The 115,343-nt window shown below is 60.3% G+C and carries 101 protein-coding genes and 3 pseudogenes (1 of these 104 running past the window's edge); 45 read left to right on the top strand and 59 right to left on the bottom strand.

Annotated features, from left to right (window positions below; translation table 11 throughout):
* Nucleotides 1-394: the 3' portion of a hypothetical protein gene (locus AWB69_RS08535; protein ID WP_062084299.1), read on the top strand. It extends 77 nt beyond the left edge of the window; 394 of the gene's 471 nt are visible here — the last part of the coding sequence; its start codon lies off the left edge, out of view; the stop codon is at nt 392-394.
* Between the two features lie 199 nt (nt 395-593).
* Here AWB69_RS08535 and AWB69_RS08530 read toward each other — a convergent pair whose 3' ends face one another.
* Both AWB69_RS08530 and AWB69_RS50290 read right to left on the bottom strand, forming a co-directional pair.
* Nucleotides 594-2,126, bottom strand: a complete 1,533-nt coding sequence (locus AWB69_RS08530; protein ID WP_082913310.1) for a GGDEF domain-containing protein — start codon at nt 2,124-2,126, stop codon at nt 594-596.
* A gap of 503 nt (nt 2,127-2,629) precedes the next feature.
* Nucleotides 2,630-2,764 carry a hypothetical protein gene (locus AWB69_RS50290; RefSeq protein ID WP_269447470.1) on the bottom strand — a complete coding sequence of 45 codons (135 nt, stop codon included), beginning with the start codon at nt 2,762-2,764 and terminating at the stop codon, nt 2,630-2,632.
* Between the two features lie 662 nt (nt 2,765-3,426).
* Here AWB69_RS50290 and AWB69_RS08525 point away from each other — a divergent pair.
* Together AWB69_RS08525 and AWB69_RS08520 are read left to right on the top strand one after the other, a co-directional pair.
* On the top strand, nt 3,427-3,651 hold the full coding sequence (locus AWB69_RS08525) for a hypothetical protein (protein ID WP_062084295.1): 225 nt from the start codon (nt 3,427-3,429) through the stop codon (nt 3,649-3,651).
* 327 nt (nt 3,652-3,978) lie between these two features.
* Nucleotides 3,979-5,241, top strand: coding sequence for a glycoside hydrolase family 71 protein (locus AWB69_RS08520; RefSeq protein ID WP_231937030.1), 1,263 nt, complete (start codon nt 3,979-3,981; stop codon nt 5,239-5,241).
* 23 nt (nt 5,242-5,264) lie between these two features.
* Here AWB69_RS08520 and AWB69_RS08515 read toward each other — a convergent pair whose 3' ends face one another.
* Together AWB69_RS08515 and pyrE are read right to left on the bottom strand one after the other, a co-directional pair.
* Nucleotides 5,265-5,660 carry a VOC family protein gene (locus AWB69_RS08515; RefSeq protein WP_062084291.1) on the bottom strand — a complete coding sequence of 132 codons (396 nt, stop codon included), beginning with the start codon at nt 5,658-5,660 and terminating at the stop codon, nt 5,265-5,267.
* An 88-nt stretch (nt 5,661-5,748) separates the two neighbouring features.
* Nucleotides 5,749-6,264, bottom strand: coding sequence for an orotate phosphoribosyltransferase (pyrE, locus tag AWB69_RS08510; protein ID WP_062084288.1), 516 nt, complete (start codon nt 6,262-6,264; stop codon nt 5,749-5,751).
* A 277-nt stretch (nt 6,265-6,541) separates the two neighbouring features.
* On the opposite strand from pyrE, the gene AWB69_RS08505 reads away from it, so the two are divergent.
* Nucleotides 6,542-7,063 (top strand): hypothetical protein, encoded by a 522-nt coding sequence (locus AWB69_RS08505; protein WP_062084285.1) that lies wholly within the window; start codon nt 6,542-6,544, stop codon nt 7,061-7,063.
* A 108-nt stretch (nt 7,064-7,171) separates the two neighbouring features.
* Here AWB69_RS08505 and AWB69_RS08500 read toward each other — a convergent pair whose 3' ends face one another.
* The 5 genes from AWB69_RS08500 to AWB69_RS08480 form a co-directional block, all read right to left on the bottom strand.
* On the bottom strand, nt 7,172-8,803 hold the full coding sequence (locus AWB69_RS08500) for an NAD-dependent malic enzyme (protein ID WP_062084283.1): 1,632 nt from the start codon (nt 8,801-8,803) through the stop codon (nt 7,172-7,174).
* A gap of 125 nt (nt 8,804-8,928) precedes the next feature.
* Complete coding sequence (locus AWB69_RS08495; RefSeq protein WP_062084281.1) at nt 8,929-10,095, bottom strand: mandelate racemase/muconate lactonizing enzyme family protein; 1,167 nt, start codon at nt 10,093-10,095, stop codon at nt 8,929-8,931.
* 250 nt (nt 10,096-10,345) lie between these two features.
* On the bottom strand, nt 10,346-11,599 hold the full coding sequence (locus tag AWB69_RS08490; protein WP_062084279.1) for a DUF3734 domain-containing protein: 1,254 nt from the start codon (nt 11,597-11,599) through the stop codon (nt 10,346-10,348).
* Nucleotides 11,600-11,609: 10 nt separating this feature from the next.
* On the bottom strand, nt 11,610-12,392 hold the full coding sequence (locus AWB69_RS08485; protein ID WP_062084277.1) for a 3-hydroxybutyrate dehydrogenase: 783 nt from the start codon (nt 12,390-12,392) through the stop codon (nt 11,610-11,612).
* A 32-nt stretch (nt 12,393-12,424) separates the two neighbouring features.
* The gene (locus AWB69_RS08480) at nt 12,425-13,207 is read right to left on the bottom strand and encodes an acetoacetate decarboxylase (protein WP_062084275.1); all 783 of its coding nucleotides are present in this window, start codon (nt 13,205-13,207) and stop codon (nt 12,425-12,427) included.
* Nucleotides 13,208-13,798: 591 nt separating this feature from the next.
* Here AWB69_RS08480 and AWB69_RS08475 point away from each other — a divergent pair.
* Nucleotides 13,799-14,188, top strand: a complete 390-nt coding sequence (locus AWB69_RS08475; protein ID WP_062084273.1) for a hypothetical protein — start codon at nt 13,799-13,801, stop codon at nt 14,186-14,188.
* A 126-nt stretch (nt 14,189-14,314) separates the two neighbouring features.
* Here the strand turns inward: AWB69_RS08475 and AWB69_RS08470 are convergent, their stop codons facing one another.
* Together AWB69_RS08470 and AWB69_RS47540 are read right to left on the bottom strand one after the other, a co-directional pair.
* The gene (locus tag AWB69_RS08470) at nt 14,315-14,614 is read right to left on the bottom strand and encodes a superinfection immunity protein (protein WP_062084270.1); all 300 of its coding nucleotides are present in this window, start codon (nt 14,612-14,614) and stop codon (nt 14,315-14,317) included.
* A gap of 140 nt (nt 14,615-14,754) precedes the next feature.
* Complete coding sequence (locus AWB69_RS47540; protein WP_156528778.1) at nt 14,755-14,925, bottom strand: hypothetical protein; 171 nt, start codon at nt 14,923-14,925, stop codon at nt 14,755-14,757.
* 209 nt (nt 14,926-15,134) lie between these two features.
* Here AWB69_RS47540 and AWB69_RS08465 point away from each other — a divergent pair, with 209 nt between their 5' ends.
* From AWB69_RS08465 to AWB69_RS08455, 3 genes are all read left to right on the top strand, one after another.
* Nucleotides 15,135-15,950, top strand: coding sequence for an AraC family transcriptional regulator (locus tag AWB69_RS08465; RefSeq protein WP_062084267.1), 816 nt, complete (start codon nt 15,135-15,137; stop codon nt 15,948-15,950).
* Between the two features lie 142 nt (nt 15,951-16,092).
* A complete protein-coding gene (locus AWB69_RS08460) occupies nt 16,093-17,052 on the top strand; it encodes a quinone oxidoreductase family protein (RefSeq protein ID WP_062084265.1) in 960 nt (319 codons plus the stop codon).
* Nucleotides 17,053-17,112: 60 nt separating this feature from the next.
* Complete coding sequence (locus tag AWB69_RS08455) at nt 17,113-17,289, top strand: DUF1427 family protein (protein WP_062084435.1); 177 nt, start codon at nt 17,113-17,115, stop codon at nt 17,287-17,289.
* A 56-nt stretch (nt 17,290-17,345) separates the two neighbouring features.
* Here the strand turns inward: AWB69_RS08455 and AWB69_RS08450 are convergent, their stop codons facing one another.
* Both AWB69_RS08450 and AWB69_RS08445 read right to left on the bottom strand, forming a co-directional pair.
* On the bottom strand, nt 17,346-18,260 hold the full coding sequence (locus tag AWB69_RS08450) for a LysR family transcriptional regulator (RefSeq protein ID WP_062084263.1): 915 nt from the start codon (nt 18,258-18,260) through the stop codon (nt 17,346-17,348).
* Nucleotides 18,261-18,487: 227 nt separating this feature from the next.
* The gene (locus AWB69_RS08445) at nt 18,488-19,408 is read right to left on the bottom strand and encodes a LysR family transcriptional regulator (RefSeq protein ID WP_062084261.1); all 921 of its coding nucleotides are present in this window, start codon (nt 19,406-19,408) and stop codon (nt 18,488-18,490) included.
* A gap of 125 nt (nt 19,409-19,533) precedes the next feature.
* Here AWB69_RS08445 and AWB69_RS08440 point away from each other — a divergent pair, with 125 nt between their 5' ends.
* Both AWB69_RS08440 and AWB69_RS08435 read left to right on the top strand, forming a co-directional pair.
* Nucleotides 19,534-20,283, top strand: a complete 750-nt coding sequence (locus tag AWB69_RS08440) for an SDR family NAD(P)-dependent oxidoreductase (protein WP_062084259.1) — start codon at nt 19,534-19,536, stop codon at nt 20,281-20,283.
* A 51-nt stretch (nt 20,284-20,334) separates the two neighbouring features.
* Nucleotides 20,335-20,874, top strand: a complete 540-nt coding sequence (locus AWB69_RS08435; RefSeq protein WP_062084256.1) for a carboxymuconolactone decarboxylase family protein — start codon at nt 20,335-20,337, stop codon at nt 20,872-20,874.
* A 163-nt stretch (nt 20,875-21,037) separates the two neighbouring features.
* Here the strand turns inward: AWB69_RS08435 and AWB69_RS08430 are convergent, their stop codons facing one another.
* Nucleotides 21,038-21,487: an ester cyclase gene (locus AWB69_RS08430; protein WP_062084253.1), complete on the bottom strand. Its 450-nt coding sequence runs from the start codon at nt 21,485-21,487 to the stop codon at nt 21,038-21,040.
* A 357-nt stretch (nt 21,488-21,844) separates the two neighbouring features.
* Between AWB69_RS08430 and AWB69_RS08425 the strand changes: the two genes are divergently transcribed.
* Complete coding sequence (locus AWB69_RS08425; protein WP_062084251.1) at nt 21,845-22,078, top strand: hypothetical protein; 234 nt, start codon at nt 21,845-21,847, stop codon at nt 22,076-22,078.
* 33 nt (nt 22,079-22,111) lie between these two features.
* On the opposite strand, the gene AWB69_RS08420 is transcribed toward AWB69_RS08425, so the two are convergent.
* The 7 genes from AWB69_RS08420 to AWB69_RS08390 all read right to left on the bottom strand — a co-directional run bounded on the left by AWB69_RS08420 (nt 22,112) and on the right by AWB69_RS08390 (nt 31,083).
* Complete coding sequence (locus AWB69_RS08420; protein ID WP_062084248.1) at nt 22,112-23,077, bottom strand: D-2-hydroxyacid dehydrogenase; 966 nt, start codon at nt 23,075-23,077, stop codon at nt 22,112-22,114.
* On the bottom strand, nt 23,070-25,091 hold the full coding sequence (gene tkt / locus AWB69_RS08415; RefSeq protein ID WP_062084433.1) for a transketolase: 2,022 nt from the start codon (nt 25,089-25,091) through the stop codon (nt 23,070-23,072). The genes AWB69_RS08420 and tkt overlap by 8 nt, the downstream gene beginning before the upstream one ends.
* A 214-nt stretch (nt 25,092-25,305) precedes the next feature.
* A complete protein-coding gene (locus tag AWB69_RS08410; protein ID WP_062084246.1) occupies nt 25,306-27,165 on the bottom strand; it encodes a TRAP transporter large permease in 1,860 nt (619 codons plus the stop codon).
* Between the two features lie 4 nt (nt 27,166-27,169).
* On the bottom strand, nt 27,170-28,213 hold the full coding sequence (locus AWB69_RS08405) for a TRAP transporter substrate-binding protein (protein ID WP_062084244.1): 1,044 nt from the start codon (nt 28,211-28,213) through the stop codon (nt 27,170-27,172).
* A 176-nt stretch (nt 28,214-28,389) separates the two neighbouring features.
* Entirely contained in the window at nt 28,390-29,154 is a 765-nt protein-coding gene (locus tag AWB69_RS08400) for an SDR family NAD(P)-dependent oxidoreductase (protein ID WP_062084241.1), read from the bottom strand.
* 88 nt (nt 29,155-29,242) lie between these two features.
* Complete coding sequence (locus AWB69_RS08395) at nt 29,243-30,241, bottom strand: transketolase family protein (RefSeq protein WP_062084238.1); 999 nt, start codon at nt 30,239-30,241, stop codon at nt 29,243-29,245.
* Complete coding sequence (locus tag AWB69_RS08390; RefSeq protein WP_062084236.1) at nt 30,238-31,083, bottom strand: transketolase; 846 nt, start codon at nt 31,081-31,083, stop codon at nt 30,238-30,240. Before AWB69_RS08390 ends, AWB69_RS08395 begins: the two co-directional genes overlap by 4 nt.
* A gap of 174 nt (nt 31,084-31,257) precedes the next feature.
* On the opposite strand from AWB69_RS08390, the gene gcvA reads away from it, so the two are divergent.
* Nucleotides 31,258-32,175 (top strand): transcriptional regulator GcvA, encoded by a 918-nt coding sequence (gene gcvA, locus AWB69_RS08385; RefSeq protein ID WP_231937029.1) that lies wholly within the window; start codon nt 31,258-31,260, stop codon nt 32,173-32,175.
* An 83-nt stretch (nt 32,176-32,258) separates the two neighbouring features.
* Here gcvA and AWB69_RS08380 read toward each other — a convergent pair whose 3' ends face one another.
* Entirely contained in the window at nt 32,259-34,163 is a 1,905-nt protein-coding gene (locus tag AWB69_RS08380; RefSeq protein ID WP_062084233.1) for a S9 family peptidase, read from the bottom strand.
* 141 nt (nt 34,164-34,304) lie between these two features.
* Between AWB69_RS08380 and AWB69_RS08375 the strand changes: the two genes are divergently transcribed.
* From AWB69_RS08375 to AWB69_RS45600, 10 genes and pseudogenes are all read left to right on the top strand, one after another.
* A complete protein-coding gene (locus tag AWB69_RS08375; RefSeq protein WP_062084231.1) occupies nt 34,305-34,733 on the top strand; it encodes a PRC-barrel domain-containing protein in 429 nt (142 codons plus the stop codon).
* A gap of 873 nt (nt 34,734-35,606) precedes the next feature.
* Entirely contained in the window at nt 35,607-35,777 is a 171-nt protein-coding gene (locus AWB69_RS47535; RefSeq protein WP_156528777.1) for a hypothetical protein, read from the top strand.
* A 147-nt stretch (nt 35,778-35,924) separates the two neighbouring features.
* Nucleotides 35,925-38,801: a bifunctional glycoside hydrolase 114/ polysaccharide deacetylase family protein gene (locus AWB69_RS08370; RefSeq protein WP_062084229.1), complete on the top strand. Its 2,877-nt coding sequence runs from the start codon at nt 35,925-35,927 to the stop codon at nt 38,799-38,801.
* Nucleotides 38,776-42,852 (top strand): tetratricopeptide repeat protein, encoded by a 4,077-nt coding sequence (locus AWB69_RS08365; protein WP_062084227.1) that lies wholly within the window; start codon nt 38,776-38,778, stop codon nt 42,850-42,852. The genes AWB69_RS08370 and AWB69_RS08365 overlap by 26 nt, the downstream gene beginning before the upstream one ends.
* 61 nt (nt 42,853-42,913) lie before the next feature.
* Nucleotides 42,914-43,450, top strand: coding sequence for a penicillin-binding protein activator LpoB (locus AWB69_RS08360; RefSeq protein ID WP_062084429.1), 537 nt, complete (start codon nt 42,914-42,916; stop codon nt 43,448-43,450).
* 65 nt (nt 43,451-43,515) lie between these two features.
* Nucleotides 43,516-44,991: a PelD GGDEF domain-containing protein gene (locus tag AWB69_RS08355; protein ID WP_062084225.1), complete on the top strand. Its 1,476-nt coding sequence runs from the start codon at nt 43,516-43,518 to the stop codon at nt 44,989-44,991.
* Between the two features lie 142 nt (nt 44,992-45,133).
* On the top strand, nt 45,134-46,156 hold the full coding sequence (locus tag AWB69_RS08350; RefSeq protein WP_063977771.1) for a hypothetical protein: 1,023 nt from the start codon (nt 45,134-45,136) through the stop codon (nt 46,154-46,156).
* Nucleotides 46,153-47,748, top strand: a complete 1,596-nt coding sequence (gene pelF, locus AWB69_RS08345) for a GT4 family glycosyltransferase PelF (RefSeq protein ID WP_062084221.1) — start codon at nt 46,153-46,155, stop codon at nt 47,746-47,748. Before AWB69_RS08350 ends, pelF begins: the two co-directional genes overlap by 4 nt.
* Nucleotides 47,749-47,762: 14 nt before the next feature.
* Nucleotides 47,763-49,133, top strand: a complete 1,371-nt coding sequence (gene pelG, locus AWB69_RS08340; RefSeq protein WP_062084219.1) for an exopolysaccharide Pel transporter PelG — start codon at nt 47,763-47,765, stop codon at nt 49,131-49,133.
* A gap of 84 nt (nt 49,134-49,217) precedes the next feature.
* A pseudogene (locus AWB69_RS45600) lies at nt 49,218-49,424 on the top strand (IS110 family transposase); the annotation flags it as partial.
* A 425-nt stretch (nt 49,425-49,849) separates the two neighbouring features.
* Here AWB69_RS45600 and AWB69_RS45595 read toward each other — a convergent pair.
* Nucleotides 49,850-50,305: a DUF2934 domain-containing protein gene (locus tag AWB69_RS45595; RefSeq protein ID WP_075643880.1), complete on the bottom strand. Its 456-nt coding sequence runs from the start codon at nt 50,303-50,305 to the stop codon at nt 49,850-49,852.
* A 300-nt stretch (nt 50,306-50,605) separates the two neighbouring features.
* Between AWB69_RS45595 and AWB69_RS49240 the strand changes: the two are divergent.
* Nucleotides 50,606-50,731, top strand: a pseudogene (locus tag AWB69_RS49240) (IS6 family transposase); the annotation flags it as partial.
* Between the two features lie 133 nt (nt 50,732-50,864).
* Here AWB69_RS49240 and AWB69_RS08325 read toward each other — a convergent pair.
* The 5 genes from AWB69_RS08325 to AWB69_RS50285 form a co-directional block, all read right to left on the bottom strand.
* Nucleotides 50,865-51,692 (bottom strand): putative bifunctional diguanylate cyclase/phosphodiesterase, encoded by an 828-nt coding sequence (locus tag AWB69_RS08325; RefSeq protein ID WP_062084213.1) that lies wholly within the window; start codon nt 51,690-51,692, stop codon nt 50,865-50,867.
* Between the two features lie 7 nt (nt 51,693-51,699).
* Nucleotides 51,700-51,915 (bottom strand): MASE2 domain-containing protein, encoded by a 216-nt coding sequence (locus tag AWB69_RS50730; RefSeq protein WP_075643879.1) that lies wholly within the window; start codon nt 51,913-51,915, stop codon nt 51,700-51,702.
* Nucleotides 51,916-52,908: 993 nt separating this feature from the next.
* A complete protein-coding gene (locus AWB69_RS08320; protein WP_062084211.1) occupies nt 52,909-53,199 on the bottom strand; it encodes a hypothetical protein in 291 nt (96 codons plus the stop codon).
* 172 nt (nt 53,200-53,371) lie between these two features.
* Complete coding sequence (locus AWB69_RS08315; protein ID WP_075643878.1) at nt 53,372-54,112, bottom strand: 3-ketoacyl-ACP reductase; 741 nt, start codon at nt 54,110-54,112, stop codon at nt 53,372-53,374.
* Between the two features lie 322 nt (nt 54,113-54,434).
* Nucleotides 54,435-54,722: a helix-turn-helix domain-containing protein gene (locus AWB69_RS50285; protein ID WP_062084206.1), complete on the bottom strand. Its 288-nt coding sequence runs from the start codon at nt 54,720-54,722 to the stop codon at nt 54,435-54,437.
* 540 nt (nt 54,723-55,262) lie between these two features.
* On the opposite strand from AWB69_RS50285, the gene AWB69_RS08305 reads away from it, so the two are divergent.
* Both AWB69_RS08305 and AWB69_RS08300 read left to right on the top strand, forming a co-directional pair.
* Complete coding sequence (locus AWB69_RS08305; RefSeq protein WP_062084204.1) at nt 55,263-55,835, top strand: phasin family protein; 573 nt, start codon at nt 55,263-55,265, stop codon at nt 55,833-55,835.
* Between the two features lie 702 nt (nt 55,836-56,537).
* Complete coding sequence (locus AWB69_RS08300) at nt 56,538-58,181, top strand: sensor domain-containing diguanylate cyclase (protein ID WP_231937028.1); 1,644 nt, start codon at nt 56,538-56,540, stop codon at nt 58,179-58,181.
* Between the two features lie 288 nt (nt 58,182-58,469).
* Here AWB69_RS08300 and AWB69_RS08295 read toward each other — a convergent pair whose 3' ends face one another.
* The 4 genes from AWB69_RS08295 to AWB69_RS08280 form a co-directional block, all read right to left on the bottom strand.
* The gene (locus AWB69_RS08295; RefSeq protein WP_062084202.1) at nt 58,470-59,591 is read right to left on the bottom strand and encodes a sensor histidine kinase; all 1,122 of its coding nucleotides are present in this window, start codon (nt 59,589-59,591) and stop codon (nt 58,470-58,472) included.
* 152 nt (nt 59,592-59,743) lie between these two features.
* Nucleotides 59,744-60,067, bottom strand: a complete 324-nt coding sequence (locus tag AWB69_RS08290) for a hypothetical protein (RefSeq protein WP_062084200.1) — start codon at nt 60,065-60,067, stop codon at nt 59,744-59,746.
* Nucleotides 60,068-60,456: 389 nt separating this feature from the next.
* Nucleotides 60,457-61,830 carry a sigma-54 dependent transcriptional regulator gene (locus AWB69_RS08285; RefSeq protein WP_062084198.1) on the bottom strand — a complete coding sequence of 458 codons (1,374 nt, stop codon included), beginning with the start codon at nt 61,828-61,830 and terminating at the stop codon, nt 60,457-60,459.
* A 306-nt stretch (nt 61,831-62,136) separates the two neighbouring features.
* Nucleotides 62,137-65,922 carry a chemotaxis protein CheB gene (locus tag AWB69_RS08280; RefSeq protein ID WP_062084196.1) on the bottom strand — a complete coding sequence of 1,262 codons (3,786 nt, stop codon included), beginning with the start codon at nt 65,920-65,922 and terminating at the stop codon, nt 62,137-62,139.
* Between the two features lie 435 nt (nt 65,923-66,357).
* On the opposite strand from AWB69_RS08280, the gene AWB69_RS08275 reads away from it, so the two are divergent.
* Nucleotides 66,358-66,792 (top strand): response regulator, encoded by a 435-nt coding sequence (locus AWB69_RS08275; RefSeq protein WP_062084193.1) that lies wholly within the window; start codon nt 66,358-66,360, stop codon nt 66,790-66,792.
* Nucleotides 66,793-66,846: 54 nt separating this feature from the next.
* Here the strand turns inward: AWB69_RS08275 and AWB69_RS08270 are convergent, their stop codons facing one another.
* The 4 genes and pseudogenes from AWB69_RS08270 to AWB69_RS08255 all read right to left on the bottom strand — a co-directional run bounded on the left by AWB69_RS08270 (nt 66,847) and on the right by AWB69_RS08255 (nt 70,402).
* Nucleotides 66,847-67,968: a sensor histidine kinase gene (locus tag AWB69_RS08270; protein WP_062084191.1), complete on the bottom strand. Its 1,122-nt coding sequence runs from the start codon at nt 67,966-67,968 to the stop codon at nt 66,847-66,849.
* Nucleotides 67,969-68,315: 347 nt separating this feature from the next.
* Nucleotides 68,316-68,567, bottom strand: a pseudogene (locus AWB69_RS49230) (LysR substrate-binding domain-containing protein); the annotation flags it as partial.
* Between the two features lie 59 nt (nt 68,568-68,626).
* The gene (ampC, locus tag AWB69_RS08260; RefSeq protein ID WP_062084427.1) at nt 68,627-69,787 is read right to left on the bottom strand and encodes a class C beta-lactamase; all 1,161 of its coding nucleotides are present in this window, start codon (nt 69,785-69,787) and stop codon (nt 68,627-68,629) included.
* Between the two features lie 177 nt (nt 69,788-69,964).
* On the bottom strand, nt 69,965-70,402 hold the full coding sequence (locus AWB69_RS08255; protein ID WP_231937026.1) for a cupin domain-containing protein: 438 nt from the start codon (nt 70,400-70,402) through the stop codon (nt 69,965-69,967).
* A gap of 156 nt (nt 70,403-70,558) precedes the next feature.
* Here AWB69_RS08255 and AWB69_RS08250 point away from each other — a divergent pair, with 156 nt between their 5' ends.
* The gene (locus AWB69_RS08250; protein ID WP_062084186.1) at nt 70,559-71,476 is read left to right on the top strand and encodes a LysR family transcriptional regulator; all 918 of its coding nucleotides are present in this window, start codon (nt 70,559-70,561) and stop codon (nt 71,474-71,476) included.
* Here the strand turns inward: AWB69_RS08250 and AWB69_RS08245 are convergent.
* Together AWB69_RS08245 and AWB69_RS08240 are read right to left on the bottom strand one after the other, a co-directional pair.
* A complete protein-coding gene (locus tag AWB69_RS08245; RefSeq protein WP_062084423.1) occupies nt 71,466-72,617 on the bottom strand; it encodes a sterol desaturase family protein in 1,152 nt (383 codons plus the stop codon). The two genes, AWB69_RS08250 and AWB69_RS08245, sit on opposite strands and share 11 nt — an antisense overlap.
* 679 nt (nt 72,618-73,296) lie before the next feature.
* Complete coding sequence (locus AWB69_RS08240; protein WP_062084184.1) at nt 73,297-74,424, bottom strand: aminotransferase; 1,128 nt, start codon at nt 74,422-74,424, stop codon at nt 73,297-73,299.
* Nucleotides 74,425-74,599: 175 nt separating this feature from the next.
* Between AWB69_RS08240 and AWB69_RS08235 the strand changes: the two genes are divergently transcribed.
* The 5 genes from AWB69_RS08235 to AWB69_RS08215 all read left to right on the top strand — a co-directional run bounded on the left by AWB69_RS08235 (nt 74,600) and on the right by AWB69_RS08215 (nt 79,302).
* Entirely contained in the window at nt 74,600-75,751 is a 1,152-nt protein-coding gene (locus tag AWB69_RS08235) for a succinylglutamate desuccinylase/aspartoacylase family protein (RefSeq protein ID WP_062084182.1), read from the top strand.
* 88 nt (nt 75,752-75,839) lie between these two features.
* Nucleotides 75,840-76,640, top strand: coding sequence for an ABC transporter substrate-binding protein (locus AWB69_RS08230; protein WP_062084180.1), 801 nt, complete (start codon nt 75,840-75,842; stop codon nt 76,638-76,640).
* A gap of 70 nt (nt 76,641-76,710) precedes the next feature.
* Nucleotides 76,711-77,415 carry a helix-turn-helix transcriptional regulator gene (locus AWB69_RS08225; RefSeq protein ID WP_269447469.1) on the top strand — a complete coding sequence of 235 codons (705 nt, stop codon included), beginning with the start codon at nt 76,711-76,713 and terminating at the stop codon, nt 77,413-77,415.
* Entirely contained in the window at nt 77,408-78,364 is a 957-nt protein-coding gene (locus AWB69_RS08220) for a threonine/serine dehydratase (RefSeq protein ID WP_062084177.1), read from the top strand. Before AWB69_RS08225 ends, AWB69_RS08220 begins: the two co-directional genes overlap by 8 nt.
* Complete coding sequence (locus AWB69_RS08215; protein ID WP_062084175.1) at nt 78,361-79,302, top strand: ornithine cyclodeaminase family protein; 942 nt, start codon at nt 78,361-78,363, stop codon at nt 79,300-79,302. Before AWB69_RS08220 ends, AWB69_RS08215 begins: the two co-directional genes overlap by 4 nt.
* Before the next feature lie 48 nt (nt 79,303-79,350).
* On the opposite strand, the gene AWB69_RS08210 is transcribed toward AWB69_RS08215, so the two are convergent.
* From AWB69_RS08210 to AWB69_RS08185, 6 genes are all read right to left on the bottom strand, one after another.
* Nucleotides 79,351-80,130: an IclR family transcriptional regulator gene (locus tag AWB69_RS08210; protein ID WP_062084173.1), complete on the bottom strand. Its 780-nt coding sequence runs from the start codon at nt 80,128-80,130 to the stop codon at nt 79,351-79,353.
* A 101-nt stretch (nt 80,131-80,231) separates the two neighbouring features.
* Nucleotides 80,232-80,996 (bottom strand): amino acid ABC transporter ATP-binding protein, encoded by a 765-nt coding sequence (locus AWB69_RS08205; RefSeq protein ID WP_062084171.1) that lies wholly within the window; start codon nt 80,994-80,996, stop codon nt 80,232-80,234.
* Entirely contained in the window at nt 80,993-81,643 is a 651-nt protein-coding gene (locus tag AWB69_RS08200; protein WP_062084169.1) for an amino acid ABC transporter permease, read from the bottom strand. The genes AWB69_RS08205 and AWB69_RS08200 overlap by 4 nt, the downstream gene beginning before the upstream one ends.
* A 2-nt stretch (nt 81,644-81,645) precedes the next feature.
* Complete coding sequence (locus tag AWB69_RS08195) at nt 81,646-82,371, bottom strand: amino acid ABC transporter permease (protein ID WP_062084166.1); 726 nt, start codon at nt 82,369-82,371, stop codon at nt 81,646-81,648.
* A gap of 58 nt (nt 82,372-82,429) precedes the next feature.
* Complete coding sequence (locus AWB69_RS08190; protein WP_062084164.1) at nt 82,430-83,263, bottom strand: ABC transporter substrate-binding protein; 834 nt, start codon at nt 83,261-83,263, stop codon at nt 82,430-82,432.
* A gap of 502 nt (nt 83,264-83,765) precedes the next feature.
* A complete protein-coding gene (locus tag AWB69_RS08185; RefSeq protein WP_062084162.1) occupies nt 83,766-84,614 on the bottom strand; it encodes a helix-turn-helix transcriptional regulator in 849 nt (282 codons plus the stop codon).
* Between the two features lie 85 nt (nt 84,615-84,699).
* Between AWB69_RS08185 and AWB69_RS08180 the strand changes: the two genes are divergently transcribed.
* On the top strand, nt 84,700-85,197 hold the full coding sequence (locus tag AWB69_RS08180; RefSeq protein ID WP_062084160.1) for a hypothetical protein: 498 nt from the start codon (nt 84,700-84,702) through the stop codon (nt 85,195-85,197).
* A 62-nt stretch (nt 85,198-85,259) separates the two neighbouring features.
* Here the strand turns inward: AWB69_RS08180 and aroQ are convergent, their stop codons facing one another.
* The 9 genes from aroQ to AWB69_RS47530 all read right to left on the bottom strand — a co-directional run bounded on the left by aroQ (nt 85,260) and on the right by AWB69_RS47530 (nt 95,714).
* Nucleotides 85,260-85,715 carry a type II 3-dehydroquinate dehydratase gene (aroQ, locus tag AWB69_RS08175; RefSeq protein WP_062084157.1) on the bottom strand — a complete coding sequence of 152 codons (456 nt, stop codon included), beginning with the start codon at nt 85,713-85,715 and terminating at the stop codon, nt 85,260-85,262.
* A gap of 12 nt (nt 85,716-85,727) precedes the next feature.
* Nucleotides 85,728-86,561 (bottom strand): shikimate dehydrogenase family protein, encoded by an 834-nt coding sequence (locus tag AWB69_RS08170; RefSeq protein WP_062084155.1) that lies wholly within the window; start codon nt 86,559-86,561, stop codon nt 85,728-85,730.
* Between the two features lie 75 nt (nt 86,562-86,636).
* Nucleotides 86,637-87,959, bottom strand: a complete 1,323-nt coding sequence (locus AWB69_RS08165; protein WP_062084153.1) for an MFS transporter — start codon at nt 87,957-87,959, stop codon at nt 86,637-86,639.
* A 175-nt stretch (nt 87,960-88,134) separates the two neighbouring features.
* Nucleotides 88,135-89,346 (bottom strand): porin, encoded by a 1,212-nt coding sequence (locus AWB69_RS08160; protein WP_062084151.1) that lies wholly within the window; start codon nt 89,344-89,346, stop codon nt 88,135-88,137.
* Between the two features lie 541 nt (nt 89,347-89,887).
* Nucleotides 89,888-91,006 carry a 4-hydroxyphenylpyruvate dioxygenase family protein gene (locus tag AWB69_RS08155; RefSeq protein ID WP_062084149.1) on the bottom strand — a complete coding sequence of 373 codons (1,119 nt, stop codon included), beginning with the start codon at nt 91,004-91,006 and terminating at the stop codon, nt 89,888-89,890.
* A gap of 199 nt (nt 91,007-91,205) precedes the next feature.
* The gene (locus tag AWB69_RS08150) at nt 91,206-93,092 is read right to left on the bottom strand and encodes a bifunctional sugar phosphate isomerase/epimerase/4-hydroxyphenylpyruvate dioxygenase family protein (protein ID WP_062084147.1); all 1,887 of its coding nucleotides are present in this window, start codon (nt 93,090-93,092) and stop codon (nt 91,206-91,208) included.
* An 85-nt stretch (nt 93,093-93,177) separates the two neighbouring features.
* A complete protein-coding gene (locus AWB69_RS08145) occupies nt 93,178-94,008 on the bottom strand; it encodes a BKACE family enzyme (protein ID WP_062084145.1) in 831 nt (276 codons plus the stop codon).
* Nucleotides 94,009-94,066: 58 nt separating this feature from the next.
* Complete coding sequence (shiA, locus tag AWB69_RS08140; protein ID WP_062084143.1) at nt 94,067-95,374, bottom strand: shikimate transporter; 1,308 nt, start codon at nt 95,372-95,374, stop codon at nt 94,067-94,069.
* A gap of 181 nt (nt 95,375-95,555) precedes the next feature.
* Nucleotides 95,556-95,714 (bottom strand): hypothetical protein, encoded by a 159-nt coding sequence (locus AWB69_RS47530; RefSeq protein ID WP_156528775.1) that lies wholly within the window; start codon nt 95,712-95,714, stop codon nt 95,556-95,558.
* Between the two features lie 136 nt (nt 95,715-95,850).
* On the opposite strand from AWB69_RS47530, the gene AWB69_RS08135 reads away from it, so the two are divergent.
* From AWB69_RS08135 to AWB69_RS08115, 5 genes are all read left to right on the top strand, one after another.
* Nucleotides 95,851-96,624, top strand: a complete 774-nt coding sequence (locus AWB69_RS08135; RefSeq protein ID WP_062084141.1) for an IclR family transcriptional regulator domain-containing protein — start codon at nt 95,851-95,853, stop codon at nt 96,622-96,624.
* Nucleotides 96,625-96,730: 106 nt separating this feature from the next.
* Nucleotides 96,731-97,645, top strand: coding sequence for a LysR family transcriptional regulator (locus AWB69_RS08130; protein ID WP_062084139.1), 915 nt, complete (start codon nt 96,731-96,733; stop codon nt 97,643-97,645).
* A gap of 384 nt (nt 97,646-98,029) precedes the next feature.
* Complete coding sequence (locus AWB69_RS08125) at nt 98,030-99,358, top strand: MFS transporter (protein ID WP_062084136.1); 1,329 nt, start codon at nt 98,030-98,032, stop codon at nt 99,356-99,358.
* Between the two features lie 33 nt (nt 99,359-99,391).
* Nucleotides 99,392-100,414: an amidohydrolase family protein gene (locus tag AWB69_RS08120; protein WP_062084133.1), complete on the top strand. Its 1,023-nt coding sequence runs from the start codon at nt 99,392-99,394 to the stop codon at nt 100,412-100,414.
* A gap of 14 nt (nt 100,415-100,428) precedes the next feature.
* Complete coding sequence (locus tag AWB69_RS08115) at nt 100,429-101,097, top strand: RraA family protein (protein WP_062084419.1); 669 nt, start codon at nt 100,429-100,431, stop codon at nt 101,095-101,097.
* Nucleotides 101,098-101,115: 18 nt separating this feature from the next.
* Here AWB69_RS08115 and AWB69_RS08110 read toward each other — a convergent pair whose 3' ends face one another.
* Together AWB69_RS08110 and AWB69_RS08105 are read right to left on the bottom strand one after the other, a co-directional pair.
* Nucleotides 101,116-102,192 (bottom strand): alpha/beta fold hydrolase, encoded by a 1,077-nt coding sequence (locus tag AWB69_RS08110; RefSeq protein ID WP_062084130.1) that lies wholly within the window; start codon nt 102,190-102,192, stop codon nt 101,116-101,118.
* Nucleotides 102,193-103,307: 1,115 nt separating this feature from the next.
* A complete protein-coding gene (locus AWB69_RS08105; RefSeq protein WP_062084128.1) occupies nt 103,308-104,288 on the bottom strand; it encodes a helix-turn-helix domain-containing protein in 981 nt (326 codons plus the stop codon).
* 277 nt (nt 104,289-104,565) lie between these two features.
* On the opposite strand from AWB69_RS08105, the gene AWB69_RS08100 reads away from it, so the two are divergent.
* Together AWB69_RS08100 and AWB69_RS08095 are read left to right on the top strand one after the other, a co-directional pair.
* Entirely contained in the window at nt 104,566-105,351 is a 786-nt protein-coding gene (locus AWB69_RS08100) for an SDR family NAD(P)-dependent oxidoreductase (protein ID WP_062084126.1), read from the top strand.
* 70 nt (nt 105,352-105,421) lie between these two features.
* Nucleotides 105,422-106,963, top strand: a complete 1,542-nt coding sequence (locus AWB69_RS08095; protein WP_062084124.1) for an amino acid permease — start codon at nt 105,422-105,424, stop codon at nt 106,961-106,963.
* Between the two features lie 47 nt (nt 106,964-107,010).
* Here the strand turns inward: AWB69_RS08095 and AWB69_RS08090 are convergent, their stop codons facing one another.
* Genes AWB69_RS08090 through AWB69_RS08080 form a run of 3 tightly spaced genes read right to left on the bottom strand, consistent with a single transcriptional unit; the run spans nt 107,011 to nt 110,542 of the window.
* On the bottom strand, nt 107,011-108,135 hold the full coding sequence (locus tag AWB69_RS08090) for an aminotransferase class I/II-fold pyridoxal phosphate-dependent enzyme (protein ID WP_062084122.1): 1,125 nt from the start codon (nt 108,133-108,135) through the stop codon (nt 107,011-107,013).
* A 26-nt stretch (nt 108,136-108,161) separates the two neighbouring features.
* Entirely contained in the window at nt 108,162-109,568 is a 1,407-nt protein-coding gene (locus AWB69_RS08085; protein ID WP_062084120.1) for an FAD-binding oxidoreductase, read from the bottom strand.
* Nucleotides 109,565-110,542 (bottom strand): isopenicillin N synthase family dioxygenase, encoded by a 978-nt coding sequence (locus AWB69_RS08080; RefSeq protein ID WP_062084117.1) that lies wholly within the window; start codon nt 110,540-110,542, stop codon nt 109,565-109,567. The genes AWB69_RS08085 and AWB69_RS08080 overlap by 4 nt, the downstream gene beginning before the upstream one ends.
* A gap of 443 nt (nt 110,543-110,985) precedes the next feature.
* Between AWB69_RS08080 and AWB69_RS08075 the strand changes: the two genes are divergently transcribed.
* From AWB69_RS08075 to hutC, 5 genes are all read left to right on the top strand, one after another.
* Nucleotides 110,986-111,813: a transporter substrate-binding domain-containing protein gene (locus tag AWB69_RS08075; protein WP_062084115.1), complete on the top strand. Its 828-nt coding sequence runs from the start codon at nt 110,986-110,988 to the stop codon at nt 111,811-111,813.
* 100 nt (nt 111,814-111,913) lie between these two features.
* Nucleotides 111,914-112,564 carry an amino acid ABC transporter permease gene (locus AWB69_RS08070; RefSeq protein WP_062084113.1) on the top strand — a complete coding sequence of 217 codons (651 nt, stop codon included), beginning with the start codon at nt 111,914-111,916 and terminating at the stop codon, nt 112,562-112,564.
* A gap of 12 nt (nt 112,565-112,576) precedes the next feature.
* Nucleotides 112,577-113,245, top strand: coding sequence for an amino acid ABC transporter permease (locus AWB69_RS08065; RefSeq protein ID WP_062084111.1), 669 nt, complete (start codon nt 112,577-112,579; stop codon nt 113,243-113,245).
* 49 nt (nt 113,246-113,294) lie between these two features.
* Nucleotides 113,295-114,182, top strand: coding sequence for an amino acid ABC transporter ATP-binding protein (locus tag AWB69_RS08060; protein WP_062084110.1), 888 nt, complete (start codon nt 113,295-113,297; stop codon nt 114,180-114,182).
* A gap of 44 nt (nt 114,183-114,226) precedes the next feature.
* Nucleotides 114,227-114,988: a histidine utilization repressor gene (gene hutC, locus AWB69_RS08055; RefSeq protein WP_062084107.1), complete on the top strand. Its 762-nt coding sequence runs from the start codon at nt 114,227-114,229 to the stop codon at nt 114,986-114,988.
* A gap of 28 nt (nt 114,989-115,016) precedes the next feature.
* Here hutC and AWB69_RS08050 read toward each other — a convergent pair.
* On the bottom strand, nt 115,017-115,343 hold a 327-nt coding region (locus AWB69_RS08050), incomplete at its 5' end, for an aromatic amino acid lyase (protein ID WP_197500198.1).

Raw genomic sequence — 115,343 nt, 5'->3', positions numbered from 1 at the left:
CGAGGCGTCACATCATTTCGAAGCAGGCAAAGACCACGACCACGCCGCCCACCAGGCGGTCATGGCGCACGGCCACGCGCTTCACGCCATAGACGAAGCCAACAGCGTCGTCAAACACAACGCCGGTGCGTCGACCGTATTGCCACCGCCATCGGGTTCAGGCGACAACACGACCGCAGCGCAGCATCACGCAACAGCGGCCGAACTCCATGGCCAAGCGGCGCAGCATTTGCGCCACGCAGCCAAACTCTTCGACGACGACCGCAGCGCTGTCGCCCACGACACCCAGTTGGCGTTTTCCCTTGCCGTACGCGCGTTAGCCCATGGCAACGAGGCGGCCAGGCAGCATGTAACAGCCGCGCGTGAGAAAAGTCCGGTGAGTGGCGCCGCCTGAGCTCGCCGCCTGAGCTCGCCGCCTGAGCTCGCCGCCTGAGCTCGCCGCCTGAGCGTGCGCGTTTGAAGGACGTTGCCGGCAGCAAGGCATGGACCCCATCATCGCCCTGGCCTCTTCGATCGGAACTCGCTGAACGAACGTCAGGGTGCATTCGTGTAGCGAGCTGTCTTGCGACAAGCCGGGAGCGTCCAAACCCAGGCTAGGTCGTGACGGCCGCTCCGTCGAATGGCTCGGCCATGCTCGTCTGGTTTCTGCCCGAAGCCTTCGCCCGATACACAGCCTGGTCGGCCACCTTGATCAGCGCAAGCGGGTCGGCCACCTCTTCGGTGTCGGTACAGGCCACGCCGATGCTCACCGTGATGACCCCATGCTCGCTGCCGTTGTGCTCGATCGCGAGACCGCGGACAGCCGCATGAATGGCGGCGGCAACCAGAGCCGCCGACGCGCGGTCCGTCTCCGGCAATACCACCACAAACTCCTCCCCTCCGAAGCGCGCAGCAACGTCGCCCGGCCGCTGACTGTTTCGCGCAATCGCCTGTGCCACCGCGGTCAGCGCGTCGTCACCGGCCTGATGGCCGTACGTGTCGTTGTAATTTTTAAACCGGTCGATATCCACGAACAAAAGCGCCAGTGGTTTTCCCGAGCGCTTTGAACGATTCCATTCAAGCATGAGGCGGTCGTCGAGACTGCGCCGGTTGCTCAGGCCCGTCAGGCCGTCAATACGCGTCATGTTGCGCAAGTGCTCCTCCACTTCCAGGCGGTGCCGGAATTCCACTGAGAGAAGCTGTGCCGCGAACAACAGGCCCACAATCAGCAGCGCGGTGACAATGCCGATATACCAGGCCCGGCTGGTCCAGTCCGCGAACACGTAGCGGGCCGCGGGCGCAATGATCACGATCATCTTCAGCTTGTCTAACGTGCGAAAGTTATAGAGCCGCTCTTCCCCGTCTTCTCCGGACACGCTAATGAATGACGTCTCATGCGTCTCTTTGAAGCGCTCGAAGTTTTTTCGTCCGGCGAAGTTTTCGTCGACCGCGCTTCCATCGTTCGGATAACGTAGGATCACGTGGCCGTCGTCCTGCAAGAGCGTGATGACGCCCCCGGGGCCAAGCCGGACTCCCGACAGCAAGTTCTGGAAATAGTCGAGCCGGAAGGCTGCCACCACGACGCCGGCGAACGAGCCGTCGGGATGATTCACCCGCCGGCTGAACATGAGATCGACTTCGCCGGGAACCAGGCGCGAATGCAACGGACGGCTGATGAACAGCCCGAGGTTCGGATTGTCGCGATGAACGACGAACCACTCCCGGTCGGCCAGGTCGACCCTGCGTGGAATCGCGCTCGTGGAGTCCACAATGATCTTGCCCTGCGAATCAAGGCACAACAATGAACCTATGTACTGGCTGGCGGTAGTGGATCTGTCGAACAGAAGTTCGCGCCTCAGGCGGTCCGGCAGCCGCATGACGTCTGCGTCCTGTGCGCCGTCCACGGCCGCCCGGATGGAGAGGTCCGTCAGTTGGGCGGTGTACGTGATGTCATGTTCAATGACGCGCGCCAGGTTGTCCGCATTCTCGATCGCGCGAGCGGTCGTATCCTGATGCGCCTGCACCAGAACAGCGAGGGCGAACCCGAACACGATCACCGAGAAAACAATGCTGCCTAGAACTATTGCATTCGGATGGCGCGCTAAAGCCGCTCTTAGCCGAAAGAAAATAGTCGGTCTTTTTAACATTCGAAGGCTTCCAACGATAAGGCGCCATTGTCTGGCGCTTGTCAGATCCGAGCCGGCCTGCGCGTGTTCGCACTTCGCCGATCCAACCCTCCCGCCCGCAGGAAACGGTTCTCCTAAAGCCGCAATCACCCATGCAGTCCGTCATTGCCTTGCGTGCGCGTCCCACCTTTCGACTTGCCTTTTTGCTCCCGGTCCTGAGCGCCTCCCTCGGCGCCCATTCGTCATGCAATTATTCTATGCGTTCCGGGCCGTCACGCGACGATCTTTCTTCTATGGGTACGCGCTTGCCCGTCAACCCTGTCATTGGAATACAACAGCGCCCGGGGTAGTCGTCGCGCGGTGAAATGCCGGATGTGAAAAAGCCGTTCCGGTGAAATGCGGAACGGCTTTTTCAAAGACTGCTTAATGACGCTACTGAAGCTGCTGCAGATACTGTTGATGCCTTGGGTCCAACCGCCCATCGATGCCGAGCCGGCACATCGATCAACCGCAAGCTCCGGCAATTAATGGCAGCGCTTTTCCCAATGATGATGCACCTTCACTTTGTGGCACTCACGATGGTGCGACTGGGCGGAGGCCGGAGTGATAACGCAGAGCGTCGTGGCGGCAAGAGCAAGGGCGATGGCAATTTTCTTCATGGTGTTTTCCATAAGTGTAAGGCGGGGAAAAAGTGAAATGGCTTCACATAGCGAGTCATTCATGCACAGGCGGTACAGACGCCGACATCGGCGGACGAGTTCAACAACACACTTCAACCCCGTCATTAGCGGTTGGTCATGTCGTCTGTCAAGCGCCCCAGGAGGTTCCCGCCGGTCGATGGTTGTTCACCCTACATTTCTGTTAACGCAACGGATGCGGATTGGATAACAACTTTTCTGACTTTTTTTGCGTAAAAGTGATGGGGGGTTAACGTTAATCAAGCGATGAATCTGGCTGTAAAGCAAGGCGCAAATCAGAACACGGATTGTGCCTGATGAATATTTCAGTCAATACGATTGCAACGTCGGCATTTTGTAATTTATCGGGGCGTCACATGCCGTTCATTCATCGCGCTGCATGCCAGGTTCCGCCATGCAGCGTGGGTCAAGCGTATGCAAGGTTTGTTCCCGCTGTTTTCAGGGAGCGTTTGTCATGCGATGTAACGCATGTAAGCAGTCTTGCAACGCACTGGAAGCTTGCACGGCATACACTAATCATGCGTCTTCTCCCAAGACGCGGTTGTGAGTGATGCAAGTGACTGCAGCTTGGCCCGCCCTTCTGGGCGGGCCGTTTTTTTTCTTCACGAACAAACGAGTCTCCAATGAACCGTATCCTGTTCACGCCGGCCGTCACGTGCCTGCTATTCGTTTCTTCAACTTATGCACAGTCGAGCCCGGAGGTCGCTAACTCGGCTATCGCGCAGAACTTCCAGTACATCAATCACCCGCCGGCGCCGCCCGTTGAAGCCAGCGCCCCGGCCGCGACCGGAAAGGGTCGGGGGCATCGGCACCAGCAGATTTCGACTGACACCGACCCGACGCAATAGCAACAACACCGGTGGTTCCACCGTCGGCAACATAAAGCGCACCAATCTTTGGGATTGCAAACGCCGGCGCAGCGGAGTGAACCCGGAGCCTGCGCGTTCGCATTCACACTCTCGCGGTTGGTTTCGGGCAAGTCATCGGCGTGTCTGACTTCCACATGTAGTCCTCATGATCCGGCTACTATCGGAGCAGACACTCTTTTGAGCCTGCCCTTCATGCCATCACGTCCGATCCCGGGCCGCCGTCGCTTGGTACTTGCCTGCTTGTCGTTGTCCTGCGCTGATCCCCTCAGCGTTCACGCCGCCGTACCGCCACGTGCCACAGGGCGTTTGCGCAAACGCGTCTTCGCCCACTACATGGTCGCGTGGCCGCGCGGTGGTCCGCATGCAACGGTCGCCGCTTATGAGGCGGAATGCCGCGATGCGCACGCGCGCGGCATCGACGGCTTCGCACTCAATTGCGGCGGTTGGGACCGCAACGAGCCGCACTATAAACAACGCGTGCTGCGCCTGTACGACGCAGCCGCGCGTCTCGACCTCGACTTCAAGCTGTTCGTCTCCGCCGACGGCCGGGCGCAAGACGAAATCGAGGACATAGTCGCCACTACGCGCGGTCTCAAGGCGCAATTGTGCGTTGATAACAAGCCCGTTCTGTCCGCCTATGCCGCGGGAGGCAAGGATTACACCCATGGCGCGGCACTCGTGCGCGAAGCGGCCCGGCTAGGCGCGTTCTTCGTGCCACACTTTTTCCCGTCCTCGGGCGAGCGCCAGATTTCCGCGCGCGAAGCCGCTCAGATCGCAGAACAGCTTGGTACTGCTGATGGTTATTTCTACTTTGGCGCGGCGGGTGCGCCAAACCTGATCGCGAAGTCCACTGAAGCGCTCAGCGCGGAATTCAAGGCCCGGGGCAAAGTATTCATGGCGCCGGTCACGCCGTATTATCGCGGGCTGCGGGCGGGCAGCAACTATCGCGCGTTCGAAACCAGCGGTTTCTGCGGCATGGCGGCCGAATGGGAAGCGGCGATCACATCCGGCGTGGCATGGGTGCAGATCGTGACCTGGAATGACTGGGCCGAATCCACGTATGTCGCGCCCATCGGTGGCACAGGCCGCGCTCATGTCTATGACGACCGCTTCGGCGATCTCCTCTCGCATACCGGTTATCTCGACGCGAGTAAGTACTACATCGAATGGTTCAAGTCAGGTAGCAAGCCTGTCATCGCGCGGGATCGGCTGTTCTATTTTTATCGGTTGAATCCGCTCGGGCAGGATCATCAGCGTTGGCCGGACGCGCACGATGCCAGCACGCCACCGCGCACCAGCGAACCGCTGTCGTCGCAGATTCATGTATCGGTGTTCCTGACAGCGCCGGCTGTGCTCGTCGTGTCGCTGGCGTCGGTCCGGAGCTCTGCCACGCGCTTCGACCTGCCCGCGGGCGTGACACATCTCAGCGCGGATGCCCGAGCCGGCACGCCTCGTTTTGTACTGCAGCGGCAGGGCACGATCGTTATAGACAAAACCGGCGAACAAGCCATCACCGCCGACGACTTTTCCGGCGCCTATAACTATTTTTCGGGTAGTGCGGACGCCTAGCGAGGCTTGGAGCAATCCAGCCGTCAGGCGATAACGTGGCACACCGCTTCAACGCGATTGCCCGCCGGATCAAGGATGAACGCGGCGTAATAACCTGGATGGTAGTCAGATCGCAGCCCCGGGGCGCCGTCCGAGCGGCCTCCGGCAGCAACGCCAGCCGCGTGGAACGCGTCGACCTGTGCACGAGACGCAGCCTTGAAACACCAGTGCCGCTTGTTGTCGCCTATTACGCTTTGATCCAGGTACACCGCGAGATAGGTCGATGCAGCGTCCTGCGCGGTGCACCGTTCGCCGTACCCCAGCGCGTGTGGCAAGTCATACACCTTCGCTGCGCCGAGCGTGCTCATGATCGCGTCGTAAAAACGCCGGGCGATGTCGAGATCGGGAACACCGATAGAAACATGATCAAGAAGCTGCATGCTCGGCCGCTCAGGAATGGATGAATTGAAGCTAGGGGTGGAGTGCTTGGGGCGGAGTACTGCTCAATGCTTGGTGCTCACTGATCGCTCACTGACCCGCTTCGATCTGCGAGAAGGTGTAGAGGGATTTCAATTCAATCCCGATTCCCGCAAGCATTTCCTTACCACCGCTTTCGCGGTCGATCACACACAGCGTCAGCGAGACCGGCACGCCGTCAGCGCGCAGTTTCGCCACGGCGTCGGAAATGGCGCCGCCGCTGGACACAATGTCCTCGACCAGCACGAGCTTGCGGCCGGCCAGATCCGCGCCTTCCGCATACTTGCAGGTGCCGTACTCTTTCGCTTCCTTGCGGATATACGCTGCCGGCAAGCCGGTCACCTGGCTGAGCATGGTCACGATCGGAATGCCGCCCATCTCGAGACCGCCCAGTATTTCGGTACCTGGGGGGATCAGGGGCACCATCGCTTGCGCAATCGCTTTCAACAATACGGGATCGGACTCGAAGCGATATTTGTCGAAGTAGGTGTTGCTGCGCTTGCCTGAACGCAGCAGGAAATCGCCGCTCAACTTGGACACTTCGCGGATTCGCCGGGCAATGGTCATGAATGGTTTCCTCTTACTTTTACCGGGTAACAATTGTTTCGCGGTCGCAAATCTACGCGAAAACTTGCTTTCGAGGAAGCAATTATCCCAGGCCCGGCCATCCAGCCCGGGGTGATCACGGGTTCCCACCCGGAATTATCCGGCGGCAAAACGCCCGGATAAAGCCCCGCTCGCATGCCCGCCAAGGGCGAAGGGATAACGCCTCGCGCGCGCCGGGCAGCGATAGACTTGGGGCCCCGCACCCGCCCGGCACTGTTGGCAAGCCCAGGAACCACCCATGATCAACCTGCAAAAATCCATCGAGACCTATATTCGGGCGAAGGACAGTAATCGCCCATTCTTGATGGCGGATGCCTTTACCGCCGATGCCGAACTCACGATGCAAGTGAACACCTCGGAAATCTCGTTTCCGGGCACAGTGAAAGGCGCGAAAGCCATTTCGAATGTTCTGGTGAGCGAGTTTTCCCAGCGTTATGAGAATGTCTACACCTTCTGCATAGGCGACGCGCCGGCGGCAGGAATGGCGTTCAGTTGCGACTGGCTGGTGTGCATGTCGGAGAAGAGCACCGGTCTCGCGCGAGCCGGTTTCGGCCGATACGACTGGTTGGCGGCGGATTCGGGACAGGTCCGGCAACTTCGAATCACCATAGAAGAAATGACCACGCTGCCGCAGGACACGGTCGAGCCGATCTTGCGATGGAGTGACTCACTGCCGTACCCGTGGTGCCCGCGCGAACGGCTTGGCCGGGGGGCGCCGGACCTGAAAGCGATCGACCGTATCCGGGCCGCGCTCGCCTAGCGCATCCGCGCGATGAAGCGGGTTTGGGCCGGTTTCTCCGGCCCAAACCCGCCGATTTGCTCCATTCCGGCAAAACCCACCTCGGCGCAAATCGAACACCCGCCCGGCTTAGAGCGTTGCGTACGCCGGCTTGTAAGCGCAGTCGCGGATCAGTGCGGTGATGTCGTCCGGCCTTGGCACGCGCGCCAGGTTATTGTCGAAAATGCACTCGGCCACGCGCACGGCCACATGAAGCGAGGCCTCGAAAATCTTGCTCTGCGGCGGATAGATCAACCCGGTTGCAAGACTGGTTTCCGAGACCTGCTCGGCCACCGCTTTCGCCGCGACAATGAACATTTCGTCCGTGACCCGGGTCGCCTGGGTGGCGAACACGGCCATGCCGAGCGCGGGGAAAATATAGACATTGTTGCCTTGTCCCGGCACAAACGTGCGCCCTTCTATTTCCACCGGCGGGAACGGACTGCCGCTCGCGAAAATAGCGCGGCCGGAGGACCACCGGTACGCTTCCTCGGCCGTGCACTCGGAGCGCGAGGTCGGGTTGGAATACGGGAAGATGATCGGACGCTCGTTGATCTCCGCCATGGCCTCGATCACGTGCTGGTTGAAGAGCTTGGGCACGGTACTGACACCAATGATGCCGGTCGGTTTCAGCGCCTTCACTGCGTCGGTAAATGTACTCACCGGCGCATGATCCACCGCGAAAGGCTTCTGGAAATCCGCCAGGTCCTGGCGCGATTTCACCATCAGCCCGTTCACGTCGAACAGCGCATTGCGCGCCCGGGCTTCGTCAATACTCAAGCCTTCCAGCACCATCGCCTGGCTGATCAGCTCGGCAATGCCGGTCCCCGCGGAGCCGCCGCCCAGGAACAGGAACCGCTGGTCGACAAGCTTCTGCTTCGAGATGTGAAGCGCGGCGAAGATCCCTGCCAGCGCGACGGCGGCAGTGCCCTGGATGTCGTCGTTATAGGTGCAGATCTTGTCCTTGTATCGCGCGAGCAGCGGCACGGCATTGAAGTTGGCGAAGTCTTCCCATTGGATGCAGCATTTCGGATGCAACTCCAGCGCTGCTTCGACGAACTCGTTCACGAACGCATGGTATTCGTCGCCGCGCACACGCTCCTGACGCAGGCCCAGGTAGAGCGGATCGTCGAGCAGGTCACGGTTATTGGTGCCCACGTCCAGCGTCACCGGCAAACAGTATTGGGGCGGCACGCCCGCGCACGCGGTATAGAGCGAGAGCTTGCCGATAGGAATGCCCATTCCGCCGACGCCCAGGTCCCCCAGTCCGAGAATGCGTTCGCCATCCGTCACCACGATGAAGCGAACGTCCGTTTCCGGCCAGTTCTGCAGCAGATCCTTCACCCTTCCCCGAGCCGAGATGGGGATATACATGCCCCGCGTCGCACGGAAAATATGATTGAATTTCTGGCATGCCTCGCCCACTGTCGGCGTGTATACCAAGGGCATGAACGTCGCCGGATCGGACATGATCGTGGCGTAGAACAAGGTCTCGTTGCGTGCCTGCAGATCGGACAACAGAAGATATTTTTGCAGGTCGTTGTCGAGAGCGGCCAGTTCCGTGTGCGTACGCGCAACCTGCAATTCCAGTGAACTGCTGCCCGGCGGCAGCAGCCCTTCGAGATGGTATTGGCGGCGTTCGGCTTCGCTAAAGGCTGAGCCTTTGTTAAGACGGGGATCGCGAAGGAGATCGCGGCCGGTAAGCTCGCTAGGTTTTTGCATTGCAATATTCCTGTCAACCGGCGCCAGGGACTGCGCCGAATAGCGTATGAATACGTCGCGTCAGGCTCCGCCACACCCGCCGCTAGAAAGTAGCCAGGCCACGCGACGACGGAAAGGGAAAAGCCTTACGACGACAAAGCCTGCATGTGGACATACAAATCGCTCTTGCCTTCAAAACCAATGCCGGGAAGATCCGGTAAGGTCACATGGCCGTTATGCACTTTCACGCCGTCCGGAAAGCCGCCGAATGGCTGGAACAGATCCGGGTACGATTCATTGCCGCCCAGGCCAAGACCCGCTGCAATGTTCAATGACATCTGGTGGCCGCCGTGAGGAACGCAGCGTGAACGCGACCAGCCGTGCTGGTGCAGCATGTCCAGCGTCCGCAAATATTCGACCAGCCCATAGCTCAGCGCGCAGTCGAATTGGAGGTAATCGCGGTCCGCGCGCATGCCGCCATAGCGGATCAGGTTACGCGCATCCTGCATCGAGAACAAATTCTCGCCGGTCGCCATCGGCTTGTCGTAGTAATTGCGCAGCGTGGCCTGCAGTTCGAAATCGAGCGGATCGCCCGCCTCTTCGTACCAGAACAGGTCGTATTGCGAGAGGGCTTTTGCATACTGGATAGCCGTGTCCAGGTCGAAGCGGCCATTTGCATCGACGGCGAGTTTTTGACCGTCCTGCAGCACGGACAGCACCGCGTCGATCCGGCGCAGGTCCTCGTCGAGCGAACCACCGCCTATCTTCTTCTTGACGACCGTATAACCGCGGTCAATATAGCTGCGCATCTCGTCCTTCAGCTTGCTGAAGTCCTGGCCGGGATAGTAATAACCGCCGGCTGCATAAACGAAGACTTCCCGATCCGGCGTGCCGTTGCCATACCGGTCCGCCAGTAACTGGAACAGCGGCTTGCCTTCGATCTTCGCAACCGCATCCCACACCGCCATGTCGATCGTGCCGATCGCCACCGAGCGCTCGCCATGACCGCCGGGCTTTTCATTCGTGAACATCGCGGCCCAGATCTTGTGCGGATCGAGGTTGTTGCCTGACTCATCGAGCAGCGAATCCGGCTCGGCCGCAAGCACGCGCGGAATAAAACGCTCGCGCATCAGCTTGCCCTGGCCGTACCGTCCGTTCGAATTGAAGCCGTAGCCAACCACTGGCTTGCCGTCACGCATTACGTCGGTGATCACGGCAACGAGACTCAGCGTCATCTTGCTGAAATCGATATACGCATTCCGGATGGATGAACTGATCGGAATGGTTTGCTCGCGGATTTCCACGATTTTCATGTAACTGTCTCCTGAGTACCGGCAAATGCGCGAATAAATGTTCAAGCGCATAACGAAGCTTACGCGCGCCCAGCCGCGTTACACTTCACCGGTACTCATTTGATTATTCAGTTAAAGTGAAGAATGAGTGGTCATAAAACGGCGGTGGCCGTTATCGGGAACTTCCGGAGCCCATATCAGCAAGTTGTTCGGGGGTCGCCTGACCCAGGGTGAACCATGTCAATCCGGCGACCACCCGATGCGCGCCCGTTCAGGCAGCGGCTTTTCGTTCCACGCCAAGAGGCAATTCAGGCATCTCGCGATCAGACTGCGGCACAGAGCCAAGCCGGCGATGCACGTCGTGCGTCACGAAACCCTGTTCGCGGCTCGGCACATCGAACCACTCCCGATGAGCGAATGAATCGCGGATGTCTTCCAGACCGCTTTCCCAGTGCTCCTGCATTGTGTCGATGCTGAACTCGTAGTCCTTGTAGTGCCCCTCGTAAGGCTTGTTCTTGTAGATGAGGTGGACCACATTGATCGCGCTGCCGTCCGCCGCTTCTTCAGCGAGACGAAATAGCGGATCGGTCTTGAGCAGATCGGGCGGAACATGCGCGAGCAATTCCTTGATGAAGCGTGCATGCTTCTGACGATCCGCCAGTATGCTGGTAATGGCACGCGTACGGCTCGAGAACTGGATGTCTTTGGCACGCTCGGACACGTCGAGGAAATCTCCCGGCGCATTACCTCTCGCGCTCCACAGATCCACCTGAAAAACCAGCGTGTCCTTGTGTTCAGCATCACGAAGCACTTCGGTCAGCGGCGTGTTGGAAACCAGCCCGCCGTCCCAGTAGAACTCGCCGTCTATCTCGACTGCAGGGAAACCTGGCGGCAACGCGCCCGACGCCATGAAATGCTCCGGCTGCAAGCGCATTTTTGTGTTGTCGAAGTACGCCAGGTTGCCGGTCCGCACGTTCACCGCGCCCACCGAGACGCGAATATCGCCATCGTTGATACGGTTGAAATCAGCGAACTTCAACAGCGTTTCCCTCAGCGCGGCCGTGTCGTAATAGCTGACCACGTTAGGGCTTTGCTTGCCGAAACCGGCCATAGGCAAGGGAACGCGCGGCAAGAAAAAGCCCGGCTGGCCCTCGGTCAACGCGCGCCCTGCTGCCCACATGCTGCCCCACTTGCGCGACAAGTCTTGCAGCCCGAGTCCGGGCAGCGTCCAGGCGCCCAAGCCACCGAGCCAGTCGAGCGGATGACAGATCGAATTCCAGAAACCGCGTAACGCTTCCACGCGGTTCTCCGGCGCATTACCCGCAATGATCGCGGTGTTCAGTGCACCGATCGAAACGCCTGCAATCCAGTTCGGTTGCACGCCGGCTTCGGCCAGGCCTTCATAGACGCCTGCCTGATAAGACCCGAGCGCGCCGCCGCCCTGAAGCACCAGGGCAATTTCGTCGTAGCGCGGCAGCACGAACACATCCGGCTGCCGGTTAGTTTTTCTTGTGCTGCTGCGCATACGCGACCCCTTAGTGCATTGACCAGCCGTGGCTGACGATCACCGACTGCCCGGTGAGCGCAGACGATTCGAAACCCGTGAGAAACGCCACCGTATTGGCGACGTCTTCGACCGTGGTGAATTCACCGTCGACGGTTTCCTTGAGCATCACGTTCTTGACGACTTCGTCTTCGGAGATACCGAGCGCCTTGGCCTGCTCGGGAATCTGCTTGTCGACAAGCGGTGTGCGAACGAAGCCCGGACACACCACGTTCGCCCGCACGCCGCGCGGACCGCCTTCCTTCGCGACCACCCGGGCCAGTCCAAGCAAGCCATGCTTGGCTGTCACGTACGCGGATTTCAGCTTCGATGCTTCATGTGAATGCACCGAGCCCATATAGACGATAGAGCCGCCCTTGCCGCCCGCGTACATGTGTTTGATAGCAGCCTTGGTGGTGAGAAAAGCGCCATCAAGATGGATCGCCAACATTTTCTTCCAGTCGGAAAACTCGTACTCCTCGATAGGCGCAACGATCTGGATACCCGCGTTCGACACCAGCACATCGAGACTGCCCAACTCCTGCACCGCGCGTTCAATGCCGCTATTGACCGCTTCTTCGTTTGTCACATCCATTGCGACTGCCAGCGCCTTGCCGCCCGCCGCAACGATGCTGCTGGCCACCTTCTGCGCGTTCTCGAGATTCAGGTCGGCGATCACCACCGCGGCGCCAAGACTAGCGAGTTTGCGTGCGCACTGCTCACCAATACCGCTTGCTGCACCGGTCACAAGCGCGACTTTATTGTTCAAGGACATGTTGCTTTCCTTCCCTATGGGTTCACGAATCGTTATTCATTGACGGCGGCAAGCTTCACGCTCTCGACCGTGGCCAGATAATCGAGCGCAACCTCGCCAATATCCAGCGTGAGATTGGCGATCACATGCCGCGCGCCGACCACCCGCTTCACCGGCAGATCGGCGACGGGCGCCAGGGCGTGCGGATGCAGTTCAAGCGCGGCCGGACCCGACCATGCACCGGTCACGCTCACGTCGCGCAGATAGAAGCGCACCAGTTCGCACACGCGTGCCGTACCGTCAACGTGCGGGATCACCTTCAACAAGTAATTCGGCGTCTCCGAGAGCTTCTTGCGTTCGACTTCCATGTCGAGCGGCACGTGCTTGAAACCCATCGTGCCGGTCGCGATACGTTGCGTACCGTAGTCGAGCGTGCCCAGCAGCGTGTCGTTGCCATCGACGCTCAAGGTCGGCCTGGCCAGCTTCTTCGGAAAGCCCCAGATTTCGCGGCCGCCGGCGATCGGGCCTTCGTCATCAAGGTACATCGAATGCGTGTAGTTGCCGAGATGCCCCTGCTGGTCCCGCACCGAGATAACCTGACCGCTCTCCGTGTAGTCGCCGAAGCCCGACGAGTCCGGCATGCGAATGAATTCGTAATGTACGAGATTGTTTTCCGGATGCAACGGCTCCGGCACGATGGCGCGCAGCGCATCGGGATCGGTTTCGTATGAAATGATGAAGTATTCCCGATTGATGAAGCGATACGGCGGGCGGGGATAGGCGGGATTGTGAACAGGCATCGCAAAGGCGTCTTTGCGGATCGAAGCAAGATTCATGGGGCTCCTTGTGACTGACGGCGCATACGGCGCCGGTGCAATAGTAGAGGCAATGCTCACGCGTCGTGAACGGCTGTTTCCCAAAACACCATTAACCAGATTGCAATATTGCGACTGAAACTTTGCATCAGGATGTCAGTCGCACCAACGGCATCGCCAGCAAAATCATGGCGGGCTCGGCGGAATCATTTCTCCATGCGCGCTTCGCCCGGGGCCAGCCGGCACGAGTCGGTCAGCACGAAACTGGTGCGTGTGCTCGACCGCGGGTCCTGCTCGATCGCGGTGCCTCACATGCTATCTCCTGGGAAAAGGCACGGATGCCAATCGATTCCGAGTTTCGGCCAACGGCTACCGGCAGCCTGGACTGCCGCGATAGCTGTCCGAAACTCGAAAGTCATTGACCATTCAACAGGCAATTCAACCGTTAATGTTCTGCCTGAGGATCTGGCTGAGAATCTGACTGACAGCGGCGGAACATGCCAGCTCCTTCGTCCAACATGAGGAGAGGTTGCGTGGACATGGTGAATTCGATGCGGATCTTTACCAAGGTCGCCGAGCTCAACAGCTTCGCTCGTGCCGCGGAATCGCTCGATGTGGCGGTCCCTCGCGCGTGCGGTCTGGCTACGGCCGGGTACCGTGCATTCCATCCGTATGATGAGCGCGGTCAAGATGCGCAACTTCTATCTTCACGAGAGAGACGTACAGCGTCTCAGCAAGCACTCTGACGTCTTCGAGATCAATGGCCTGCTGCGAGAGCTCACCACCACGATTGCGGAACATGGGTTGGAGTGCGACAGCGAGTACCTGCAAACGGCTTATCATTTTGCAGCGCTCGCGCATGCAGCGCGCTCACTCGGCTATCGGCCTGGCAGCTTCAGCGATATGTTCCGCCGGGAACCGGGGATGGCGCCCAGCGATTTCCGACCGGATGAGACTCTGCGAGATGCAGTGGAAGACAGCGATGCGCCGGCCGCTAACTAATACCCGCGACAAATGCGTCGTACAAATTACGTCGGAAATCCGAAAGCGTGGGTTTGAAAACCACCGGTCGCGGTCGGCACCTCAAGTCGTGCCGTCAGTTCGATGTAATTTTCATACCATAGCGGTTCATCTCGTCCGCCCGGCATCTGCCCGTCTCTGCGCCCGCTCGACAATCGCGGCGACGGTGTTATGAGCTTGTGCGCGCCGCGTTGCCCGGACTGTGCGGGTTACCCGGCCCTGGCTGTCGGGATGAAGCGCCCAGTAAAGCGCTGCGATCCAGCACACCACTGTCCAGCCGAGTAGCGCATTCAGCAGCGCCAACAGCAAGACGTTACGTCGTCCCCTTCGGTCGGCCACGATGGCTGGCAGAAAATACACGATGACTGCAGCGGTAACCGCAAGACCTTCTAAAAGGTAGCGAAACATCTTGACCTCCGGCTCGACATGTTACGTCGAAAGACCAGCCATTAATCCAGCAGATAAAACCAATATTACGATCATCAATATCTAACTTAAATAGATGATCCGCGAAAACATTATTCTTTCCAACGCAAGAATCCCCGGTTTTAGCGGCGGCAGAACGTCCCGGCATGCCATGCATGCAGCAACCCTTGCATGAGGAGAACCACGGCAACTTGCCCCATGTTGAAATCATGTTCCGCCATGAGCTGACCCAGTGCCAACGCAGGTAGGATCACCACCCGATGATAGAGTTGATGCTTCAGGCAGTTGATCATTGCCGGCTCCTGTCGTTCCCAGGCAGCAGTTGCCTGCTGACGTGTTTCGATGAAAGAAGCCTAAGGCATGGTCGAATATTGAAAAATGCGCGCACGGATAACAGATACTTTCCTAAGTCCGAGGTATTGATACGCAAGTACGCGCGCTCCAATCCGCCATTTCTTCAAGCTTTGCTTTTTTCTTCCCGCTCCTTTACAGGCCGATCACCATGCCGAAAGCTGTCCCTCCCGATCTCGATGACGAATCCGGACGAGGCCGATCGCTGGCAAGACGCTATCCGCGCGGCCTTCGCATTGACCCGCACGTTCACGAATGGGCTCAAGTGCTCTACGCGGTCACGGGTGTCATGTGGGTTGAAGTCGGTCGCGAGGCGCTGATTGTCCCGCCGCAGCGAGCGGTCTGGCTGCCGCCCGGAACCGGGCACTCCATCTACATGATGAGCGAGGTTGAAATGCGCAACCTTTATCTGCGAGGACAAGACGTCCAGCACCTGAGCAAGCAGGGCGACGTCTTCGAAATCAACGGTTTGCTAAGGGAACTCATTACGACCATCGCAGAACACGAAAGCGAACGCGACGATGAATACCTGAACGCGGCTTACCATTTAGCCGCACTGGAACTGACTCACGCGCCGCGCTATTCGCTGAGAATTCCGCTGCCGGACAAATCGGACCGTCGTCTCGAGGTACTGTGCCGGGCCGTCATCAGCAATCCCTCTGTCGACATCAGCTTTGAACATCATGCAGCATCCGTGGGTGCAAGCGTGCGCACACTTGCGCGGCTGTTCACGCGTGAGCTGGGCCTCGGATTCGCAGAATGGCGCCGACAGGTCCAGCTCGCGATTGCCTTATCCAAACTGGCGGAAGGTCAAACGGTAAGCTCGGTAGCACGATCCTTGGGCTACTTGCCCAGCAGTTTCAGCGACATGTTTCGCCGCGAACTGGGCACCGCGCCTAGCGAATTCCGTCCGGACGAAACACTGGCCGCCCCGGAGAACGTAACCGTCACGCCCTCGGACCGCTAACGGGAAGCCTCAGCACGTGAGCCCTGGGGTTCATTTTGTCCAAAGTTCGAAAGCACCTGTCTGATCGACCCCTCCGCCAGCTCATACAATCTGGTCATACGCTGCACTTCGCAGCCTGATCCACGATCCAGGAGTGAATGAGATGAAAGCCCTGCAATTCAAGTCGTTCGGCGCCCCTGAAGTGCTTGAGTACATTGATCTGAGCATGCCGGAATGTGATCGCGACAGCGCGATCGTCCAGGTCAGCAGCGCGTCGGTCAACCCGAGTGACGTCAAGAACGTGTCGGGACATTTCGATCACACCACGACACCGCGCATACCTGGACGGGACTTCAGCGGCATGGTCGTCGATGGCCCCGCTGACTGGATCGGTGCAGAAGTCTGGGGCACCGGCGGCGACATCGGCTTTACGCGCGACGGCACCCATGCGGAATTCATCAAGATCCCGGTCGCCGCGTTGGCCCGCAAGCCGGCCACGTTAAGCCATGAAGAGGCTTCCGCCATCGGCGTGAATTTTGTCGTCGCCTGGTTGGGCACGGTCGACTACGCCAAGCTGGCCGAGGGCGAAACCATTGCGGTCATCGGGGCAGGCGGCGGCGTAGGCGGTGCGGTCACGCAGATCGCAAAAGCGCGTGGCTGCCGCGTGATTGGCATCGATCGCAAGGTGCCCGCCGCAGGCTCCCCGGCCAGCTTGCTGATCGACGAATATGTGCCGTTTGATGAACACACCACGCAGCGCGTGCGCGAATTGACGGGTGGCGTCGACGTGGTCTATGACGCTGTTGGCGGTGTCGCTTTCGAAACCGCGCTCAGTCTTGTCCGGCGCCGTGGCCGCGTTGTCGAGATCAGCGCGACCGGAAAGCGCCGCGTCGATTTCGACATCATTGATTTTTATCACAACGAGACGCAGTTGTTCGGCACTGACAGCGCGAAGCTCGGTGTCACCGAGTCCGCGCCGCTCATGGCAGCGCTGGTCGACGGCTTCGAAAGCGGCAAGCTCAAGCCGCCCGTGATCGCGCAGCGCTTCGATCTGCAACATGGCCAGGACGCCTACCGGGCAGTTACGGCGGGCACGCCGGGCCGTGTTGTCATCAACATGTAATGAACGTGGCCGGAATCCAACTGGGGGGCCTTGGTGCCCCCTCCTCAGGGTGACAACATCATGAAAGCCTATCTGCTCTCCCTCCTTCTCGGCGTGGTGGTCGGACTGATCTATCACGTCGTCGGTGTCAAATCACCTGCCCCGCCGACCGTCGCACTTGCCGGATTGCTGGGCATGCTTGCAGGCGAGAATGCTATTACGTTCGTCCGCACCTTGCTGGTTCACGTCACAAGCTGACTGATGCGGCGAGAGCGGTTTCATTGAGTCTCGCCCCGCATTTCTACTCATCACTCTCAAAGGCGCCCGGCGCCGGACACTTCTTCAAAGAACGCAGCGGCGTGCTCGATAAATGCCCTCACCTTGGCCGGCAGCAGCGTTCGTGAGTTGTACGCGAGCCGTATCTCGATCGCTCCATCGACAATATCAAACTCCTCGAGGATGGCTACCAGTTGCCCGGAGGCCAGTTCCGTTTGCGCCAGTGCAACTGGCACCACGCCGATCCCGAACCCCTGCAGCACCATCTCCCGGTTGAAGATCGGATTATTCGAAGCGACCTCGTACATCATCGGGATGGTCAGGTCCTCCTGCCCCACCCGGAAGGTCAGGGAAGGCTTGCGCAATGACGGCGACATCACGACGAACGTGTGTTCGGCCAACTCGGAAGGATGCCGGGGCCGCGAATGCGTCTGCAGATACTGCGGCGCGGCGACAATGCAAAGAGGAATGCGCTCCAGCAACCGTGTGACTGTCGTGTCGCTGCTCAGCATGAAAGGCAACACGACCCCGAGGTCGTAGCCGTCTGCCACCAGATCGACCGGGCGCTCGGTCAGCGTCACGTCGAGACTCACCTTGGGGTGCTTGTGCTTGAAGGTCGAGATCAGCGGCACGAGCCGGTTGACGGTCGCCGTCGTATGGGCGACGAGTCGAAGCACACCGCTCGCCTCGCGCGTCTGCTTTGACGCCTGCGCTTCCAGCGCATCCAGATCGTCGAGGATCCGGGAGCAGCCTTCATAGAAGTGTTCCCCCGCTTCCGTCAGCGAAACCTGCCGCGTGGTGCGGTGAAACAGACGACTGCCCAGACGCTGCTCGAGTCCCGCAATGGCGCGGGACACGACCGGCGCGGTAACACCCAGCATGTCCGCGGCGCGCGTAAAGCTCTTCGCTTCGACGACTGAGCGGAAGACTCGCAAACTCTCAAGATATTCCATACAGGACCTTGGTTAAGTTCATGGGTGCAGCGAATTGCACGGGCGCCCGAATACGTATGCATGGAATCCTGGGGCACCGCAGAACGCTGACGTTGCTCTCAAGTATGCGAGTGTAGAAGAACTCGTTGCGAATTTGGCATGTGCTGCGGGGAGCGTGGGAAGCTGAAGTGGGCCCTGGCGGCCAGGACAGCAACAAGCGAGTTCCGAGCGGCTCTCGCTGTTTCAATTCACCCGCGAGCCATCGCCTTCCCGACATGGTCGGCGAACGCCCTGACCTTTGCCGAATGCCTTCGCTCCAGCGGGCTCACCAGATGGATCGGGATAGGGATCGTTTCCCAGTCCGGCAACATTCGCTGTACTTCGCCACTCGCCAGCTCGTCATCGAACAACCAGGTCGGCGAATATCCGATCCCCATACCTGCAAGAACCGACGCCCGCATGACCTCGCTGCTGTTCGTTTGCAGATTGCCTTCGACGCGAATAATGCGCGTGGTTCCCACCGGATCCACCGCGCCGGGCCCTGCCGTAAAACGCCACGCATTACGCATTGCCAGTTCCGTGTAGACGATACAGTTGTGATCGACCAGGTCGTCGGGAACGCGCGGCGCTTTGGTGCCTTTGGGCAGCGAGCGCACGTAGCTGCGATGCGCCATCAGCATCCGGTAGGCCGTTCCCACGCGGCGTGCGGTCAGGCTGCTGTCCGGCAGATCGCCGATGCGCACCGCGACGTCGATCCCCTGCTCCACGAGATCGATAAACCCGTCGCTCAGGCGCAGGTCGATCTTCACGCCCCGGTGCTCTGCCAGAAATGACTGAACCAATGGCATGAGCTTGAGACGTCCGAAGCCGACCGAAGCGGCGACCCGCAGCCAGCCCGTCAGTTGCTGCTCGCCGCGCTGCAACGCGCCTTCGGCCTCGGCGATCTCCGCAACCAGGCGCCGCGCCTGTTCGAAATAGTGTTCACCTTCTTCTGTCAGTGCGAGCGAACGCGTGGTTCTCGTCAGCAGCCGCGCACCCAGCTCGCGCTCGAGCGCCGCGACCTGTTTGCTCACTGCGCTCTGCGTGGTGTCGGACTCGTGCGCGACCGCGGAAAAACTGCCGGCCTCCACCACGCGCACGAACGTTTTCATTGCCTGTAGCTTGTCCATTTTGCCCAATATATTCCTGATGGGAATTAGTTATATGAGCATACACCGTCTATATCGCGCATCTGGAATCAGTCAAAGTGCAGTCATTGCAAACGCGATGCCAACCCACCTGAAGGAGCACTGTCATGAACCAACCTGTCGTCCTTATCACTGGCGCGCTGACCGGTATCGGCCGCGCTACCGCCCTTGCCTTCGCTCGCGAAGGAAACCGCGTGGTCGTCAGCGGCCGTCGCGAAGAGGCAGGCCAGGCGCTCGCCGCTGAACTGCGCGCCCTCGGCGCCGAAGCCGAATTCATGCGCGCTGACGTTCGTTTCGAAGCTGAAGTGCGCAATGTGGTCGAGCAGACCGTCGCGCGTTTCGGGCGCATCGACGTGGCGGTCAACAACGCCGGCACTGAAGGTCAACTGGCGCCGATCGTCGAGGAGACCGCGACCAACTACGAAGACACGTTCGCGGTCAACGTGCTCGGCACGCTGCTGTCGCTCAAGCACGAGATGCGCGTGATGCTCGCGCAGGGCGCGGGCTCGATCATCAACCTCTCGTCGATAGCGGGTCAGGTCGGTGTTGCAGGCGCGTCGGTCTATGCGGCCAGCAAGCATGCGGTTGAAGGCCTGACGAAGAGCGCGGCGCTCGAAGGAGCGGCTGCAGGCGTGCGCGTCAACGCCGTGGCGCCGGGTCCTGTCGCCACGGAAATGCTCGATCGCTTTGCCGGCGGCACCGAAGAAGGCAAGGCAAGTTTCCTCTCGACAATACCGGCGCGACGCGCCGCAGCCCCGGACGAAATCGCCCAGACGATTGTGTTTCTTGCAAGCGACAAGGCGCGTTACCTCACCGGACAGAACATTGCAGTCGACGGTGCGTACACGGCGCAATGACGCACGTTTTTTCAACCGGCTTTATTCATCTATTTACCAGGGAGCATCACCATGACGACCATCAATGTACCGACACGCGACGAAGTTTCCCCGGCCAACCAGGCCATCTTCGACAAGCTCAAGAGCAGTCTCGGCTCTGTGCCCAACCTGTACGCGACACTGGCTCATTCCGAACATGCGCTCGGCAGCTACCTCGCGTTCCAGAACGCGAAGAGCAGCATCACCGGCAAGGCGCGCGAAATCGTGAACCTGGTCGTGAGCCAGGTCAACGCTTGCGAATATTGTCTGGCGGCACACACCGTGATCGGCAAGATGAATGGCTTCACCGACGAGCAGATCCTCGAGATCCGCAGTGGCCGGGTAAGCTTCGACGCGAAGTTCGACGCACTCGCGCGGCTCGTGACGAACATCACGGTCAACCGCGGGCACGCCGATCAGGCGCTCGTCGATGCGTTCTTCGCGGCGGGCTGGACCAAGGGCAATCTGGTCGACGTGATTGTTGTGATCGGCGACAAGACCGTCACCAACTATCTGCACGGAACGACACGCGTACCGGTGGACTTCCCCGCTGCGCCGCCACTCCCCGCCTGACGCTGAGAGCCGGATAATGCGCGGAACTCACGCCATGCCCGCGGTCGTATCTCGCGGGCATGGCGCGAAGCAGGGTATGCAGGGTAATCAGGTCAGTGCAATGTTTCGAGCCGCCGGGTCCAGAGCGGCGTTGCCGAAGATACCGGAAGCACCGTGCCCCCGTTCAAACCGCTTTGACGAGTCCGATTTGTTGCAGGGCGCTCACGCCGTCGTCCAGGCCGATTTCCTCGATGATCTTGCCGTCTTTGAGGCGGAGCACGGTCGTACCGGTGAAGCGCATTTTCCGGCCAGTCGCAGCCGGCAGCGATCCGATCAGGAAATCGCCGAATGCCGGACCGGTATGTGTGCCGCCACCCTCCCAACGGCCGACTACATAGTCCCCTTCGGCAATGAGGTCGGCGGCGCCCCAGAAGTTGAGGTCGGGGAACGCTTCGCGGAAACCCGTCATGAATGCCTTGATATCCTCGCGGCCACGGCGCGGCTCATGCAGTGAGTAGCGCAGCAGCATGTCGGGAGCAGCAAGTTCGTCGACGATGTCGAGGTTGCAGGTTTCGCCCCAGAAATCGGTGAACCAGCGGCCTACGATGGCCTTGTTGTCGTCTTCTCTGGACATGGTGAATTCCTCATCGATAGGGTTGAAAGAGAGCGGCACGATCGCCTCTCTCTGCCCAGACAATATCGACGTATGCAGTCAGTTGCCCCCCGTTTCTTGCGGCAATACTCGAAGATGTGCCTGCGCATGCGTGCCTCCCGGCTGAGCGTGTCCACGCTGCGATGCATCTGTGCGTTAAGCCCGGTTTTACATTCACAAGGCAACCAGACAGCAAGAAACGGAGTGTTTGCGCCGGCCTGCTGTCACAACCTGATCACTCAATCCCTCAGTAGCGCGGATCAGCGGACAACGTGCGGTGCGTCCTGATCACACGTGTCTCACAGGCGGTCGCCTGCTTTCACCGATTGGAGTTCAATCATGTTGCCACTTCTTTCACTTCATGCTCTCGCAGCCCAACGCGGCGACGGACTGCGCGCCGAACTTCTGGCCCTGTTCGAACGCCATGCCAGAGCAAAGACGGGTCTCTCCGCCGCTATCGAACCTGTCGAAACAGAACCGCTCTACCAGGCAGGAAACATAGACACCGCGGCGGAAAATCGCGGAGGAACTGCGGTCGCCATGCCAGGCACTGCCAATGTTGCCGAGTCGTAGAATTGACCGGCGCCGAAAGCACCGCACACTCAATCAATACGCCCCGTGCACCAGGTTGGTCGCCGCACCGTTCACGAAGTTTTCGATGTTATCCATCAACTGATCCGCCAGACTCTGCTGCGCCTCGTCCGAAGCCCATGCGACATGCGGCGTCAAAATCACATTCGGACGGCCGGCCGCGCGCAACAGCGGATTGTCCGCGGCGGGCGGTTCGCTGGTGGTCACATCGAAACCTGCTCCGCTGATCAAACCTTCGTCGAGCGCTTGCACGAGTGCGCTTTCGTCGACAAGGCCTCCGCGCGCCGTGTTGATGATCAACGGCTTGCGCTTCATCGCGCGAAACTCAGGCATGGCCAGCATGTTGCGCGTTTGTGGTGTGAGCGGGCTGTGCACGGTGATGATGTCGCTGGTCGCGAGCACGTCTTCCCACGGTGTGTAAAGCGGGCCGAGACCGTCCCTGCCCTTGTGAGCGGCGAACATGGGCAGCATGCCGAAGGCCTTGCCGATTTCCGCGACGCGTTGCCCCAACACCCCTTCGCCGATGATGCCAAGCCGCGCGCCGGCCAGATCGTGAATCGCGTGCGTGAAGAAGCAGAATTGCCCGGATTTTTGCCACTCGCCGGCGAGCACATCTTCGCGATAGGCAAGCAGGTTGCGCCGCAGCGCGAGGATCAACGCGAAGGTGTGCTCAGGCACCGTGTTGATCGCATAGCCGCGAATATTGCTCACCGCGATGCCGAGTCGCTGACAGGCCGCCTTGTCGACGCAATCGGTGCCTGTGGCCGCGACCGCGACGAGTTTAAGATCCGGCAACTGCTCCAGCACGTCTTTAGTCAGCGGCACCTTGTTGGTGATCACGATCGCTGCGCCGGCCAGCCGCTCAAGGACCTGCCCGGGTGCAGTGTGATCGTGTTCGATCAACTGGTGATCGAAGCGCGGTTCACGCAAGACGATTTGCGGCGCGAGCGTGGCGCGGTCGAGAAAAACGATTTTATGCATGCTCATCTCCGTCGATGACAGACAGCTGCCGCTTCGCTTCACTGACCACGTGCTGCGCCGTGATGCCGAAGTGCTCATATAAGGTCTCGGCCGAGGCGGAATCACCGAAACCCGTCATGCCGACGAAACCGCCCCGCTCACCCAGATACCGGTCCCAGCCGAAACGCAACGCCGCTTCCACGCCAATGCGCACAGTGTTCAAACCCAGAACTGCGGCGCGATAGCCTGCGTCCTGTTCATCGAAGATTTCCCAGCACGGCATGGACACCACCGCGGTCGCGACGCCTTCGTCTTGCAACCGGCTGCGCGCCTGCAACGCCAGCGCCACTTCGGATCCGGTCGCCAGCAAGGTCACCGCGCGCGGCCCGCCCTCGGCCTCGGCCAGCACGTAAGCGCCGCGACGCGACAACGCCTCGTCGCCATGCGCGCGGCGAACCAGGGGCAACGCCTGACGTGCGAATATCAGCGTGCTTGGCCCTCGTCGATGTTCGAGCGCAAGCGCCCAGCACTCGGCGGCCTCCACGGCATCGGCGGGACGGAGCACGCGCATGTTCGGCATGGCGCGTAGCGAAGCGAGGATCTCAACGGGTTGATGCGTCGGCCCATTTTTGCCGACGCCGATCGAGTCGTGGCTGAATACGAAGTGCACCGGCAAGCCCATCAGGGCGGCCATGCGCATCGCCGGACGCTGGTAGTCCGAGAACGCCAGATAGGTCACGCTGGTCGCGACAATGCCGCCATGCGCGGCCATGCCATTGGCCATTGCTCCCATCAGATGCTCGCGCACGCCACAGTGGACGTAGGCGCCGCTGCGGTCGTCCGCGGTGAAAGCGTGCAGGCGGCGCTTGTGGCCTGTGGGCGCTTCGAGATCCGCACAACCGACCATGCGTTCGGGCAGCAAGGGCGCGAGCAGGTCGCTGATCTCGCCCGACACCGTGATGCCGGGCAGCGGCTCGTCGCGCTCGATTGCGCGCTTGCGGTAGTCGTCGAGTACATCGCGCCAGCCGTCCGGCAACTCGCCGGATTGAACGCGTTCGAATTCGGCGCGCTCGGTGTCGGGCAAAGCAGCGACGCGCGCCTGCCATGCGCTGTGCGCGTGATCGGCGCGCCTCCCGGATGCACGCCATGCAGCAAGGATCTCCGCGGGCATGTGGAAAGGCGCATGCGGCCAGCCAAGCTGTTCGCGGGCTGCATCGGCATCCGCCTGAAACAGCTTGCCGCTATGGCCGCCACGCTGGCCTTGCAGGCGCGCGATGCCACGGCCAATGATCGTCTTGCAGGCAATCATCGACGGCCGCGGATCCTGCCGCGCGATTGTCAGCGCTGCCGATACCGCTTCGAGATCATGACCGTCGACTTCCACGACATGCCAGCCGCCCACCCGAAACCGCGCGCAAACGTCTTCGCTGATGGACAGCGAGGTGCTGCCGTCGTCGGTGATCTGGTTGTCGTCCCAGCAGAGGATCAGTTTGCCCAGCCGCAGATGCCCGGCGAGCGAGATCATCTCCTGGCCGATGCCTTCCTGCAGGCAGCCGTCGCCGACGAACGCATACGTGTAGTGATCGACAAGGCCGCTGCCGAATTTCGCGGCGAGATACGCTTCGGCGACGGCCATGCCAAAAGCGTTGGCGATGCCTTGGCCAAGCGGCCCCGTGGTGGCTTCAATGCCATGCGCCGGCTCGTATTCAGGGTGTCCCGCGCAATGCGAACCGAGCTCGCGGAAGGTCTTGAGCTGATCGAGACTGATCGCCGCATATCCGGTCAGATAGAGCAGCGAATAGAGCAGCAGCGAACCGTGACCGTTGGACAAAACGAAGCGGTCCCGGTCGGGCCATGTCGGATCCGCCGGATTGAACTTCAGATGCCGGGTGAACAGCGCCGTCGCGATTTCGGCCATGCCGAGCGGCACGCCCTGGTGACCTTCGCCGGCACGCAGGATGGCATCGATGGAGAGGAAACGGATCGCGTCGGCCAAAGGCAGTTGGGGCAGAGACGCGGCCTGCAGCGACGGCATGGTCGAAGCAATCGGGACAACAGGATGAACTTCGGTAGTGGACATGACAAAAGGCTCCTCTACGCCGTCCCGGCCAAGCGAGACGGCGGCAATTCAAACGGACCAAACAGATCAAGCGAGATTCAAGCGGAGTCAAACGAGATTCAAACGAACCGGGCGGAAGAGCGACCCGCGAGGCTGCGCTGCGCACGGCGCAGCCTCGCACGTCAAACCGTCAATGCAGGAAACCGGTTGAGATCCACGGCACCGCGGCCACCACGATCAGCCCGACCATCAACGCGGCGATATAGCCCAGGATCGGCTTCATGCCTTCGTCCGGATGGATACGGCTGACCGCGCAAGCCGAGTAGTAGCCCACACCGAACGGCGGTGCGAACAGCCCCACGCCCATCGACAGGATCACGACCATTGCATAGTGCACATCGTGGATGCCCATCTGCCTCGCGATCGGGAACATCAGCGGGCCGAACAGCACGATTGCGGGGATGCCTTCGAGCACACTGCCGAGTATCACGAACACGCATATAGATGCCGCCATGAACATTGCCGCGCCACCCGGCAGTGCGCCCAGGGTCTGCGCGAGCTGCCCTGAGAAGCCGGATTGCGTCAGCGCCCACGCCATGCCGGTCGCCGCGCCGATGATCAGCAGGATCGCGCCGGACAGCGTCGCGGTATCGATCAGCATCGGCTTGAGCCGTCTCCACGCGAACCGGCGATAAATCAGCAGACCGGCCAGCACCGCGTAGACAATCCCGATCGTGGAGACCTCGGTGGCCGTCGCAATCCCTTCGACCACCGCCGCGCGAATCACGAACGGCAACGCAAGCGCCGGAAACGCGATCACCAGCTTGCGCAGAATCTCGCCGCGGGTCGCGCGCTTGACGCTCGACATGTCCTCGCGCCGGTAACGCCACTGCACCACGATGCACAGGGTAATTGCCAGCACGATCCCCGGCAGCATGCCGCCGGTGAAGAGCGCGGAGATCGACACGCCGGTCACCGAGCCGAGCGTGATCAGCACCAGACTTGGGGGAATGGTCTCGGTCTGCGCACCCGTCGCCGCCAGCAGCGCGACCAGGTCACCGGGCTTCGCGCCGCGCGCTTTCATCTCCGGAAACAGCACCGGCGCGACCGCCGCCATGTCCGCGGCTTTCGAACCCGAGATACCCGACACCAGATACATCGCGCTGACCAGCACGTACGAGAGACCGCCGCGCACATGACCCAGCAAACTCGCGAGGAACGCGATCATCGCCGCGGCCATGCCGGTCATCTCGATCAACTGCCCGAGAAACACGAAGAGCGGCACGGACAGCAGGATCAGGTGCGACATGCCCTCGTCCATCCGCCCGACCACCACCGTCATAGGCGTGCTCGTGGTGAGCGCGAGATAGCCGAACGTAGCCAGTCCGAACGAGAACGCGATCGGCACGCCGCTGAACACGCACAACGCCACCAGCCCGACGAAGAAGATCAGCAGGTTGATATTGCCAAGGTCGCGCAACAGCGGACCGAGCAGGACGAAACCACCGACCACTGCGCCGACCGTCGCGATGGCGGCGAGCGTCAGACGCCAGTTGGCTACACGCACCAATCGCACCAGGGCAACCAGCAGCATGAGCGCCGAGCCGACCGGCAACGCGGCCGCCCGCCACGCGTTGGACAGTTCGAGCGCGGGGGTGGTGATGAACGCCTCGTCCTGCGCGAAGCTGACGGCCGGGCCGATCACCATCGCGAGGAATGCGATGGGCGCGGCGATGGCGATCACGTCGAGAAAAGCGCGCACGCCCGGCGGCGCCATGCCGACCAGCGCCGTCATCCGCATATGCTCGCCGCGCCGCAGCGCCATCACGGCACCCAGCATGGCGAGCCACAGGAACAGCATGGATGCGAGTTCATCGGACCACACGAGCGGCGCGTGCAGCAGATAACGGCTCGTCACGCCGGCCAGCAGCACGACGATTTCCGCGAGCACCAGCAACGCCGCGGGAATCTCCACCAGGTGGCCGAGCGCGGTGTCTAGCGCACAGGCAAAGCGATGCTGCCGCTCCTGCGAATAAGAGATCGAGATCATCGCATTACCCCAGTTTTCCGACGGACTTCTCCAGCAAGCCCCACGCTTCATCACCGTACTTGGCTTTCCAGTCGTGATAGAAGCTCGTCTTCGCCAGCGTGCCGCGGAAGGCCTCGCGGTCGACATCGATAAAGGTGATGCCCTTCGACTTCAGGTCGTCGCGCAACGACAGGCTCAGCTTCGCGATATCCGCGCGTTGCAGCATGGCGGCCTTCTCGAACTCGCGCGTGACGATTGCACGGATGTCGGCCGGCAAGCGCTCCCATGCGGTGCGGTTGCCGAGAATCCAGTAACCGTCCCACACGTGCGATGTCAGGCTGATGTACTTCTGCACTTCGTAGAGCTTGGCCGTTGCAATGATTGGCAGCGGATTTTCCTGACCTTCCACCACGCCGGTTTGCAACGCCGAATACAGCTCGTTGAAGTTGATTGGTGCAGGGCCGGCGTCGAGCGCCTTGAACAATGAGGTGAGCATCGGCGCTTGCGGCACGCGGATCTTGAAGCCCTTCAGATCGGCCGGCGCGCGCAACGCCTTGGTGGACGAGCTGATCTGCCGGAAACCGTTATCCCACACCTTGCTCACCGACACGATGCCCGACTTGCCGATCTGCGCACGGATGTAGTTGCCGAGATCCCCGTCCATCGCCTTCCAGACCGCGTCGTAATCCTTGAACGCGAAGCCGGTATTGACGATGCCCGCAGCAGGCGTGAGCGTTGCCAGAATCGACGACGCCTGGTTGAAGAACTCCACGCCGCCATTGCGCACCTGCGACAGCAGATCGGTGTCCGAGCCGAGCTGGTTCTGCGGAAAGAGCTTGATATCGAGGCGGCCGTTGGTCGCCTCGCGGATGTGATTGATCGCCTCCTGGGCGCGGATGTTGACCGGATGGGTCGGGTCCTGGCCGGTTGCGAGCTTGTACGAAAACTCGGGGGCCGCCATCGCGCTGCGCGAGATGCTCCATAGCGGCGCGGCGGCGGACAAGGCCGCACCGGCCTTCAGAAAGGTGCGGCGGCTGATGCCCTTCGGGGCGTTGGAACGGCTAGTCATGGTGTCTTCCTCCAATATGGCGTGTCGTTATAGTTTTCGAATCTGAAGCGCGGCGGCTGCACGTGTCGCGCGCCGCGCCTGTCTGTTCTCTACTACAGGGTCTCCATCGCCGCCGTCAGCCTCCCGCCAGACGGCCCGTCCTGCCGGACCTGGATGAGCGCTGAATCAGCCGTGGCTCATCCATGAATCAGCATGCCGCCGTTCACGTCGATCACCGCGCCGGTAATGTACGACGACAGGCTCGACGCGAGGAACAGGAACGCGCCGGCCACGTCGTCGGGCACGCCAAGCCGGTTGAGCGGAATGCCGGCGAGAATTTCGACACGCTTGTCGTCGCTGATCTTGCCGGCGTTGATGTCGGTCTGAATCAGGCCCGGTGTCACGCAGTTCACGCGAATTCCGTCGTTGCCGAGTTCGCGCGCCATCGCTTTCGCCAGACCGAGCACCCCGGCCTTCGCCGCCGAGTAATGCGGACCGCCGAGAATGCCGCCGCCGCGCTGGGCGGACACCGACGACATGCAGCCGATCGAACCGCTCTTCTGTTTCTTCATCTGGGGAACGACCGCTTGCGACAGGTACAACACGCCACGCAGGTTGACGTCGAGAATCCGGTCCCAGCTTTCCGGGTCGATCTCAAGCAGCTTGGCGGCCTGGGTAATCCCCGCGTTGTTGATCAGGATATCGATCGAACCGAAATCGGCGACGGTGCGTTCGACGGCAGCCTGGCATGCGCCACGGTCGGTGACGTTGCACACATAACCACGATGCTCCGGTCCGATTGACGCGGCAGCTTCCACCGCGGCGTGTTCGTCGAGATCGAAGATGGCGATGCGAGCGCCGTGCGCCGCGAACATGCGGGCGGTCGCCATGCCGATGCCGCGCGGCGACGCGCCGCCGGAAATGACGGCCACCTTGCCGTCGAGAAGACGTGACTCTGACATGATGCGGATCTCCTGAGTGTGATGCTTATGGTTTGCTACGGGGTTGGCTATCGGTAACTACGCGTGTGTGTGCGGTGCCGATGGAACTTCACCGCAGCCATCCTTTGATGGTGTCGCACATCCGCTCGGTGGAAATGCCATAGCGGTCATGCAAGGTCGGTAACGCGCCGGCGTCCAGAAATGCGTCGGGCAGGCCGATCTGACGGAACGCCGGCGTGACGCCATTGGTCAGCAGCACCGTGGCCACCGCCTCCCCGAGCCCGCCGATCACCGTATGGTTCTCCGCCACCACGACCAGACGCCCCGGACGGCGTGCTTCGCGCAACAGCGTGACGGTGTCGAGCGGCTTGATGGTCGGCACGTGCAGCACCCCTACGTCGACACGATCAGCGGCGAGCGCCCTGGCTGTCTCGATCGCACGCATCGTCAGGATTCCAGATGAAATGATCAGCACCTCGGCGCCGTCGCGCAGGAGCTTCGCTTTTCCGAGCTCGAACTGGTAGCCGTATTCCTCGAGCACGACCGGAACGTTGCCGCGTAACAGCCGCGCATAGACCGGCCCGCGATGGTCGGCCATGGCCGGCACCATCTGCTCGATTTCGAGCGCGTCGCAGGGGTCGATCACCGTCAGGTTCGGCATCGCGCGAAACAGCGCGAGGTCCTCGGCCGCCTGGTGGCTGGGGCCGTAGCCGGTCGTAAGTCCCGGCAACGCACAGACGATCTTCACGTCGAGGTTGTCCTCGGCTATCGCCTGATGGATGAAGTCATAGGCGCGGCGCGCGGCAAATACGGCGTACGTGGTGACGAACGGCTGTGCGCCTTCGTGCGCCATGCCGGCCGCGGCGCCCATCAGCAGTTGCTCGGCCATGCCCATCTGGTAGTAGCGCTCGGGGTATTCCTTCGCGAACAGATGCAGGTCGGTGTATTTGCCGAGATCGGCGGTCATGCCGACCACTTCGGGCCGGTTGCGCGCCAGTTCGACCAGCGCGTGGCCGAAGGGCGCGGAGCGCGTGAGCTGCCCTTCGCCTGCAATCGAGGCGATCATCGCTGAAGTCTTCAGACGCGGTTTCGGTGCGGCGGTGCTCATACGTTTCTCCCGGCTTCCAGCGCCTTTAGCGCGAGTTGCCACTCGTGCGCATCGACGCGGATAAAGTGGTTTTTCTCGCGTGCTTCGAGGAACGGCACGCCGCACCCCATCCGCGTATCGCAGACGATGATCCGAGGCTGCGCATGAGCATGGGCGCGTGCCGCATCGAACGCGGCGATTACCGCTGCGAGATCGTTGCCGTCCACGCGCTGCACGAACCAGCCGAAGGCCTGCAACTTGTCGACCAGCGGCTCGAACGCCATGACGCTCGACGACGGACCATCGGCCTGCTGGTTGTTGACGTCGACCATCGCGATCAGGTTGTCGAGCTTCCAGTGAGCGGCCGACATCAGGCCCTCCCAGATCGCGCCTTCGTCGAGTTCGCCGTCGGAGAACAGGGTGTAGACGCGGGCGTCCGAGCCCTTGCGCTTCAGGCCCAGGCAACGGCCGACCGCGATCGTGAGCCCTTGCCCGAGAGAGCCGCCGGACATTTCCATGCCCGGGGTATAGCTCGCCATGCCGGACATCGGCAGGCGGCTGTCGTCACTGCCGTAGGTTTCCAGTTCTTCGTCGGCGATGATGCCGGCCTCGATCAGCGCCGCGTACAGGGCGATCGCGTAATGGCCGTTTGACAAGAGGAAGCGGTCGCGGCCTTCCCATTCAGGATCCTCCGCGCGGTAACGCATGGCACGGAAGTAGGCAACGGCGAGCACGTCGGCAATGTCGAGCGCCTGGCCGATATAACCCTGCCCTTGCACCTCACCCATTCGCAGCGCGTTGCGGCGGATCTGGTAGGCGTGCTCCGCGAGTTCGGCGTAAGGCGCGGTTTCGCTGATGTTCACAGTGTGTCTCCTGTCGATCGGAGTTCGCGCTTTAGTGCTTTAAGGCGTTACTCCGGTCCCATGCAACATGGTTGCGCATGGGTCTCTTTGGATGGACCGCATCGAGTCCGCGGCCAGTGACTCAAGCGTAATCTTTGCCCTGCACGCGCTCAAACGAATTAAGATGGTCAATAGATGAATTCAATTCAGCTTGATGCTGCCATGCGCAATCGCGTCACTCTCAAGTCCGTACAAGCATTCGAAGCCGCTGCCCGGCTCTCGTCGTTCGCGCTCGCAGCAGACGAACTGTTCGTGACACCCTCGGCAATCAGCCATCAAATCAAGCTGCTCGAGGAGCAATTGAGTATTCGTCTGTTCCATCGGCTGCATCGCGCCGTGATCCTGACGGACTCGGGACGGCAATACGCCGAGGAGATCAGCTCGGCGTTCGCGCGAATCGATTCGGCCACGCGCGAGATCGGACGCGTGGCGAAGAGCGACATCCTCACGATCCACTGCACGCCGAGCTTTGCAACACAATGGCTGATGCCGCGCATCGCGCGTTTCAGCGCCGCGCATCCGGATATCGATGTGCGGTTGAATGCCTCGTCGGAGGCGGCGAACCTGATTTCAGAAGCGGTCGATATCGATATCCGCTACGGTCCTCGCAAGCTGCAACCGGCCGGCACGATGGTGCTGGAGTTGCCCCCGGAAACCATCGTGCCGCTGTGCGCGCCGGCGCTCATGGAGGGGGACTATCCGCTGCGCAGCGTCGCGGACCTGCAGCACCACACGCTCATTCACAGCGAGGGCTGCCTGGTGGGCTGGCGCGACTGGATGCGCCTGCATCGCAAGACGCGGGTGGATATAGTGCGCGGGCCGCGTTTCGATCGCTCGTTCATGGCGCTTAGCGCCGCCGTGGACGGCCTGGGGGTTTGCCTCGAAAGCCTGCTGCTGGCGCAACGCGAACTGGAGACCGGACGGCTTGTCGCACCGTTCGGCTTCGATGGCCTTGGGGTGCACGGCTATACGCTGAACCTGCTGAAATCACGCGCCGATCTGCCGAAGCTGCGCAGCTTTCAGGACTGGCTGTTTGCCGAGCTCGATAAGTGATGGGTGCCCACCACCATTGAAGAATCCTGGCATGGATCCTTTGCTGCAGCCCGTGGGATTTGAAATTGGCGATGCGGACCTGGTCACTTCCCCGCCACTCCCCCGAGATGTTTGGCAAGAAACGCGTCCATCGCTTCATAGAACTCGAACTGGTTCTCTTCGTTGTGAAAGCCGTGCCCTTCGTTTTCCTTGAGCATGTATTTGACATCGACACCGCGCGCACGCAAAGCCTCGACAATCTGATCGCTCTCGGCCTGTTTGACGCGCGGATCGTTTGCGCCTTGCGCGACAAGGAGCGGTGTCACGATCCGGTCCGCGAAGAACAGCGGCGACGCATCGTGCAGTGCCCGCTTGCCCTCTTCGGTCTGCGGGTTGCCGACCATCTCGTACATCATGTCGATCATCGGCTTCCAATACGGCGGCATCGATTCGAGGAAAGTGAAGAGGTTCGATACGCCGACATAGTCGACGGCAGCCGCGTATCGAGCCGGCGTAAACGTAACGCCCGCAAGCGTCGCGTAGCCGCCATAACTTGCCCCGTAGATCCCGATGCGCGCCGGATCGACGATCCCTTGCGACACGAGCCAGTCGACGCTGTCGTCAATATCATTCTGCATCGCGCGGCCCCATTGCCCGAAACTGGCTTCCCAGAAGGCGCGTCCATATCCCGTCGAGCCGCGGAAATTGACCTGCAGCACCGCATAGCCACGGTTCGCAAGCAACTGCGTTTCGACATTAAAGCCCCACATGTCTCTCGCCCAGGGACCGCCGTGCGGATTGACGATTAACGGTAAGGGTTCGGCGAATTCCTGCCCAAGCTCGAATCCCGCGGGCAACGTCAGGTATCCGCTGAGTTGCAAGCCGTCGCGTGCCTTGAAACGAATCGGCAACATGGGCACCATATCGGCGGGGTCGAGCCAAGGCATCATGTCGGCAAGCTTGGAAAGGCGCCGGCGCCCGATGTCGTAGATCCATACCGAGCCGGCCGACCGATCGCTCGTGGCACGCACGATCGCGCGCGACTCGTCGCGCGTGATGCTCGCGATAGTCACTTCCTGATCCGGTAACTGCCGCTCAAGATCCGCCCTGACGTCCCGAGCCCAGTTGTCGAAGAAATGACGATGAACCCGATCGTCGACATAGGACGCAGCTTTCAGCACGCGTCGATGTTCCGAATACGAGAGTCCGCTCACGTCGACATGCGTGGTCTCGAACAACAACGCGCCCTCTTTGCCCGTCTGGGGATCGAATTCGAAAATGGCGGTTTTGTCGCGCCCTCGATTCGATAAAACGTATAGCCCCTTGTTGTCGAACGTAAAGAACAACGGCGAGACCGTCTCACGGAAGTCCGTCGTGAGAATAGGCAGGAAAGGCTCTGTCTCGACGTCGCGGTAGAGCAGCGTGTGGTTGACACCATCTGACGCGATCGCGACACGCAAGCGCCCTTCGTGGTCCGTCATCCAGCCCATGACATTGCCCGGATTCTCGGCGATCGGCGTCAGTTCGCCTGTCATGACGTCAGCGCGAAAAACGTCGAAGACCTTCGGATCGCGACGATTCATCTGGATCAGCACGTGGCGGTCGTCGTCCCTGAGGTCATCGACAATGCCGGCCCTGACGCCATCGAACGGCGTCAGATCGCACGGGTCGCCACCGTCGATAGGCACCGAAAGCACGTGGAAGTTCTCGTCGCCTCCAAAGTCCTTGACGAACAGAATCTGATCGTTGCCCTTCCATACGTGGCCGGGCACGTCGCGTTCTGTCTCGTTGGTCAAGGCGCGCGGCTCGCCGACGGGCGCGCCGTCAGCATCGATCCCCTGCACGAATATATTCTGGCGGCCGGAGCGCCGCGCTAGAAAGGACAGGTGCCGGCCATCAGGAGCGATGGTGAACGAACGCTTGTCCGGTCTGCGGAAGAAGTCTCGCACCGCGTACCGTTTGACTGCGCCACCGCTACCGTTACCCTTGTGTTGACCTTCAGCGACCATGTCTGCCTCCCTGAAAGCTGCATTTGAACACGAGAGCCACCTCCATGCACGCCAGTGAGTCCGTTGCACGGAAGGACGAAATCTGGCTGGCAGGCCTGAAACTTGCGCATTCAGGGCACCCTACTGAAATGAGACATCGATATGAAAATTTGGCAAAGCGTGACGGTTGCAACCCTGATTGGCACGGCAAGTATGGGTGCGCAAGCACAAGTGGCCGGCACCCAGCCGCTGTCCGTGACGGTCCAGCAGTCGCAAGCATTGCTGCAGGGCTGGAGCGCTAAAAAGAGCATCCTTGGGAAAGCGGTCTACAACGACAAGAACGAGAAAATCGGTTCGATCCTCGATCTGGTCATTTCGCCTGATACGACCGTGTCGGCAGCCGTCATCGCCACCGGTGGCTTCCTTGGTGTCGCCACGCATGACGTCGCAGTGCCCATTGGCTCGCTCGACATACGCAACGGAAACTTCTATCTGGCGGGTGCAACGAAGGACGCGCTAAAGGAAACGCCCGAGTTCCAGTACAGCAAGGTGCAGACGCCGCCGAAGCCGAGAAAGCTCCAAGCCCAGTAACCATAAATACAAAGCGCGTTTCTCGCGCGCCTTATGCAAAAACCGCGCTCAGCAATCAGCGCGGTTTTCTTGTTGGCGGAGGCGGCAATCTCTTGCGGCAAACTTCCCTGATCGACCCGCAGGCGACGACTGGCGTGACACGGCAAGGTGGGCCCTCTTTAGCAAGAACGTACAAACCAGTGAACGCGGATACGAGTCAAAGTACCGATTTCCCGTGAACGTGCAAAGAGCCCTGCTCGCACTGCCACAGCATCATCACTGACCAGCACCAGTTGAAACGTTGTTCAACCCGCATGCATCCTCAGCGGCGGGGCCTAGGAACTGTCGGCTGACTCGTTCAGCCTGTGCTGAACCGTCAGAAATGCAGTTATTTCCTCCCGCGGCTATTACCGTGTCAACGTAGATTCAGGAGACGTTTGGACCATCTAACCGAGAAACCTGCAGCACGTACGTTCTCCTTTGCTTCTTCGTAACAACCGCTGCCTATGAGTTACACCCGATCAAAATATCTTATGCCCGTCTCGGGCCGTCTGGATTGATGATTTCGAAGGTCGACGTGATCGAGGCGCATAGTCGGCCACCTGCATCGAACGGCCGCAGGGAATACGTCGTCATTTTCTCTGGATTTTGAAGGCGCGTCGTTCCGTTATTCCATCGTATTTCCCTTGAATGCGATGCATAACACTCCAAGCGAACATAGGCAATACGGTGAAATATGCCTGAAAGGCAAGATTGACAACCCGTCTGCAGTGCGCTCGTCGATACCCTTTCCTCCTCTGGCGGGCGATTCGGTTCGATATCGGGGGCTTTTTAAACGGTTTTTCTTGACAAAACACTTCGCAAGCCGGCAACGATTTTTTATCCGAGAAAAACATGCACGACGAAGACTTCACAATTAAAATATCTGCCGTTGAATGGTTTGTCGATGTTCCTTGGCTTACATATCTGACTGCCCTGCTCGTTGAAACACCAACAATCAACGACTTCAACTTTTATTTGCGCCAAAGTCCAATTCCTCATTATGATAGTCACGGTTTCACATAATAAAAGGGGACGGCATCGATGCGCAAACACGAAAGCGGACCGGTCATTCCTGCGAAATGCCACGTATAAATGACGACAGATAATCTGCTTTATAGAATCACGGTATTTTTGCGTCGGCCAGCGCAAATATCTGGTTCCGGGTCGCCTATGCCGCTCACTACACGGCTCACTACACGGTTGTGGTACGCCGCAAGGCCGGTGATCGCCGCCACCCTCGTCGCCACATCTGCGCTGTGGCTTCCCCCAGTCGCGGCTGCAACCGGCACGCCTGAGCCATCCTCCAACCCGTCGCCGCCCTCCCAACTGCAGCCATCGGTGGCCTTCTACTACGGGATCGACCCACCTGTTGAATTGCTATCCGGCTATGACGCAGCAGTCGTGGAACCGGATAGCGGTTTCAATCCCCTCGCCCATCGACTGCCCCACACGACCTGGTTCGCGTATGCGAGCGTGGGTGAAGTGCTGCCGTCGCGCAGTTACTATGCCGACCTGCCGAAAGCGTGGCTCGCCGGGCATGACGAATCGTGGGCCTCTCGCGTGGTCGACCAGAGCCAGCCCGGCTGGCCCGCGTTCTACGTCGATCATGTGATCGCCCCGCTGTGGGACAAGGGTTATCGCGGCTTCTTCCTTGACACGCTCGATTCCTGGCAACTGGTCGCGAAGACCGACTCCGAGCGTGCACGCCAGCAAGCTGGCCTGGCGGCCGTGATACGTGCCATCAAGGCTCGTTATCCGGACGCGAAGCTGATCTTCAATCGCGGCTTCGAAATTCTGCCGCAGGTGCACGACCTCGCTTACGCGGTGGCCTTCGAGTCACTTTATCGCGGCTGGGATCAGGCACAGCAGCGCTATGTGGAAGTATCGCAAGCCGATCGCGACTGGCTGCTGGCGCAAGCGTCCGCCATTCGCACGCAATACCATCTGCCCGTCGTCTCGATCGATTACTGCCCGCCGGCCGACCGCGCGTGCGCGCGCGACACGGCGACGAAGATCCGCGCGCTCGGAATCGTGCCGTATGTGACTGACGGCGCACTCTCGACAATGGGCATCGGTGCGCTGGAACCGCTGCGGCGACGCATTCTTGTTGTCCAGGATCCACCGGCGAGAACAGATTTGAACGTGTCTCCGGGCGTGCGTTTCCTTGCAATGCCGCTCAATTACCTCGGCTACCGGATCGATTACCGCGATGCAAGCGAGCCCATGCCGCAGGGCGATCTTCTCAACCGCTACGCCGGCATCGTGCTATGGATGAACAACGATGTGCCGCGTCCGGCGGACTATCGCGCGTGGCTTGCCAAACAGATCGACGCAGGTCTGCCAGTCGCGGTGTTCACCTCGTTCGGTATCCAGCTCGATCCGGCGCTCGCGCAGAAGCTCGATCTGCAGATCGTGCCGGGACAACCCGCGAACGGCAAGCTCGAGGTCGAGTCGTACGACTCGAAACTGATGGGCTTCGAAATGAAACCGCGTCCCGATCCGCACGATTACACAGCTATCCGGGTCGGCACCCGAAGCCGCTCGCTGCTGCGCCTGCGCTCGGGAGACTTCGTAATCGACGGCGCGGCAATCACGCCGTGGGGCGGCTACGCAATGCGCCCGTTCGGCGTCTACGATCTCGGCGCGGTCAACCAGGCGCGCTGGGTCACGCAACCGCTGGCGTTCCTGCGAGCCGCGTTGCGCCTGCCCGCCGACATGCCGGTGCCGGACACGACCACCGAAAACGGCCGGCGCCTGCTGATGTCACACATCGATGGCGACGGTTTCGCGTCGCGCGCCGAGTTCAGCGACGGCAGTGCGCCGAACACCGATGCGGCTCCGCAATATTCCGGCGACGAACTCTACCGGTTGCTGCGTGATTCCGGCATGCCGACCACGGTGTCGCTGATCGAAGGCGAAGTGAGTGACGACGGCCCGTACAAGGCTTTCGCTGCGCATCTGCGCGCACTGGGCACGCGTATCTTCCAGTTGCCCAATGTCGAGGTGGCGACTCACACCTACACGCACCCCCTGCAATGGATGCGCGTCACAGGGCTGGGCGTATCGAGCACGAAGGATGTGCAAACCGAGGGCGGCAGTCAGGTCAACCAGGACGGGTTATCGATCGATATCCCAGGTTATCGCTTCAGTATCGATCGGGAGATAGAAGGATCGATCGACTTCATCGACAGGCAGATCGCGCCCGCCAACAAACCGGTCAGCATGGTGCTGTGGAGCGGCGATTGCCAGGTGCCGGCACCCGTGCTGAAGGCCGCTTACGACGCCGGTGTACTCAACCTGAACGGCGGCGACACGCTGATCACGAAGAGCTACCCGAGCTGGACCGCGATCGCGCCGCTCGGCGTGATGAAGGGTGGCTACTACCAGGTGTTTGCGCCCAACCAGAACGAAGAACTGTATACCGGGTTGTGGCAGGGTCCGTTCTACGGCTTTACGCGCGTGCTGGAAACCTTCGCGATGACCGACCAGCCAATTCGCTTCAAGCCGGTGGACATCTACTACCACATGTTCTCCGGCACCAAGTATGCGTCGATGAAAGCGTTGCGCGAGGTGTTCGACACTGTCCTGCAACAACCCGTGACGCCCGTGTTCACGTCCGAGTATGCACGCAAGGTGCTCGACTTCCTCGACGCCAGCATTACGCGCGACGGGGAGCGCTGGACCGTACGCGACGGCGGACAACTGCGCACAGTGCGGCTGCCGCCCGGCCGGGTGCCAGATCTCACCAATGCGACGGGTGTGGCCGGCTATCTGCCCGGTCCGGGCGGCACCTATGTTCATCTGACGGGAGGCGAGGCGAGCTTCACCGTCATCGGCCAGTCCAAGGCGCCCCGCATGCCGTATCTGGCGGATGCGAATGGCGTGATAGACAACTTCACGCGCACGCCCAGCGGCTTCTCGTTCGATCTACGCGCGCGAGTCGCGCCGCAGTTTCGTCTCGCTAACACAGGTGCGTGCCGCGTGACGCGGCACGCTCTCTCCACCGACGCTCACCTATTGCATGTCGATGTCGCCTGCGACGCCTGAGCGGCAGCGGCTGTTCTCGCCGGCCGTCATCCTCGTTCTCGGCGCACTGGTGGCGTTGATGCTGGTGCTCGCCTTTCCCCGCGAAAAACTCGAGGAGCGGTTGCTCGGAGGGAAGAAGGCGGACGGCCTGACGATCGCCTACCTCGAAGCCTGGCTGCGGGTCGATCCGGACAATGCCGAGGTACTGTCGGAGCTGACGCGCGAATACCTGAAGGGCCAGCGCGTCGCGGACGCCGGCCGGATTCTCGCGCGCCTGTCGCTGTCGCGCGACCCCGCAGCGCGGCAAAGCGCGCTCGCCATGCGCATCTCGCTTGCCGAGCAACGTCTCTACGCGTTGAAAAACAACGACCTTGCGCGCGACGCGCGGCTTCGCGAACTCGACGCCGTGTTGCATGAGGCCCTTGCATATCGCTGGGACAACGAGCAACTCGGCCTGCTCGCTCGACAGGCCCGTGCACTCAACGACAACGAGCTGGCAGCCCATTACTACGCACAACTGGCTGACAGCGACCCTTCACACTCCGGCGACTGGCTTGTAGCCCTCGCCCAGACACAACTGGCAAGCGGCCAATATGTAGCGGCGGCCAATGCGTTGTTCAAGGCTCAAGCGCGCGCGACGAGCCTCGATCAACGTCGCACGCTGTTCCTGGCCGGGCTGCACGCGTTGCAGGCGGGTAACGATCCGGTCGCGGCGATACAGGCTGCGGCCACGCACCTCGGCCCGCTCGCCGGGGACCCCGAGACGTTGCGGTATCTCGCGAACCTCGCGCTCGCCGCAGGCCGGCCGGATCTCGCCGAGCAGTATGTAAAGCGCCTGCTGAAGATGTCCGCGCGGCGTCCGGGCAATAACGGGTACATGGAGGCGCATGTCCAACGCGCGGCCCTGCGCGCACCGTCGTCTATTCCTCCGCCCCCACCCATGCATCGTGCCGGCCACGGCCCGTGGCCGGCACCGCAAAACATGGTTGTCGGGCATTACGGCGCGCAAGGCATATGGCTTCGCGCCACCTGGTATCGCCCGGAACGCACGGCAACCGGCATGCGCACTGCGATCTGGTCGCTCGGCCCGGCCGGCACGCGCTTCACGGCTCGCGGCGTTGTCAACACCGCTGCGGCGGAGGGCAACGGGCTGTTACGCGTGGCGTCCTCCGTCGCATCCGCGGTGCCCGCCGCATCAAGCGGCACAGTGATGCCGGCATCAGCCGTGTCTTCCGCATCGGCGCCGGCCGGCAGCGCCAGCGACTACGAACTTGCCTATCGCGTGTTCCTCGCGAACGGCAATGTTGCAGACGCCCAGCGCATCGCGCAAACCGCACTCGACCGCGATCCGTCGTCGACGCTTTGGCGTGCGCGGCTCGCGCAGGTTGCAGAGTGGAATCATCAGCCCCAGGTGGCGCTGCACAACTATCTCGCCCTCGCCCAGGCGCACGGTGACAACTCGGCTTGGCAACAGGTCGCGCGCCTCGCCCCGGGATTGAATGACGATGCGGCGATGCTGGCAGTCACGTTATATCAATCGAACCAGCAGCCAGACAATCTGAAGCTGCTCGACGCAGTCGTGTTCTCGTACGAACGCATTGGCGATCCGGACAGCGCGTTGCGGTTTCTTCAGGAACGGATGCACGGCGCGCTACGCCGCACAGTGGCCGAACGCTACGCATTGGTCGCTGAGCGCAAAGGTGACGACGACCTGGCGCTGCGCACGTATCGCGACCTCGAGCGCGAATATGGGCCGAGCGCCGCATACGGCATGAAGATCGCGACCATGCTCTACGCTCGCACGCAGTTCGATGCCGCCCTCGCGGCCCTGGATGAGGCCAGGCGCGCTGCGGCCTCCGGCGACGGTGACTTCTGGCGCCTCTACGCATTGCTGGCAACCACGGTTCAGAATCCGAACGCCGTCAACGAAGGATATCGGGCGCTGCTGGCCGGCGGCGGTGCTGGCGCCGATGACTACGAGATCATGGCCGGGTTCTACAGCGACTCCCCGCTCGACGCCGGACGCCTCGCCGACTATGCGTACCGGCATGGCGGCCCGCCGCGCATGCTTTCTCAGGCGTTATACGACTATGAGCGGGCGCGTGCATGGGGCCGAATTCAGGCGTTGCTCGCCTCGCTGTCACCGCAGGAACTAGCCGCGGCCGAGCAATCCGCGACTTTCCTGCTCGCGCGCGCCGACTACGAACACCAGACCGGCGCGACCGCGGCCCAGGCGCGCGACATCAAACGCGCCGCGAAAGTCGAGCCGGAGAACATGGAAGCGCGTGCTGCGTACCTGTGGTTGCTGATCGATCACGGCACCGATCCCGAATTACGCGACGCGCTGCGACGCTTCGCTCGCGACGCGCAAGGCAATCCACCACTCTGGGCTCCCTACGGCGCAGCGGCACTGCGGCTCGGCGACGGCCGGGCGGCCTTGCATTATCTGCACAAGCAAGTGGCCAATGCAGCAGGCAGTCCGCTTTGGAGGCTCACTTATGCGGATGCGCTGGAGCTGAACGGCCGGATCGACGACGCGTGGCGTCTTCGCAGGAACGTCTGGCTCGAACTGGCGCGGCGCCGGCGCGATCCAACCCACGCGGCGTCGCTTCCCACAGCCGAGGAAGACGATCTGCGCGGCCGCTACGTTGCGCTTGCAACCCTGTTCGACAGCGGCGACCGCTCGCGTGCGGTGCTGATCGAGATGCTGCGTGCCGACACCCGCCACGACACCAATGCGCAACCCGCGCAATCCGAACTGGGCGACATCGGCAAGCTGCCGCCGGCTACGGAGCAAGTCATCAGCCGCGAGCGGCGCGTCAACAGTGCGATCGCACGCGAGGCCGCGATTTCGTGGGCACAAGCACAAGACGAGCCGGAGCTCGAACGCGCGTGGCTCGAAAAACAGTACATCGAACGCAGCACGCGCCCGATCTACGCCGAAGCTCAACTGGCCATCAACGAGGGCAACGTCAACGAACTGTCGCGCTTGCTCGACGACCTACCCGATCTGATTCCGCGTCAGAACAAGGTCGACGCACAGGTGTTGACGGGCCGCTACGCCGCGGCACAAACCTCCGCATTCGACTCGATGACGCGCCTGCCGGACGACGAAGTGATGCAGGCCCAACTGAGCGAGCAGTTGCTGCGTAATGCACAGTCGCTCGCGTCCGCGTTCCGGTATGCAGATCAGGGGCCGCTGCGCTTTACGGAAGAATCCCTGACCGGCGGTTTTCGTGTGAGCCCTTCGCAAGCACTGCAATTTCGCTACATGCAGCGCGACCAGACAACCGACACCGCATCGCTGCCCTATGCGCCCAAACATGACCGGCTCATCGAGGCGATCTATTCGCACCAGGGTCAGTACGACGGCGAGCACGTGACGCTCGGCCGCCGCGACGCGCTTGATGATTTCACGACCGCACGCCTGGACGGCATCTACAGGATCTCGCCGAGCCTGTCGCTTACCTATGCGCTCGGCTATAACCAGAGCGCGACCGAAACGACGCAGCTGCTGGTTGGCGGCACCAAGGACATTGCGTCGGTCGGCTTTAACTACCGGTTCGATTCACACTGGTTCGGCGGCGGCCGCTATGAATACGCGCGCTTTCACGGCCAGGACCGCTCGTCACTCGGCGACGGCCACCTGGTCGAACTGAACGCGGGCTACAAGATCAAGGCCGACTACCCGGACTACACGATCCGCGCGGTGTTCTCACACGGTCAATACAGTGCCGGCGGCTCACCCGGCGAGCGACTGCGCGCCCTGCTGCCCGCGGGCGTGCCGTTTACCGCGCAGTCCTTCATGCCGCAGACGTTCACGCAGGGCGGCATCCTGTTCTCGTTTGGCGACGACCTGCCCGACGCCTATTCAAAAGGGTGGCGCCCGATGTTTTCCGTCGGCCCATTGCGCGATTCGCGCGCCGGCTGGTCGGAACAGGTTGAACTGGGCCTCGCGGGCAGCGTCTTCGGCCACGACCAGGCGCTTGTCTACGGCCTGTATCAAGGCGTGTCGTCGAACCACTCGACCTCGGTCAAGGAAGTCGGAATACGTTATCGATGGCTGTTTTAAGGCTGTCTTACTGGAGAGCAAGATGGATCAAGCTAATCAACGTCAGATCACGCAGCGACACATGCGGGCACCCGGATGGAGTGCAGCGGCCATGGTGTCGATCGCCGTGGCAGCAGCGATGCTCGCCGGATGCGCGGTCGTCGATCGCAGCACCACGCCGGCATTCTCGAAGACGGACAACTGGGCCATCCTGCCCATCGCGAACAACACCGAGACGCCGCAGGCCGGTTTGCGCGCCGCCTCGATTGCGCAGAGTCTCATGACGTCCTACGGTTATGGGAGCCTCGCGCGCTATCCGGCGAGCGCCGACGACGAAACGCTTTTCGACCCGGCCAAGCCCGACGCGCAGCAGACCGCGCTCAACTGGGCGCGCCAGCAGAATGCCCGCTACGCGCTGAGCGGCGCGGTCAACGAATGGCGCTACAAGGTTGGCGTGGACGGCGAGCCGGCGGTAGGTCTCACCTTCGACGTACTCGATGTGCAGACCGGCAAGGTGGTCTGGAGCACCAGCGGCAGCCGCACCGGCTGGAGCCGCGACGCCGTGTCGGGCGTCGCGCAGAAGCTCGAGCGTGAATTGCTCGAGCCGTTGGCCCGGTGATCAAACGCACGAGGCACCACGCGTCTGTCATCGATATAGAACCCGACATCAGGTAATCAAACTCCATGAATACGCATGCACCGGATCAACCTGCACCGAGCAGCCGGCTGAAGCGGCGCCAGGCGCAAAGCGTCGGCGGTGGCTCTTGGTGGGCGCGCATGATCGCACCGCCACCCGGCTCGGCGCATCGCCGCGCGATTACCGCGCTCGAAACGTGTGTCGCGACACTGCTCGCAGTCGGCGTGGGCTGGGCCTTTTCGCGGCATGACCCGCTGTTGACGCATGTCGGTTTCGGCTGGATCTGGATCGTGCCCATCATGTTGGCGCTGCGTTACGGCTCCATCGCCGGCTCGTTCTCCGGGCTGATCTTGCTGGCCTCCTGGTACGTGCTGTATCCGGGCGCCGATCCATCGAGTCTCGGGTCGATAGCGCACACACTCAGCGGGTCTTCGTCCGCCACGCCCTTTCCGGTCAGCTTCTTTTTCGGCGGCTTCGTGTCCACCCTGCTGTGCGGACAGTTCGGCGACGTGTGGATCATCCGGCTAGGTCAGAGCCGCATTGCGAACGACTATCTCGCCGAGCGGCTGTCCATCCTGACACGTAATCAATTCATGTTGCGGCTCTCGCACGAGCGCCTCGAACAGGATCTGCTCGGCCGGCCCGCGACGCTGCGCGACTCGCTCGAGCGCCTGCGCATGGTCACGCTCACGCAGGAGCCAAGCGACGCCCAGGTCGGCAGGTTCACGCTACATGGTGCGCAGCCGTTTCTCGAAGCCGCCGCGCAGGCCTGCCAGCTGGAAGGAGCACGTCTCTACACCTGGCGCGGCGGCAAACCACACGACGAAGCATCGGCGTCGATTGGCGCGCCGTTCGAACTCGATACCAACGATCCCCTGCTGCGGGAGGCACTGGAATCTCGCACCCTCGTTCACATCGAATCGACGACGCAGCAACAGGCTGTGCGCAGCCGCTACATTGCTTGCGTGCCGCTTATCGACGCACAGAAGGAGCCGATCGGTATCCTGGCAGTCGAGCGCATGCCGTTCCTTGCGCTGACCCGCGACAACCTGCAGTTCCTGCTCGTGCTGTGCAACTACTACGCGGACGGCGTGCAGCACGCAGAGGTCACGCGCGAGACGCTGCAGGCGTTTCCCGACTGTCCCTACGCATTCGCCCTTGACTATGCGCGGCTCGTGCATCTGTACCGCGATACGCAGGTCGAATCGTCACTGGTCGCGCTCGTGTTCGATACCAGCGAACGCAGCACGACATGGTACGAACACGTGCTGCGCACGCGCCGGGCGCTCGATGTGCAATGGCGGTTTCATGACGAACGGCATCGCGTGATCCTGACTTTGATGCCGCTGTCCGGAGAGAACGCCGTCGACGGTTATTTGCTGCGCATCGAAACCAACCTGCGCGCCCAGTTCGGCGTCGATTTCGAGTCTGCACGGGTCGCGGAGCATTCGATGCCGGTCCCGGTGCAGGAACCGGTCGCCGCGTTGCGGCGCTTCCTGGAGCGATGCAATGTCAGCAGTTGACGAACGCCGCTCGCCCGTATCCGCCGCTACCGGACCCGCACGGGGCAGCGCGCTTATTACGGGACTCGCAGGACTTTCAGGACTGTGCGGCTGCGCGCTGCAACTCGGCGTCTTCGCGATCGCGGCACATAGCGCGCCGGACATGTCGGCGCAACGATTGAGCGGTGCGATCGACGGCGCGGTAGTTGCCGCCGTGCACCAGAACACGCACACATTGCTGATCTGCCTGCCCTTGCAGGCGGTGGCCGCGCTGCTGATCTCCCTCGGCATTGCACGCACGATGCCGGTGCGCTACCGGCTGCCTCGCGCGGGTCTCCTGGGCGCCGTGTGGTTCCTGAATTTCGCGGTGCCGGTCGGCGGCGTGGTGTGCACGATCGGCGCGCTGGCCGTCGCCGCGACGCTTCCCCGCACGCGAGCCAAACTACCGGTCACACACGTTGAAGAACCCGAGTTCGCCGCGAACCTGATCGGCAATGTGTCGTATGGACGCGGGGCACGGCTGAAGGCCGAGTTGCAAAACGTCGACGCCGGTACCGAGTTTCGCATGACCGCGTTGCTCGCCATGCAGTCGATGCCGGCCCGAACGGTGTCGCCGGTGTTGCAAGGCATGCTGGCCGATCCGCTGGACGACATTCGTCTGCTCGCCTACGGTATTCTCGACAACCACGAAAAAGTGTTGACCCAGCAAATTCTGGTGGAACGCCCAAAGCTTGACGAGACACTTCACCCTGGTATCAGCGACGACGAACGCCGGCGGGCCAACAAAACGCTCGCAGAACTCTATAGCGAACTGATCTACCAGCATCTGGTGACCGGCGACGTCTATCGTAACGCCGCCGATCAGGCCGACGGTTTCGCATCGGCAGCGCTCGCCCTCGACGCCAACGACGCGTCACTGTGGCGGCTGCGCGGCCGGCTCGCGCTCGACCGGTACGATCTCGATGCTGCCGACGCGATGCTGCAACGAGCGATCGATTGCGGTTTCCCGCGCGACCGGATGCTGCCGTATCTCGCGGAAGGCGCCTATCTGCGCCGTGATTTCGCGCGGGTACGCAGTCTTCTCGGCGAGATGGACAACCGCGCGACTACACCCACGCTGCATGCGGTGCTCGATTTCTGGCAACAGCGCGAGCACACCGCCTCTCCTCAAGATGCCCGACCATGACTACTTCCAGCACCCATGCGGATACTGCTGTCCTGCCCCGTGCGGCATCCGCCGATATCGCTTTGTTGCTCGAAGGCACGTTTCCTTACGTGAGCGGCGGCGTCTCGAGCTGGGTCAACCAGATCATCCGCGCGTTTCCGGAGTACACCTTCGCATTGTGTTTTCTGGGCAGCCGTCCACAGGACTATCCGAAGATGTCGTACGCACTGCCGGACAATGTCGTGCATCTGGAGAATCACTACCTGTATGACTTTGCTCCGCCGCCTCAAGTCCAGCGGCAGCGCGGCGATCCATCCGCCTTCATGCGTTCCGCTCAACTGCACGACAGCCTGCGCAATCCGGCCATGCGCCAGGCGGCCGGCCGGATGCTGAAAGACATGCTCGGCGATCTGCGCCCTGGTGGCGCGCTCAGCGAAGACGCCTTCCTCTATTCGAAGGAGGCGTGGAATTATCTGACCGACCAGTACAAGCAGTTCTGCACCGATCCATCGTTTGTCGACTATTTCTGGACCGTGCGCATCATGCACAAACCCCTCTGGCAGCTCGCGCGGATTGCTGAAGGGTTACCCCAGGTCAGGATGTTCCACACCGTGTCGACGGGCTACGCCGGCTTTCTCGGTGCATTGCTGCGCTATCGCCATGCACGGCCTTTGCTGGTGTCCGAACACGGCATCTATACGAAGGAACGCAAGATCGACCTGTTCCAGAGCCAGTGGATCCGCGACAACCGCAGCATCTTCGAGCGCGACGTGTCGCAGATCGGCTATTTCCGCGATCTGTGGGTACGTTTCTTCGAGACGCTCGGGCACGTCTGCTACGACGCGGCGCAGGACATCATCGCGCTCTACGAGGGCAACCGCCGCCGCCAGATCATCGACGGCGCCCCCGAGCACAAGACCGCGAATATTCCTAACGGTGTCAACCTGCCACGGCTGAAACCGCTGCGCGAACAGCGCGGCGCCAGTGTGCCGAAGACGCTCTGCCTGATTGGCCGGGTGGTACCCATCAAAGACATCAAGACCTTCATTCGCGCGATGCTGACCGTGGTACGCCGCATGCCAGAGGCGCAGGCGTGGATCGCCGGTCCCGAAAACGAGGACGAACCGTATGCGAACGAATGCCGGGCGCTCGTCGATAGCCTTGGCTTGCAAGACAAGGTCAAGTTCCTGGGTTTCCAGAAGATCGACGAACTACTACCTAAGTGCGGTGTGCTGGTGCTCAGCTCGATCTCCGAAGCCTTGCCCCTGGTGGTGCTCGAAGGCTTTGCGGCCGGTGTGCCGTCGGTCACGACGGATGTTGGTTCGTGCCGTCAATTGATCTACGGTCTGGAGGGCGAAGATGCGGCGCTGGGTGCTGCCGGTCGCGTCGTGCAGATCGCCGACCCGCGCGCGCTTGCCGAAGCCGCGCTCGACCTGCTCGACGAAACCAATTGGCACGCTGCCCAGCAGGCGGGCATTGCGCGCGTCGAACGCTATTACACACAGGAACTGATGGTGGGCGCATATCGGGAACTGTATGCCCGGCTGACAACGCAAGCGGACGTGGCTGATCCACCGATCCTTTCGTCCGACGCAGCCCCCTTCCCGCACTGACAGAGAGTCTCGCCATGGCCGGAATCGGTTTCGAACTACGCAAGATGCTCCGCCGCAATACGTTGTTGGGGTTGATGCAGGCATATACCTATGCCGGGCTGATCGGCGCGGGGCCATGGGTGCTGTCTATCGTCGGCATCCTGTTGATTGGTGTGCTGAGTCTGCCGTTCGTCCTGCCGACCGGTCTGATCACGCAGTTCCAGGTATCAGTGACCTATCTGATTTCATTGTCGCTGGTTCTGACCGGGCCACTGCAACTCGCCTACACGCGGTTCACGTCCGACCGTCTGTTCGAGCGGCGCGACGATCTCGTGCTGCCAAACTTCCATGCAGTCTCGTTCGTTGTAACAGTGGCCTCGACGCTATTCGGCGGCCTCGCGGTGATCTTTCTTTTTCCGCAGCAAACCGCAGCCTATCGACTATTGATGCTGGGCGGTTTTGTCGTGATGAGCAACATATGGATCGCGACGATCTTTCTATCGGGCATGAAGCGGTACGTGTCGATCATCGTGGTGTTCTTCATAGGTTATACGATCACCACGGGCGCCGCGTTGACACTCAACATCTTCGGCCTGACCGGGCTGCTGTCCGGCTTCGTGACCGGCCAAACGGTGCTGCTCGCAGGCCTCCTCTCGCTGATCTACCGCGACTATCGCAGCGACCACTTCATCTCCTTCGAGGTGTTCTGGAAGCGATACCGTTACCCGTCGCTGATGTTGACTGGCCTGCTCTACAACCTGGGCATCTGGGTCGACAAGTTCATGTTCTGGTATTCATCGGGCACGGGACAACAGGTGATCGGTCCGCTGCACGCCTCCATCATCTACGACATTCCAGTGTTCCTCGCGTATCTCGCGATCATTCCCGGCATGGCCGTTTTCCTGATGCGCATCGAAACGGACTTCGTCGAGTACTACGACGCGTTCTACGATGCCGTGCGCGAGGGGGCGTCGCTGCAACATATCGAACGGATGCGCAACGCGATGGTTGAAGCACTGCGTAACGGCATCTGGGAAATCATCAAGGTCCAGGCGACAGCGGCAATGATCCTGTTCGCCGCCGGAACCGTGTTGCTCGCGTGGCTGCGGATTTCGACGCTGTATCTGCCCCTTCTTTATATCGACGTCATCGCCGCAAGCATGCAGGTCGTGTTCATGGGCACGATCAATGTGTTCTTCTATCTCGACAAGCGCAGGATCGTCCTGTCGCTGGTGGCCGGTTTTGTCGTGCTCAATGTTGCGTTTACAGCACTCACGCTCTCGTTGAATCCCGCTTACTACGGTTATGGTTTTGCAGGGTCACTCCTGGTCGTCGTACTCGCAAGCCTATATCTGCTTGATCGCAAACTCGAATCGCTGGAATACGAAACCTTCATGCTGCAGTAGGAACCGTCAACGGCGTAATGAAATGAAATGGTCCCCCTATCGAGTAGGTTACGCTGGCGGAATACCTTTCTGAGGGAGGTCATCATGCAAGACGTAACGCTGATTGGGATCGATCTGAGCAAGCACTCATTTCACCTGCACGGGCAGGACCGGCGAGGCAGGATGGTTTTTCGCAAGAAGGTAACGCGCAAGCAGCTCATCGAATTCATTGCTTCGTTTCATGCCTGCACCGTGGTGATAGAAGCCTGTGCTGGGGCGCATTGCACGGCTCGCAAGCTGGCTACGTCTGGCGCAGACCATAAATGTGAGGTCAGGTCTTTGGCTCATCTGTCATCGGAAGTTCGCAACCCCCGTGGCAGCTCCTTTGCAACGCTATGCGCTCGTTTCGGGAAGCAGATCCTCCACATCCTTATCGGCGAGCAGTAACGTCCGCTTGGAGGGAGCGGTGGCTGCCGCTCAGCCCCTGCCGCGCACTTCACTGTTGATGGTCGACCCACGAAAACCCCCAGTCGACAGCGCAGCCGAAGGCCTCGTCTGCTGTGTCGAATCGTGCAAGCTCGCCAGACGAGCGCTCTGTGGAATCGATCTCGACATATCTGCTCCCGTGTCGGGGGCGCACTACGGCAGAAGCGATAAACCCGTTAAAAACTGTTCGTGACGCCGGAACAATGCGAAAACCTTTGTAGTGCAGGTGCATAAGCCTTCCAAAGAACAGTTTATTGCGCCTGAAACTTAACGAGTCGCTCCCAATACTCATCGGCGCGCCCCGCGGGACTTCCATCTTGTTGCCAAAGCACGTAAGCACGTTCACGGAGATTTTCATCAAGAGCGCGATACCAGTACTCCTCGGCGCGGCTCTCTGGACATCCGTCCTGTTGCCAAAGCGCGTAAGCGCGTTCACGAACGGCGTGCTCAAGACCAACTTTTGTTTCCGAATCGCCTTGCACATCGTCGCCGTAAGACGACATCTGGCCGCCTCGACTAACGTGGATTCTAGCGGTCAAGCTTCGTAGCTCGTTATCCGGTACCAAACGACCGTGCGCCGCTGCTTCCAAGGCCTTTGCTTCGTATGCGCCATCATCCACAGCGTCGCCGAGCTCCCCGAGTGTAATCGGATAGGTGTGTAATACAGCTCCACTGCGGTCCAATACGTCAACCAAGCGTTCCGCCATTTGAGTGCCCCTTCAATGAGAATGTCCAATCATCACTGTCGACGACCGTGGTCCCTTGTCCAGCAATTGTTGGGCCTGTTTTCACCATTTCCACAACGACGAGCGTGCGTGCGTCCGCCGCTTAATAAAAGCTGGAAAGTCGAGATAAATCTGTGCAAAGCGGGACAGATCCGGTAGCAGTTATCGCACTGAGCGAAAGGTCAAGGTCGCTTTGACCGATGTTCCGGGACGGTCATGAGACGCCCATATTCGGGTGAACGTACGGTCATCGCCGTAAAGATCTCCCGCGGCACTAGACTGATTCGGCAGCACCTCGCGCTCAAGCGACATCTGTTACGCGCATCGCTTTACCGCAAGCAACTCGACGACCTCCTTGCTTCTTTGCATCGATTGACTGAGCTCACCCAAGATCCGTCTGCGTTCTGAGCAAACAGTGCGTCCTATAGGCTTTTGCGGCTTCAACTGTTCAACATGATAAAGCCCCGCACATACCGTGGATGCTGTGACAAATGCGCGATTAGAGATCTCATCGCCTCGAAGTGACGAGGCGATCAAGATATCACGAGTGCGAGCTGCACTCGGTCACCGACAAGCTTAAGCCCGCCGGGTTTGCAATCATCCAGCGTTCGAACTCTTCCGGCGCGAGCGGGTGGCTGAAGTGGTAGCCCTGCCCGATGACACATCCATGTGAGACCAGCCAGCGTGCTTGAGCCCACGTCTCGACGCCTTCGGCAACTATGTCGAGTGTCATCGCATTCGCCATGGCAATCACCGCGCTGACAATAGACTGGCCGGTCGTGGTGGTGAATAGCTCCTTGATGAAGGACTGGTCAATCTTGATCCGGTCAATCCTGAGCGCGTGCAAGTAAGACAGATTTGAATAGCCCGTTCCAAAGTCGTCAACGGCAACACGTACGCCGAGCTGCGCCAATCGCTCGAATGTGGATCGAGCCTCGCCAACGTTGTCCAGTAACGCACTCTCGGTCACTTCCAGCTCTAACTGCGAGGGTTCGATCTCGAACTGCGAAATCAATGCGCAAACTTCATCTAAAAATTCGAGGCGGCGCAGTTGGAGTACCGAGACGTTAATGGACATCTGCACGCTGGTGCTATGGATAGCACGCCAGCGCGCCACGTCTGCGCAGGCGATGCGCATCACGGCCATGCCAAGCTCGCTGATCAATCCCATTTCTTCTGCAATCGGAATAAACAGACCAGGCGGCACGTGGCCAAGCTCCGTGTCATACCATCGTGCGAGAGCCTCGACTCCAATGAGCCTCCCGCTCACCATATCTACCTGCGGTTGATAGTGCACCTTCAGGTCCTTTTGAATCGCGGCGCGCAGACGTCGGGCGATTCGATACTTTATCGCCGACGCATGCTCCATGTGCTCGTCATAAAGGATGCATGGAGCGCCGTGCGATTACGTAAGCGAGATGCGGCCAAGCCAACAAATCCGCGGCAAACGTCATTAACAGGAAAGTAACCGCGCGGTCGGACAACATGATCGGCATGGTACAGACCAGCCCCGCGGTTGCCCCAAATACCCGAACGCGATATATTCCCGCAGCGAAGCGCAGCCCTGACCGATGCACGACCGCTGTAGACATAGGTATTCCAAACGGCCCGACCCTCGATTTCGCCACTATCCCGCTCCTTAGCCTGGCCGAACACTCGTTCGCCAAGGCGTGAACGTGCGATTCCAGCACATCACCAGTTAAACGGTAGTTTTTAGAAAAACTTTAATTTCTCCCCATAGCGTCGTGATTCATCGGCCGCCATCAGGCGGTATCGCTTACCTTTCGTGCACATAGAGAGCCGCAACTACCCAGGATCGCGGTGGCGTCTATTCCGCTCAACCGAATATCTGCATCAACGCACGGTGATATTGGCGTCCACTTTGCGAGCAGACAGAAAGGTGAGGTATGCCGACTGACAACGGAGCGCCTGAAGTCGTGTGGATGCTAAGCCGTCATCGCCCTAAGCGCCAACTCGGCGATGTGCAATGACTTGCGGCTGTGCCTTGTTAAATCTGTTCTCGACCACTGAAGCCGTTCGGCACGCGATGTCCACCCTTGGCTCCATCAAAATGAGGAAGGTGCATTTGGCAATTACGCTGTGGCTGCACTCCGGAAGGACAACGTGCGCCCAGACGCATGTTTTGCGAAGAAATCGCGTCGATGGAAAGGAATATCGCCATCGCTGAAGCAAGTCTTCTTGATTCCCGACCACGCGCGGCCTATTTTTAACATTGTGTCTATTCGACACGCGAAGGAGGTCAAAATGCCATCACCAAGAAAGGCCCCGCCGAGTCACGCGGCTGAAACTGATATGCCGAGCAGGAAGAAGGAGGTTGCGGCACCAAGCAAGTCCCTTGGGAAGACGCAAGGTCAAAAGGGTGCGCAAGTGGCCCAGCGCACGAAAGGCAAACCTAAAGGCTGAGTGGACCGCCCCCTCGTTTGCACGCAGGGGGCGCGGCAGGGGCCGCCTCGCCACCATCTGGCGATGCCACGCTCGGGGCTCCTCTCTTCGGTGGAAGTCGCCAACCGCGCATCCACGCATCCGGATCGCGATGTCCAACGCCGCGAAAATGAACGTCGTACTCACCCCCCCTTCAACGCGGACGGCAGGTCAATAGCGCTCTTCATCCGGTCGATAACCTGCTGGGCGGCACCGTAGCCGCGCATCAAAGCCTCAGCCGGGGTGCCCAATGGGCGCTCTGCAATCTCGCAGAAGTCGAGGCGTCGAGTAGCCGCGAGGCTCCCGTTCTTCGTTATGCTGACGTCTGCGATGTATCCCGCTGGCGTCGCAGGAACCCTTTCGCCAGCGATTACGGCCACCGCCTCAGTCTCCACCTTGATGGTGAAGTCTTTGTAGTTGTACGTCCGATGCATGCCGAATGCCCCTTGATTTTGGCCTTGTGGATGTCATCTACATGCCCACCCCTACAGCTTGGAACTCGCCCGCGAAGGTTGCCGCGAACCGAACGCGGTGCGGGGTTCGGCTGACGACGCTACGCCCCCTGGCGCCGTTACCGGTGTTCGAGCCTGGCGCCTTAGCGCCGCGTTATCCCATGTGCAGGCCGCCGTTAAGAGAGAAGTCGGCGCCCGTTGCGAAGCCGGCTTCGTCACCGGCGATCCACGAAACGATCGACGCAATTTCAGAGGGTTCCCCGAGACGCCGCACCGGGATACTCGCGACGATGGTCTCCAACACCTCAGGTTTGACGGCTCGAACCATATCGGTGCCGATGTAGCCCGGCGAGACGGTATTCACGGTGATACCCTTTGTCGCCACTTCTTGAGCAAGTGACATGGTGAAACCATGAATACCGGCCTTGGCGGTCGAGTAATTGGTCTGCCCGAACTGGCCCTTCTGTCCATTCACCGACGAGATGTTGATTATTCGCCCCCAGCCTTTGGCGACCATTGCCTCAACTACCTGCTTGGTTACGTTGAAGAGGCTCGTCAGGTTTGTATCGATAACGTCGTTCCAGTTTTCCTTCGACATCTTGCGAAACACGCCGTCGCGCGTGATACCCGCGTTATTCACCAACACGTCAATCTCACCAACCTCTTTCCTGACCTTGTCAAACGCTGTGGCAGTCGATTCCCAATCACCGACGTTGCCTTCGGAAGCGATGAAGGTGAAACCAAGCGCGGCCTGCTCGGCAAGCCATTTTTCGCGGCGGAGTGAATTAGGCCCGCAGCCCGCCACTACGGTCAGCCCATCGGTATGAAGGCGCTGGGATATCGCCGTTCCAATGCCGCCCATACCACCCGTTACGTACGCAATTCGTTTGGGCATGTCTTCCCCTATCCTTACTGCGGTCAAAGAAACCTCTATATCTGCATTAAGCGGCAACCCGTGTCGAGCGCAATTTCGACGCTGCCGGGATTTCGCTAGCGGCTTTCAGCTGTGGGCCGTTGGGCAGATGAATACCGCACGAGCTGCGCGGTATGCTTCAAGCACGCCGGGCTCACCTCGCTCCCTGAAACGTCAGAAGAATAAATATGGCCTTTGGCCAGTCGCTCCTGTCCAACTATTCAATAAGGGCGATCACGAAATATTCGAAGGTCGCATCGACCGTGCTGCGCCTCTTCGTCCGCCCCGGCTCTGCTTTTCGCTTTCACAAGACCGCAGCGTGAGTAATCTGAGTTTGACCCGTGCAGAGCCAATGAACGTCGACGTCAAGGATGGCAGCCATGCGCGTAAAAGCGTGCAGAGGCGGAACCGTAATTCCGCGTCGCCAGTACTGCACGTCGTTCTCGCTGACGCTCAGTCGCTTCGCTGCCTTCGCCGAACTCATGCCAGCCCTGTGGAGGGCTCGGTCGAGGCGCGCCCCGATAGCGCGCCGAAGGGCGTTGTCCTCGTGACTGCGCTCGAGGTGCCCGATTGGATAAGTATGTCGTCCCATTTGCACTGCATCTCTCAGTTTATATCGATACTATTCAGCGCCGACTTTTTTGCGGCGTCAGTTAATGCTACGCATTCACAATGACTCTCTTGTGACACGTTGTTAAAGCAGGTTAATTGCCGGTTATGCACCTGGCAACGATTCATTTCTTATTTTCATTGGGAATAATCAATGGGCGGGTGACTTGTGTCAAGTAAGAAAATATTCGCAGGTTCACACTCGTTGCTGAGATGGTTAATCTTCTACGTGCCGTTCTGCAAGAAGCTTCGGCAGACACTTCGAACCGCACAGGCATAATCGCACAGTCGTACTCAATTTTCCGGTATGACCGCACGATGAGATGACTAAACAAATTAGCGATTTTATTTGTGAAAAGGCAGTTGTTACTGATTTGTACCTTCCTACTGCTGCTAATCCACGGATATATCAGTCAACGAGGGAAACAAATGATTGACACTCGCCCGCCTATCCTTAGAATGGGACTTTCGCTGCGCCGCAACAAGATCATTTTTGACCACATTTATTCCTACGGAGTTACTGATGAGCAGTTTTACCCCGGAACAATTGTTTGCCACGCAGAAAGCCGCTTACGACTCGCTGTTTGGTCTCACGTTCAAAGCTTTCGAAGGATTCGAAAAGCTAATCCAATTGAATGTGCAAGTGATCAAGTCGACGCTCGCCGAAAATCAGGAAGTCGTCGGTAAGGCCTTGGCGGCCAAGGACCCGCAGGGTCTCTTCGCGCTGCAGACACCCCCGACGGCAGAAAAACTGCAGTCGTACTGGCGCCACGTCTCCGAAATCGTCACCAGTACCCAAGGCGAATTCACAGCGGTCAGCGAGGGGCATTTCAAGCAGTCGCAGCACGACGTGCAGACGTTCGTTGACAGTCTCGCGAAGAACGCGCCGGCAGGCAGCGAGGCTCTCGTGTCCGCATGGAAGTCCGCTATCGGAACCGCCAGCGACACGGCAAACTCCGCGTACGACGCGGCCAAAAAGGCCGCAAAACAAGTGGTGGAAATCGCGGAAAGCAACGTTAGTGCTGCGTCCTCCGCCTCGACTGCGTTAGCGAAAAATGCGGTTGCCAGAACGACCGCGACGACCGAGAAGAAATAAGTTTTCGCAGGTTGGCCCAAGTAAAGGCAACAAAAGCGGGCCCTGCCCGCTTTTGTTGCGTCGTTCGACAAGCGACGCATCGTCTTTGACGATGACGCTATGGACATGTCTCACGTGAATTGCACTGGCTGGGAGCATCGTCAGTGACGGTGGGTTCAAGACGGCGGTTGCAAACATCTACGTGAGCACCTTCGTCAGGGTTGACTTGAGGCGCAATCGGATAGCACTGGGTAGTACCGCCATCCACTCGCTCGTCAAGAAACTGAAAGACTCTGTGATTCTGTTGGCATTACTTAGGATATTCAATCGGGGACGTGCCGGTCCCACGGCGTGAGTGTCCACGCGGCGGCCGACGGTGACGCCCGCGGCGATCCGTTGGACGCTCACGAGGAAACAACGTCGTGAGCGCCGACTCGCGGCAAGTCAGCGGTCCATTGCGAATCCATCATCGCCTCTGCCGGAAGTGACTTGTCGAAAGCTCACCACGTTCGCATCCACTCCCCCAACTTCTGTTCACTCTTCATGAAACGGTTACTTGCTTCGGCTTTCTCCACGGCAAACAACGCGGGACGAATGAGCGAAGAACGTCGCGTTGCCACAGGGGCAAAGGACGGATAAATTCGCAATGTCGCCCCTTGGGCCGAATACGCCCGCGCGTGACGATTTGTTGAGGAGGCGAACAAATCGACTTCTGTTCAGGGCATGATGTCAATCGTGCGTGGGACAGAATTAGAAGCTAGAAAAAAGGATTTTGAGGGAATTATGGAGCCGACTCTGCCGGGTCTTGAGAGGGGCAAGTCACTGCCCCGTGCACTGATATTCATTCCCGTACTGACTCTCATCGTCCTTTGTGTGCTGTGGATCACGATCTCCGTGAGACTGCATATCGAGAAGGTCGGGGTGCTGCGCGAAACGGAGGATGCGGCCCAGACCCTGGTGCGCTCGCTTCAAAACCACACCCTGAAGACTGTTCACGATGTCGACGAAATCGCGCTGCTGATCAAGTACGGCTATGAAAGCGCACCAAAAACGTTCGACCTCGCACAGTACGAAACGCGCGGGCTGATCAGCGCAGACACCGCGCTGCAGGTGACGGTTGTTGGCGCGGACGGCCATGTTCTGGCCTCGACCCTCAAGTTTTTCGGGGTGGTCGATCTTAGCGATCGCGAACACTTCCTTGTGCATCGGTTAAATCCCGGAGCGGGACTATTCATCAGCAAACCGGTGATCGGGCGAGTATCGAAGCAATGGTCAGTTCAGGCGACGCGGCGCATCAACCGGCCCGACGGCACGTTCGGCGGCGTTGTTGTTGTCTCAGAGGACCCGGCCTACCTTACCGACGGTTTCTACAATAGCGCCGCACTGGGCGAGCATGGCCTGATCGCAGTCGTTTCCCGTCATGGTTTTACGTTGTCTCGCCGGGCAGGCGAGGCACCCAGCACCACCGGTGGGCCGCTACCCGACGGGTACGCCGCCGTTCTACACACGCACGACGGTACTGTGGTGGACCCGGTCGACCATATCGAACGAATCGTCGCTAGCCGGTCAATCGACCGTTATGACCTGATGGTCGTTGCTGGTCTCTCGGTTGCCGAAGCGCTGGATGACTACTTCAAGATGCGCCGCGTGTACGTGGTCATGGCCCTCGTCATCTCGTTCATCCTTATCGGCTTCTCATTGTGGATAATGGCACTGGTCGCCAAGCTGCTAAAAGGCAAAGAAGAACTGCGGCGCCTGTCGGAAACTGACAGACTCACCGGTTTATTTAACCGGGGACGTATTAAGGACCTGCTGCATCGGGCGGTCTCGTTACCCGATGCAATCGGCAGAGTGGCGGCGATCTTCGTCGATCTGGACGATTTCAAGCAACTAAACGACACGCACGGACATCAGGCGGGCGACGAGGCCCTTGTGATCCTTGCGGACCGGGTCCGGGTCGCGGTGGGTACTCGTGGTGCAGTCGGCCGGTTGGGCGGTGACGAATTTCTTGTGATTGTCGGGGCAACGCACGCGCGCGAAATAGCCACCCAAACCGCTGAGGAAATAGCACGGGCACTCGCCATGGCAATCACGGTACGCAACAACCCGTACATGATGCGCGCCAGCCTTGGAGTAGCCGTGCTTGAGCAAGGCGACACCGCTGATGACCTGGTCAGGAAAGCAGACGAAGCCATGTACGAAGCCAAGGAACGCGGCCGAGCTAGCGCTACGACTACATGGCGCACCTATGACCAGGTCGCCATGCGACACGTTAGTTTGACGGGCGACGACCTGTCTGGAAAGCAGGACGTCCGAGCGCAGAACGAATGTGGCAGCCTGCTCATTGCTCCGGTGGGGCAGAAGTGATTCTGCCTTCCAACCCGTAGATTGGCTCGGATTCGTGAGCTGGCATCGACAGCTGTTATTGGCCGAACCCCGTCCGAAGTTGACTGGCGGAGCGGGCCACCATTGATCGGTCCGCCTTGGACAGAAGTCGACCTATTTCAGCAGTCCAACTTTCTCCGTAGCAGACATTCAAGGGCATCGATCAGACGCCCGGTGCTTTGATGAGGGGATTACGCCAGCGAATTACCTGTGCGATTTTTCTGGTACCGCGAAAACCGTGGAGATATTTAGCGACGAAGATATCCCGCACTATTTAACGCGCGGCAGGCGCACAGCGAACACCGTTTCGACCTCGTCGGAGCGCGCTTCGATGTTGCCGCCATGGGCCTTGGCAACCTCGCGCGCGATATACAGCCCGAGTCCCAAGTTGCCATCCGTGTCGTATTTGTTCTCTTGATCCGGGCCTCTCCTGAGAGGATCAAAGATCTGATCCAGAGTCTGTCGCTCGATGGCGACTCCGATATTCTTCACCTCGAAACGGACTTCCTCCTCCTCGCCGGTTACTATCACTCGTACTGGCGCCTCTGGCGCTCCGTACTTGATCGCATTCAGGACCAGGTTGCCGAGTAACTGCTGCAAACGTCGGCCATCCCAAACACCCTGAGAGTCTCCCTCCACTTCCAGATCGATCTGGTGGTCCGGATGCGCTGCTCGCAACAGATTCAGTTCATCGGCAAACAGATCAGCCAGGTCGACGCTGGTCGGAGAAATATTGATACCCAGTCCCAACTTAGTTCGATTGAAATCGAGCATATCGTCCAGCAGCGCTTGCATGCGAGCGCCGCTGTGGATCAAACGGGACGCAGCTCCCGAGACCTTGTCTCCAGCGTTCAGCGCCGCCAAATACACCGCTGTCATCTGGATGGTCTGGAGCGGACTGCGCATGTCATGCCCTAGCATGCCAAGGAAGAGATTACGAGCCTGGTCTACTTGAGCGCTGAAAAAGCTGACCGATTCGGCAAGTGCCTGGTCGATCGCCTCGTTGAATCGCATGATGTCGCCCGGATGAGGCGTCTCGGGCTGACAGGCGTCCATCCACAACCGAAGAACGCTGGCACGCAGTGCGCGGTACTCAGCGGCCAGTTGGTTGATTTCGAACCCGCTTCGCGCGCGCAAGAGTGCATGCGTTTGTGCCGCGGTCTCCGAGGCTCCGATCAGTTGCGGGGCTCGGCCCATCGACTTTTCGCTTTGCGCTTCCCTGGTCTGGGAAGTCGTTAAGTCCTTGGCTACAGCCTCCAGGATTTGTTGCGCATGGTCCCGCAACGCCAGCGATTTCATGTTTGCGGCTGCCGGTAACAGGGTGAGAGCGAACGCCTCCCACTGCCCCAGGATCGCTTCCATGTCACGCAGAATGAAGTCGGCCAGTCGCATGTCTAACCCCGAAAAGAAAACGTCTTATGAAGTATTTGCCGAATCCATAGTATCCGCAACTCGCTCAAATGATTCTATTAGGTCTTCAAATTGCTGCAGATAGGGGGCAATGCGGAGAGGCTGAATATCTACTGCTATGTCGAAGCGACTGCTCATCGCCGATGACGACGCGAATTTGTTAGCAGCTTACGTGCTGTTCTTCGAAGCGTACGGTTCGCGTGATACCGGGTGAGTTCCTCGGGCTGTTCGACCAGACGCCGCAGCACGTCATCGGCTTTTACCATCGAGAAAGCCGGGAGATCGCCACCGACATCAAGCGCGTCGTTCATGAAAAGGCTCGACACCCTGATGCCCAATGCGCTTGCCTTGTGCGCTCTCTCGAGCGACCGGCTGCTGTTGGCCTGGTCGTCCAGGTCGATCACGGGCATGCGCCACTGCACGACGAAGTTCAGGTAGTGGGCGAGCTGGCAGAGCAATGCCGACTTGCCGACACCGCCCTTTTACGTTGCGATCAGAAGGGTTTTCATAACCGTCGGTTCCTTGGTCTTTGGCCCCTTCCATACCGATGAAAACGCATCGACAGAAAGAAACCCGCAACTGCAATGACTGCTAGTCGCGGGTTCATGGGGAGCCGCAAAACAGAAAGCCCGCCGGCGTCGATTGCCAAGCGGGCTTGTGCTGCTGTCCTGACGTGCTTACACCAGCGCTCTACATCGGTAGTACTTCATGGGCCGCTAACGCGTACTCGGTAGCGTCAAACGCTTTAACCGCCACCCCTCATCGGTCACTCGGTCCGCTCGAAAGCGGACGTTTGAGACATTCTCTGCAGACCCGTCGCGAAGTCCATTCGGGCTGAACGACAGGCTTACTCCGCCAGAAGGTTCACAACGGCATCTTGCGAGTCTATCGCCGGTGGCCGCATGCCATAGGTACTCAACAGCCGATACAGCGTGACCCGCGAGATCCCGAGGTCCTGCGCGGCATCTGCGAGACGGCCCCGGTTGCGCAACAACGCGAATTCGATGGCTTGGCGCTCGCCCACTTCTCGCGCCCGCGCCAGCGACACCGGTGCGGTCTCCGCGTATTCACCAAGCTCGAGATCAAGCGCGCTGATCTGTCGCGCATCCGACATCACGATCGCGCGCCGCACACGGTTGATCAACTCGCGAACGTTACCGGGCCAGCCATAGTTGTAAAGCGCCGCAATCGCATCGGGTGCGAAGCCGCGCAGACGTCCGCTTGCATCGTTTTTGAAGCGGTTGAACATATGCTTCGCGAGCAATTCAATGTCGGCTCTGCGCTCACGGAGCGGCGGTTCATCGATTCGCAGCACGCACAGGCGGTGATACAGGTCGGCACGGAACCGGCCTTCTGCCATCGCGGCCTCCATGTCGATGTGCGTCGCGCAGATGATGCGCACGTCGACCGGAGTCGAAGCGAGACCACCCAGGCGTTCGATCTTGCGTTCCTGCAGAAAGCGCAGCAGGCTCGCCTGGCTTTCCAGCGGCAAGTCGCCGATTTCATCGAGGAACAGCGTGCCGCCGTTCGCGGCTTCCACACGACCGATCTTGCGTTGATCTGCGCCCGTGAATGCACCACGTTCGTAACCGAAGAGTTCCGACTGCAGCAGATAGGCCGGAATTGCGCCGCAATTGATCGCGACAAATGGCTGATCGCGTCGCACAGAGCGTGCATGGATCGCAACCGCAGTCAGTTCCTTGCCCGTGCCGGACTCCCCCGAGATGAATACGGGAGCATCGTTCATTGCCACTTTGCCGATCGAGATTGCGAGCGCGAGCATGGCGTCGCATGAGCCGACCATTTCGCCTTCGGGACCGCCGTCGTTCGATGCCATTTCGCGCAGCGCGACCATGCCGTAGGCGTGGCCGACGGCGCCGACGATCCGGTCGTCCGGAATGGGCAGCGTTATAAAGTCGAAGCAGCAATCGCGGATGAGCCGCTTCACCACTTCGTCTTCGATTTGGCCCGGACTGACGAGCGCGACCCAGGCAATCCGCGAGTGCGATAACAAATCGACCAGAGACGCGATATCCTCAGGTAGCTGACATGTCGAAAAATCCACGACACCTGCTGATGCAGGGAAGGAACTAAGCATCCTTTTCGCAGCGAGGTGGGGTCGCACTATTTCGATGTCCCACTTTTCCTTCTCGAAGCGGGCGCGCGAAGGCACGGAGGCGCTACGGGACACGTACAACAGCTTCCTGACATCGTGATTCATCGTTCATTCCCCTTCTGCGCAAGAATTCACGACATCCGCGATGGCGGTTCGATGCGACAGCACTAGCCCTTTAGGCGTGTAAGTACGAGGAGTGAGTATGGTCGCCGCTGCAAAATCGCAAAAGGACGCAAACGTTTTACATCAGAACAAATATATTGATCGACGCTGGCGATGCATCGTAAAAATTGAGGGAAATTCGCCGCATTTGGCACCGAAAATGGAGCCGGCATGTAAATATTGCTCCTTAAGGGCTCTGTGACGGTGTGAGGAGAATGGGCCGATTGAATGGGCCGATTGAGTGGGCGATTAACGGACGCGTCTCTCGCGACACAATGCAACCAATGCACTCAGCTGGCTAAGGTCGGCCGGCTTGATCAGGTGGTGATCGAAACCCGCTTGTGTGGCTCGCTGGAGATGCACCTCTTCACAGTACCCGCTATGGGCAATCAGCAAGGTATCGTGCTGATCAGGCATCACGCGTATACGGCGAGCGACCTCGTAGCCGTCCATCCCAGGCAGACCGATATCGAGTAACACGACTTCAGGGCTGAATTGTTCGACACAGAGAAGCGCGGCTGGGCCATCGCGCGCAGTCTGCACATCGTGCCCGTCGATCCGCAGCAGCGCCGCGCTGCTTTCCAGCGCATCGACGTTGTCATCCACAACAAGAATGCGCATGGCGCCAAGCGACGGCGCAGAATGGATCGCCACATGGTCCGGCTCTTCAGCCGCAGTACCGCGCGACATGGCCGGCAGGCGAACCACGAATTTGCTACCCCGGTTAAGTCCTTCGCTATACGCACGTACGGTGCCGCCATGCAATCCGACCAGGCGATGCACCAGCGCCAGGCCAAGACCGAGGCCCGCAGCCTTGCGATCCAGCGAGCGCTCGGCCTGGACAAAGATATCGAAGATCGTCGGGATGAGTTCCGCCGTCATGCCAATGCCGCTGTCGACCACGGTGAGCAGCGCATCATCGAGATGCCTTTCGATCGAGATCCGGATATGACCGCCCGGCGGCGTGTATTTGATTGCGTTACCCAACAGGTTGGTGACGATCTGTTCGATCCGCATCGCATCCCCGTCGATCGGCAGCACGCCCATCGGGAATGCGAGCGTGACTTCGTGTTGGCAGTCCTCGAATTCCGGGCGCATTGCCTCGATCGCACGACGCACTGTCTCGACCAGGTCGATCGGCTCGCTCTTAAGAACAATGATGCCGCGCGTGATTCGCGACACATCCAGCAGATCCTCGACCAGACGGATCTCGTGATCGAGTTGCCGTTGTGCTCCCACGCGTGCAATCTTTTGTGTTTCCTTGTCAGCGCCCTCCCGTTCCCAGACCTGCAAACCGTTGCGAATGGCTGCGAGGGGATTGCGCAACTCATGCGCGAGCATCGCGAGGAATTCGTCTTTTTGTTGATCCGCTGATTGCAAACGGCCGAATGCCTGATGCTGCTGCGTCACATCGGCGATGGTCAGCAGGATGAGCGCCTGGGCCGGCCACGCGATGCGCATCGCGCTCAATTGCATCGTTCGTAGCCCGATGCCCGGGAATTCATGAGTGATCTGATAGTCCCGAACACTGGTCCTCTGCGGCAAAAGCTCCTCGAGCAGCTCCCGCAGTGCGGGAATATTCCACTGCTCGTTGCCCAGGGCATACAGCTTTGTGCCGATGGTTATGTCGGGCGATGTCTGGAAGGTTTGATAAAACGCGCGGTTAGCCAGGGTGATCTTGAGATCAGCCTCGAGCACGAGCAGAGGTTCGGACATGGTCTCGACGATCGCCTGCGAGAAGTCGCGCGCGCGAGCGACTTCGTCGTTGGCGGTCTTGAGTTCATGGTTGCGATAACGCAGCTCGTCATTGGTTGTCGTCAACTCTTCGTTGACAGACTGCAGCTCTTCCTTGGCGGTCTCGAGTTCCTCGTTGGTGCTCTGGAATTCCTCGTTGCTCGACAGCAGTTCTTCCTCGCTTGCCCTCAGGTCTTCCCGTGCTCGCTCATGTTCTTCGAGCACCGCCAGTAAATGACGATGGCTACCCTCGAGCTCGGCGTCGAGTCGCGCGATTTCAAGGTCCCTATCACCGGGAGCCCCGTGGCCCGGTCGTCCTTTGCCTCGCCGTAAAGCGTGCACGACGAAGCTTGTCAGGGATTCGCGCCTCGCCTGAGGCAGTGAGTTGAGGCCACCTCCCGGCGCTTCGAAGAAGATCAGATACCACCGCCCCGGCAGGTCGGCGACCTGTACCGGATGCACCTCGAGCGCAGCGTTTTTAGCGTCGCCAGTGGTGCTTAACCGCAGGCTTGCTCTACGGATGACCGTCGCCTCGCGACGCGCCTGCCTGACTGCCTCGTCAATGGCCAGAAAAACTTCCGGTCGCGCCAGTCGCTTGAGACTGCTGCTCGGCGGTCCGCTGGGATTGACCAGATACGCGGAAGTGTCGCCGCGAAACTCGAGGACATTCAACTCCTCGTCGCACAGGACGCTTGGTGGTGTGTACCGGGCTAAGGTCATGCGGTCGATTTCTCGCCGTAGCAGTTCGGCACGCGTCGGAGTCTCGCGACCACCGGGCGCAGGTCTGGCGGAGATAAATGTTTGCGGTGTGACCGTTGACGCGGGCAGGCCCATCCGGGGACGTCCAGGACGGGGCTTCTTGCCAAAGAGCTTGCTCGACACACTAGGAATCACGCTGAATAGCTCGGAGGATGTACCCACCGATTCTGACGGCCCCAGCATGAGCACACCGTCGGGAGCCAACGCATAGTGAAACAGCGGCATGACGCTTCGCTGGAGCATCGGGTCCAGGTAGATCAGCAGATTGCGGCAACTGATCAGGTCGATCCTCGAAAACGGCGGATCGGTCGCGACGTTGTGGCGCGCGAACGTGCAGAGGCTCCTGACCGACTTGTTGATGCAGTAGTGATCGCCATCTCGCACGAAGAACCGTTCGAGCCGCGCGGGCGAGACGTTGCGTGCAATGTTTTCGATGTAGCGGCCGGCGCGCGCCGTTTCCAGCGCATCGGCGCTGACATCCGTGCCGAAGAACTGGATCTGCGTGCTGGAGACACGCTCGTCCAGATACTCCAGGAGGCAGATGGCGATCGAGTACACCTCCTCGCCGCTCGCGCAGCCGGGCACCCAGATCCTGATGGGTGCGGGCGTGTCCTGCTCACCGATCAACCGCGGGAAGACAGTCCGGGTGAGTGCGTCGAACGTTTCTGGATCCCGGAAGAACTCGGTCACGCGAATCAGCAGGTCCCGGCCTAATGCCAGCGTTTCCGCTGCATCGGAACCGAGCAGGGCAACATAGTCGACGACCGAGGTCATTTCGCGTAACGCCATGCGGCGCGACAATCTGCGTTGGATAGTGCCACGCTTGTAGTAGGTAAAGTCGATGTTGCAGGCGCGGCGTAGCAGGCGAAACAGGGGGCGTAGGCTCCGGTCACCAGGATCCGTAGCGGATCCCATCAATTCGAGTTGATCCAGCGCGCGCTTAGGGTAGCTTCCAATGCGGGCGATCTCGCTGGCGATGTCACGTGGCGCCAGCACGCTGTCGACGCAACCGAGGCTGATTGCCGCGCGCGGCATGCTGCTGTGGCGAGCCGACACCGTGTCCTGCGCAAAGGTGATGCCGCCTTCGCCTTGGATGGCCTGGAGGCCAAGCGCACCGTCCGAGCCGTTGCCGGACAGAATCACGCCGATCGCGTCGACGCCCAAATCGCTGGCGAGCGAATCGAACAGGTCGTCGATCGGCATCGGCGGCCCAAGAGTTTCTCCTCGCGGCTGCAGCCTGATACAGCGCTGTGCGATCGACATGCTCGTGTTGGGCGGGATCACATAGACATGGTCGATTTCGATGACCATACCGTCGATGGCTTCGATGACTGCCATCGAAGTACGCTTCGACAGAATCGCCGGAAGCAGGCTGGGCCGGAACGGCGCCAGATGCTGGACGACCAGGAAGGCCATGCCGCTGGAAGGCGCAATTCCTGCGAGTAACTCCGAGATCGCCTCGAGTCCGCCTGCGGAAGCGCCAATTCCCACTACCGTGAACGATGGCGTGGATTCTTCGTCTGCTGTGGCGATGGTTGTCACCGTTGCTCCGTGACGAAGTGCAGTCGTCTTTGATTCGCCGGCTCTGGTCGGGTAACGCGGAGCAAAAAACGAAGTTAGCGATCAAACATTACCATTTGAAAGCAAAGACTGGCTGACTGCGGCCCGATTATGCACCTGTCCGTTAAACCTGGCGTCCGTTATGCCACCGCGGCATGATCAATGCGCGACGCTCAATCCCAGCCCCTGACCGACGAGCCATCACTACGGTAGAAGTCGGTCAAGGCAACCATGACCGATTCAGGTCGACCGCCCCACCAGATCAACCCGGACTAGATGAAATCACCAGGGTTCGGCTGAAATGGCGCGAGTATTGATCTCTTTGAACCGTGTCGGCGTGTTGCACCGAGGGAGGTGGTCCAACAAAAATGCGACGCGGCATGCATGATGCGTCATGCTCTCTACCCCGGAGAACATATGCATTCAAATGCCATCAAAATTGCATCTTATCCATGGATCAGGCGCAGCTTCGACCTCGCCGGAATGCCGTTGCGCGTTTTAGTGGTCGACGACAACCAGAATGCCGCCGCAGCAATGGCAAGCTATTTGTCGTTCGAGAGCATGGAATGCCGGGTCGCTTTCGGTGGACTGGAAGCCATCGCGATCGGAACACACTGGGCACCCCACGTCATCCTCATGGATATCTCCATGCCCGAATGCAACGGCTACGAGGCCACCTTCGCTTTGCGGCAGGATTCACGTACCAGCGAAACGGTAATTGTGGCCTTTACAGCGTTGGACGATGACGGCGACGTGCACAAACACCTCGTTGATCACTCGTTTGACGGCTATAGCCAGAAAGGGCAGCCACCGAACAAGTTGGCCGCCCTGGTGATGAGTTTCCGTCATTGACGAAGCCCCCCGCAAAACATCTTCGACAAGGTCCACGGCGATAACAATATCGCGCTATTTGCGGCGTGGCAGACGCACGGCGAACACGGTTTCTGTTTCGTCGGACCTCGCTGCGATCTCACCCCCATGGGCCTTGGCAATTTCACGCGCAATGTACAGCCCAAGTCCCAGGTTGCCGTCGGTATCGTAGGTTTTTACCTGATTCAGCCCACGCTGGAGAGGATCAAAGATCCGGTCCAGACTCGACCCATCAATAGCAGGCCCCTGGTTCCTGACCTCGAAGCTGACGTCCGTCTCCCCGCAAGTCATCACCACGCGGACCGGAGCGTCAGATGCTCCGTACTTGATTGCATTCGTCACCAGGTTACCGAGTAACTGTTGCAAACGTCGGCCGTCCCAAACACCTTGGGAGTCACCCGCCACCTCCAGTTCCACCCGGCGTTCCGGATGCGCTGCTCGCAACTGGTCCAGTTCATCGGCTAGCAGATTCGCGAGAACGACATCGGTGGGTGCAATATTGATCCCCAGGCCCAGGTTCGTTCGATTGAAGTCAAGCATATCGCCCAGGAGCGCCTGCATGCGACCGCCGCTCCTGATCAAGCGAGAAGCGGCTCCGGATACTTTGTCCCCGGCATTCAGGTTCGCCAGATACACCGCTGTCATCTGGATGGTCTGGAGCGGACTGCGCATGTCGTGCCCAAGCATCCCAAGCAAGAGGTTACGAGCCTGGTCCACCTGGACACTGAAAAAGCTGATCGATTCGGCGAGCGCCTGGTCAATGGCCTCGTTAAACCGGATCACGTCATCCGCATGAGGAGCCTCAGGCTGGCACTCATCTATCCACAGGCGAAGAACGCTGGCACGCAGCGCACGGTACTCGGCGGCTAGCTGGTTGATGTCGAAACCCCCTCGCGCCCGCAAAACGGCGCGCGTTTGCGCGGCTGTCTCCGGGGCTCCGATCAATCTGGGGGCTCGCCCCATTGATTTTTCGAGTTGGGCCTCCTTGGTCTGGGATGTCGACAAGTCCTTTGCCACGGCCTCCAGGATCTGCCGCGCATGATCACGCAATGCCAGCGACTTCATGTCTGCCGGGGCAGGCAGCAAGGTAAGCGCGAACCCCTCCCATTGCCCCAGGATTGTTTCCATGTCACGTAAGATGAAGTCAGCCAGTCGCATGTCGCCCCGAGTATCGGAAAAAATCTTATAAGGTATTTACTGAATCCGATGCCGCGCCTGGATTGTTTCATATTCTACTGGCACGTTAAACGGCGGCGCTCGGGCAACCTGCAGACAATAGATATTTTCCGGGAAATTGGAGTGCCGGCGCCTCGCGGATTACGGATTACCGCTCCAGGTTTGTTGGCGACTTACGATCTGTTCTGTAAGGAAAGGGCGAACCACCCGTTGCGTCCCGATTTGCATCGGTCGAGATTGCTATGGCAAGTTTCCTGCACGCAGCCAGAATTCACGGCACGACCCCCAAGGGCTAGCTGCCCCGTGCCGTACCTTTGGACACGGGCCGGGCGCACTGGCGTCCGGCCCGGCAACGGCAGCCGCGCCAGCGACATGCCACTCGACCAGAGCGACACCCAGTCCGGCAACAGCAATACACCTATGCCCTGATCGACCAGTGCGGCGATCGCCAGCAAGCCGTCGATCTCGAGCCGCTGATGCGGATGAATCTGATGGTCGCGCAGGTAGCGATCGGCCAACTGACCGCCCAGCACAGAGCGCTCATAGCGAATAAAAGGCTCGTTTCGCAGCACCTCGTGCGCACCTTCTGGTCTTCCATGCACCTGTCAATACGTCTTTGGCGAAGCTACGCAAAAAACGGTCAGTTCCGTGGACTGGACTGACTGCCAAGTTGGGTCAATATCTGATATGCAGCGGTCACCCTTTGAGCGATGGGATAACTTTTATTTGCAAGTATGACGATGCCCAATTTTTGAGCGGGAACAAACGCGAGGTAGGATGAAAACCCATTGGTCGATCCGGTTTTGTCGATCAGCGAATTGGGTTGCGGCTGGAGCGGAGGGATTAACTCGGTTGCTTTCGTGGCCTGCAAAATCATCCTGTCCGAATTGCCTTCCAAAACCTGCTTCAGTTCCACGGGATAGGGGTATTGCTCCCATATGAGGTCCTGCGTTATTTCGCCTGACCTGAAATATCCGGCGTGGGTGTTGTCAATCGCGCGTTGCAACTTGCTGTCAATCTTGATCATCTGCATGTTGGCTGCAATAAACCTGACCATGTCGGCCGTGTTCGATTTCACCCCATACGCTTCCGAGGAGAGAACCCCGGCGTTCAGCCTGATCGGCGCGCCCTGCTTGGTGTAGCCCTGGGCGTAATCCTTCATCTGATCCGGCGGCACGTTGATATAGCTGTGCGTCATTCCAAGCATGGGGAACAACGTCTTTTCAATCGCGTCGTCAAAAGACTCATTCATGCTTCGGGCAGCGATCATGCCGAGCATGCCGATACTCGGGTTCGAGTACGCTCTGTATGTGCTCGCGGCATAAGTGGGTTGCCAGTGCCGGAAGTATCCCATCAACTGATCCGTATTGTGAATACCGTCAGGCACTTGCAACGGGAGACCACCGGCCGTGTGCGTGCCCAGATTGAGCAGACTGATGTTGTCAAAGCTGCTGCCGCGCAGGGATGGCAAATATTTGCTGGCGTTGTCGGACAACGAAAGCTTGCCATTGACCTGCGCATACGAGGCCAGTGTTGCCGTAAATGTCTTGCTATCCGATCCCATCTCAAAGAGAGTTTCGTTTGTAATCGGCCGCCGTGTTTCGAGTGACGCCACGCCATAGTTGAAAAAATAACTCTCTCCGTTGATGGTTACCGCCACCGCCATACCTGGAATTTTGTATTCCTGCATCACCGGACGTATTGCGCGGTCAATTACGGCGGAGATTTCCTGCTGTTTTTTTGCGCTTTGTGAATATGCGCTGGACGCGAGAAAACATGAAGACACCAAGGTGGAAATCAGTAACTTCTTGAAAAACCGGGACGCATGAAATCTCCGTAGGCAAGCAAGCTGAATATGAGGTGAGAAGGTGTTTTGGTGACTGGCACAGATCAAGCGAAACAAGCGCCTTGTGCTTTCCCGGCTGACTCTCAATCGAGCCTGCGGCGTTTGACGCAAGACAGAGCGCGCGGTTTCCGATTACTTCGGGACATTCGGCAAATTCGGCAAATTCGGCAAATTCGGAGAAGGTACGTTGAACGGTTTCCCGGGTGTGGATATCCAGGTTGCGATGACGGTCGCGCCATCAGGCCCAGCCTTGGTGACGTGAATTGCATTGGCCGCAATCTGAAAACTCCCACCCGCATGGATGTCCTGGACCGGTTGCCCATCCACCTGCAAGATTATCTCGCCCTTCATCACATAGCAGACCTCGGGTCCGGTCGCCATGTGACGGGGTTTCGCGGCATCAGGCGGAAACTCGGACACCCCCATGCCCATCTCCCGATTGGTCCCGTTTACAACGACTCTTTCCAGAACTCGCGTCTCTTTTGCTGCGGGCGCCGCGTCGGCGGCGAAAGCAGATTGCATCGAAAGCAAGGCCCCCAGAATGATGGGAATGGAAAGACATGTCTTCACGATTGTTCCTTCTGTCAAAAATTCCGGCTATCGGCCAGGCGCTTACGGCTGATAGCCCGAGGGACTCAAGCACCGGGCAGCGACGAAAATATCGTCGCTTTTCGCCTTGTCCGCAAGCGAGCATAATTTCTGTCTGGGTAAAGAAAAACTTATGTCATGAACTCCATCCGGCCTCATCTTCCACTGAACGCCCTGCGCGCTTTCGAAGCATCGGCACGGCACCTGAGCTTCACGCGCGCCGCACTGGAACTCAATGTGACGCAGGCTGCCGTCAGCCAGCAGGTTCGGATGCTCGAAGAACGGCTCGGCACTACCTTGTTCAAACGCTTGCCACGCGGACTGGGCATGACCGATGAAAGCCGCGCGTTGCTTCCGGTATTGACCGATGCATTCGGGCGCATCGAGGGCGTGCTGAAGCAATTCGAGGGCGGACGTTTTCACGAAGTGCTGACGATCGGCGTTGTCGGGACTTTTGCAGTCGGCTGGTTGCTGCCACGGCTCAAGTCGTTTCGGCAGACGCACCCCTTTGTGGAGTTGCGGCTGATGACCCATAACAATCTGGTCGACCTGGCGGCAGAGGGACTGGACTTTGCAATTCGCTTCGGTGACGGCGCCTGGCCTGCGACGCACAATGTCATGTTGCTTGATGCCCCGCTTACCGTGCTTTGCGCACCCGATATTGCGCGAAGGCTTGCCGCGCCGCATGACCTCGCGAAGGAGACGTTGCTTCGTTCGTATCGCACCGACGAATGGATCGGCTGGTTTCACGCAGCCGGACTCGATCCATGGCCAGTCAACGGTCCGGTTTTTGATTCGTCACGCTTGATGGTGGAAGCCGCGGTACAAGGCGCGGGTATAGCGCTGGCTCCCCCGCTTATGTTCGCCAGGGAGCTTCAGGCGGAACTCCTCGTTCGCCCTTTCCATTCGGAAGTGAGAACGGGCAGCTACTGGCTGACATGGCTGAAATCGAAGCACATGTCCCCCGCCACGCAATTGTTCCGTGACTGGATTCTCGCGGAAGCGGCCGACTGTGGAGAAACCCGATCGGCTTCGGAAATGACGGTCAGGCCCTGAACATCAGGACCGCGGCCGCTACGCCCGCAAGGTCGACCAGAATGACCGGGATGACGCTCACACGGCGTTGCAAGTAAGCGCCTAAAGCCCAGAGCCCGGCGACGACAATGGCGGTCAGCCCCAGCTCTGTCGAATATGAAAGTTCTTCCGCGTACCACAGATAAATGGCCGTTGCTCCCATCATCAGGGCAAATTGCACGACGGCAAATATCGCAGCGCCGCTGGCAAGCGACTCTCCATACAACCGGCTCGCCGCGTCCAGGTCGAACGCTGGAGCAGAGGACTTCGCCTGAATGTCCCCAGGCAGGTCGACACTGGAGTCGGACGGCCGCCAGCCCGGAGGCTTGAGCCAGATACGCCACTTGTCTGCCCCCCTCGCTTGCCGCGTTGCCTGCACGAGCGACCAGTATTCCGCAAAGATTGCCCAACCAGGATCCCAACTCCGCAGGGGCGTCCTCGTTCCATAGACGCAGGGCTCCCCTTCCTCCGCGAAAGTCCCGAACATCCTGTCCCAGATCACAAACATGCCGCCGTAATTCTTGTTGATGTACTGGTCGTTGACCGCATGATGCACACGATGGTTGGAAGGCGAAGAAAACACGCGATCGAACCAGCCGAGTTTGCCGACGTGTTCAGTGTGAATCCAGAACTGATACAAGAGGACGATGAGTCCGGCAAGACCAAACTGCTCCGGCGGCACGCCTATCACCGCTATGGGCAGGTAGAAGATCCAGCCAATGAGCACGACGGTGCTTTCTTGCCGCAACGCGGTCGAGAAATTGAAGTGCTGGCTTTGATGATGGACGACATGGGCAGCCCACATGACAGCGCACTCATGCCCCGCGCGATGCAGCCAATAGTCGAAGAAATCGAACAGGACAATGGCGATCAGCCAGCCGTACCAGGTGTCCCAGAACTTGACGTTGGGAGTGGACGTCAGTGCATTGAACACAATGGCATACAAACCAATCTGAAAGAGCTGCGTGACCAACGCCAGCAACTGGCTTATCAGCCCCTGGCTGAGACTGCTCAACGCATCACTCAGCCGATAGGTATTACGTTGCCTGAACCAGCCGTAAGCAAACTCGGCGCCGATCAGGACAACAAAAACAGGAAGTATGAAAACGATGATCTTGTCCACGCACAATCTCAGCAATGTGGTCCCGGCTATGACGAAGACGAAGCGCCCAGGTTCACGCAGCCAATGATTCGATAGAGGCGCACCCTCCACTGGAGCGTCGTCGCAACAGCTAATCATCGATTGACTGGAATCGTACAGAATCCAGGCCAACGCTGCTTGCCAACCGGCGGCATGGCGTGCCAACGCCGGTGCTTCGTGGTGGAAACAACCAAAGAGCCGCGTCAATTCTGCCGATGCTTCACTTAGCCAACATTTATATTACGCTTACATTATCTGGCTTCATCAACATTGGAGATGACCGGGTAAGGCATGACGACGAAAATTCGAATTGCTTTATGACGGATGCTGCTCTTGAGTGGCAAGGCTTTGGAGGAGTTCGAGGGCCTCGAACGCTGCCGCGTACGCGAGGGGTTATTTCGCAGTAAGACGGGAGTTCGCTGACAGCGAAAGCGGTCGGGTCCAGCTGCCGTTTTGAGGCTGGGCCCATGATCGGATGACTCTATCCCTCGAAATGGAATTGATCAGCACTGCATATAGAGCATTGAAGCACACCAGATCAGCGGCTCCGGTATCGCCTCTGATGGGCATGCCCAACCCGGCATTCCAGCCAGTTCATGGCGCTGGTCGGGATCCGGAAGAAGTCCAGGAACCCGGCCGAGCGGACGGCAGGGGCTTGGCTCTATCGGCGCTCGATGCCTTCCAGGAAACCGGAGACCTTGACTAGTCCCTCCTGAAGGACATCGAGCGGATTCGCGAAACCGACGCGGATATACCCTTCCATTTCGAACGCGCTGCCCGGCGTGAACATCACGCCGGTCGCCTCGATCAGCGCGGTGCAAAATTCGGTCGATGACATATCGACATCAACCTTGAGCAGGCAGACCGTTGCGGCCTTGGGCTTCACATACGACACCAGCGGTTCCCGGCCAATCCAGTCGTCGAGCACCGCCAGGTTGGTCCGCGTAATGGCATGGTTACGCGCAAGGATCTTGTCCTTGGCCTCAAGCGCGATGGACGCAAGATAATCGTCGATCATCCCCACGCTGATGGTGTTGTAGTCCCGATGAATACACACCGCGCGAATCAGGTCGGTAGGTCCTGCAATCCACCCCAGCCGCAAGCCAGCCAGCGACCACGTCTTCGACATGCTGCCGGTACTGATGCCCCGCTCATAGAGATCCGCGACAGACGCGGTGAACCCTGAGCCTTCCTGATTCGTGCCCCGGTAAACCTCGTCACACAGCAGGTACGCGCCGCACGATTGGGCGATGGCGACTACCTCCTTGAGAAAGGCGTCATCCATCAGCGAGCCCGTCGGGTTGTTCGGGTTGTTGATGGCGATGAGCTTCGTCTTCTGATTCGCCAGCTTGCGAAGCTCGTCTAGATCCGGCAGGAAACCGTTCTCTTCACGCAGCGCCATGGTCTGCACGTCGGCGCCATAACTTTCGGGAATCGAGTAATGCTGCTGGTACGTTGGCAACACCGCGATCACCCGGTCACCGGGCTCGACAAGCGTCTCGTACACCAGCGCATTACCGCCTATGGCGCCGTGAGTCACGACAATATTCTTCGGTGTCTGCCGCTCATATAAAGCCGCAATATTGGCCCGCAACCGGTCGGACCCTTCGATCGCTCCATAGGTCAGCTTCATGGGAAGCAGCTCGTCGAGCAGGCTCTCGCGCTTGCCGGTCAGCTCGAGCAATTGCGCCACTGTCAGCGATTCGACGCAGGTTTCAGCGAGGTTATAGCGCGCTTCATGCTCGTACCGGTCCATCCATCGTTCGACAAGAAAGTCCTTGATCTTCATTGAAATCTCCGTGAGTCGGCTACCTGCAACGATAGCCCGAATGATGAGCAAAAAAACACCAGCGGACCAGATCATTCCTGCTGAACCCGCCAACATCCACGCCGGTTATTTTTCCGTTTGACCGATTGTATTTTACAGTCTATCTTAGACTAACAAGTACATTCCGGTAAACGACGTGACGCTATCGACCGAATATTCCGAGTTGCCCGCCCTCTCGCCGGGTGCGTCGCATCGCCTGTTCAAGCACACCTTCGAGGGCGTTGGGTCGGGGCTCAGCGCGTATATCCAGGCGGGTCTGCATGCGGATGAGTTGCCCGGATTACTGGTAATCCAGCATCTGCTCGACGCATTGGTCAAGCTGGATAACGCGGGCCGCATTCGCGGGCGGATCGTCGTGCGCCCGTTCGCCAACCCCATTGGTTTGGGGCAGCGCGTGTTCGGCGCGCATACCGGGCGCTTCAATCTCGACAACGGCGAAAACTTCAATCGCCGTTTTCCCGATCTCACCGGCGGTGTGGAAAAAGCGCTGGCTACACGCGATATTGCCCATAACGACGTCAAGAGTGCGAAAGCTTTGTTCGCCGATGTGGCCGCAGAACTGACGCCGCTCGATCCCGTCGCCGCCATGAAAGCGGCGCTGCTGACCGAAGCGTTGCAACACGACATCGTGCTGGACCTGCATTGCGACACGGACGGCATCCTGCATCTGTACAGCAATCGCAGCCAGCACACACAAGCGGTCGCGCTGGCTCGCCGCATGCGGATCAGGGCGGTGTTTCTTGAAGACCGCGCAGGCGGAACGCCCTTCGACGAAGCCATTGCGCAATGCTGGTCGGTGCTTCAACAAGCCGGGGCGATAGACGCTGACCACGCCGCGTTTTGCACGTCGGTCGAACTTCGCGGGCAAGCCGACGTCTCGGACGCCTTTGCGCAGGCCGATGCCCAGGGCATCCTGCAATACCTCGCATTGCGCGGCCTCGTGGACCTCGATCCGGACAACAACGACCTGTCTGATCCGCTCGCCGAGCACGAGGTCATGGTGTTCCCGCTCGAAGGCGTATCGCACGTACCCGCACCGGCCGGGGGTCTCGTCGCCTATAAAAAGCGCCCCGGCGACACGGTGAAAACCGGCGAGATCATCGCCGAGATCATTCCGCTGCTTGGCGCACCGGGCGCCGCACGTCATCCGGTATTCAGCGATGTCGACGGCTTGCTGATCGTGCAGCAGTACATGAAGCTCGTGCGCCCCGGCCAGCGTGTCGCCCTGCTCGCAGGCAAGAACCCCTTGCCTCATCGCAAGACCGGTCAACTGCTTAACGATTTTTAGCCGCACCGGACGCGAGGGCCAGGCACCTTGCGCCAGCCACGTTTTCCCTAGCCCTTTCAATTTTTAAAACGCGGAAGTGAGGATAGCCATGAGGCAAAATGTATTAAGTGCCATGCTCGCGGTCACGCTATGCGCGGCAGCATCCATGTTGGTGGCGGTGCAGGTCCAGGCGAAGGAGATTCCGACCATCCGCTTCGGCGTGGAAGCGTCTTACCCGCCGTTCGAATCGAAGACGGCGGACGGCCAGTTGCAAGGCTTCGACATCGATCTAGGCAATGCCCTCTGCTCGCAGTTGAAAGCGAAATGCGTGTGGGTCGAGAATGCATTCGATGGCCTGATTCCCGCACTGCAAGCACGTAAGTTCGACGCGATAGACTCCGCGATGAACATCAACGCGAAACGCAGCGAGCAGATCGATTTCACCCAGCCGCTTTACCGGACTCCGGCGCAACTGGTGGCACGCGCGGGCAGCACATTGCAGCCCACGCCGGAGTCACTGGCATCGCATAAGGTGGGCGTGCTGCAAGGGTCGATTCAGGAGCAATACGCGAAGCAGGCATGGGCCACGAAAGGCGTCGACGTGGTCAGCTATCAAACCCAGGACCTGGTCTATGCCGACCTGAGCGCGGGACGCCTGGATGCCACCTTCGTTGATGCGACCGCCGCGAGCCTTGGCTTCCTGAATCAGCCCGCAGGCAAGGGTTTCGCGTTCGCGGGGCCGTCGGTCAAGGATGCAAAGGTGATTGGCACGGGCGTGGGTATCGGTGTGCGCAAGGGTGACAAGGAACTGGTCGACGCGCTCAACGGCGCGTTTCTGGAACTGAAGCGCAACGGCACTTACCAGAAGCTGTTGAAGAAATATTTTACGGTCGATCTTGCGGTCGACTAAGCCGCGCGTGCGGAACATCGCACGACTGTTCCGCACGAATCAACACTGAATAATGACTAAAGCACGTAATTTGAAAATCGCCTCCGGACAACCTGCTGAACTCGCCGTGAAAGCGCGGCCCAAGCGAGCCCTCAAGCGCAACGAACCACAACCGTCGGCCGAGTTGCTCGCCCGCTACAGGGCTATCGCCGACGGTATCGTCCTGTTGTTTCCGCCGTACACGGAAGTCGTCATACACGACCTCGGCACGCAAACCGTGGTGCACGTGGCAAACAATCAGTCCAAGCGCGAGTTGGGCGACGAATCATCGCTCGACGACATCGAGTTCGATCCGGACGAAAGCGTGATCGGCCCGTATGAAAAACTGGGCTGGGATGGCCGCAAGATCCGCTCGGTCAGCATAGTCGTACGCAGCGACGCAGGTCAGGCGATCGGCGTCATGTGCATCAATTTTCATATTGCCGCGCTGGAGCAGGCAAGACAGGCGCTCGACCTGCTCCTCTCAAGCACCGCGCTGCAGCCGCAACCCGAGAAGCTGTTCCAGGACGACTGGCAGGAGCGCGTGAATATCTTTCTCAACCACTGGCTGCAGGAACGCAAGCTCACGCTGTCCATGCTGACGCGCGAGCATAAGCGCACGCTCATTGAAGCCTTGCATGAGGAAGGAGCGTTCAAGGGCAAGAGCGCGGCCAACTACGTCGCGAAGGTGCTGTCGATAGGCCGCGCCACGGTGTTCAATTACCTGAAAGAACTGAGGGCTACGACTGATGAATGATCTGTTTCAGCATATAGAGGAAGCGCATCGTGCGATTCGACCACAGGTGAGCGTGACGCCGCTTGCGTTCAGTCCCATGTTGTCGAAGGCGACCGGGTGCGACGTCTACCTGAAGTGCGAGCATCTGCAGCACACCGGCTCGTTCAAGTTCCGCGGCGCGACCAACAAGCTGCGCCTGCTCGATGCCGACGCACGCCGCAACGGCGTGCTCACGGTATCGAGCGGCAACCACGGCCTGGGAGTCGCGTTCGCGGGCAAGCTTGCCGGCGTTCCGGTCACCGTCTATGCGTCCACGTCGGCAGCGGCGCTCAAACTCGACGCCATTCGCGCGCTGGGCGCCGAGGTGGTCACGCTAAACGACACACCGCTGGCCGTCGAACTGGAAGCTGCGCGGCAAGCGAAACTCAAGGGCAAGGCATTTGTTTCACCGTACAACGATCTCGACGTCATAGCCGGCCAGGGCACGATTGGCATGGAACTGCACGAACAGATTACGGATCTGGGGGCAGTGTTTGCCTCTGTCGGCGGCGGCGGGCTGATTTCCGGCATTGGCACGGCGGTCAAGACGCTGAGTCCACAAACCGATGTGATCGGATGCTGGCCTGCGAACTCGACCGCTCTGTATAGCTCGCTCAAAGCGGGAAAAATCATCGACGTTGAGGAAAGCGAAACAATTTCAGACGGTACCGCGGGCGGCGTGGAGCCGGACTCGGTGACCTTCGATATCGCCAGGGAAGTCATTACCGATACCGCCCTGGTGACGGAAGAAGAAATCAAGGCGGCAATGAAACTGCTCGCGCAGACCGACCGCTGGATGGTTGAAGGCGCGGCTGGCGTTGCACTGGCGTCAATGCTGAAACTGGCCCCCCGGTATCATGGACGTGCCGTGGCCGTGGTGCTGTGCGGACGCAACATCATGCTGAACAAATTCGTCGAGGCAGTTAAGTGAAAATCTGGACGAAAGACGAGATCATCGCGCGCTTCAATATGGAACGCGCGGTGCGGATGATCGAAGAAGGTTTCATCGCCTATTCCCGCAAGACCGTCCAGGTGCCGCCAGTCCAGAACTTCCAGTTCGACGCGGCCAATGGCGATTGTTGCGTCAAGTCGGCTTATGTCGATGGCGCAGCGGCGTTCGCGGTCAAGGTATCCACCGGCTTCTACGACAACCCGAAACAGGGCTTGCCGAGCAACAACGGCTTGATGGTGCTTTTTTCCGCCACGACGGGCGAACCGGTCGCCCTGTTGCAGGATGAAGGCTGGCTCACTTGCGTGCGTACGGCGCTTGCGGGACAACTCGCAGCACGATTGCTGGCGCCGCGCGAGGTGCATGCGATCGGAATTATTGGCAGCGGCGAGCAAGCGCGGCTGCAGCTTGAATACCTGCAACCGGTGACCGGCTGCAGGGACGTATTCGTATGGGGGCCGAGCACCAAAAACCGCGAACTATTCGTGAAGCAGATGTCGGCACGGGGCTTCAATGTGCGGGCGATGGACTCCGCTGAGGGCGTTGCTGCCAACGCAAACCTGATTGTCACCACAACGCCATCAAGAGAGCCGCTGCTGCGCTCGGACTGGATCCGCGACGGCACGCATATCACAGCGGTGGGCGCGGACAGCGCCGGCAAGCAGGAACTCGATCCGGCAATCATTGCGCGGGCCGGGGTGATCGTGGTGGACTCGATCGACCAGTGCAGCAAATACGGCGAAATCTCGCACGCGTTATCGGCCGGGCTGATTCAAGCGGAGCAGTTGCTTGAACTCGGTACGTTGCTGGACGCCGGCCAGCGCGCCCGCGACGATTCCAACCCTTCCCAGATCACGGTGGCCGACCTGACCGGCGTGGCGGTGCAGGACGTGCAGATTGCGGCCAGCGTGGGCGCCTGAACGTTTTGATGCATCGAAATTTCAGCGCGGTCATGCCTCCTGCCATCATCAGCCCACCGCGCTGAAACTCGTCCCGTAGTAAGGCTGCGACAAAGTCTTCGCCGAGCGTATGAGATCCTCGAGCATGGCCGCGCGCTTGTTCGGGTCGGTGTCGCGGCTGGTCATGAAACACAGCGCGGCGACGGCTTGCCCGTTCTTGTCTCGCACGGGCGCCGCCATGCAATATCGAAACGTGTGGGAAAGACCTTCCGTGCAGAAAAAACCCTGTTCGGCGGCGCGTTCGACATCGCCCAGGAATTCCGGCACTTCGATTCGCTTGCCGTTATCGAGCACGAAGTCTTCTTCCGGAATCAACGCGCGAATCTGGTCCGCGCTCAAGTGTCCGAGCAGCAAGCGGCCGGATGCGGTCCAGGGAATGGGGACTTTCACTCCTATATCCGAACTGATGTTGAACGGGCGCGAACTGTTTTCCGACAGCACCACGGTGTACTTGTTGCCCTCCAGCATGCAGAGCTGCGCAGTCTCGTCGTGGCTTCGGACAAGGCCCAGGATAACCACGTGGGCCCGGCTGATCAGGTCGTTGTGCACCGCATAGTCGGACCCGTAATAGTGCATCTCGCGGCCGAAGAACACACTACCGTCCGCCCCCGCTTCCAGCCAGCCGGCCTCGGTCAGGATCGTCACGAGTTCGTAGATGCTGGAGCGCGGCGCCCCCGTTGCTTCAATCAGCTCGCGCATGGTCATTGGACGCCGCACGCTATGCAGTTGCTTGAGGATGGAGACGACCCGGTCGACTCCCCTCGCCCTTGAAGATTCCTGTACAGACATGACTCAAACTCCGTCGGCAATATGATTCGCTTCTTCGATCTTTGACTGACGCGAGTCTAGCGCATGAGCGGCTGCGAACCACCGCTGCATACCGGTCGTACTCAATGGTCAAGTACCCGGTGCAGGAACTGCTGCGTGCGCTCGTTCTGCGGATTTACGAAGATCTGCTCGGGCGCGCCCTGCTCGGCAATCACGCCCTTGTCCATGAAGACCACGCGGTCCGCCGTTTTACGCGCGAAGCCCATTTCATGCGTGACGACCACCATGGTCATGCCGTCGCGTGCAAGGCCGCGCATGACCTCGGTGACTTCGCCGACCAGTTCCGGATCGAGCGCGGATGTGGCTTCATCGAAGAACATGATGCCCGGCTCCACGGCCAGCGCGCGTGCGATCGCTACCCGCTGCTGCTGGCCGCCCGACAACTGGCTCGGATAGTGATCGGCGCGATCAGCCAAACCTACGCGATCCAGTGCGTCCATCGCCCGCTTGCGGGCGTCCGCCGGATTCATCTTGCGTGCCTTGATCAAGGCCAGTGAAACATTGCCCAGCGCGTTCTTGTGCGGGAACAGGTTGAACTGCTGGAACACCATGCCTACGTGACCACGAATTTCGCGTGCGCGGCGCGCGTCGTGGAGCGGCACTTCGTTGACCCAGACCTCGCCGGCGTCAGCGGTTTCAAGACCGCTCATGATTCGCAACACGGTGCTCTTGCCTGAACCGGAGGCGCCTATCAGCACGAGCACTTCGCCCTGGCGCACGTCGAGGTTGATCTGCTTGAGCACCTGGGTCGTGCCGAACGACTTCGTGACACCGCTTAAGTTGATGATAGGTTTGATAATGGATTCGGACGCGATGGCGGTGTTCATGACAACAGGCTCCTTCTTCGATCATGGCGGCGCACCCACCGCGACAGGGGAAAGCAGACAATGAAATACAGCACGGCGACCAGGCCATAGATTTCCACCGGCTTGCCGATCCGGTCGACAATCGCCTGGCCCTGATGCATCAGCTCGGACATGCCGATCATGCTGACGATCGACGTGTCCTTGATGAGGGACAGGTACTGGCCGATCAACGGCGGCAGCACGATCTTTCCGGTCTGCGGCAGGATCACCGAGAAGAACGCCTGCGTCTTGCTCAGTCCGAGGATCTGCGAGACTTCCCACTGCCCCTTCTGGACCGACTCGATCCCCGAGCGGAAGATCTCCGCAATATAGGCGCCCTGATACACGCTGAGCCCGATCACGCCGGCTGCGAATACATCGATGGCATAACCGAAGTAAGACACGCCGAAATAGATGAACATCAGCGTGATCAGCACAGGCGTGCCGCGAAACAGCTCGGTATAGAGCCGCGCGAGCCGCGGCGTCCCCCAGGGCCCGAAGCTGCGCAACACGGCCGCCAGCAGCCCCACGAGCGTGCCGCCAACAATTGCCGCTGCGGAGAGAATGAGCGTGGTGAGCAGGCCCTGCAGCAGGATGGGAAGGCTCGACATCAACAGGTCGCTTGTCATGGTCACTCTCCTGTTCCAGGGCTCACACGGCGCCTGATGAGCAATGGCCGGCGTGCGCGTTTTGCCAGCACGAGCGGCGGATGAAACAGCCGCGCCCCGATCATCCCGGCGACCCACGACAGGCAGTTGCTCAGCACAAGATAGGCAATCAACGTGATGGTGAAGGTCTGGATATACAGCAACGTGCGCGAGTTGATCACCGTCGCCATGCCGGTCAGCTCCGGCAATGCGATAGCCGACAGCAGCGACGTTCCGAGCAGAAGCTGGATCAGGTTGTTCACGATCGCGGGATAAACGGCACGTGCGGCCTGCGGCATGACCACCTCAACGAAGATCTGCGAACGCTCCAGGCCGAGAATGGAAGCCGCTTCCAGCTGACCGCGCGGCACGGACTGAATGCCCGCCCGGAACACTTCGGCCAAGTACGCACCCACGTTCACACCTAGCGCGATGACCCCGGCCGTATACGCATCGAGCGTGATGCCCATTGACGGCAGGCCAAAGAAAACAATGAAGATCTGCAGCAGCACCGGCGTGTTGCGGATCACCTCGATATAACAACTCGATATCGCCCGCAGCACCACGACGCGTGATGTACTGGCCAGTGCGGCCAGCAAGCCGAGCAGCATCGCGACGACGAAGGCCAGCAACGTGACCTGGAGCGTCAGCCACGCCGCCCGGACAAAATCGTTCAGATAGCCCGACAGGGTCACCCATTGATAGCTCATTGCTCCTCCGTCGTAAGGCTTGCGCAATGCATGCGGCGTTCACGCTTCAGTTCACGCTTCAGTACTGCGGGTTCAGTGGGAAACGCGGATCGGCGCCGAACCATTTCTTGTAGAGCTGCGCGTTCAGCTTCGACGCGTTGACCTGGAACAGGAACAGGTTCAGGTAGTCGAGCCAGACCTGATCGCCCGCCTTCACGCCAAAGGCGTTGTATTCCAACGGAACGAGCGCTTCGTCGGTCACGGTCAGCTCGGGATCAAGCGAAGCCTGATACGCGAGGAAGTTGTTGTCTTCAATCATGGCATCGGCCTGGCCTTGCTTGACTGCGAGGATGGCGGCCTGCGAACTGTCGAATTCCTGGATCTTCACCTGCATGTTCAGCGCGCGGACTTCGTCGCCATTCGTGGATCCTTTGACGGTGGCGATCGTGCGATTGGACATGTCCTTGATCGACTTGATGCCGCTGCTCTTCTTCACGAGCAGCGCCTCGCTGGCCACGACGTAGGGATTGGTGAAAGCGATTTCCTTGGCCCGTTCCAGGTTGCGCGTGAAGTTGCAGAACACCACGTCGACCTTGCTGGTCTGCAGGTTCGGAATACGGTTGGCGCTCGTTGTATTAACGACTTCCAGCTTCACGCCCATTTGCTTCGCCAGCTCTTTCGCGAGGTCGACGTCGTAACCGTCGGCCGCACCGTCCTTGTTATAAAAGCCGAAGGGCGCGAAGCTCAGACAGTCGCCCACGCGCAGCGTGCCGCGCTGCAGGACTGTTTTCAGCGTGGACTCCGCCGATCCGTCCTGAGCCGGCGTGGCGACCTTCGTACAACCGGCGAGCGTCAACAGACCGGCCACCGCGAATAAACAGGCGATACGTGCGCTTATCTTGACAAGTCTCATTTGGGTCTCAGCCTTGAAAGTGAAAATGTCGGTTCAGGGACAAACGGCGGCGGCCAGAGAAGACCCTGGATTAGACGCCCTCACCATGCCGGCACATGGGCCTGCATAAAACGATGTTGCGGACTACCCCTGCCTCGCATGAACACGCGGCGGCATTGGATAAAGCAAGTTAGATCGGTTGTCCGGTATACCGGAATTATGTCCGGCACAGCAGATGAACGAAGTCTTTCACAGAAAAAAACACATGGCAATGGGGAGTGCCGCTGATGCGAAGCGGTCGTTTTGAAGCTGCATCGAACTTTCATTTTTCTTACTGAAGCAGGCACAGAATGGGTCCGCGCGGCGGAGTGGTGATGGTTGCTCAGTTTGATGATGGTCGAAGAAACTGCGATTGATCTCCACATGTTTTACCCGACAGCGGCAATTTTTCGAGGACTGTTTTCACCAATGCTTAGTATGTCTATGCTTTACGAATGTGATCCAAGCCGAGAAAAAATCACCTTCAGGCGTCCCGCGAATGCGGCTCGCCATGGCCATTCAACCGGCGATACACGCTCGGGCTCATGCCCATGATTCGCTTGAAATGGCCATTGAATGTGGACACGTCGTTGAAGCCCGTTTCCAGCGCGACGCTCAGGATGCTTTCGCTGGATTGGCGTAGACGCACGGCAGCCTCGTGCAATCGCGTGCGCATCAGGTACTGGTGCGGGGTCACGCCCACGACCTGCAGGAAGAGCCGCAGAAAATGATAAGGACTGGCCGCCGCGTCACGGGCGAGATCTGCAAGCAGAAGTGGCTGGTGCGACTCCTGCTCGATCCGGCGCAAGGCTGCGGCCACCCGTAGTTCGTCGCGAGCGGTCGGCAGGCGCGTGGGCCGCTTGGCGTCCACTAACGCGGCCGAGACCGTGGCTGCCATGCATAACGCCAGCTCCTCAAGCGCCGCAAGGTCCCCGTTGTCACGCGCGGCTTGCGCCGCAGCAACAATGGGTATCAACGCGGGCAGCGGCGGCAGATTGGGGATATCAAAGGAAACACGTCGCGCACCCGGCACTGCAACAATTATTTGCTCGAAGAATTCAGCTTCGAAATGAAACGCAACGCAGCGGTCCCCGGCGCTGTGCTCGTGGCTGCATTCGTAACAATGATGTTCATTGCCAAGCAACACTGCGCCGGGCGCAAGCGTGGCCGATCCCTGCGTTGAACGGTAACGGAACGTACCCGACGTCACAGCCGCGATACACAGGGACGCGTGCTGCTCTTCAAAAGGCCGGTCGTGCGGACCGGCGGTGCAGACGACGTCCTGGACGCGCCATCCGGTGCCTGATGCAAGGAGATGAGGGATTGAAGCCATAAGCAAAGATATAGCAATATTCCCCAAGACGGGTGACCTGCTATTCGCCAGGATAGGAAATCCTGCCGTTCACGGAGTTCTCGCCATGCCGACATCGCAACACTTGATTGCCGCTCTTCATACCAATGAGCCTGCGGCCGACCGGGCTGACAAAATGAAACTCTACGGCTGGTTGATCGGCCGCTGGGAAATGGAAACCGTTGTCTATGACGACGGCGGCGAACCGCACACCGGACACGGCGACATCCATTTCGGCTGGGTGCTGGAAGGACGTGCGATCCAGGACGTATGGGTCCTTCCCGGGGTCTTCCACGGCACCACCCTGCGCGTCTACGACCCCGCTCTGGACGCGTGGCACATCATCTGGAGCGACCCGCTCCGCCAATATTACTCGCGGCAGCTGGGCCGTCTTTCCGGTACCGATATAGTGCAGGACGGGCACGACAGCGCCGGTAACGCCGTACGCTGGAGCTTCAGGGAAATCACCCCCGTTTCATTCCGGTGGATGGGTGAAGAATCGCAGGATCAGGGACAGACGTGGCGCCTGAAGGCGGATTTCCACGCACGCCGCCTGGAAGACTAGCCCGGGCCGCAGGACGAACAAGGCGGAACAACCCGGCGGCAGCGGCCTTGCATCAATCCCGCTTACTTGACCTGCGAAACCTGCACCAACGCATCGATGGCAAGGGCATAACCCTTGATGCCCAGACCGACGATGATCCCGCGCGCTGCGGGCGAAATGTACGAGTGGTGACGAAACGACTCTCGCGCGTGGACGTTGGAAATATGCAGCTCGATCAACGTGACGCTCGCACCCTTGATGGCGTCGTGCAGCGCGATCGACGTGTGCGTGAAGGCGCCGGGGTTCATCACGACCCCATGCATGTTGCCCGCTGCCATTTCGCGGCCCGCCTCATGGATCCAGTCGATCAGCACACCCTCGTGATTCGACTGCCGGCACTCAACTTCGACGCCGAGCCGTTCACCGGCTTCCTTGCAAAGCGCTTCGACCGTGGCGAGCGTGTCGGACCCATACTGCGCGGGTTCGCGCTGACCTAGCAGGTTCAGGTTGGGTCCGTTGAGAACAAGCACCTTCTTCATGACGTCACCTCATCAATATTTGATCTGCGAGACCGCGCGCAGTTGCTCGGGCGTGGCGGTGCCGAAGCCGAAGAACTCCAGGTAGGCCGGAATCATTTCGAAGAGCATGTCGGTGCCGACCTGCACTGTGCAGCCCTTCTCCCTGGCTGCGCGCAGCAGCGGCGTGTATTCGGATTTCATGACGACTTCGCCAACAAACGTGCTGGGCGAAATGCGGTCGATGTCGAACGGCAGGGGATCACCCTCGTTCATTCCGAGCGGCGTTGCATTGACGACCACGTCGTAGCCCGCCGGATCTTTGGAACCTGTGGTCACCACCAACTGCGAATAGTGCTTGCGCAAGCGGTCGGCGAGGGCTTCGACTGCCGCGGTGTTGGTATCGAAGAGGGCCAGGCCCGCCACGCCCGCTGCAGCAAGCGATGCCGCAATAGCCGAGCCCACGCCGCCACTGCCGAGAACAAACGCACGCGCGCCTTTCAGTGGCCGGCCCTTGCGTTCAACGCCTCGCGTGAACCCCGCGCCGTCGAACTGATCGCCGAGCAGCGTGCCGTCCGGACGCAGGAGAATTGCGTTGCACGCGCCGGCAATGCGAGCCGTGGGCGTCAGTTCATCGACAAGGCTCGTAGTCGTGACCTTGTGCGGCATGGTCACCAGCGCACCGCGAATGTTGGTCAGCCGGAACAGGGATCGCAGCACGCCCGGATAGTCTTCCGCCTTTACGCCCATCGGCATCACCACTGCGTCGATGCCGTTCTGCTCGAACCAGGGGTTGTAGATCATGGGCGCTTTGAATCCCTCCGTCGGATAACCGAGGTGGGCAATCAGGGTGGTTTTTCCGCTAATCATGGCTGCAAGTCTCAAGAAATTCGGCGCTCAGTCCGCCAGTTGGTTTGCCAACCAAGCAGCCAGTTAGTTGGCCAATTAGTCGGCCAATTCCACACGGCGGACATCGCCGACAATGAACACATAGGACAGCGCACCGACCAGCGCGGCCGCCCCGACATAAGCCAGCGCGTAAAAGAACGAGCCGGTCTTCGCCACGATCACGCCGATCACCAGCGGCGTCACAATGCCCGCAAGGTTCGCGCAAAAGTTGAAGATGCCGCCGGTCAGGCCCATCAGGTTCTTCGGCGCGATGTCCGAGATCAGCGTCCAGCCGAGCCCGACCATGCCCTGGCCAAAAAACGCGATCGAGAGGATCGTGATAACCATTGCGTCGCTGCTGACGAAGTTCGCCGAGATGATGGTGGACGCTCCCAGCAAGCCAACGATGATCGGCAGCTTGCGTGCAATGTTGGCCGAGCCGGTTCGCTTGAGCAGAAGGTCGGACACCCAGCCGCCGAACATCACGCCGACCGCTGCCGCGAGGAACGGCATCACGGCGAAGAAACCCACCTTGAGCCAGCCCATGTGGCGCTCTGTTGCAAGATAGGTCGGGAACCACGTCAGGAAAAAGACCAGCGTGGTATTGCCCGCGAACTGGCCGAGGCATGCCCCCGCGATCTGTCGGCGCTTGAGCAACTGGCCGACGTTGCTCCAGGAGAACGCCAGCGTCTGCTGGCCGCCGGGCGGCTCGAGTCCGCCGCCTGCGGCAATGTAGTCGAGCTCCGCCTGGTTGACGGTCTTCGAGTCATGCGGCTCGCGATAAAAGAGCCACCACACAATCCCGAACGTGATGCCCAGAACGCCGACCGCTACAAACAACGCACGCCAGCCGAAGCTCCCCATGATCCAGAACAGCGCCGGCGCGAAACACGCGAGGCCGAGGTATTCGCCCACCGTATAGATCCCGGTCGCCCGGGCGCGTTCCTGTTGCGGAAACCACGTGGCGACCACGCGGCTGTTGACCGGAAAACACGGCGCTTCACTGATGCCCAGGCCAAAGCGAAACAGCAGCAATGACTTGAGGCCGACAGCGAATCCTTGCAACAGCGTAAAGAGCGACCAGAACGTCAATGCGAGGAAGTAAGTGACCTTGCTCCCGAAGCGGTCGAGGAAGATGCCACCCGGAATCTGGGCAAGCGCGTAGGTCCATGAGAACGCCGAGAAGACCACCCCCATCACGGCCGCGTCTATACCGAGTTCCTTCGTCATGGTCGGTGCCGCAATACCCAGGACCGTGCGGTCCAGGTAGTTGATCATGGTGCCCACCGCGAGCAGCGCGAGGATCACGAACCGCGTACGTGAGCGTGTGCGGGTCGCCGCGCCGGCATGCACCGCAGGGGATTGATGAACGTCTTGCATGAAGCGTCTCCTGACTCAAAGTGATGATATTCCCGCCTTGCGAATGGGGTTCGCGAGCGATGTTATTGGAGTGGCGATCCTAATGTATAACCACCGCCGGCAACGGATTATGCCGCTGCCGGCCCGGGTATTCTCCCGCACCGCCAATGCACATGGCGAACACCGAGCCCGGTCATCAGAACCGGTGAATAATGCCCACGCCTGCCGCGAACTGGCTTGGCGACGAAGAAGGCGCCGACTGGAAACCATCGCCCAACGTAGCCGTCGCATTGATGACGCTGGATGCGCCCGGCGTCCCCAGCGTCTTGCCCTTCGCGCGCTGGAACGCCTGCAGTGCATACAGGCCGGTTCGTTTTGACAGCGAGTAATACTCGGACAGGTTGAACTGGTGATATTGAGCGACGCTGTCGATGCCGTTCGCTTTCGTCGCACGGGTGTAGCTGTAGCCGGTCGCCAGGTCGAGCGCGGTTGACGCATGCCAGTGAAGCACGGCGCCGGCCGTGTTGAAGATTGCGGTGTCGCGGAACAGCGAGTGAATGCCGGGGATGTACTGAACGTTCGAATAGGTGGCCGACACGTCCCACGCACTGTTGAACGCATAACCCGTGCCGATCGCGAACCGCTGCTGCGCCTGCGCCGTCTGGTAGCCGTTCGTCACCGCCGACACGCCCGACTGCCCCGCCGAATTCGTGGTCGAATCCGTGCCGTAAGCGCCGCCGCCCGGAGTTGAGTTGTTGATGCGCGTGATACCCGCCGCGATCCCGAATGGGCCGTTGACGTACTGGACCGCGCCGCTCCATGTCGAACCCTGGTTCACGCTGCCCGGCACGCCCGCGAACGAATACGAGCCGCTGAACGTGAATCCATAGAACCTGGGCGACGTATAGACCAGCGAGTTATTCGCGCGATAGATGGTGTCGAGTTCATCGAGGTCGCCCGGATGCGCGCCGTAGAAACCGGTCAGCCAGGTGGTCGGGCTATAGGGCGAAAGCAGCGAATAGTAGGACGTGTACTGGCGGCCCGCCGTGAACGTTCCGTACGTGGGGTTTGTTACCCCCACGAATGCCAGCCGGCCGAATTCGGCGTTGGTGTATTGCTGTGCGCCGCTGGTGCTGTTAAAACCCGACTCGAGCTGGAAGATCGTCTTGGTGCCGCCACCAAGGTCCTCGGCGCCCTTCAGGCCGAAGCGGCTGCCCGCCCACACACCCGACGACATCTTGATGTTGGAGCTTCCGCCCTTGGTGGAACCCAGGGTCGTCTGGCTGCTTTGGTAAGTCAGCGAATTATCGACAATGCCGTACAGCGTCACGCTGCTTTGCGCATGCGCGGACGTGACCATTGCCACCGTAATGACGACCGCGGCTCCCGCTTGTCTGGATTGCTTCATCTACGTCTCCTCCTTCAATTCTCTTGGTTGGGATCAATGCTGCAGGCATTATTCAGCTTTCCTAACCTATTCCGCTACTCGGTCATGACGGTTGGAAAGTTCTGGTTCAAAAGGAATGTGTTCAGCAACAAATGAGGCGCGGTACTGGCTGAATCCGCCGCGCTTGAGGTGTTGGATCAGCACATGGACACAATAAAGTCATGTGTGATCCGGGGCAATGTCTTGCGCTTGAAAGAAATCGATTATCGGACGCAGGCGTTCGCTAATCGCGCATTATTGGGGTTTGCACTAGGGCGGGAACCGCCTTTTGCCTTAGCCTTGAACGGCCTGTCTTGCCGCCGCCAAAGTCCTGCGCAAACGCTCGTCCAGGTCAACGGTTTTGCCTGGGGTGGTTTATCGACCGCTCGAGTCGAAGCAGCTACGCAATATTGAAACTGAGCTGTTTGTATCGGCGGGAAGATAGTTCGCCGATATTGCACGCGGTGCTTGAGTTGATCAGGGCAACGAGAGGGAAATTTCGTTCGTGAACGAAAGCCTGTCCCTAAGCCTCACGCGCCTTGCCGAGAGCAATCAAGTTCCCTTCCCCAAACCCGTGGTGGCCACGCCTCTCGACAATTTCGAAAAACATGTCGCCACTATCGCGCTGAACAAAGGTCTGCAGGAAGAGCCGCGCGGTTCCGTCTGCGGCAATCGTCCCATCTACCAGAATGCCCCTCGAACGCAACGCGTCAACGTCCAGCCCATGCCCGGGAAGACGTTCATCGAGTTGCTCGTAATACCTTGCAGGGGGCTGCACGAAACGAATCCCCCGCGACCGCAGGATATCCACCGACGCAAAGATATCCTTCGCCTCCAGCGCAATATGCTGGACGCCCTCGCCCGTGTGATCGGGCAGATAGTCCTGCATCAAACTCGTGCGGTAAGTCCCTTCCTCATAAACGGGAATGCTCAACGTCTGGCAAGGCGACACAATGACCGGCAGATCCTGCGCCACCTTCCAGTCCGGATGCACCGCATGGATCTCCTTGAAATGAAGAACCTGCAGGTAAAACTCGAGCCAGTCCGCCAGCCGCCCCGCGCCAACCGTCTGCGTTAAATGGTCGACCTTGCTTAAACCCGCGTCGTTGGAATGCAGCGCCGCATGCGTTTCCTGCGGGTCAAACCACGCGAAATCGATATCGTAGATCGACCGCGCCTTTTCACTCGGCTCCTGCCTGCCTTCCCAATGGTCCACAAAATAGATATGCGAGTCGCCGATCCCCTGGATCGCGGGTATCAGCAATTCGTTCGGCCCGATACGCTCACCTTCGAAATCCCACGCCCCGAATTCGACGGCACGCTCGTGCGAGGTCGCTGCGTCGAACACTCTTAGCCCGATCGCGCAGATGCCCACGCCATGATTGACCGCGAACCGCGCCGCAAACGAATCGTCGTCGGCATTGATGAGGAAATTCATGCTGCCCTGGCGAAACAGCGTGACGTCCTTGCTGACATGGCGCGCCACTTGCGTAAAGCCAAGTTGCTCGAAAAGCGTCCGCAACCGCGCCGGGTCCGGGCTCGAAAATTCCACGAATTCAAGCCCGGCGACGCCCAGCGGATTGTCGCTGTCCTGCAGGGGTTGCGCCGAGGCAGCGCCAGGCAGGGAAGCATCGTTGGTCATCGAAAATCACCTCTGAGAAAGTCCGGTCCGTCTCCGTCTGCACACCCGTGCGCCAGCCGCCGCAGCCCGCTTGACCGTGCATCCGCGATGACGCCGAGACAGATTATCGTCTCCGGCATCAAAGCGTCAAACTGTCCGGCATCCTCTCATGCCGGCGGGCGCTGTCCGGGGCTTAAGCAACGGCAGACCACCGTCTCCCTCAATGCTCCTGATGGCGTCGCTGGGCATGGGCCGCGAGCCGGACCGGCGCGTTCACCGCGCCATAACCGTCGTAGCCGCCCTTGCGTTGCACGACCTCCAGGAAAAACCGCTCGGCGAACTGCTCGGTATAGACCTGGAAAAATTCTCCGCCCGCGCTGTCGCGGTCATACAGGATGCCGCCCTCCCGCATGAGTGCGAGCCTGACCGGGTCGAGATCGTAGCGCGCCTCGAGATCGTCGTAGTAGTTGCCCGGAATGTGGAGGAGCGGCACGCCCCGCTCGCGCAGTTCCGCGACGGCCGCGAAGATGTCGTCGGTCGCGAACGCAACGTGATTCAGCCCGGAACCGCGGTAGGTCGACAACGACTCCACTACCGCCGTATGCCGGTCCGCCGACGCGTTGAGCACGATCCGCACGGAACCGTCGCGGCTGCGCACCGCGCGGCTCCTGACAAGCCCGTAGGGGTCCGGTAACAGCACCGAGGGCTCGGCATCGAAACCGAACGTCGCCTCGAAAAAAAGGACCCATGTATCCAGCGTGTCGGCGGGCAGGTTCAGGCACACATGGTCGATACAGCGCAGGGTATCGGCTCGCGTCTGTTTGGCTGTATCGGTCAGGTTGAAATCGGTTTCATAGAGCGTGGGCTCGCCCGGCGCTTCGTCGACGAAGTACTGCAAGCTGTTGTCCGGCGCCTGCACGCCCGGCACCACACGCTCGTTGGGGCCGACCTTGCCCGAGAAAGGCGCATAGCCGAACGCGGCTGCCCGCTCGAAGGCTTGCGCGGCGTTATCCACGCGATACGCCGACGCGCAGACCGACAAGCCGTGCGCCTGATGAAACGCGCTCGCGAACGAATCGGTCTCGCCGTTCAGCAGAATGCACGCGTCGCCCTGGGCGTACAGCGTGACATTCTTCGAACGATGCCGGCCGGCCGCGCGAAAGCCCAGTCGTTCGAGCCATTGGGCGAGCGTGGAACCACCCGCCGGATCAACGGCGAATTCGAGGAACTGGAAGCCGGTGTGCGCAGGCGCGGCGGGCGGATGGAACAAGGTCTCATGCGAGCTCGCCGTTAAAGCGCCCGCACACTGCGCCTCCAGGAACAGCAGCGAGCGATAACCGTCGACCGCCGTCGCCGCGTTCGGCGCCGCGCGAAAACCGTCGTTGAATATCTCCAGTGACAGCGGCCCCGCGTATCCCGATGCCAGCACCTGACGCGTAAAACCGGCCACGTCGAGATCGCCTTGCCCCGGGAAACAACGGTAATGCCGGCTCCATTCAAGCACATCCATGGCCATCTTCGGCGCGTCCGCGATCTGCACGAACGCGATCCGCTCTGCTGGAATGCGGGCAATCTCATCGACTGAATCGCCGATGGAAAGCGTATGGAAGCTGTCGAGGATCAAGCCGAGGTTCGGATGATCGAGGGTGTCGACCAGCCGCCACGCATGTTTGTACGAGTTGACGTGCCGCCCCCACGCGAGCGCTTCGTATCCCGCCATCACGCCTTCCGAGCGGGCGAGTTCGGCGAACTGGCCGAGCTGATCGACGATCAATGCATCGCCGCCGATGGCATCGGCCGACGCGTTGCTGCACACCAGCACGCGGTCCGTGCCGAGCTCATGCATCAATTCGAACTTGCGCCGCGCGCGTTCGAGGTTGCGCGCGAGGCGTTCTGCCGATACCCCCTCGAAGTCGCGGAAGGGCTGGAACAGCATGACCGCCAAGCCGAGGTCGGCACAGATGCGCCTGACCTCGGCAGGTGAACCATCGAAGTAGAGCAAGTCGTTTTCGAAAATCTCGACGCCGTCGAATCCGGCGCGGCTGATCGCCTTGAGCTTCTCGACCAGCGTGCCGCTGACCGAGACGGTGGCAATTGAACGTAGCATCGTAAGTTCTCTTTCAACAGGCGGCACGCCGCCGGTATGCGGGCACCGCCGTATTCCTGTAGCTATATCGGTAGCCGGCGAAAGACTAAAGCGCCGGCAAGTGCAGCAGTTTCCGCGCTTGCGCCGCGGTTGCAACCGGACGTCCGTATTCACCGCACAGCGCGGCCACGCGGCTCACCAGTTGCGCGTTGCTCGTGGCAAGCGTGTCCTTGTCCCAGCGAATGTTGTCTTCAAGACCCGTACGGCAATGGCCGCCCAACTCAAGCGTCCAGTGGTTCACCTCAAGCTGATGCCGGCCGATGCCCGCCGCCGTCCAGGTTGCATCGGGCAGCTCGGCGCGCAGCCGCTCGACTTCAAACTCGAGGATTTCGCGCTTGGCAGGCAATGCGTTCTTCACACCCATCACGAACTGGACATGGACCGGTGACGCCAGCAGCCCCTGCCCGACCAGATCGACGGTGCTGTAGAGCATGGCCAGATCGAAGATTTCTATCTCGGGTTTGACGCCGTAATCGAGCATCGACTTCGCGAGCGAGCGCACGAAGTCGGGTGGATTTTCGTAGACCGTGGTCGGGAAGTTGACCGACCCGGTGGCGAGCGAAGCCATGTCCGGGCGCAGATCGAGCATCGCACCGCGTTGCTCGAAAGAGCGTCCGCGGCCACCCGTCGAGAACTGGATGATGATGTCCGGGCAATGTTGCCGGATGCCGTCCTGAAGCGCCTCGAAACGCGCACGGTCCGAGCTGGAATTTTCCTGCTCGTCGCGCACATGCAAGTGCACGAGCGATGCACCCGCTTCGTAGGCGGCATGGGTGCTTTCCACCTGCTCGCTGATCGAGATGGGCACCGCCGGATTGTCCTTCTTGCGCGGCACGGAGCCCGTGATTGCAACCGAGATGATGCAGGGATCAGTCATGATTTACGTTCCATTGAATGAGGTATGCGTGCATGCCGCTAACCGAGCGGTCCTGCGCTCACGTCCGTTTCATGCCGCCGGCAACGAGCACGGAAATCAGGCAGCCGATGGCAAGGTAAGCTGCAACCGGATGCCATGAACCACCCGCGAAGCTCACCAGCGCCACGGCGATGAACGGCGTAAAACCGCCGCCGACCACGCTCGCCACCTGATACCCCACGCCGGCACCGCTGTATCTGTACTCGGTGCCGAACAGTTCGGTGAACATCGGCTGCTGGACGCTGACCACCATGTCGTGCGCAATGTTCGCCAGCATCACCGAGAAGATCACGATCCAGACAGTCGAGCGGGCGTCGAGTGCGAGGAAGAACGGAATGGCGCTGAGCATGCCGACGACCGCGCCGGTCATGTAGATGCGGCGGCGGCCGAAACGGTCGGCGAGCATGGCGAAACACGGGATGGTCACAATGCTGACCGCCCCCACGAGCAAGCCGATGTTCAGGAAGAACTGGCGCGGCATGCCGAGGTTCGTCGTTGAATAGCTGAGAGCAAATGCCGTGACGATGTACATCGTGAAGAGCTCGGCGAGACGCAGCGCGATGATCAGCAAGAATGCTTTCGGATGCTGGCGCAACGCTTCCAGGATCGGGAGACGCCCGGTGCGCGGACCCTTCTCGATCACCTTCTTGACGAACTCCTGCGACTCCTCCATGCTCGATCGCACCCACAGTCCGATCAGGACCAGCACGACGCTGAACACGAACGGGATACGCCAGCCCCAGGTCCTGAAGGTCGCGTCGTCCATGGTCTGGCTGAGGATCGAGACAATGCCGGTGGCGAGCACCAGTCCCACGCCGTAACCGACCTGCACGCCGCTGCTGTAGAACGCCTTCTTTTTGCCTGGCGCGCTTTCCACCGCCATCAGCGCCGCACCGCCCCACTCGCCGCCAACCGCGAAACCCTGGATGGCACGCAAGGTCACGAGCAGGACCGGCGCCCACCAGCCAATGGATGCAAACGCAGGCAACAAACCGATCAGCGCGGTCGAGAGACCCATCATCATCACGGTCAGCACAAGCATGCGCTTGCGGCCCAGCCGGTCGCCATAGTGGCCGAATACGAAACCACCCAGCGGTCGAAACAGGAAGCCCACGCCGAAGGTCCCGAACGCTGCAAGCGTGCCCATGGCAGGACTGACTTTCGGGAAGAACTCCGTGTTGAAAACGATCGCGGCAATAATGCCGTACAGCAGGAAGTCGTACCAGTCGACCACTGCGCCGACAAAACTGCCAAGCGCCGCCTTGCGTGCCCGGCTCTTGTCCCGGTCGACTGCAGCGACGTCTGACGGCTGGATAGCGATAGTCATTACCTTGTCTCTGTTGTGTATTGATGTTGGGCTGCAGGACGTGTCCGGCAGGTAAAAGCGCGTGGTGCGCCGAGGTGAGTGGAGCATAGGGCTGCGGCTTCAGCCGATCAATGCTTGCCGCGAAAATGAAAACGATTATCGACCGCTTATGTGCGATTAACGATCGTTTTCGGGGTTAGCACTAAGCCGGAATGTCCGTGGTTTGCGGACGTGCCGATGCGTTCGAACGGCGACGCAGCGCATCCGGCGTGATCAGGTCCAGCAGATAGCCATCGTCCGAACGCACGGAGCGGGCGAGCTCCGGGTAACCGAAGAACGCGAGATAAAGCGGCGTTTTCATGATGTCCCCGTTCGTTCCTTGATCCACTGAAACAAGGATAAGGATTGCCCTCGCCAACACGAAGCCATGTTTCCGGGATGTGCGCGATAATCGCTCATACGCCACCACTGATCGTCCGGAATGAGGGTTATTGCTTATGACCAAACGACCGCCATTGGACAAGCGCGACTGGATTGCGGGACTTGAGAAAGGGCTCGCGGTGCTTGAGGCATTCGACAGCGAGCACGCCCGCATGACCCCCACGCAAGCAGCGACCCGCACGGGCATGACCCGGACCGCGGCACGCCGGCATTTGCTGACGCTGGAGAGCCTTGGTTACGTGGAAAGCGATGGCAAGCTGTTCGGACTGACACCGCGCGTGCTGCGCGTTGGCTGGTCATATTTCGATTCCGCACGATTGCCGAAACTGGTCCAGCCGTACCTGCAGCAACTGAGTGCGACACTCAACGAGTCGGTGTACATCAGCGTGCTCGACAAATGGGAACTGGTTTTCATTGCCCGCAACGGGACCTCGCGGGTCATGACCACGGGCTTCGTGCTGGGCGCCCGGGTGCCGGCGCCGCTGACCTCGCCAGGCGTTGTACTGCTGGCGTACAAGCCCGACGAAGAAGCGGTTCATGAGTGGTTGAACACGACCGTGCTGACGCCATTTACGCCTCATACCCTGACGAACAAGGTGCGTCTCTGGGAGAAAATCCGGCAAGCCCGGGCCGATGGTTTTGCGGTCATCGAACAGCAATTGCAAGTGGGCGTGCGGGGTATTGCCGTGCCGGTAAAGGACCGGCATGGCGAGGTTGTCGCTGCGCTGAGCACGAACATGCCGATGGGCAGGGAGACCACCGAAGCCGCTATTAACCGGGTAGTACATCACTTGCAGGAAACCGCATTGGCCATGCTGAATGTGGTTTAGGGCGGTGGTTTTTTTGAAGCCAGGGTCCTCATGCTCAAGCGTCTCGCCCGATACTGCTTTCATCACGCATGGCGTTCGCCGTTAGCGCTCTTTCAATCACACAACAATGAACCTCCGACACCTGCAGGCCTTCGTCGTCCTTGCGGAAGAGCTCAACTTCAGCCGTGCGGCGGATCGACTGCACGTCGCGCAGCCAGCGCTGAGCCAGCAAATCCGCGCGCTCGAAACACGCATGGGCACGCAGTTGGTAGACAGGGGCAGCCGGCCGCTGCGACTCACGGAGGCCGGCAGCTATCTGTGTATTGAAGCCCGCCAGATCCTCGCTTCCTTCGATCAGGCCGCGCTCGGTACTCGCGAGATCGGCCTTGGCATGCGTGGCTGGCTGGGTATCGGCTTCACCCGCTCCGCGATGTACAGCGTGTTGCCGCCCGCGCTGAAGTCGTTTCATCGGGATTACCCGAAGGTCGAGCTGAAGCTCTTCGAAATGCTCACAGAAGAGCAAGCGGATGCGCTGCATGACACGCGCATTCACATCGGCATTGGCCGGCAGGTGCCGCCCATCACCGGATGTACCACGTTGCCGCTGCTGCGCGAACGCCTGATGGTCGCGCTCCCGCCCGATCACCGGCTCGCGGGCGAGAAGAAGATTCGCATCACCCAGCTTGCCGACACGCCCCTCGTGCTTTACCCGAAGCACCCGAATGCGCAGTTCTCGCGCTTTGTCGAATCGCTTTATCGCAACGCCGGCATTACGCCGCACATCGCGCATCAGGCTTACGAGATCCAGACGGCTATCGCACTGGTCGCGGCCGGGCTGGGCGTGACATTCGTTGGTGAATCGGTCGCGCGGCATGGGCGCTCCGACGTGGTGTACCGGCGCTTGAGCGGACCGCTGGCGTCGCAGACCACGACACTTTCGGCGAGCTTTCGCACTGACGACAGTTCGCCTCATCTGCACGCGTTTCTTGCGTGTCTGTCACCCGTAGCAAAAGACTTGCCGCAAGAAACGCCGGAACTATAGGAAAATTATTATAAAAGGATAAAAACACGGTCTTGGACGCGCGGTGCGGCGGTTCGTAACATGAGTGATCGAAAACACCCTGACGCTCGCCACTTTTACGGCATGCGGCGTCACTGTGAAGCCAAATCGTAAGCGTACGCATCGTGCCAGCTTGTCCGGCGCCGGAATAAGGGTTTTCGGATAACGCCAACTACCGCAGGCTTCCGGTTCGCCGCCGGGACATCACTTCCTCGCCCGCCTGGTTTCATTTTGAACGCAACCAATCGCGCCCGTTAGCAATGCTCATGAACTATCGGGTAGCCACGAATCACCGAAGCATCGCCTTGGCAACAGCAAACCAGAACGACGCCCGACCCTACGGACGCTCTACAGCAGGAGACATTGATGATCGACCCGATCGAAAGCGCCACCATGCGGCGAGTCTATGGCCGCCTCATGCCGTTGCTCTTCGCCATGATGTTCTTCAATTATCTTGACCGGATAAACATCGGTTTTGCCGCGCTCGACATGAACAAGCAGCTAGGCTTCAGCCCGGCCGTGTTCGGCTTCGCCGGCAGCATTTTTTTCGTCGGCTACATGCTTCTCGAAGTGCCCAGCAACCTGCTGCTCCATCGCGTTGGCGCGCGGCGCTGGATTGCCCGCATCCTGCTGACGTGGGGAGCCGTTGCCGCCGCGACCGCCTTCGTGTTCAACGAATACAGCTTCTACGTACTCCGCTTCCTGCTGGGCGTGATGGAAGCCGGGTTTCTTCCGGGCGTGGCCGTGTACCTGACAAAGTGGTTCCCGCAGCGTTACCGCGCACGTGCCGTGGGGGGTTACATCATCGCCGGCTCGTTCTCGGCTGTGCTCGGCGGCCCGATTTCAACTGCGCTCATGACCTACGCAAATGGACCGCTAGGCCTGCAGGGATGGCAGTGGATGTTCATCATGGAAGGGGTCCCGGCCATGCTCCTTGGCCTCCTGACGCTGCGCCTGATGACCGAGCGCCCCGCTGACGCCAGCTGGCTGACCGACCCGCAAAAGCAGTGGCTCGAGTCCACGCTGACGAAAGAACGCGAGGCCCTGGGGGCCGACAAGCATTTCCCGATGCTGCGGGTCGCCAGCGACATCCGCGTATGGAGCCTCGCGTGCTTGTTCGGCTGCGCGCTCGTGGGCGTTTATGGCCTGTTCCTGTGGTTGCCGCAGATCGTCAAGAGCCTGGGCAACCTGAGCAACCTCGAAGTGGGTTTCCTGTCCGCCGCCCCGCCGCTCCTGGGTGTTCTTGGCACGCTGCTGATCAGCCGCAGTTCCGACCGGACCGGTGACCGGAAGAAGCACCTTGCGTTCGTGTACGGGATGAGCGCGCTCGCCATTGCGGGCAGCGCTTATGCGCCGAATCCGGTGATCGCCTATGCGCTCCTGTGCGTGACCGGGCTTTTCATCTATGCCGGCAACCCGCTGTTCTGGAGCCTCGCCTCTTCGTTCAGGACCGGCGCCGCCGGCGCCGCGACGATCGCCCTGATCAACACCGTCGCGCAGTTCGGCGGACTCGTCGGCCCCTGGAGCATCGGGCTGGTACGCAGCGCCACGGGCAACTTCAAGCTCGCACTCCTGACCATAGCGGCCTTCCTGGTGGTGGCAACCGTCATTGCGCTGGTCATGCGGGTCACGCCTCCGGAGGACGAGACGGATGCACTGCCGGCCGGCGACTCCCGTGCCGGCCACCTTCATTGAACCTCTCATTGAACCTTGATCTGGAAACCCGCAATGATCATCGATTGTCACGGTCACTACACGACCTCCCCGCGCGAGCATGAAGCCTGGCGCGCCGCCCAGATCGCGGCGCTCAAGGACGGCACGTCCCCGCCGCCGCGCCCCGTCATCACGGACGAGCGGATTCGCGAGAGCATTGAATCGGGACAGTTGCGCATTCAACGGGAGCGCGGCACGGATCTCACGATCTTTTCGCCACGGGCCGCCGGCATGGGTCATCACCTGGCCGGCGCCGATGCCAACGCGCATTGGTCGCAGGAAAGCAATGACCTGGTTCATCGCGTGTGCCAGATGTTTCCGCGCAACTTCGTGGGTGTCTGCCAGTTGCCGCAGGCGCCCGGCGTGCCACCCGAAAACTGCATTCCCGAGTTGCGCCGATGTGTCGAGCAACTTGGTTTCATAGGCTGCAATCTCAACCCGGACCCATCCGGCGGTTACTGGACCGGGCCGCCGCTGACCGACCGCTCCTGGTATCCGCTCTACGAAGCAATGGTCGAGCTGGACGTGCCGGCCATGATCCATGTTTCCTCGTCGTGCAACCCCAACTTCCATGCGACCGGCGCGCATTACATCAACGGCGACACCTCGGCGTTCATGCAATTGCTGACAGCGGACCTGTTCGCCGATTTTCCGGCCTTGCGTTTCATCATTCCCCACGGCGGCGGCGCCGTGCCATACCACTGGGGGCGTTACCGCGGGCTCGCTCAGGACATGAAGCGGCCGCTGCTCAAGGACTATCTGCTCAAGAACGTGTTCTTCGATACCTGCGTGTACCACCAGCCCGGCACCGACCTGCTGGCGAAGGTGATCCCGGTCGAGAACATCCTGTTTGCGTCGGAGACGATCGGCGCGGTCCAGGGCATCGACCCCGAGACCGGCCACTACTACGACGATACCCGCCGCTATATCGACGCGATCCCCTGGCTCACGCCGGCCGATCGCCAGCGCATCTATGAGGACAATGCGCGTGCCGTGTACGGGCGTTTGTCAAACCAGCTCAATCATCAGCTTTCCTGAAGGAGATGACCGTGATGAATCCACCCGGATGGCGCCGTCATGCGTCGGCCGCGCAAGCCAGCCCCGAGATACTGGAGACGCTGCGCGGCCTCGCCGTCTCGCTGCTCAGCGACAACATGGCGCGTGCCAGCGGCACGATCGGGCTCGTGCCGTATCACCGCCCCAAGCCCATGGTCGGCACGGCGGTGACCGTGCGCACCCGCCCCGGCGACAACCTCGCCATTCATCGCGCATTCGATTTTTGCCGTCCCGGCGACGTGCTGGTGATCGACGGCGGCGGTGATGTTACGCAGGCGCTGATGGGCGAAATCATGGCGACCTATGCCGAAAGCCTCGGCGTGCAGGGTCTGGTTATCGACGGTGCGATCCGCGACGTGGGCGCCATTCGCGAACACGACTTCCCCGTCTATGCGCGTGCCGCGACGCATCGCGGACCTTATAAGAACGGTCCGGGCGAGGTCAATGTGACGGTCAGCGTCGGCGGCATGGTGGTGCAGCCCGGCGACATCATCGTAGGCGATGAAGACGGTGTCCTCGCCATAGCGCCCGGCGACGTGGCGGCGGTCATCGAAGGGGCGCAGCGGCAGGCGAACAAGGAAGCGGCTGCGTTGCGTTCCATTGCCGAGGGCCGCTTTGATCGCGAATGGATCGGTCCGCAGGAGACGAAGATGATGGGGGGTTAGCCTTTTGCTCGACCGGCTTCATGGCGCCTCTTGCGGCAGGGTCTGGAGAAACTCCGCCACATAGTTTTTCCATACCTCGGGATGCTCGATCGTCTCGTTCCCGTAGGAACGCTCGCTCTCCGGCATCTCGACGAAGCGTCCATGCGGCACGCGCGGAACAAGACGTTGCATGATGCCCAGATCGGTCGGGTTAAGCAGGTCGTCGGAGAAATTCAGGGCGAAGAGCGGCGCCTTGATCTTCCCAAGCGCGGCTTCCGGGTTGTAGTCCCACGACGCTTCGAACCAGTACATCACGTCGTTGGCGTCGTATTGGCGACCGCTGTACACGGCGGCGTCGTAGGACCATCGTGAGGTGCCGGGCGTGGGCGACAACGCCTGCATGCGTGCGGGGTTCTTCGTGATCAGCGTAAAGACCGGCATGGCGCGCAACCATTGAATGGGCTGGCGCAGGTAGTTGCCGTCGTTCCAGTCAGGGTCCCGCCGGATGGCGTCGATAATCATTTGCCGCCAGAAACCATTGCGTCCGGTGAGTGCAACCGGTTGGCTCGCGATCGGCATGAGGCCGTCCATCATGTCCGGATACCGTTCGCCCCATAACCACGTCTGCATGCCGCCCATCGAGGTGCCGAGCACCAGGCGCAAGTGGTCGATGCCCAGTCCGTGCGTGACGAGCAGGTACTGCGCCTGGACGATGTCGTTGTATCCGTATTCGGGAAACTTCGCCCGCAGCCCGTCGCTGGGTTTGCTTGAGCCGCCCCGTCCGAGCCCGTCCGGAATGATGATGAAATAGCGGGTGGCATCGAGCGGCTGCCCGGGGCCGAACAGTTCCTGGCGCATGGCTGCCGTGAGGAACGCGCGGCCGGCGTCGGTCGTGCCATGGAGCAGCAGGACAACGTTGGTGAAGTGGCCTTTGCCGTCGCAATGGGGCACGCCGAGCGTGACGTAGTGAAGCGTGACCTGGGGTAGAGAAGAGCCGTCTTCGAAGTGGAAGCCGGTAGCCACGAAGTCGCCGGATTGCTCGTATAGCGGCGGCTGTTGCGCGCCGGCATAAGGAACAAAACACGCCAGGGCGAGCGCAAGCAAGAGGGAGCGCATGGTCTCCTCGCTAGTGGAGGTCTGGGCTTTTAGTTTAGGCCGATCCGCGCCGGTGGTTGGGCATTTCGGTGCCAGAGCCAATAAGAAATTTTGCTTGTGTCGGTGGATGGGGCTTGGGGGCTTGGGGTTTTGGGTTTTTTGGGGGGCGGTTGGTCGTTGGGGGGCGGGGTCGGGGTCGGGGGTGGTGCCAGGTTCCGGGGTTAGCGGTTGGGGTTTGTGCCGGGGTGCCAGGTTCTTGCGTTAGCGGTCGGAGTCAATGCCGGGTTGCTGCTTTCGGCCTTGGCGGTCTGCCTGAGTCGGATTTTCTCTTTATCACTATTAGCCACTGTGCGTGGCGGCACGTCATTTCTTGGTCCTTAGCGACAAAGAAACGAAGCAAAGAAAACGCTTTCACCGCACTACCCTAAGTGTCCACAGCGTGCAGTTCCCATTCATGGGTGCCCCAAAAGCACGGTGCTCGCCAGAGCCACGGATGTTTGAACCCCTCCTTCTCGCGAATCCTGACATGAACACGCTTCGCCACCAGTGCTCTCGGGCAAGCACGAAAGCCCACTGACCAGCACGGCTTCACGTGCATTTACTGCGTCACATCTTGGCGGGTTCGTCGCGTGCGCTGCACCGTTATTTTCGTAAATAGCGGCCCTGCGCATTTTTTGCGGCCTCATTTCTTGATGGGTTAGCAATATGGTTCGTTATCCATACAAATTCGGTGGGAGGTTTTTCGCGGATAGCGCGGGGTGAACCTTGGGCAGGTTCAATCACTGGTGGCGAAGCGTGTGGGTATCCGTGTTCGGAGAAGGAGGGGTTCACACATCCGTCGCTCTGGCGAGCACCGCGCTTTTGGGGCACCTATGAATGGGAACTGCACGCTGTGGACACTTAGGGTAGTGCGGTTAAAGCGTTTTCTTTGCTTCGTTTCTTTGTCGCTAAGGACCAAGAAATGACGCGCCGCCACGCGCAGTGGCTAATAGTGATAAAGAGAAAATCCGACTCAGGCAGACCGCCAAGGCCGAAAGCAGCAACCCGGCATTGACTCCGACCGCTAACGCAAGAACCTGGCACCCCGGCCCTGACTCCGACCACTACCCCCAAAACCACCTGCCAACCCCAAACCCTCACCCGCGCCCCGGGCGCACCCCCCGCAACCTTCGTAATGTCTCCGACGGCAATTCACCAAACTGCTCGCGATAATCATTGGAGAAATGGCCGAAGTGCCAGAAGCCCCAGCGAGTCGCCGCGTCGGTGACCGAGCCGGCGTGCAGCAGGTCCTTGCGGACGTGATCAAGCCGCACGGCGCGCAGATACGACGCCGGATTCGTGCCGAGGATTTCATCGAATGCATACTGGACCGTGCGCCGGCTGACACCCAGCCGCAAGCACAGGTCGGCGACCGACAGCGGGCAATCCGCCGACGCTTCCACCAGTTCGCGCACGGCGCCCACCAGCTTCCAGTTGCGCGACGGCCCGGTACGCGTGTCGGTATCGCTGACATCAAGAAGCAATTCGGACAGACCCACAATCACCGACCGCTCAAAACTCGCGCACACCCGCGCATCGGCGAGCAAGGAAGGTGAGGACGTAACGGTGTCCAGCAGACGCGCCAGCGTGCTCCTGAACGCCTGCAACCGTGCCGGATCGGCATTGAGCACCCCGGGCTGATCCCCGAGCGCTTGCTGAACGTTGTCCAACGCAAGCCGAAGCAGCGGGTCGGACAGTTCCAGCGGCGCTATCTCCAGATTCACGACCACATGTTTGTCGGGCGACAGAAATTCGAACCCTCCCGGGCCCGAGAAGACATGCAGGCCGTCGAGATGACTCACCTGCCCGCATAACAACGCGTGGCCTTCGAGCTGGAACGGAATGCCCACGGCGATCCGCGATGCATCGACGCAACCGCGCTGGTACACCGTCCGGTTCATCCGTTCAACAAGGATGTGCACCGCGCCCGCGCGCACGGAACTGACAGAGCCGTCGAAGGCACCCCGCGAGATCTGGCAGTAGGTCTGGTTCCAGCTTTCGAGCAGCCTGGCCTGCTCGTCAATGCTCCGGCAGCAATGAATATCAACGGCCGGACGCACCGGTTGGACCGCTTCCATACAAACTCCTTGGCGGACGGTAAGCGTCAAAAAAGTGTAAACGACCAAAATTCCCTGCCAGTCATTCTGACCGCCCTGGCCCCGCACCGTGCGCCACGGTAAGCGTCGCGCGTCCGCCCGCCCATCGCTGAAAACCCTTCCCTCAGGGCCTTCGAGCCTCTGCATGGCGCAGTTTGCAGTTTTTTCGCGGTTTGTCCCGCCCCATTGCCAATTTCGGATAGTGCGTAAATTGTGTCGCGCCTAGCCTAAATAAAGGATAAACAACGAGAGGTCAGGAATGGGCAAATCCGAGTCTGTTGGCGGAAAACTCGCGGGCAAGGTCGCGATCGTGTCGGGCGGGGCCACCGGTTGCGGCGGCGCGGCCTCCGTCTTGTTCGCCAGGGAGGGCGCACAGGTGGCGGTCGTCGATATCAACGCCGAAGCCGGCACCCAGGTCGCAGCACAGATTCGCGAGAGCGGCGGCGTGGCCGAGTTCTTCAAGGCGGATGTGGCAAAGACCGATCAGGTTGAAACCGCCGTGGCGCTGATCGCCGAGCGCTTTGGCACGATCGACGTGCTGTTCAATCACGCGGGCAGCATCGTCGTCAAACCGTTCCTTCAAACAACCGACGAGGACTACCAGTGGCTCATGGACGTCAACGTCAAGAGCATGTTCACGATGACCCGTGCCGTCATTCCGCACATGCTTCGGACAGGCGGTGGCTCGATTGTCTGCACGGCGTCGATCTCGTCGACGGCAGCGACCCCGCTCGAAGTGCTGTATTGCACGACCAAGGGTGCATGCGCCATGTTCGCGCGGGCAATCGCCGTGGAGTATCGCGAGCGCGGGATTCGCTGCAATGCAGTATGTCCGGGTTTCATCGATACCCCGCACGGGCAACGTGAAATCGCCGCACTCGCGCAATACGGTTTCGATGCCAGCGAAGCCGCGCTTTCACTTCAGCAGGGCCGTCTTTGCGCGCCAGAGGAAGTGGCCAAGGCAGCGCTCTTTCTCGCCAGCGACGACGCCAGTTTCATCAACGGCGCGCACCTCTATGTCGATAACTGCTTCACCGCCGCCTGATTATGGCCGCATGAGTTCGCCACTCCAATCCAACGTCCACCAGCAGCTTCAGCCATAAGGATCGACCATCATGGACATCAATACGGCAGTTCCAGCGTCAGAGAGCGCGGATAGCGACGTTTCCCTGCTGCACAAAATGGGCTATGCGCAGGAGCTTTCCCGCCGCATGGGTGCGTTCTCCAACTTCGCCGTATCGTTCTCGCTCATCTGCATCCTGTCCGGCGGCATCACCTCGTTCCAGCTTGGACTCAGCGCGGCCGGCGGTGCATCGATCGGACTGGGCTGGCCACTCGGATCCGTCTTCGCGCTGGTGGTGGCCGCCGCGATGGCGCAGATCGCATCGTCTTATCCGACGGCCGGCGGCCTCTATCACTGGAGCTCGATCCTGGGCGGCAAGACCTGGGGCTGGCTCACCGCCTGGTTTAATCTGCTGGGCCTCGTGTTCGTGGTCGCGGCCATCAACTTCGGCACCTGGGACCCGTTCTTCCGAACCCTCATTGCCCCGATGTTCGGCGTCAAGCCCGAGTCGCTCGGCTGGTGGGACCAGACCATATTTCTTTCGTTGATCACCGCGTCGCAGGCTTTCCTGAACCATCGGGGCATCAGAATCGCAAGCAAGATCACCGATGTCTCCGGTTACCTGATCTTCGTCGTGACCGTGATCCTGGTTGCTTCGCTATTGATCTACTCACCGGTCAAGGTGGATTTTTCGAGGCTCGTGACCTTCAAGAATTTCACCGGCGTGGATGGCGGACAATGGCCCGCGCAAACCATGGCAATGGCATTCCTTTCAGGGCTGCTGCTGACCGCCTATACGATCACCGGTTTCGACGCTTCCGCGCACACGTCCGAGGAAACCCACGACGCGGCCCGCAATGTACCGCGCGGGATCGTGAAGTCCGTGCTGTGGTCAACCCTGTTCGGGTACGTGCTGGTCTGCTCGTTCGTGCTGGTGATGCCGGACATTGGTGCCGCGATCAAGCAGGGCACCGGCTTCTTTGAAGCGATCCTCGCGCCGATCCCGGGACCGCTGCGGATCGTCATCGAGCTGCTGCTGTTTTTTATCAACTACGTATGCGGACTTGCCGCGGTAACATCGACGTCGCGAATGATGTTTGCGTTTGCACGTGACGGCGGCCTGCCTGGATCGAAGTTCCTGCGCAAGGTCAACGCGCACCGGACGCCGGGCATCGCCATCTGGGTATCGGCCGTGCTGGCGATTGTCATTACCTTATATGGCGATGCATTCTCGGTGTTGAGCGCGGGCAGCGCGGTGTTTCTGTTCATCTCGTACGCCATGCCGGTAGCCGCCGGGATCTTTGCCGAGGGCAAGACCTGGACCGAGAAAGGTCCTTTCCAGTTGGGCATGTGGTCGAAGCCGTTCGCCGTTGCGGCAGTTATCGGCGCATTGATTCTTGCCTATGTGGGCATTCAACCGCCGAATGAGAAAGTGATCTATGTGATTGTCGGGTTGCTCGCGGTTCTGATGCTGATCTGGTACGGCGCGGGCGTACGCAAGAGTTTTGCCGGGCCGCCAGTGGGCAATCTGTCAAAGGAACGCCGGGAGAAGATCATCGGGCTTGAAGCGCAACTGGAGGAGAAGGTGGAGTAGGTTTTCGTTCGCGCCGGTCAACACGCTTGGTCACCGGCGCGAACCGATCACCCACCCCGTCGCCGCTCGAACGAATCGATAAACAACGCATTATCCGCAGCGCTGCCAATGCTCACTCGCATGCAGGTTTCATAACCCGGCTCGCGCCAGGGCTTCACAATCACCCCGTCTTCCAGCATCCGGCCCGCGAGCTTGGCCGCGTCCTCCCTGCAATCGAAGAACAGGAAATTCGCCCGCGAACGCGCCGGTTTCACACCGAGCCCGAGTAACACCGCGCGCATCCACTCCCGCCCCTTGCGGGCCTCCCCCACGCTAGCCGCAACATGCGCCTGATCACCAAACGCCACGGCCGCAGCCTGCTGCGCAATCTGGTTGATATTGAATGGCGTACGCACGCGGTTCATCAGGCCCGCGAGTTCCGGCGCCGACGCCACGCCGTATCCCACCCGCAGCGCCGCCAGTCCATAAGCCTTCGAAAAGGTGCGCAGCAACAGCCACGGCAAGCCTGATTCACGCAGCACGGCGAGACTGTCCGGGTAACCGTCGTCACCGGAGGCGTATTCGAAATAGGCCTCGTCCCACAGCACCAGTGTCTCCGGCGATACCACGCTCAATAGCCGGCGCATTTCAGCGGCGTCCATCGCGCATCCAACTGGATTACTAGGATTGCTAATAATCACCATGCGCGTACGCGGAGAAATGGCAGCAATGAGCGCCTCGACGTCGAATTCGAAGTCCTCACGCATCGGCACGGTGACCACCCTTGCGCCAACACTCTGCGGATAGATGATGTGCAAGCCAAACGACGGGATCACAGTGATCACTTCATCGCCGGGAGCGAGGAACGTATGCGCTGCAATAGCGAGCAAGTCTTCGGAACCATTGCCGAACAACAACTGCCCGGGATCGACTGCAAGCCGTTCAGCAATCAGCGCGCGCAACGCGCTGCATGAAGGATCGGGATAAAGCGCGAGCGTGCCGGTCGTGGTGGACTGGGCAAGATGCGCAAGCACGGCCGCGCTCGCGCCACCTGGATTTTCATTGCTGCCGAGCTTGGCGACATGCGGGACGCCATAACGTGCCCGCACGAATTCTCCCGATAACCCCGCGTTATAAGCAGGCAGGCCGCGTACTTCAGCACGCAGGCTTTCTATAAAAGCAGTCACGCTCATTGAGTTCCTTGTTCGTTTCGAGCGTTTTAATCGCCCGCGGCAGGCAGCACCTTGCCGGGATTGAGGATGCCGTGCGGATCGAGGGCATTCTTGATCGCCTGCATGCAGGCAAGTTCAGCGGGACTGCGCGAGTAGCCCAGGAACGGCCGCTTAAGCAAACCAATGCCGTGTTCCGCCGATATTGACCCGCCATAGTCGCGAACCATGCCGTACAACGCGTGGTCGACCTCTTCCACCGTGATGCCGGGAATCGAACGCGCATCGAGCGTGACATGCAGGTTCGAGTCACCGATGTGGCCGAAGTACAAACCATCATGCGTCGGCCAGCGCGCAGCGAAGTCCTTGCGGCAGGCATCGACGAAATGACCGATCTCGCCTATCGGCAAGCTCACATCGAAATTGATCGGTTCCATCTTCACCGGCAACTCGGCCGTTGCTTCGCGAATGGCCCACAACGCCTGAGTCTCCGCCTGCGACTGTGCAACCACCGCATCCATCACCACGCCCGCCTCAAGCTGTGCGCTGAGTGCTGCTGCGAACCGTTCGCCGTGATCGTCCGAGAACCCGGCCTGTTCGATCAATGCGTAAAGCGGATACGCCTGGCCAAGCGGCGATCGCCGGGAGCGTGTCAGCCCGACACCAAAGTCGTAGAACTCCGGCCACATGATTTCGAACGCGCCAATTTCATCGCCGAACGTGGCTTGCAGCGAGCGCAGCAACGCAACCGCACCGTCGTAATCCTTCAGTGCGCACAGCGCGGTATTGCGCGCGGCCCGGCGTGGCTTCAGGCGTAATACCGCACGCGTGATCACCCCGAGCGTTCCCTCCGACCCGATAAACAGGTTGCGCAGGTCGTAGCCCGTATTGTTCTTGACCATCTTGTTCATTGAACTGAGCACGCTGCCGTCGGCCAGCACGGCTTCGAGTCCGAGCACCTGGTCGCGAGCCGTGCCGGACTGCAGCACGCGCACGCCGCCCGCATTCGTAGCAAGGTTGCCGCCGATCTGACACGAGCCGCGGGCACCCAGATCCAGTGCAAATTCGAACCCCGCTTCCTGCGCGGCATCCTGCACGGTCTGCAAGGTGGTACCAGCGAGCACCGTCATGGTCGCCGCCGCACGATCAAGCTCTTCGATGCCCACCAGCCGTTCGAGCGACAGGCAGATATCGCCGCCGGAAGGAATGGCGCCGCCCGCCAGTCCGGTCATGCCGCCCTGCGGCACAACGCTCTGACGTGCTTCATTGCACAGGCGCAGCACAGTGGCGACTTCGTCGGTCGAACGCGGCAGCACGACCGCCAAAGGCGGCACCGGCGAGCGTCCGCTCCAGTCGCCGAGATAACGTGGTTCGATGGAATCGCCGAAACGCACGGACCCGGCGCCGAGTGCATCAATCAGCGTTTGCACGATGGGTTTCATTGTTTGCTCAGTCATTCGCGCGCTTCTTTCTGCTTCTTTCTATACCCCATGGAGTCGTTGATCCGCCCCAGGATGTAGTCGCCGGCAGCTACCGGTTCATACAAGGGTTGCACGCCCTCAAGACCGAGATCGCGCGGGTCCACGCTTGCGCCATAAGTGGGATCGTAGAAGGTCGCGATCGAATACCGTTCCTGGCCCGAGCGATTGATCACGCGATGCAACGTGGAACGGAAGCGATCGTTCGACCAGCGCGCAAGCAGGTCACCCACGTTCACCACCAGCGTTCCCGGAATGGGCGGCGCGTCGATCCAGCTATCGGTTGCAAGCTCCTTCACCTGCAAACCACCCACGTTGTCCTGCCACAGCAGCGTGATGCACCCATAGTCGGTATGCGGCGCGACCCCGAACTGATCCGCGTCCGACTTGGGCGCTTGCGGCGGGTAATAGACCATCTGCGTGCGCTGCATGCGCTTCGTGTATTTGCTCACGAAAAACATTTCGTCGATATCCAGGCTCACCGCCACCGCACGCAGCAAATCCGCACCGCACGCGCCAATTGCTTCGTAATACGAATAAAGATCCGGTTGCAGCGAAGGCATGAAATCAGGCCAGTTGTTCGGGCCGCGCAACGCTTCACCTGCCAGCACGCTCGGATCGTTTTCCGGCAACTCCAGCCCTATGCTGAAAAATTCCTTGTAATCAGGCTTCGTGGCCTGATACATGACGGCATCGCCTAACGCATTGAAGCCGCGATGCCGATGATTCACCGCAACACGCCGCTTCACCTCCACCGGATAAGCGAAGAATTCGCGCGCCGCCTTCACCGCGCCTTCGAGCACTTCCGTCGGCACGCCATGATTGCTGATGTAAAAGAAACCGATGCTCGTGCACGCGTCGCGGATCGCGGCGGCGGCTTCGCGCAAGCCGGCGGGATCCAACGCACGAACAGCCGCCAGATCGACGACGGGGATGTGAGAAGTCGAGGTCATCCAGGTGCTCCGAAGTTTCATTGCCGTCTATACCGTGCGGACCGAACGAGCCGCTGCACGTCTTCAACGGGCATCATGCCGAGCCGGCGCAAGACGCGCGGCCGGCCCAAAAAATGGTTTCACTGCGCGCCGCCATGCAAGGTCTGAAAGGGACCTGTCACGCCTGGCGTTCCATGCATCGATCCGGCCGCAAGTCTCTGCGGACAAGCCACCAGCGCCTGCTGGAATCCAGATCAAGTGTCTGTATATACCGCCAATTAGCCGAGCGCAACCCGTCGTTTTCGCGAAGTCTGTAAGCCTTGAAATCTAGCGGTCAGAAGTATTTTTGACACGCTTGGCAACGCAAATTGACGGTATATACTGAACCGCACCACATGCAGGTCGGCGCACCGGCTCGCAACTTTGCCCAAGCCGGGTGCACTTTTAACCAGGGGAGTTCAACAATGAATTTTTTCTCGAAGTGGAAGGGTCGTCTGCTCGTGGCCGCGCTGGTCGCGACAGCGGTTTCGGCGCACGCTGAAGACCAGTTGGCGAAGGTCAGGAAGGCGGGTGAACTGGTGGTCGGAACCGAGATGCAGTTCGCACCGTTCGACTTCCTGGAAAACGGCCAGCAACAGGGTTTCAACAAGGACTTCTTCGCCGAACTCTCGAAGGAACTGGGTGTGAAGGTGCGCTCCATCGACTTGCCCTGGCCGAGCGTGCTGCCCGGACTCGAAGCGGGCAAGTTCGATATTGTCAGCGGCCCGGTGACCATCACCAAGGCGCGCATGGAACGTTATGAGTTCACCCTGCCGATTGCCGACGGCACGGTCGCGCTGCTCAAGCGCGCGAACGACGCCAGCATCAAGACCAATGCCGACGTTGCCGGCAAGGCAGTCGGTGGCGGCAAGGGTTCCGCACAACTCGACCAGTTGAAGCAATACGTTGCCACGCTGCCGGGCAAGACGAGCGTGCGTGAATACATCGACAACAACCAGGCCTATGCGGATCTTGCCGCCGGACGGATTGTTGCCGTGGGCAACTCGCTGCCGAATATTGCGTATGTAGCGCGCCAGCGTCCGGACACGTTTGCAGTCGTCCAGCCGCCGTTCGGCACGAAGGTGTATTTCGCTTATCTCGGCCGCAAGGACGCGGACAGCAAACCGCTTATCGACGCGATCAATCAGGCGATCGTCAAGATGCACAGCGACGGCCGTCTCGCCGCGCTGCAGAAGAAGTGGTTCGGCGTAACCATGGACACACCCACCACCATGCCATCGCCCAACTACTGAACGGTTGACTGCCATCGAATCAGCCAGCCTTTGAACCATTGATGCACTGCAGGGCGCTTAAGTAAGTTAAGTAAGCGCCCTGCTCCTTGCCGGACAGCCCATGTTCAGCCTTCACGCGTTGCTGGATGCCCTTCCCTACCTGATCAAGGCCGCGCAAGCCACGGTCCTGATTTCGCTCGTGGGGCTCGTGGCCGGCTTCATTGTTGCGATCGCCGTGTGCAGCGCCCGGCTCTCGAAGAACCGCATCGTCTCCAAGCTGGGCGGCGCGTATGTCGGCTTCTTTCGCGGCGTGCCGTTGCTTGTGCAGCTTCTGCTGACCTACTATTTCCTGCCCTTCATCGGCATCAACGTGCCGCCGCTCGTGGCCGCTGCCGCCGCCGTTTCGTTATGCGAAGCCGCCTATCTTGCCGAGATCCTGCGCGGCGGATTCATCGGTATTCCGCATGGACAACTCGAAGCGGCGCAGTTGCTTGGTTTGTCGCGGCTGCATGCCGTGCTGCGCATCCAGGTACCTCAGGCGCTGCGCATGACGCTGCCCTCGCTCGTCAACGAGATGGTCATGCTGGTGAAAGCGTCGTCGCTGATTTCAGTGGTCGGTGTCGCCGATATCACGCGCACCGCGCAGAACATTGCCGCCAGCACGTATCGGCCGCTCGAGGCCTATGTGGCCGCCGGGCTCGTCTACCTGGTGATCAACGGGGCGTTGTCGCTGGCCGGGCATCGCGCTGAACGCCGCTTGCAACAGGCATAAGAGGCATCGAGCATGGCGATCCAATTCGACCCCACCGTTCTCACCGACTCCCTTCCCGCCCTCGCCGAAGGATTTGCGACGACCATCGCCGTGTGGATTGGCGGCGTGCTGATCGGCATGGTGATCGGTTTCGCCATCGCCTTGCTGCAGATCTTCTGCGGCAAATGGGTGCGCGGTTTCTTGCGCGCTTACATAGAAGTGTTCCGGGGAACGCCGTTTCTCGTGCAGCTTTTCGTGCTGTATTACGGCGGCCCTTCGCTTGGACTTTCGCTTGAACCACTGACGGCCGGTATTGTCGGACTAGGGCTTTATGGCAGCGCGTATTTCGCGGAAGCGTTTCGCTCCGGCTTTACGTCGGTGCCGCGCGGTCACATAGAAGCCGCCGAGTGCCTGGGTTTCACGCGGCTGCAAGTCATCATGCGTGTACAGTTGCCGCAGATGCTGGTCATCATCGTGCCGGCGCTGACCAACCTTATCATTGTGCTGAGCAAGGAAACCGCCGTGCTGTCGGTCGTCACCGTGCCTGAGCTGACGTTCGTGCTGACCGGTATTGGTTCGGAGCGGTTTGCGTTCGTCGAAACCTTGCTTGCGCTGTGCGCGTGTTATCTCCTGCTCGTGGAAGTGGCGTCGCGAGCCGGACAGTGGGTCGAGATCCGCGTAGGCCGCTTCCTCACGCGGTGAACGCGCGTTAGCCCCGTCAAACCGAGCGCTGAATCATAAAGAACCCGTCATGAAGAAACCGAATTCTGGCAACACGTCAACGCCTGCCGAATATCTTGTCGACGCCCGGCATGTCGGCAAGCATTTCGGCGCGCTGAAGGTACTCGACGACGTCTCGCTCGCCGTGCGCAAGTCGGAAGTGACCTGCATCATCGGACCATCGGGTTCGGGGAAAAGCACCTTGCTGCGCTCGCTTGCGTTCCTCGAGGAATACAGCGAAGGCGAGATCTATATCGAAGGCGAATTGATCGGGTATGTCACCGACCGCAACGGCCGGCGCGTCCGTGCGCCACAAGCCGAGATCAACCGCGTGCGGCGCAACGTGGGCATGGTGTTCCAGCAGTTCAACCTGTGGCCGCACATGACGGCCGTTGAAAACGTGGCCGAGGCGCTGGTGCGCGTGCGCAAGCTGCCCAAGGCCGAAGCGCACGAGCGGGCGCTGGCCATGCTCGACAAGGTCGGTCTCGCCGAGCGTGCAAACAATCATCCGGCGCGGCTGTCCGGCGGGCAGCAGCAACGGGTGGCGATTGCTCGCGCGCTGGCGATGGAACCGCACATCATGCTCTTCGACGAACCCACTTCTGCGCTCGATCCGGAGCTGGTCGGCGAAGTGCTGCAGGTGATGAAGAACCTCGCGAACGACGGCATGACGATGGTGATCGTCACGCATGAAATGGGCTTCGCGGCGCAAGTCGCAGATACCGTTGTCTTCATCGATCATGGCAAAATCGAGGCGCAAGGGTCCCCCGAGGATGTGTTTCACCGCGCGCAGCAGCCTAGGCTTAAACAGTTTCTGCAGAACTATCTCGACCGGAACGCGTTCTGGGCGCGGCGTGAGGAACCACCGGCGAGTGCAGTTCATGCAAGTACCGAACCAGCGGGATATGAGGGCCATTGAGAACGGCAAATGAGAACGGCAAATAAGCAGAACCTGAGCGAGACATGAATACAAGCAGCCTTTCGAACCCGGCATCCGCCACCGCGCCGCTCGCGCGCTACGAGCGTGTGAAGGAACATATCCGCACGCGCATTCTCTCTGGCGAATGGCGGCCCGGCGACCGGATTCCCTCGGAGATGACGTTGGTCGGCGAGCTGGGCGTCTCGCGCATGACGATCAACCGCGCGCTGCGCGAACTCACGGAGCAAGGTGTGTTGACGCGCTTCTCAGGCGTGGGGACGTTTATTGCGGAAGAAAAACCGCAGTCGACGCTGCTGATGATTGCGCACATAGGCGATGAAATTCGCGCTCGCGGGCACGAGTACGGTTATGCGATCGTGCACGCCGCACGCGAGGCGGCGGCCAGCGACGTGTCCGCCGCGCTCGGGTTAGCGCCTGGCGCGTCGGTATTTCATGTGGTGTGTGTTCATCGCGAGAACGGCGTGCCGGTGCAGCTTGAAGACCGTTACGTGAACCCCGATGCGGCACCGCATTTTCTCGAGCAGGATTTCGCGACGGTGCGGCCCTCGGAGTATCTGTTCAATACCGTGCCGGCGCACGAGGTCGAGCACGTGGTTGACGCGGTACTGCCCTCGCGTGCGGATGCGAAGCTGCTTGAAATTGGTCCGGACCAGCCGTGCCTGACGCTCGTGCGGCGAACCTGGGCGAACCACGTGGCCGTGACGTTCGCGCGCTTCGTGCATCCGGGCACGCGGTATCGGCTGGGATGCAGGTTCAGCGCAGACAACATGCAGCGGCAAAGCTGATCGCCGCTGCTGTCTCACACGTTCAAGCTTAGGCCACCCCTTCCGATGCGAAGTGCAGCGGGCAGAACGCGGCAATCGTTCCGCTTGTTACCTGCTTCGCCACCGCCACTATGTCCGGTGCGAAATAATGATCGAGCGCGTAATGGTCGACATCCGCGCGAATGGATTTCATGACCGGCTGCAAGCGCGGACTCGTCTGATACGGCGCACGCAGGTCCACGCCTTGCGCCGCTGCGAGCAATTCGATAGCGAGAATATGCGCTACGTTCTCCGCTATATAGCCAAGCTTGCGGGCAGCGAACGTCGCCATGGAGACGTGATCTTCCTGATTCGCCGATGTCGGCAACGAGTCGAC

This window comes from Caballeronia udeis, assembly GCF_001544555.2.
GTDB lineage: Bacteria > Pseudomonadota > Gammaproteobacteria > Burkholderiales > Burkholderiaceae > Caballeronia > Caballeronia udeis.
Note: the sequence above shows the minus strand (reverse complement) of the source record. Positions and strands in the feature narration are given on the sequence as shown.

What these genes read in the sequence shown, in the direction of transcription:
- AWB69_RS50730 (WP_075643879.1), bottom strand. Translation starts at nt 51,915, where the DNA reads ATGTCTACAGCGGTCGTGCATCGGTCAGGGCTGCGCTTCGCTGCGGGA.
- AWB69_RS08315 (WP_075643878.1), bottom strand. Translation starts at nt 54,112, where the DNA reads ATGCCCAAACGAATTGCGTACGTAACGGGTGGTATGGGCGGCATTGGA.
- AWB69_RS08515 (WP_062084291.1), bottom strand. Translation starts at nt 5,660, where the DNA reads ATGCAGCTTCTTGATCATGTTTCTATCGGTGTTCCCGATCTCGACATC.
- AWB69_RS08165 (WP_062084153.1), bottom strand. Translation starts at nt 87,959, where the DNA reads ATGCAAGACGTTCATCAATCCCCTGCGGTGCATGCCGGCGCGGCGACC.
- AWB69_RS08160 (WP_062084151.1), bottom strand. Translation starts at nt 89,346, where the DNA reads ATGAAGCAATCCAGACAAGCGGGAGCCGCGGTCGTCATTACGGTGGCA.
- AWB69_RS08420 (WP_062084248.1), bottom strand. Translation starts at nt 23,077, where the DNA reads ATGCATAAAATCGTTTTTCTCGACCGCGCCACGCTCGCGCCGCAAATC.
- AWB69_RS08090 (WP_062084122.1), bottom strand. Translation starts at nt 108,135, where the DNA reads ATGAGCGTGACTGCTTTTATAGAAAGCCTGCGTGCTGAAGTACGCGGC.
- AWB69_RS08355 (WP_062084225.1), top strand. Translation starts at nt 43,516, where the DNA reads ATGAATACGCATGCACCGGATCAACCTGCACCGAGCAGCCGGCTGAAG.
- AWB69_RS08125 (WP_062084136.1), top strand. Translation starts at nt 98,030, where the DNA reads ATGATCGACCCGATCGAAAGCGCCACCATGCGGCGAGTCTATGGCCGC.
- AWB69_RS08180 (WP_062084160.1), top strand. Translation starts at nt 84,700, where the DNA reads ATGCCGACATCGCAACACTTGATTGCCGCTCTTCATACCAATGAGCCT.
- AWB69_RS08080 (WP_062084117.1), bottom strand. Translation starts at nt 110,542, where the DNA reads ATGACCTCGACTTCTCACATCCCCGTCGTCGATCTGGCGGCTGTTCGT.
- AWB69_RS08470 (WP_062084270.1), bottom strand. Translation starts at nt 14,614, where the DNA reads ATGTTTCGCTACCTTTTAGAAGGTCTTGCGGTTACCGCTGCAGTCATC.
- AWB69_RS08440 (WP_062084259.1), top strand. Translation starts at nt 19,534, where the DNA reads ATGAACCAACCTGTCGTCCTTATCACTGGCGCGCTGACCGGTATCGGC.
- AWB69_RS08065 (WP_062084111.1), top strand. Translation starts at nt 112,577, where the DNA reads ATGGCGATCCAATTCGACCCCACCGTTCTCACCGACTCCCTTCCCGCC.
- tkt (WP_062084433.1), bottom strand. Translation starts at nt 25,091, where the DNA reads ATGCCGTCGCTGCAGGCCGCGTCTCTGCCCCAACTGCCTTTGGCCGAC.
- AWB69_RS08095 (WP_062084124.1), top strand. Translation starts at nt 105,422, where the DNA reads ATGGACATCAATACGGCAGTTCCAGCGTCAGAGAGCGCGGATAGCGAC.
- AWB69_RS08220 (WP_062084177.1), top strand. Translation starts at nt 77,408, where the DNA reads ATGAATGATCTGTTTCAGCATATAGAGGAAGCGCATCGTGCGATTCGA.
- AWB69_RS08075 (WP_062084115.1), top strand. Translation starts at nt 110,986, where the DNA reads ATGAATTTTTTCTCGAAGTGGAAGGGTCGTCTGCTCGTGGCCGCGCTG.
- AWB69_RS08250 (WP_062084186.1), top strand. Translation starts at nt 70,559, where the DNA reads ATGAACTCCATCCGGCCTCATCTTCCACTGAACGCCCTGCGCGCTTTC.
- AWB69_RS08375 (WP_062084231.1), top strand. Translation starts at nt 34,305, where the DNA reads ATGAAAATTTGGCAAAGCGTGACGGTTGCAACCCTGATTGGCACGGCA.
- AWB69_RS08365 (WP_062084227.1), top strand. Translation starts at nt 38,776, where the DNA reads ATGTCGATGTCGCCTGCGACGCCTGAGCGGCAGCGGCTGTTCTCGCCG.
- AWB69_RS08155 (WP_062084149.1), bottom strand. Translation starts at nt 91,006, where the DNA reads ATGACCAACGATGCTTCCCTGCCTGGCGCTGCCTCGGCGCAACCCCTG.
- AWB69_RS08325 (WP_062084213.1), bottom strand. Translation starts at nt 51,692, where the DNA reads ATGGAGCATGCGTCGGCGATAAAGTATCGAATCGCCCGACGTCTGCGC.
- AWB69_RS08400 (WP_062084241.1), bottom strand. Translation starts at nt 29,154, where the DNA reads ATGTCAGAGTCACGTCTTCTCGACGGCAAGGTGGCCGTCATTTCCGGC.
- pelG (WP_062084219.1), top strand. Translation starts at nt 47,763, where the DNA reads ATGGCCGGAATCGGTTTCGAACTACGCAAGATGCTCCGCCGCAATACG.
- AWB69_RS50290 (WP_269447470.1), bottom strand. Translation starts at nt 2,764, where the DNA reads ATGAAGAAAATTGCCATCGCCCTTGCTCTTGCCGCCACGACGCTCTGC.
- AWB69_RS08480 (WP_062084275.1), bottom strand. Translation starts at nt 13,207, where the DNA reads ATGAATCTTGCTTCGATCCGCAAAGACGCCTTTGCGATGCCTGTTCAC.
- AWB69_RS08350 (WP_063977771.1), top strand. Translation starts at nt 45,134, where the DNA reads ATGTCGGCGCAACGATTGAGCGGTGCGATCGACGGCGCGGTAGTTGCC.
- AWB69_RS08145 (WP_062084145.1), bottom strand. Translation starts at nt 94,008, where the DNA reads ATGACTGATCCCTGCATCATCTCGGTTGCAATCACGGGCTCCGTGCCG.
- AWB69_RS08210 (WP_062084173.1), bottom strand. Translation starts at nt 80,130, where the DNA reads ATGTCTGTACAGGAATCTTCAAGGGCGAGGGGAGTCGACCGGGTCGTC.
- AWB69_RS08490 (WP_062084279.1), bottom strand. Translation starts at nt 11,599, where the DNA reads ATGCGCAGCAGCACAAGAAAAACTAACCGGCAGCCGGATGTGTTCGTG.
- AWB69_RS08060 (WP_062084110.1), top strand. Translation starts at nt 113,295, where the DNA reads ATGAAGAAACCGAATTCTGGCAACACGTCAACGCCTGCCGAATATCTT.
- AWB69_RS08120 (WP_062084133.1), top strand. Translation starts at nt 99,392, where the DNA reads ATGATCATCGATTGTCACGGTCACTACACGACCTCCCCGCGCGAGCAT.
- AWB69_RS08460 (WP_062084265.1), top strand. Translation starts at nt 16,093, where the DNA reads ATGAAAGCCCTGCAATTCAAGTCGTTCGGCGCCCCTGAAGTGCTTGAG.
- AWB69_RS08430 (WP_062084253.1), bottom strand. Translation starts at nt 21,487, where the DNA reads ATGTCCAGAGAAGACGACAACAAGGCCATCGTAGGCCGCTGGTTCACC.
- AWB69_RS08270 (WP_062084191.1), bottom strand. Translation starts at nt 67,968, where the DNA reads ATGCGACTGGCTGACTTCATCTTACGTGACATGGAAACAATCCTGGGG.
- AWB69_RS08110 (WP_062084130.1), bottom strand. Translation starts at nt 102,192, where the DNA reads ATGCGCTCCCTCTTGCTTGCGCTCGCCCTGGCGTGTTTTGTTCCTTAT.
- AWB69_RS08205 (WP_062084171.1), bottom strand. Translation starts at nt 80,996, where the DNA reads ATGAACACCGCCATCGCGTCCGAATCCATTATCAAACCTATCATCAAC.
- gcvA (WP_231937029.1), top strand. Translation starts at nt 31,258, where the DNA reads ATGAATTCAATTCAGCTTGATGCTGCCATGCGCAATCGCGTCACTCTC.
- AWB69_RS08285 (WP_062084198.1), bottom strand. Translation starts at nt 61,830, where the DNA reads ATGAATCACGATGTCAGGAAGCTGTTGTACGTGTCCCGTAGCGCCTCC.
- AWB69_RS08200 (WP_062084169.1), bottom strand. Translation starts at nt 81,643, where the DNA reads ATGACAAGCGACCTGTTGATGTCGAGCCTTCCCATCCTGCTGCAGGGC.
- AWB69_RS08525 (WP_062084295.1), top strand. Translation starts at nt 3,427, where the DNA reads ATGAACCGTATCCTGTTCACGCCGGCCGTCACGTGCCTGCTATTCGTT.
- AWB69_RS08445 (WP_062084261.1), bottom strand. Translation starts at nt 19,408, where the DNA reads ATGGACAAGCTACAGGCAATGAAAACGTTCGTGCGCGTGGTGGAGGCC.
- AWB69_RS08435 (WP_062084256.1), top strand. Translation starts at nt 20,335, where the DNA reads ATGACGACCATCAATGTACCGACACGCGACGAAGTTTCCCCGGCCAAC.
- AWB69_RS08410 (WP_062084246.1), bottom strand. Translation starts at nt 27,165, where the DNA reads ATGATCTCGATCTCTTATTCGCAGGAGCGGCAGCATCGCTTTGCCTGT.
- AWB69_RS08475 (WP_062084273.1), top strand. Translation starts at nt 13,799, where the DNA reads ATGTGGCGGTCCCTCGCGCGTGCGGTCTGGCTACGGCCGGGTACCGTG.
- AWB69_RS08275 (WP_062084193.1), top strand. Translation starts at nt 66,358, where the DNA reads ATGCATTCAAATGCCATCAAAATTGCATCTTATCCATGGATCAGGCGC.
- AWB69_RS08405 (WP_062084244.1), bottom strand. Translation starts at nt 28,213, where the DNA reads ATGACTAGCCGTTCCAACGCCCCGAAGGGCATCAGCCGCCGCACCTTT.
- AWB69_RS08085 (WP_062084120.1), bottom strand. Translation starts at nt 109,568, where the DNA reads ATGACTGAGCAAACAATGAAACCCATCGTGCAAACGCTGATTGATGCA.
- AWB69_RS08190 (WP_062084164.1), bottom strand. Translation starts at nt 83,263, where the DNA reads ATGAGACTTGTCAAGATAAGCGCACGTATCGCCTGTTTATTCGCGGTG.
- AWB69_RS08450 (WP_062084263.1), bottom strand. Translation starts at nt 18,260, where the DNA reads ATGGAATATCTTGAGAGTTTGCGAGTCTTCCGCTCAGTCGTCGAAGCG.
- hutC (WP_062084107.1), top strand. Translation starts at nt 114,227, where the DNA reads ATGAATACAAGCAGCCTTTCGAACCCGGCATCCGCCACCGCGCCGCTC.
- pelF (WP_062084221.1), top strand. Translation starts at nt 46,153, where the DNA reads ATGACTACTTCCAGCACCCATGCGGATACTGCTGTCCTGCCCCGTGCG.
- aroQ (WP_062084157.1), bottom strand. Translation starts at nt 85,715, where the DNA reads ATGAAGAAGGTGCTTGTTCTCAACGGACCCAACCTGAACCTGCTAGGT.
- AWB69_RS08135 (WP_062084141.1), top strand. Translation starts at nt 95,851, where the DNA reads ATGACCAAACGACCGCCATTGGACAAGCGCGACTGGATTGCGGGACTT.
- AWB69_RS08505 (WP_062084285.1), top strand. Translation starts at nt 6,542, where the DNA reads ATGATCAACCTGCAAAAATCCATCGAGACCTATATTCGGGCGAAGGAC.
- AWB69_RS08305 (WP_062084204.1), top strand. Translation starts at nt 55,263, where the DNA reads ATGAGCAGTTTTACCCCGGAACAATTGTTTGCCACGCAGAAAGCCGCT.
- AWB69_RS45595 (WP_075643880.1), bottom strand. Translation starts at nt 50,305, where the DNA reads ATGGCGGAACGCTTGGTTGACGTATTGGACCGCAGTGGAGCTGTATTA.
- AWB69_RS08195 (WP_062084166.1), bottom strand. Translation starts at nt 82,371, where the DNA reads ATGAGCTATCAATGGGTGACCCTGTCGGGCTATCTGAACGATTTTGTC.
- AWB69_RS08530 (WP_082913310.1), bottom strand. Translation starts at nt 2,126, where the DNA reads ATGTTAAAAAGACCGACTATTTTCTTTCGGCTAAGAGCGGCTTTAGCG.
- AWB69_RS08105 (WP_062084128.1), bottom strand. Translation starts at nt 104,288, where the DNA reads ATGGAAGCGGTCCAACCGGTGCGTCCGGCCGTTGATATTCATTGCTGC.
- AWB69_RS08500 (WP_062084283.1), bottom strand. Translation starts at nt 8,803, where the DNA reads ATGCAAAAACCTAGCGAGCTTACCGGCCGCGATCTCCTTCGCGATCCC.
- AWB69_RS08495 (WP_062084281.1), bottom strand. Translation starts at nt 10,095, where the DNA reads ATGAAAATCGTGGAAATCCGCGAGCAAACCATTCCGATCAGTTCATCC.
- shiA (WP_062084143.1), bottom strand. Translation starts at nt 95,374, where the DNA reads ATGACTATCGCTATCCAGCCGTCAGACGTCGCTGCAGTCGACCGGGAC.
- AWB69_RS47530 (WP_156528775.1), bottom strand. Translation starts at nt 95,714, where the DNA reads ATGAAAACGCCGCTTTATCTCGCGTTCTTCGGTTACCCGGAGCTCGCC.
- AWB69_RS08240 (WP_062084184.1), bottom strand. Translation starts at nt 74,424, where the DNA reads ATGAAGATCAAGGACTTTCTTGTCGAACGATGGATGGACCGGTACGAG.
- AWB69_RS08485 (WP_062084277.1), bottom strand. Translation starts at nt 12,392, where the DNA reads ATGTCCTTGAACAATAAAGTCGCGCTTGTGACCGGTGCAGCAAGCGGT.
- AWB69_RS08395 (WP_062084238.1), bottom strand. Translation starts at nt 30,241, where the DNA reads ATGAGCACCGCCGCACCGAAACCGCGTCTGAAGACTTCAGCGATGATC.
- AWB69_RS08455 (WP_062084435.1), top strand. Translation starts at nt 17,113, where the DNA reads ATGAAAGCCTATCTGCTCTCCCTCCTTCTCGGCGTGGTGGTCGGACTG.
- AWB69_RS08070 (WP_062084113.1), top strand. Translation starts at nt 111,914, where the DNA reads ATGTTCAGCCTTCACGCGTTGCTGGATGCCCTTCCCTACCTGATCAAG.
- AWB69_RS08320 (WP_062084211.1), bottom strand. Translation starts at nt 53,199, where the DNA reads ATGCATCGGACGTACAACTACAAAGACTTCACCATCAAGGTGGAGACT.
- AWB69_RS08115 (WP_062084419.1), top strand. Translation starts at nt 100,429, where the DNA reads ATGAATCCACCCGGATGGCGCCGTCATGCGTCGGCCGCGCAAGCCAGC.
- AWB69_RS50285 (WP_062084206.1), bottom strand. Translation starts at nt 54,722, where the DNA reads ATGGGACGACATACTTATCCAATCGGGCACCTCGAGCGCAGTCACGAG.
- AWB69_RS08380 (WP_062084233.1), bottom strand. Translation starts at nt 34,163, where the DNA reads ATGGTCGCTGAAGGTCAACACAAGGGTAACGGTAGCGGTGGCGCAGTC.
- AWB69_RS47540 (WP_156528778.1), bottom strand. Translation starts at nt 14,925, where the DNA reads ATGATCAACTGCCTGAAGCATCAACTCTATCATCGGGTGGTGATCCTA.
- AWB69_RS08100 (WP_062084126.1), top strand. Translation starts at nt 104,566, where the DNA reads ATGGGCAAATCCGAGTCTGTTGGCGGAAAACTCGCGGGCAAGGTCGCG.
- AWB69_RS08370 (WP_062084229.1), top strand. Translation starts at nt 35,925, where the DNA reads ATGCCGCTCACTACACGGCTCACTACACGGTTGTGGTACGCCGCAAGG.
- AWB69_RS47535 (WP_156528777.1), top strand. Translation starts at nt 35,607, where the DNA reads ATGCACGACGAAGACTTCACAATTAAAATATCTGCCGTTGAATGGTTT.
- AWB69_RS08150 (WP_062084147.1), bottom strand. Translation starts at nt 93,092, where the DNA reads ATGCTACGTTCAATTGCCACCGTCTCGGTCAGCGGCACGCTGGTCGAG.
- AWB69_RS08185 (WP_062084162.1), bottom strand. Translation starts at nt 84,614, where the DNA reads ATGGCTTCAATCCCTCATCTCCTTGCATCAGGCACCGGATGGCGCGTC.
- AWB69_RS08425 (WP_062084251.1), top strand. Translation starts at nt 21,845, where the DNA reads ATGTTGCCACTTCTTTCACTTCATGCTCTCGCAGCCCAACGCGGCGAC.
- AWB69_RS08465 (WP_062084267.1), top strand. Translation starts at nt 15,135, where the DNA reads ATGCCGAAAGCTGTCCCTCCCGATCTCGATGACGAATCCGGACGAGGC.
- AWB69_RS08300 (WP_231937028.1), top strand. Translation starts at nt 56,538, where the DNA reads ATGATGTCAATCGTGCGTGGGACAGAATTAGAAGCTAGAAAAAAGGAT.
- pyrE (WP_062084288.1), bottom strand. Translation starts at nt 6,264, where the DNA reads ATGACCATTGCCCGGCGAATCCGCGAAGTGTCCAAGTTGAGCGGCGAT.
- AWB69_RS08295 (WP_062084202.1), bottom strand. Translation starts at nt 59,591, where the DNA reads ATGCGACTGGCCGACTTCATTCTGCGTGACATGGAAGCGATCCTGGGG.
- AWB69_RS08230 (WP_062084180.1), top strand. Translation starts at nt 75,840, where the DNA reads ATGAGGCAAAATGTATTAAGTGCCATGCTCGCGGTCACGCTATGCGCG.
- AWB69_RS08170 (WP_062084155.1), bottom strand. Translation starts at nt 86,561, where the DNA reads ATGATTAGCGGAAAAACCACCCTGATTGCCCACCTCGGTTATCCGACG.
- AWB69_RS08130 (WP_062084139.1), top strand. Translation starts at nt 96,731, where the DNA reads ATGAACCTCCGACACCTGCAGGCCTTCGTCGTCCTTGCGGAAGAGCTC.
- AWB69_RS08360 (WP_062084429.1), top strand. Translation starts at nt 42,914, where the DNA reads ATGCGGGCACCCGGATGGAGTGCAGCGGCCATGGTGTCGATCGCCGTG.